Annotated in this window: 114 protein-coding genes and 1 pseudogene (1 of these 115 only partly in view); 83 read left to right on the top strand and 32 right to left on the bottom strand. The window is 45.9% G+C overall.

Annotated features, from left to right (window positions below):
• Positions 1 to 236 carry the beginning of a phosphoribosylformylglycinamidine cyclo-ligase gene (gene purM, locus KHN79_RS09955; RefSeq protein ID WP_182008650.1) on the bottom strand. 805 nt of this gene lie to the left of the window's left edge, so 236 of the gene's 1,041 nt are visible here — the first part of the coding sequence; its start codon is at positions 234 to 236; its stop codon lies beyond the left edge, outside the window.
• 180 nt (positions 237 to 416) lie between these two features.
• Between purM and upp the strand changes: the two genes are divergently transcribed.
• Entirely contained in the window at positions 417 to 1,043 is a 627-nt protein-coding gene (gene upp, locus KHN79_RS09950) for a uracil phosphoribosyltransferase (protein WP_014232731.1), read from the top strand.
• 141 nt (positions 1,044 to 1,184) lie between these two features.
• Here the strand turns inward: upp and KHN79_RS09945 are convergent, their stop codons facing one another.
• Complete coding sequence (locus KHN79_RS09945; RefSeq protein ID WP_182008649.1) at positions 1,185 to 2,438, bottom strand: uracil-xanthine permease family protein; 1,254 nt, start codon at positions 2,436 to 2,438, stop codon at positions 1,185 to 1,187.
• A 431-nt stretch (positions 2,439 to 2,869) separates the two neighbouring features.
• On the opposite strand from KHN79_RS09945, the gene KHN79_RS09940 reads away from it, so the two are divergent.
• Positions 2,870 to 4,069, top strand: a complete 1,200-nt coding sequence (locus KHN79_RS09940; protein ID WP_182008648.1) for a DUF2066 domain-containing protein — start codon at positions 2,870 to 2,872, stop codon at positions 4,067 to 4,069.
• Positions 4,070 to 4,114: 45 nt separating this feature from the next.
• Here KHN79_RS09940 and KHN79_RS09935 read toward each other — a convergent pair whose 3' ends face one another.
• The 4 genes from KHN79_RS09935 to KHN79_RS09920 form a co-directional block, all read right to left on the bottom strand.
• A complete protein-coding gene (locus tag KHN79_RS09935; protein WP_182008647.1) occupies positions 4,115 to 4,555 on the bottom strand; it encodes a DUF2069 domain-containing protein in 441 nt (146 codons plus the stop codon).
• A gap of 166 nt (positions 4,556 to 4,721) precedes the next feature.
• Positions 4,722 to 5,309 carry an NAD(P)H:quinone oxidoreductase gene (wrbA, locus tag KHN79_RS09930; RefSeq protein WP_182008646.1) on the bottom strand — a complete coding sequence of 196 codons (588 nt, stop codon included), beginning with the start codon at positions 5,307 to 5,309 and terminating at the stop codon, positions 4,722 to 4,724.
• Complete coding sequence (gene arsC / locus KHN79_RS09925) at positions 5,310 to 5,660, bottom strand: arsenate reductase (glutaredoxin) (RefSeq protein ID WP_182008645.1); 351 nt, start codon at positions 5,658 to 5,660, stop codon at positions 5,310 to 5,312.
• A gap of 16 nt (positions 5,661 to 5,676) precedes the next feature.
• Positions 5,677 to 7,128, bottom strand: a complete 1,452-nt coding sequence (locus KHN79_RS09920) for a M48 family metallopeptidase (RefSeq protein WP_182008644.1) — start codon at positions 7,126 to 7,128, stop codon at positions 5,677 to 5,679.
• Positions 7,129 to 7,426: 298 nt separating this feature from the next.
• On the opposite strand from KHN79_RS09920, the gene KHN79_RS09915 reads away from it, so the two are divergent.
• Both KHN79_RS09915 and KHN79_RS09910 read left to right on the top strand, forming a co-directional pair.
• A complete protein-coding gene (locus KHN79_RS09915) occupies positions 7,427 to 7,672 on the top strand; it encodes a sulfurtransferase TusA family protein (protein WP_182008643.1) in 246 nt (81 codons plus the stop codon).
• Position 7,673: 1 nt separating this feature from the next.
• Positions 7,674 to 8,747, top strand: a complete 1,074-nt coding sequence (locus tag KHN79_RS09910; protein WP_182008642.1) for an AI-2E family transporter — start codon at positions 7,674 to 7,676, stop codon at positions 8,745 to 8,747.
• Positions 8,748 to 8,808: 61 nt separating this feature from the next.
• Here KHN79_RS09910 and bcp read toward each other — a convergent pair whose 3' ends face one another.
• Together bcp and KHN79_RS09900 are read right to left on the bottom strand one after the other, a co-directional pair.
• The gene (bcp, locus tag KHN79_RS09905) at positions 8,809 to 9,279 is read right to left on the bottom strand and encodes a thioredoxin-dependent thiol peroxidase (protein WP_182008641.1); all 471 of its coding nucleotides are present in this window, start codon (positions 9,277 to 9,279) and stop codon (positions 8,809 to 8,811) included.
• A gap of 16 nt (positions 9,280 to 9,295) precedes the next feature.
• Positions 9,296 to 9,838, bottom strand: a complete 543-nt coding sequence (locus KHN79_RS09900) for a glycine cleavage system protein R (RefSeq protein WP_182008640.1) — start codon at positions 9,836 to 9,838, stop codon at positions 9,296 to 9,298.
• A 453-nt stretch (positions 9,839 to 10,291) separates the two neighbouring features.
• On the opposite strand from KHN79_RS09900, the gene dapA reads away from it, so the two are divergent.
• On the top strand, positions 10,292 to 11,170 hold the full coding sequence (dapA, locus tag KHN79_RS09895) for a 4-hydroxy-tetrahydrodipicolinate synthase (protein ID WP_182008639.1): 879 nt from the start codon (positions 10,292 to 10,294) through the stop codon (positions 11,168 to 11,170).
• Positions 11,171 to 11,250: 80 nt separating this feature from the next.
• Complete coding sequence (gene bamC, locus KHN79_RS09890) at positions 11,251 to 12,270, top strand: outer membrane protein assembly factor BamC (RefSeq protein ID WP_182008638.1); 1,020 nt, start codon at positions 11,251 to 11,253, stop codon at positions 12,268 to 12,270.
• A gap of 73 nt (positions 12,271 to 12,343) precedes the next feature.
• On the opposite strand, the gene KHN79_RS09885 is transcribed toward bamC, so the two are convergent.
• From KHN79_RS09885 to KHN79_RS09870, 4 genes are read right to left on the bottom strand one after another with little or no spacing between them, the layout of a single operon-like run.
• The gene (locus KHN79_RS09885; RefSeq protein WP_182008637.1) at positions 12,344 to 12,547 is read right to left on the bottom strand and encodes a DUF2897 family protein; all 204 of its coding nucleotides are present in this window, start codon (positions 12,545 to 12,547) and stop codon (positions 12,344 to 12,346) included.
• Entirely contained in the window at positions 12,544 to 13,245 is a 702-nt protein-coding gene (locus KHN79_RS09880) for a M15 family metallopeptidase (RefSeq protein ID WP_182008636.1), read from the bottom strand. Before KHN79_RS09880 ends, KHN79_RS09885 begins: the two co-directional genes overlap by 4 nt.
• A gap of 36 nt (positions 13,246 to 13,281) precedes the next feature.
• Positions 13,282 to 14,418 carry a succinyl-diaminopimelate desuccinylase gene (gene dapE, locus KHN79_RS09875; RefSeq protein ID WP_182008635.1) on the bottom strand — a complete coding sequence of 379 codons (1,137 nt, stop codon included), beginning with the start codon at positions 14,416 to 14,418 and terminating at the stop codon, positions 13,282 to 13,284.
• Positions 14,419 to 14,436: 18 nt separating this feature from the next.
• Positions 14,437 to 14,787 carry an ArsC family reductase gene (locus KHN79_RS09870; protein ID WP_182008634.1) on the bottom strand — a complete coding sequence of 117 codons (351 nt, stop codon included), beginning with the start codon at positions 14,785 to 14,787 and terminating at the stop codon, positions 14,437 to 14,439.
• 316 nt (positions 14,788 to 15,103) lie between these two features.
• Here KHN79_RS09870 and KHN79_RS09865 point away from each other — a divergent pair, with 316 nt between their 5' ends.
• Positions 15,104 to 15,391: a helix-turn-helix domain-containing protein gene (locus KHN79_RS09865; RefSeq protein WP_182008633.1), complete on the top strand. Its 288-nt coding sequence runs from the start codon at positions 15,104 to 15,106 to the stop codon at positions 15,389 to 15,391.
• 64 nt (positions 15,392 to 15,455) lie between these two features.
• Here the strand turns inward: KHN79_RS09865 and KHN79_RS09860 are convergent, their stop codons facing one another.
• Together KHN79_RS09860 and KHN79_RS09855 are read right to left on the bottom strand one after the other, a co-directional pair.
• Positions 15,456 to 15,785 (bottom strand): DUF4156 domain-containing protein, encoded by a 330-nt coding sequence (locus tag KHN79_RS09860; protein WP_182008632.1) that lies wholly within the window; start codon positions 15,783 to 15,785, stop codon positions 15,456 to 15,458.
• Between the two features lie 2 nt (positions 15,786 to 15,787).
• Complete coding sequence (locus tag KHN79_RS09855; RefSeq protein ID WP_182008631.1) at positions 15,788 to 16,144, bottom strand: DUF2956 domain-containing protein; 357 nt, start codon at positions 16,142 to 16,144, stop codon at positions 15,788 to 15,790.
• 201 nt (positions 16,145 to 16,345) lie between these two features.
• Between KHN79_RS09855 and KHN79_RS09850 the strand changes: the two genes are divergently transcribed.
• The 49 genes from KHN79_RS09850 (at position 16,346) to KHN79_RS09610 (ending at position 64,323) form a co-directional block, all read left to right on the top strand.
• Positions 16,346 to 16,831 (top strand): DUF2919 domain-containing protein, encoded by a 486-nt coding sequence (locus KHN79_RS09850; protein WP_182008630.1) that lies wholly within the window; start codon positions 16,346 to 16,348, stop codon positions 16,829 to 16,831.
• Positions 16,832 to 16,877: 46 nt separating this feature from the next.
• Positions 16,878 to 17,780, top strand: a complete 903-nt coding sequence (locus tag KHN79_RS09845) for a Dyp-type peroxidase (RefSeq protein WP_182008629.1) — start codon at positions 16,878 to 16,880, stop codon at positions 17,778 to 17,780.
• 148 nt (positions 17,781 to 17,928) lie between these two features.
• Positions 17,929 to 19,062 (top strand): flagellin, encoded by a 1,134-nt coding sequence (locus KHN79_RS09840; protein ID WP_182008628.1) that lies wholly within the window; start codon positions 17,929 to 17,931, stop codon positions 19,060 to 19,062.
• A 253-nt stretch (positions 19,063 to 19,315) separates the two neighbouring features.
• Positions 19,316 to 20,449 (top strand): flagellin, encoded by a 1,134-nt coding sequence (locus KHN79_RS09835; RefSeq protein ID WP_182008627.1) that lies wholly within the window; start codon positions 19,316 to 19,318, stop codon positions 20,447 to 20,449.
• Positions 20,450 to 20,917: 468 nt separating this feature from the next.
• Positions 20,918 to 22,048 (top strand): flagellin, encoded by a 1,131-nt coding sequence (locus KHN79_RS09830; protein WP_182008626.1) that lies wholly within the window; start codon positions 20,918 to 20,920, stop codon positions 22,046 to 22,048.
• 66 nt (positions 22,049 to 22,114) lie between these two features.
• Positions 22,115 to 22,549 (top strand): flagellar protein FlaG, encoded by a 435-nt coding sequence (flaG, locus tag KHN79_RS09825; RefSeq protein ID WP_182008625.1) that lies wholly within the window; start codon positions 22,115 to 22,117, stop codon positions 22,547 to 22,549.
• Positions 22,550 to 22,612: 63 nt separating this feature from the next.
• The gene (gene fliD, locus KHN79_RS09820; protein ID WP_182008624.1) at positions 22,613 to 24,619 is read left to right on the top strand and encodes a flagellar filament capping protein FliD; all 2,007 of its coding nucleotides are present in this window, start codon (positions 22,613 to 22,615) and stop codon (positions 24,617 to 24,619) included.
• Between the two features lie 3 nt (positions 24,620 to 24,622).
• Complete coding sequence (locus KHN79_RS09815) at positions 24,623 to 24,928, top strand: flagellar protein FliT (RefSeq protein ID WP_182008623.1); 306 nt, start codon at positions 24,623 to 24,625, stop codon at positions 24,926 to 24,928.
• Between the two features lie 13 nt (positions 24,929 to 24,941).
• The gene (fliS, locus tag KHN79_RS09810; protein WP_182008622.1) at positions 24,942 to 25,352 is read left to right on the top strand and encodes a flagellar export chaperone FliS; all 411 of its coding nucleotides are present in this window, start codon (positions 24,942 to 24,944) and stop codon (positions 25,350 to 25,352) included.
• A gap of 286 nt (positions 25,353 to 25,638) precedes the next feature.
• Positions 25,639 to 27,105 carry a sigma-54 dependent transcriptional regulator gene (locus KHN79_RS09805; protein WP_182008621.1) on the top strand — a complete coding sequence of 489 codons (1,467 nt, stop codon included), beginning with the start codon at positions 25,639 to 25,641 and terminating at the stop codon, positions 27,103 to 27,105.
• Positions 27,106 to 27,301: 196 nt separating this feature from the next.
• Positions 27,302 to 28,333 carry an ATP-binding protein gene (locus KHN79_RS09800; RefSeq protein ID WP_182008620.1) on the top strand — a complete coding sequence of 344 codons (1,032 nt, stop codon included), beginning with the start codon at positions 27,302 to 27,304 and terminating at the stop codon, positions 28,331 to 28,333.
• Between the two features lie 35 nt (positions 28,334 to 28,368).
• Entirely contained in the window at positions 28,369 to 29,784 is a 1,416-nt protein-coding gene (locus tag KHN79_RS09795; protein ID WP_182008619.1) for a sigma-54 dependent transcriptional regulator, read from the top strand.
• Between the two features lie 141 nt (positions 29,785 to 29,925).
• The gene (gene fliE / locus KHN79_RS09790; protein ID WP_182008618.1) at positions 29,926 to 30,237 is read left to right on the top strand and encodes a flagellar hook-basal body complex protein FliE; all 312 of its coding nucleotides are present in this window, start codon (positions 29,926 to 29,928) and stop codon (positions 30,235 to 30,237) included.
• Positions 30,238 to 30,251: 14 nt separating this feature from the next.
• A complete protein-coding gene (gene fliF / locus KHN79_RS09785; RefSeq protein ID WP_182008617.1) occupies positions 30,252 to 31,994 on the top strand; it encodes a flagellar basal-body MS-ring/collar protein FliF in 1,743 nt (580 codons plus the stop codon).
• Positions 31,987 to 33,042, top strand: a complete 1,056-nt coding sequence (fliG, locus tag KHN79_RS09780; RefSeq protein ID WP_182008616.1) for a flagellar motor switch protein FliG — start codon at positions 31,987 to 31,989, stop codon at positions 33,040 to 33,042. Before fliF ends, fliG begins: the two co-directional genes overlap by 8 nt.
• Positions 33,043 to 33,124: 82 nt before the next feature.
• Positions 33,125 to 33,925: a flagellar assembly protein FliH gene (gene fliH / locus KHN79_RS09775; protein ID WP_182008615.1), complete on the top strand. Its 801-nt coding sequence runs from the start codon at positions 33,125 to 33,127 to the stop codon at positions 33,923 to 33,925.
• A gap of 3 nt (positions 33,926 to 33,928) precedes the next feature.
• Complete coding sequence (gene fliI / locus KHN79_RS09770; protein ID WP_182008614.1) at positions 33,929 to 35,248, top strand: flagellar protein export ATPase FliI; 1,320 nt, start codon at positions 33,929 to 33,931, stop codon at positions 35,246 to 35,248.
• Positions 35,249 to 35,254: 6 nt separating this feature from the next.
• Positions 35,255 to 35,698, top strand: a complete 444-nt coding sequence (fliJ, locus tag KHN79_RS09765; protein WP_182008613.1) for a flagellar export protein FliJ — start codon at positions 35,255 to 35,257, stop codon at positions 35,696 to 35,698.
• 152 nt (positions 35,699 to 35,850) lie between these two features.
• Positions 35,851 to 37,326 carry a flagellar hook-length control protein FliK gene (locus KHN79_RS09760; RefSeq protein WP_182008612.1) on the top strand — a complete coding sequence of 492 codons (1,476 nt, stop codon included), beginning with the start codon at positions 35,851 to 35,853 and terminating at the stop codon, positions 37,324 to 37,326.
• An 84-nt stretch (positions 37,327 to 37,410) separates the two neighbouring features.
• Positions 37,411 to 37,908: a flagellar basal body-associated protein FliL gene (gene fliL / locus KHN79_RS09755; protein WP_182008611.1), complete on the top strand. Its 498-nt coding sequence runs from the start codon at positions 37,411 to 37,413 to the stop codon at positions 37,906 to 37,908.
• Between the two features lie 7 nt (positions 37,909 to 37,915).
• Complete coding sequence (gene fliM / locus KHN79_RS09750; protein WP_182008610.1) at positions 37,916 to 38,956, top strand: flagellar motor switch protein FliM; 1,041 nt, start codon at positions 37,916 to 37,918, stop codon at positions 38,954 to 38,956.
• A gap of 62 nt (positions 38,957 to 39,018) precedes the next feature.
• Entirely contained in the window at positions 39,019 to 39,429 is a 411-nt protein-coding gene (gene fliN, locus KHN79_RS09745; RefSeq protein WP_182008609.1) for a flagellar motor switch protein FliN, read from the top strand.
• A gap of 2 nt (positions 39,430 to 39,431) precedes the next feature.
• Positions 39,432 to 39,920 (top strand): flagellar biosynthetic protein FliO, encoded by a 489-nt coding sequence (gene fliO / locus KHN79_RS09740; protein WP_182008608.1) that lies wholly within the window; start codon positions 39,432 to 39,434, stop codon positions 39,918 to 39,920.
• A complete protein-coding gene (gene fliP / locus KHN79_RS09735) occupies positions 39,907 to 40,776 on the top strand; it encodes a flagellar type III secretion system pore protein FliP (RefSeq protein ID WP_182008607.1) in 870 nt (289 codons plus the stop codon). The genes fliO and fliP overlap by 14 nt, the downstream gene beginning before the upstream one ends.
• A gap of 25 nt (positions 40,777 to 40,801) precedes the next feature.
• Positions 40,802 to 41,071 (top strand): flagellar biosynthesis protein FliQ, encoded by a 270-nt coding sequence (fliQ, locus tag KHN79_RS09730; RefSeq protein ID WP_182008606.1) that lies wholly within the window; start codon positions 40,802 to 40,804, stop codon positions 41,069 to 41,071.
• Positions 41,072 to 41,079: 8 nt separating this feature from the next.
• On the top strand, positions 41,080 to 41,862 hold the full coding sequence (fliR, locus tag KHN79_RS09725) for a flagellar biosynthetic protein FliR (protein WP_182008605.1): 783 nt from the start codon (positions 41,080 to 41,082) through the stop codon (positions 41,860 to 41,862).
• Positions 41,863 to 41,871: 9 nt separating this feature from the next.
• A complete protein-coding gene (flhB, locus tag KHN79_RS09720) occupies positions 41,872 to 43,002 on the top strand; it encodes a flagellar biosynthesis protein FlhB (RefSeq protein ID WP_182008604.1) in 1,131 nt (376 codons plus the stop codon).
• Between the two features lie 205 nt (positions 43,003 to 43,207).
• Positions 43,208 to 45,307 carry a flagellar biosynthesis protein FlhA gene (gene flhA, locus KHN79_RS09715; protein WP_182008603.1) on the top strand — a complete coding sequence of 700 codons (2,100 nt, stop codon included), beginning with the start codon at positions 43,208 to 43,210 and terminating at the stop codon, positions 45,305 to 45,307.
• 47 nt (positions 45,308 to 45,354) lie between these two features.
• Positions 45,355 to 46,893, top strand: a complete 1,539-nt coding sequence (gene flhF, locus KHN79_RS09710; RefSeq protein WP_182008602.1) for a flagellar biosynthesis protein FlhF — start codon at positions 45,355 to 45,357, stop codon at positions 46,891 to 46,893.
• 14 nt (positions 46,894 to 46,907) lie between these two features.
• On the top strand, positions 46,908 to 47,795 hold the full coding sequence (locus tag KHN79_RS09705) for a MinD/ParA family protein (protein WP_182008601.1): 888 nt from the start codon (positions 46,908 to 46,910) through the stop codon (positions 47,793 to 47,795).
• Positions 47,788 to 48,522 carry an RNA polymerase sigma factor FliA gene (locus KHN79_RS09700; protein ID WP_182008600.1) on the top strand — a complete coding sequence of 245 codons (735 nt, stop codon included), beginning with the start codon at positions 47,788 to 47,790 and terminating at the stop codon, positions 48,520 to 48,522. Before KHN79_RS09705 ends, KHN79_RS09700 begins: the two co-directional genes overlap by 8 nt.
• Positions 48,523 to 48,566: 44 nt before the next feature.
• Positions 48,567 to 48,935 carry a chemotaxis response regulator CheY gene (gene cheY / locus KHN79_RS09695; RefSeq protein WP_017635949.1) on the top strand — a complete coding sequence of 123 codons (369 nt, stop codon included), beginning with the start codon at positions 48,567 to 48,569 and terminating at the stop codon, positions 48,933 to 48,935.
• A gap of 117 nt (positions 48,936 to 49,052) precedes the next feature.
• Complete coding sequence (locus KHN79_RS09690) at positions 49,053 to 49,793, top strand: protein phosphatase CheZ (RefSeq protein WP_182008599.1); 741 nt, start codon at positions 49,053 to 49,055, stop codon at positions 49,791 to 49,793.
• Between the two features lie 9 nt (positions 49,794 to 49,802).
• Positions 49,803 to 51,977 (top strand): chemotaxis protein CheA, encoded by a 2,175-nt coding sequence (locus KHN79_RS09685; protein ID WP_182008598.1) that lies wholly within the window; start codon positions 49,803 to 49,805, stop codon positions 51,975 to 51,977.
• Positions 51,978 to 52,006: 29 nt separating this feature from the next.
• Positions 52,007 to 53,119 (top strand): chemotaxis response regulator protein-glutamate methylesterase, encoded by a 1,113-nt coding sequence (locus tag KHN79_RS09680; protein WP_182008597.1) that lies wholly within the window; start codon positions 52,007 to 52,009, stop codon positions 53,117 to 53,119.
• Between the two features lie 8 nt (positions 53,120 to 53,127).
• Complete coding sequence (locus tag KHN79_RS09675; RefSeq protein WP_182008596.1) at positions 53,128 to 53,904, top strand: ParA family protein; 777 nt, start codon at positions 53,128 to 53,130, stop codon at positions 53,902 to 53,904.
• Positions 53,897 to 54,937: a chemotaxis protein CheW gene (locus KHN79_RS09670; protein ID WP_182008595.1), complete on the top strand. Its 1,041-nt coding sequence runs from the start codon at positions 53,897 to 53,899 to the stop codon at positions 54,935 to 54,937. The genes KHN79_RS09675 and KHN79_RS09670 overlap by 8 nt, the downstream gene beginning before the upstream one ends.
• Positions 54,938 to 54,972: 35 nt before the next feature.
• A complete protein-coding gene (locus KHN79_RS09665) occupies positions 54,973 to 55,467 on the top strand; it encodes a chemotaxis protein CheW (RefSeq protein WP_182008594.1) in 495 nt (164 codons plus the stop codon).
• Positions 55,468 to 55,481: 14 nt separating this feature from the next.
• Positions 55,482 to 55,976 (top strand): DUF2802 domain-containing protein, encoded by a 495-nt coding sequence (locus tag KHN79_RS09660; protein ID WP_182008593.1) that lies wholly within the window; start codon positions 55,482 to 55,484, stop codon positions 55,974 to 55,976.
• Positions 55,977 to 56,288: 312 nt separating this feature from the next.
• Positions 56,289 to 56,906, top strand: coding sequence for a cytochrome c biogenesis heme-transporting ATPase CcmA (ccmA, locus tag KHN79_RS09655; RefSeq protein ID WP_182008592.1), 618 nt, complete (start codon positions 56,289 to 56,291; stop codon positions 56,904 to 56,906).
• Between the two features lies 1 nt (position 56,907).
• On the top strand, positions 56,908 to 57,576 hold the full coding sequence (gene ccmB, locus KHN79_RS09650; protein WP_182008591.1) for a heme exporter protein CcmB: 669 nt from the start codon (positions 56,908 to 56,910) through the stop codon (positions 57,574 to 57,576).
• 104 nt (positions 57,577 to 57,680) lie between these two features.
• On the top strand, positions 57,681 to 58,424 hold the full coding sequence (locus KHN79_RS09645) for a heme ABC transporter permease (protein ID WP_182008590.1): 744 nt from the start codon (positions 57,681 to 57,683) through the stop codon (positions 58,422 to 58,424).
• An 11-nt stretch (positions 58,425 to 58,435) separates the two neighbouring features.
• Positions 58,436 to 58,642, top strand: a complete 207-nt coding sequence (gene ccmD, locus KHN79_RS09640) for a heme exporter protein CcmD (RefSeq protein WP_182008589.1) — start codon at positions 58,436 to 58,438, stop codon at positions 58,640 to 58,642.
• Entirely contained in the window at positions 58,639 to 59,124 is a 486-nt protein-coding gene (gene ccmE, locus KHN79_RS09635; protein ID WP_182008588.1) for a cytochrome c maturation protein CcmE, read from the top strand. Before ccmD ends, ccmE begins: the two co-directional genes overlap by 4 nt.
• Positions 59,121 to 61,106: a heme lyase CcmF/NrfE family subunit gene (locus tag KHN79_RS09630; RefSeq protein ID WP_182008587.1), complete on the top strand. Its 1,986-nt coding sequence runs from the start codon at positions 59,121 to 59,123 to the stop codon at positions 61,104 to 61,106. The genes ccmE and KHN79_RS09630 overlap by 4 nt, the downstream gene beginning before the upstream one ends.
• Positions 61,099 to 61,653 carry a DsbE family thiol:disulfide interchange protein gene (locus KHN79_RS09625; protein WP_182008586.1) on the top strand — a complete coding sequence of 185 codons (555 nt, stop codon included), beginning with the start codon at positions 61,099 to 61,101 and terminating at the stop codon, positions 61,651 to 61,653. Before KHN79_RS09630 ends, KHN79_RS09625 begins: the two co-directional genes overlap by 8 nt.
• The gene (locus KHN79_RS09620) at positions 61,650 to 62,135 is read left to right on the top strand and encodes a cytochrome c-type biogenesis protein (protein ID WP_182008585.1); all 486 of its coding nucleotides are present in this window, start codon (positions 61,650 to 61,652) and stop codon (positions 62,133 to 62,135) included. The genes KHN79_RS09625 and KHN79_RS09620 overlap by 4 nt, the downstream gene beginning before the upstream one ends.
• On the top strand, positions 62,135 to 63,349 hold the full coding sequence (ccmI, locus tag KHN79_RS09615) for a c-type cytochrome biogenesis protein CcmI (RefSeq protein WP_182008584.1): 1,215 nt from the start codon (positions 62,135 to 62,137) through the stop codon (positions 63,347 to 63,349). Before KHN79_RS09620 ends, ccmI begins: the two co-directional genes overlap by 1 nt.
• A gap of 203 nt (positions 63,350 to 63,552) precedes the next feature.
• Positions 63,553 to 64,323, top strand: coding sequence for a VacJ family lipoprotein (locus tag KHN79_RS09610; RefSeq protein WP_182008583.1), 771 nt, complete (start codon positions 63,553 to 63,555; stop codon positions 64,321 to 64,323).
• A gap of 96 nt (positions 64,324 to 64,419) precedes the next feature.
• Here KHN79_RS09610 and KHN79_RS09605 read toward each other — a convergent pair whose 3' ends face one another.
• The 4 genes from KHN79_RS09605 to KHN79_RS09590 all read right to left on the bottom strand — a co-directional run bounded on the left by KHN79_RS09605 (position 64,420) and on the right by KHN79_RS09590 (position 68,988).
• A complete protein-coding gene (locus tag KHN79_RS09605) occupies positions 64,420 to 65,760 on the bottom strand; it encodes an outer membrane protein transport protein (protein WP_182008582.1) in 1,341 nt (446 codons plus the stop codon).
• 309 nt (positions 65,761 to 66,069) lie between these two features.
• Positions 66,070 to 67,377, bottom strand: a complete 1,308-nt coding sequence (locus KHN79_RS09600; RefSeq protein WP_182008581.1) for an outer membrane protein transport protein — start codon at positions 67,375 to 67,377, stop codon at positions 66,070 to 66,072.
• A 299-nt stretch (positions 67,378 to 67,676) separates the two neighbouring features.
• Positions 67,677 to 68,420 carry a DUF3379 domain-containing protein gene (locus tag KHN79_RS09595; protein ID WP_182008580.1) on the bottom strand — a complete coding sequence of 248 codons (744 nt, stop codon included), beginning with the start codon at positions 68,418 to 68,420 and terminating at the stop codon, positions 67,677 to 67,679.
• Positions 68,413 to 68,988, bottom strand: coding sequence for a sigma-70 family RNA polymerase sigma factor (locus KHN79_RS09590; RefSeq protein ID WP_182008888.1), 576 nt, complete (start codon positions 68,986 to 68,988; stop codon positions 68,413 to 68,415). The genes KHN79_RS09595 and KHN79_RS09590 overlap by 8 nt, the downstream gene beginning before the upstream one ends.
• A gap of 703 nt (positions 68,989 to 69,691) precedes the next feature.
• On the opposite strand from KHN79_RS09590, the gene fadI reads away from it, so the two are divergent.
• Together fadI and fadJ are read left to right on the top strand one after the other, a co-directional pair.
• Positions 69,692 to 70,999 (top strand): acetyl-CoA C-acyltransferase FadI, encoded by a 1,308-nt coding sequence (gene fadI, locus KHN79_RS09585; protein ID WP_182008579.1) that lies wholly within the window; start codon positions 69,692 to 69,694, stop codon positions 70,997 to 70,999.
• Complete coding sequence (gene fadJ, locus KHN79_RS09580; protein WP_182008578.1) at positions 70,999 to 73,110, top strand: fatty acid oxidation complex subunit alpha FadJ; 2,112 nt, start codon at positions 70,999 to 71,001, stop codon at positions 73,108 to 73,110. The genes fadI and fadJ overlap by 1 nt, the downstream gene beginning before the upstream one ends.
• 67 nt (positions 73,111 to 73,177) lie before the next feature.
• On the opposite strand, the gene KHN79_RS09575 is transcribed toward fadJ, so the two are convergent.
• Together KHN79_RS09575 and KHN79_RS09570 are read right to left on the bottom strand one after the other, a co-directional pair.
• Entirely contained in the window at positions 73,178 to 73,432 is a 255-nt protein-coding gene (locus KHN79_RS09575; RefSeq protein ID WP_182008577.1) for a CG2 omega domain protein, read from the bottom strand.
• 104 nt (positions 73,433 to 73,536) lie between these two features.
• Positions 73,537 to 76,314: an insulinase family protein gene (locus KHN79_RS09570; protein ID WP_182008576.1), complete on the bottom strand. Its 2,778-nt coding sequence runs from the start codon at positions 76,312 to 76,314 to the stop codon at positions 73,537 to 73,539.
• A 380-nt stretch (positions 76,315 to 76,694) separates the two neighbouring features.
• Here KHN79_RS09570 and sixA point away from each other — a divergent pair, with 380 nt between their 5' ends.
• Entirely contained in the window at positions 76,695 to 77,159 is a 465-nt protein-coding gene (gene sixA / locus KHN79_RS09565; RefSeq protein ID WP_182008575.1) for a phosphohistidine phosphatase SixA, read from the top strand.
• Positions 77,160 to 77,223: 64 nt separating this feature from the next.
• On the opposite strand, the pseudogene smrB reads toward sixA, so the two are convergent.
• Positions 77,224 to 77,755 (bottom strand): annotated as a pseudogene (gene smrB, locus KHN79_RS09560) (endonuclease SmrB).
• Positions 77,756 to 77,817: 62 nt separating this feature from the next.
• Here smrB and prmB point away from each other — a divergent pair.
• The gene (gene prmB / locus KHN79_RS09555; RefSeq protein ID WP_182008573.1) at positions 77,818 to 78,750 is read left to right on the top strand and encodes a 50S ribosomal protein L3 N(5)-glutamine methyltransferase; all 933 of its coding nucleotides are present in this window, start codon (positions 77,818 to 77,820) and stop codon (positions 78,748 to 78,750) included.
• Between the two features lie 193 nt (positions 78,751 to 78,943).
• On the top strand, positions 78,944 to 80,029 hold the full coding sequence (gene aroC, locus KHN79_RS09550) for a chorismate synthase (RefSeq protein ID WP_182008572.1): 1,086 nt from the start codon (positions 78,944 to 78,946) through the stop codon (positions 80,027 to 80,029).
• Between the two features lie 93 nt (positions 80,030 to 80,122).
• Here aroC and KHN79_RS09545 read toward each other — a convergent pair whose 3' ends face one another.
• Entirely contained in the window at positions 80,123 to 80,746 is a 624-nt protein-coding gene (locus KHN79_RS09545) for a trimeric intracellular cation channel family protein (protein WP_182008571.1), read from the bottom strand.
• A 512-nt stretch (positions 80,747 to 81,258) separates the two neighbouring features.
• Between KHN79_RS09545 and KHN79_RS09540 the strand changes: the two genes are divergently transcribed.
• The 3 genes from KHN79_RS09540 to KHN79_RS09530 all read left to right on the top strand — a co-directional run bounded on the left by KHN79_RS09540 (position 81,259) and on the right by KHN79_RS09530 (position 82,751).
• The gene (locus KHN79_RS09540; RefSeq protein WP_182008570.1) at positions 81,259 to 81,792 is read left to right on the top strand and encodes an elongation factor P hydroxylase; all 534 of its coding nucleotides are present in this window, start codon (positions 81,259 to 81,261) and stop codon (positions 81,790 to 81,792) included.
• A 25-nt stretch (positions 81,793 to 81,817) separates the two neighbouring features.
• Positions 81,818 to 82,081: a YfcL family protein gene (locus KHN79_RS09535; RefSeq protein ID WP_182008569.1), complete on the top strand. Its 264-nt coding sequence runs from the start codon at positions 81,818 to 81,820 to the stop codon at positions 82,079 to 82,081.
• Positions 82,082 to 82,226: 145 nt separating this feature from the next.
• Positions 82,227 to 82,751 (top strand): NADPH-dependent FMN reductase, encoded by a 525-nt coding sequence (locus tag KHN79_RS09530; protein ID WP_182008568.1) that lies wholly within the window; start codon positions 82,227 to 82,229, stop codon positions 82,749 to 82,751.
• 138 nt (positions 82,752 to 82,889) lie between these two features.
• Here the strand turns inward: KHN79_RS09530 and mnmC are convergent, their stop codons facing one another.
• The gene (gene mnmC / locus KHN79_RS09525; protein ID WP_182008567.1) at positions 82,890 to 84,908 is read right to left on the bottom strand and encodes a bifunctional tRNA (5-methylaminomethyl-2-thiouridine)(34)-methyltransferase MnmD/FAD-dependent 5-carboxymethylaminomethyl-2-thiouridine(34) oxidoreductase MnmC; all 2,019 of its coding nucleotides are present in this window, start codon (positions 84,906 to 84,908) and stop codon (positions 82,890 to 82,892) included.
• A 128-nt stretch (positions 84,909 to 85,036) separates the two neighbouring features.
• On the opposite strand from mnmC, the gene fabB reads away from it, so the two are divergent.
• The 10 genes from fabB to purF all read left to right on the top strand — a co-directional run bounded on the left by fabB (position 85,037) and on the right by purF (position 98,965).
• Positions 85,037 to 86,248 carry a beta-ketoacyl-ACP synthase I gene (fabB, locus tag KHN79_RS09520; RefSeq protein ID WP_182008566.1) on the top strand — a complete coding sequence of 404 codons (1,212 nt, stop codon included), beginning with the start codon at positions 85,037 to 85,039 and terminating at the stop codon, positions 86,246 to 86,248.
• 345 nt (positions 86,249 to 86,593) lie between these two features.
• Positions 86,594 to 87,727 (top strand): 4-phosphoerythronate dehydrogenase, encoded by a 1,134-nt coding sequence (locus tag KHN79_RS09515; RefSeq protein ID WP_182008565.1) that lies wholly within the window; start codon positions 86,594 to 86,596, stop codon positions 87,725 to 87,727.
• Positions 87,724 to 88,737 (top strand): aspartate-semialdehyde dehydrogenase, encoded by a 1,014-nt coding sequence (locus KHN79_RS09510; protein WP_182008564.1) that lies wholly within the window; start codon positions 87,724 to 87,726, stop codon positions 88,735 to 88,737. The genes KHN79_RS09515 and KHN79_RS09510 overlap by 4 nt, the downstream gene beginning before the upstream one ends.
• A 200-nt stretch (positions 88,738 to 88,937) precedes the next feature.
• The gene (locus KHN79_RS09505) at positions 88,938 to 92,873 is read left to right on the top strand and encodes a FimV/HubP family polar landmark protein (RefSeq protein ID WP_182008887.1); all 3,936 of its coding nucleotides are present in this window, start codon (positions 88,938 to 88,940) and stop codon (positions 92,871 to 92,873) included.
• Positions 92,874 to 93,005: 132 nt separating this feature from the next.
• The gene (gene truA / locus KHN79_RS09500; protein WP_182008563.1) at positions 93,006 to 93,800 is read left to right on the top strand and encodes a tRNA pseudouridine(38-40) synthase TruA; all 795 of its coding nucleotides are present in this window, start codon (positions 93,006 to 93,008) and stop codon (positions 93,798 to 93,800) included.
• Positions 93,801 to 93,995: 195 nt separating this feature from the next.
• Entirely contained in the window at positions 93,996 to 94,922 is a 927-nt protein-coding gene (accD, locus tag KHN79_RS09495; RefSeq protein WP_182008562.1) for an acetyl-CoA carboxylase, carboxyltransferase subunit beta, read from the top strand.
• A 44-nt stretch (positions 94,923 to 94,966) separates the two neighbouring features.
• The gene (gene folC / locus KHN79_RS09490; protein ID WP_182008561.1) at positions 94,967 to 96,247 is read left to right on the top strand and encodes a bifunctional tetrahydrofolate synthase/dihydrofolate synthase; all 1,281 of its coding nucleotides are present in this window, start codon (positions 94,967 to 94,969) and stop codon (positions 96,245 to 96,247) included.
• Between the two features lie 13 nt (positions 96,248 to 96,260).
• The gene (locus tag KHN79_RS09485; RefSeq protein WP_182008560.1) at positions 96,261 to 96,860 is read left to right on the top strand and encodes an SPOR domain-containing protein; all 600 of its coding nucleotides are present in this window, start codon (positions 96,261 to 96,263) and stop codon (positions 96,858 to 96,860) included.
• A 62-nt stretch (positions 96,861 to 96,922) separates the two neighbouring features.
• Complete coding sequence (locus tag KHN79_RS09480; RefSeq protein ID WP_182008559.1) at positions 96,923 to 97,417, top strand: CvpA family protein; 495 nt, start codon at positions 96,923 to 96,925, stop codon at positions 97,415 to 97,417.
• Between the two features lie 33 nt (positions 97,418 to 97,450).
• A complete protein-coding gene (purF, locus tag KHN79_RS09475) occupies positions 97,451 to 98,965 on the top strand; it encodes an amidophosphoribosyltransferase (protein ID WP_182008558.1) in 1,515 nt (504 codons plus the stop codon).
• 112 nt (positions 98,966 to 99,077) lie between these two features.
• On the opposite strand, the gene KHN79_RS09470 is transcribed toward purF, so the two are convergent.
• Positions 99,078 to 99,953: a LysR family transcriptional regulator gene (locus KHN79_RS09470; protein ID WP_182008557.1), complete on the bottom strand. Its 876-nt coding sequence runs from the start codon at positions 99,951 to 99,953 to the stop codon at positions 99,078 to 99,080.
• Positions 99,954 to 100,240: 287 nt separating this feature from the next.
• On the opposite strand from KHN79_RS09470, the gene KHN79_RS09465 reads away from it, so the two are divergent.
• The 7 genes from KHN79_RS09465 (at position 100,241) to recR (ending at position 106,198) form a co-directional block, all read left to right on the top strand.
• The gene (locus KHN79_RS09465) at positions 100,241 to 101,338 is read left to right on the top strand and encodes a response regulator (protein ID WP_182008556.1); all 1,098 of its coding nucleotides are present in this window, start codon (positions 100,241 to 100,243) and stop codon (positions 101,336 to 101,338) included.
• A 237-nt stretch (positions 101,339 to 101,575) separates the two neighbouring features.
• The gene (locus KHN79_RS21750; protein WP_259344848.1) at positions 101,576 to 101,704 is read left to right on the top strand and encodes a hypothetical protein; all 129 of its coding nucleotides are present in this window, start codon (positions 101,576 to 101,578) and stop codon (positions 101,702 to 101,704) included.
• Positions 101,705 to 101,721: 17 nt separating this feature from the next.
• On the top strand, positions 101,722 to 102,126 hold the full coding sequence (locus tag KHN79_RS09460; RefSeq protein WP_182008555.1) for a YbaN family protein: 405 nt from the start codon (positions 101,722 to 101,724) through the stop codon (positions 102,124 to 102,126).
• A 163-nt stretch (positions 102,127 to 102,289) separates the two neighbouring features.
• Positions 102,290 to 102,835, top strand: a complete 546-nt coding sequence (apt, locus tag KHN79_RS09455; RefSeq protein WP_182008554.1) for an adenine phosphoribosyltransferase — start codon at positions 102,290 to 102,292, stop codon at positions 102,833 to 102,835.
• 8 nt (positions 102,836 to 102,843) lie between these two features.
• Positions 102,844 to 104,994, top strand: a complete 2,151-nt coding sequence (gene dnaX, locus KHN79_RS09450) for a DNA polymerase III subunit gamma/tau (protein ID WP_182008553.1) — start codon at positions 102,844 to 102,846, stop codon at positions 104,992 to 104,994.
• A gap of 244 nt (positions 104,995 to 105,238) precedes the next feature.
• Entirely contained in the window at positions 105,239 to 105,568 is a 330-nt protein-coding gene (locus KHN79_RS09445; RefSeq protein WP_005380618.1) for a YbaB/EbfC family nucleoid-associated protein, read from the top strand.
• A gap of 30 nt (positions 105,569 to 105,598) precedes the next feature.
• Positions 105,599 to 106,198, top strand: coding sequence for a recombination mediator RecR (recR, locus tag KHN79_RS09440; protein ID WP_182008552.1), 600 nt, complete (start codon positions 105,599 to 105,601; stop codon positions 106,196 to 106,198).
• Between the two features lie 58 nt (positions 106,199 to 106,256).
• Here recR and aqpZ read toward each other — a convergent pair whose 3' ends face one another.
• The 3 genes from aqpZ to KHN79_RS09425 all read right to left on the bottom strand — a co-directional run bounded on the left by aqpZ (position 106,257) and on the right by KHN79_RS09425 (position 107,806).
• On the bottom strand, positions 106,257 to 106,994 hold the full coding sequence (aqpZ, locus tag KHN79_RS09435) for an aquaporin Z (protein WP_182008551.1): 738 nt from the start codon (positions 106,992 to 106,994) through the stop codon (positions 106,257 to 106,259).
• Positions 106,995 to 107,192: 198 nt separating this feature from the next.
• Positions 107,193 to 107,441, bottom strand: coding sequence for a YkgJ family cysteine cluster protein (locus tag KHN79_RS09430; RefSeq protein WP_182008550.1), 249 nt, complete (start codon positions 107,439 to 107,441; stop codon positions 107,193 to 107,195).
• Positions 107,442 to 107,557: 116 nt separating this feature from the next.
• Positions 107,558 to 107,806 (bottom strand): GlsB/YeaQ/YmgE family stress response membrane protein, encoded by a 249-nt coding sequence (locus KHN79_RS09425; RefSeq protein WP_182008549.1) that lies wholly within the window; start codon positions 107,804 to 107,806, stop codon positions 107,558 to 107,560.
• A 179-nt stretch (positions 107,807 to 107,985) separates the two neighbouring features.
• On the opposite strand from KHN79_RS09425, the gene KHN79_RS09420 reads away from it, so the two are divergent.
• Positions 107,986 to 108,423: a YcgN family cysteine cluster protein gene (locus KHN79_RS09420; RefSeq protein WP_182008548.1), complete on the top strand. Its 438-nt coding sequence runs from the start codon at positions 107,986 to 107,988 to the stop codon at positions 108,421 to 108,423.
• A 180-nt stretch (positions 108,424 to 108,603) separates the two neighbouring features.
• On the top strand, positions 108,604 to 110,313 hold the full coding sequence (locus tag KHN79_RS09415; RefSeq protein WP_182008547.1) for a mechanosensitive ion channel domain-containing protein: 1,710 nt from the start codon (positions 108,604 to 108,606) through the stop codon (positions 110,311 to 110,313).
• An 83-nt stretch (positions 110,314 to 110,396) separates the two neighbouring features.
• Here the strand turns inward: KHN79_RS09415 and KHN79_RS09410 are convergent, their stop codons facing one another.
• The 5 genes from KHN79_RS09410 to gap form a co-directional block, all read right to left on the bottom strand.
• Positions 110,397 to 110,756 carry a hypothetical protein gene (locus KHN79_RS09410; protein WP_182008546.1) on the bottom strand — a complete coding sequence of 120 codons (360 nt, stop codon included), beginning with the start codon at positions 110,754 to 110,756 and terminating at the stop codon, positions 110,397 to 110,399.
• 195 nt (positions 110,757 to 110,951) lie between these two features.
• Positions 110,952 to 111,899 (bottom strand): ChaN family lipoprotein, encoded by a 948-nt coding sequence (locus KHN79_RS09405; protein WP_182008545.1) that lies wholly within the window; start codon positions 111,897 to 111,899, stop codon positions 110,952 to 110,954.
• A 96-nt stretch (positions 111,900 to 111,995) separates the two neighbouring features.
• Positions 111,996 to 112,820 (bottom strand): 23S rRNA (guanine(745)-N(1))-methyltransferase, encoded by an 825-nt coding sequence (rlmA, locus tag KHN79_RS09400; protein ID WP_182008544.1) that lies wholly within the window; start codon positions 112,818 to 112,820, stop codon positions 111,996 to 111,998.
• Positions 112,821 to 113,020: 200 nt separating this feature from the next.
• Entirely contained in the window at positions 113,021 to 113,905 is an 885-nt protein-coding gene (locus KHN79_RS09395) for a D-hexose-6-phosphate mutarotase (protein WP_182008543.1), read from the bottom strand.
• Positions 113,906 to 114,061: 156 nt separating this feature from the next.
• Complete coding sequence (gap, locus tag KHN79_RS09390; protein WP_182008542.1) at positions 114,062 to 115,057, bottom strand: type I glyceraldehyde-3-phosphate dehydrogenase; 996 nt, start codon at positions 115,055 to 115,057, stop codon at positions 114,062 to 114,064.
• Between the last annotated feature and the right edge of the window lie 286 nt (positions 115,058 to 115,343).

Here is a 115,343-nt window from a genome sequence, read left to right as displayed (position 1 = left end):
TTCATATCCAGGGCTAGGCGAAGTTTTGTGCCTACACCGTCAGTACCTGAAACTAATACAGGTTGTTTGTATTTCGTCGGTAATTCGCATAAAGCGCCAAAACCACCGATACCACCCATCACTTCAGGGCGACGAGTGCGTTTTACCGCACCTTTAATACGATCTACAAGCGCGTTACCCGCATCAATATCAACACCAGCGTCTTTATAGCTAAGAGAAGAGTTATTACCACTCACAGGGAAGTCCTCGGTATTTAAGTTGGATATGAAAACGGCGCTATTCTACCAGTGCTTAAATACAGATAGCAAACGTTTGCGCAGGTTTTTTTCTTTAGTGATATATCCTGATTTCCCTGCAAGAATTATGTATAATCTGAAGGTTTGATTAAATATAGCTAACTATAGCCGGAGATAGACATGAAAGTTGTTGAAGTAAAACACCCTCTAGTAAAACACAAAATTGGTCTAATGAGAGAAGGTGATATCAGCACTAAGCGTTTTCGTGAATTAGCGACAGAGGTCGGTAGCTTACTTACTTACGAAGCGACAGCAGACTTTGAAACTGAGAAAGTTACTATCGAAGGTTGGAATGGTCCGGTAGAAGTTGACCAGATTAAAGGTAAAAAAGTAACGGTAGTGCCAATCTTGCGCGCTGGTCTGGGTATGATGGATGGTGTACTTGAGCACATGCCAAGTGCACGTATTAGTGTTGTCGGTATCTACCGTGATGAAGAAACACTTGAACCAGTGCCTTACTTTAACAAGTTAGCTTCTAACATTGATGAGCGTATCGCACTGGTTGTTGACCCAATGCTTGCAACAGGCGGTTCTATGATCGCAACTATCGATCTTTTAAAAGAGAAAGGTTGTAACCAGATTAAAGTACTTGTTCTGGTAGCGGCTCCTGAAGGTATCGAAGCATTAGAGAAAGCTCACCCAGATGTTGAGCTATACACTGCCGCAATCGATGAGAAGCTAAACGACAAAGGTTACATCGTCCCTGGCTTGGGTGATGCGGGTGATAAGATCTTCGGTACTAAGTAATTCGTTCTTTAGTGAATAGTTAACCCGAATAGAAAAAACAAAGGCTTGGTTTTCACCAAGCCTTTTTTGTATCTCTTATTTCTTAACAAAGAGTTAGAAGAATAAAAGGCACCGCTTTAATAGAGACGGTGCAGACGAAAATTACTTCGCGCTTTCTTCTTCCATTTGTGCGTTGTCCACAACGTGGTTTTCACCCAAATCGTCTGGAAGTACCAGGTTAAGAATGATTGCCACGATACCACACAGGCTCACACCTTGGAGGCTGAATTCGCCAATACCGAAAGCCATACCGCCAATACCAAACACTAATGTAACCGCAACGATAACAAGGTTACGAGATTTATGAAGGTCAACGTGGTTTTTGATAAGTGTATTCAGACCTACAGTTGCGATAGAACCAAACAGTAGGATCATGATGCCGCCCATTACAGGGACTGGAATAGTCTGAAGAATCGCACCTAATTTACCAACCAAAGCCAGGACGATCGCTGTGATCGCTGCCCATGTCATGATCACTGGGTTGAATGCTTTAGTCAGCATAACTGCGCCAGTCACTTCGCTATAGGTCGTATTTGGTGGCGCGCCCACCATTGCTGCTGCCATAGTCGCAACCCCGTCGCCAGCGATAGTGCGGTGCAGACCCGGCTTTTTAAGGTAGTTTTTACCAGTGACATTTGAAATCGCTAACATATCACCTACGTGTTCTACAGCAGGTGCTATCGCCACCGGAATCATAAACAGAATCGCGTTAATATTGAATTCCGGTGCCGTGAAGTTTGGCATTGCCAACCATGCAGCTTGTGCTACCGGAGTGAAGTCAACCACGCCGTAAGCAAGAGACACTGAGTATCCCGCTAAAATACCGCCTGCGATAGGAACCAGCTTCAGAAAGCCTTTTGCAAATACGCTCAATGCAATGGTAGTTAATAGCGATACCGCTGAAATTATTAGTGCCGCATCACCATTAACCAGCTGAACCGCGCCATCACCCGTTTTACCAATTGCCATGTTTACTGCTGTTGGTGCCAGACCAAGACCGATAACCATAATAACTGGGCCAACAACAACAGGTGGCAGAATTTTATGGATAAAGCCCACACCGCGAACTTTAATCATCGCTCCAAGAGCAATATACACCATACCTGCCGCGAGTAAGCCGCCCATTGTTGCGCCGATACCCCAAGTCTGGATACCGAACATGATAGGAGCAATAAACGCGAAAGAAGAGGCAAGGAAAATTGGAACAGATCGTTTAGTGATTAATTGGAAGAGGAGAGTACCGACACCGGCACCGAAGAGTGCAACGTTTGGGTCAAGGCCTGTCAGAAGAGGCACGAGTACCAAAGCACCAAAAGCGACAAAGAGCATCTGAGCGCCTTGTAACGCATTTTTCATAATAATTCCCTATTAAAGATACGCAGACAAATTCGGCGAATAATATCATTTAGCAATCGTTTGCAACAATGATTAGATCAAACTTTTTTATGATTTCACATCGCTAAAGTATGTATTGAGAGAGATTTGGTAGCAAAATTGTCTGATTTATGAGCGTGAATTCATATTTTATGAGATTTTCGGCAAAGAAAAGTATGAAACAACGTGCTTCTTACATTTGAGGTACTACAAGAGCATTACGATACTATTTAAGTCCTACAAACAAGTAAGAAGGTTCTAGGGCGTAAAGATTGGCGAATTAATGTACTCTGATTAGTGTGCATCAAATAACGATAAGTTGTTTGAATTTGAAGCTATTTGCCCGGGTTTGCCTTGCCCAAGGTTTGATAGTTGCTTATCATGCGGTTTCTTGTTTAGAGGAAAATGAAACTATGCGCTATTTAGCTCTCTTACTGATAGGTTGGATGTCCCTGCCAGTTTATGCACTGACTAAGGTAGATATCTATCGTGCCGAAGTGGTCATTGATAGTGAGCAGGAGAACGGTGAATCTTTGGCTCGTGAACAAGGCATGAAAGAAGTCATTGTCAGAGCGACTGGTTCTCAGTCTTCATTAAGCCATCCCGTTGTTGAAAAAGCGCTGAGCTCAAATTCGCGTTATATATCGCAACTCAGTTATGGTCAGGTTAATGGTCAGCCTGGTTTGAAGATGCGCTTCAACGGCGGTCAGATTCATACTCTTCTAACTCAGGCGCAGTTGCCTACATGGTCGACTTACCGTTCGAATATTCTTGTCTGGGTAGTGGAAGAACAAGCCTATGAGCGTAGCATCGCCTGGGAACATTCAGACTCGCAGAATCTTTCACGGTTGCGTGACTCGGCAGATGCCCGAGGGCTGCCTATCACATTTCCTGTCGGTGATTTTGAAGATGTCACAGGTGTAAATGTGTCCGATGTCTGGGGTGGCTTTGCCGAACCAATTGCAAAAGCCAGTCAACGTTATCCGGTTGAAGCCGTGCTTGTTCTGCGTGTGTTAGGCGATCAGGTTCGCTGGACACTATACGATCAATCACCATCTGCAATTCTGATTTCTCACCGCGCGCCTCGTAGTGGCTCTGCATCAGGAACCAATGCTATTGCCGCAACGATTGATGGTATTACCGACTACTACGCAAGTAAGAGCGCGGTAGTTGTGACTGATGAGGCTTCAGATGGTATCACTATGAAAGTGGTGAACGTCAATTCAGCGTCAGACTTTTTCCGTTTAGAAAGTGCTCTGAAGAAACTCAACTCTGTCGCAGGAAGTGCGGTGAAGCGTGTTCAAGGCAATGAATTGATACTTAAACTTCATTTATTAGCGTCAAAAGAAGCCTTTGAAAAAGAAGCGTCATCAATCAAGCAGCTTACTGAGTACCAAGAGTCAGTTCAGCAAATGGAAGAAGTGCTCGTTGTGAAACCAGCTGAAGAGCCACAGCAAGTAGAAGTTGTGGTAGATGAAGCTCAGCTAGGCTCGGGGGTAGTTACCGCAGAAGTTCAGGCAGAGGAAACTCAGGAATCAGTCCCAGTTGTTATCACGCCGGTACAAGAACAGTATGATCTCATCTATGAGTGGACATCAGGTCAACCTTCATAAAATCAAAAAAAGAGTCGCAGTTCGCGACTCTTTTTTTGACTTAATTTATTTGTTGAACTTGGCTTTTTCTTCTTTTTCAACTTGCGATAAGCGCTTGAGTTTCAATCCCAGCTCTTTGCCTCTAGCTCTCGCAAACAGAATATTACCTATAAAGCCTGCCGTGGTCAGTACCAATTCAACGACTGCCAGCCAACGCTCACCATCATCGACATAAAGGATGGTCAGAGCATGCAGGAAGTACAGCATTAACACGAAGTTTGCCCAGGCATGGGTGTAGGGTTTGCCAGCTAATATGCCCGGAAGAGGGAGCAGAAGTGGAACACACCAGGCAACCGCTAAAGTTGTACTGCTCAAGTGAGGGTGGGGCGATAAAGCCAGTTGCCAGATGGCTACCCAAGCCAATAGAGCTAAATTGCCAAACAAAGCCAGATATCGGTAGCTTTTGGTTTGCGCACTGAGCGCAGGTTGCTCGAAAGATTCAGACATCGATTTACTATCCTTGAATTTACTAATACCAATCGTAGCAAATAACAGGTCATTCTAGCTTGTTAAAATGTTCGATAACTGCATTATAACTTTCGATTGTAGAATCACTACTTATCCAAAATTACGCCTTGCTCTCAAGCATTTTTCCTATGCTATTTCTGATCACTTATTTACTGTGATTGATATGACTGCCTTTCAGCTTTAGTGCTGCGGTTGCCAGTCGTTTGCCAAGTTTTTGTGCCAGACGAGCCTCATCGTCGGTCAGACTTGGCTCTTTGCCTACACTGCTCGCGCCATACGGTGTTCCACCTGACTGAGTTGAGTGTAGCTCTGGTTCTGCATAAGGAATACCAAGTAACATCATGCCGTGATGAAGCAATGGTGTCATCATGCTTTGTAGCGTTGTTTCCTGCCCGCCATGCATCGAAGATGATGAGGTAAAGACACAAGCTGGTTTATCGATTAAATCACCGCTTACCCACAAAGGTGTGGTTTGATCCCAGAAGTGCTTTAAAGGTGCAGCCATGTTACCAAACCAAACGGGACTGCCGAACGCAAGGCCATCGCACTTTTTTAGTTCCTCTAGAGTAACAATTGGATCAGAAGGGGGTTGTGAGTGAGGTGACAACTCTTCAACTGTTCGCAAAATTGCTTCGCATTGAGGAGTCGATTCGACTCCTCTTGCTATCTGTCTGGCCAGTTTTTTCGTTGCGCCGTGACGGCTGAAATACAAAATAAGGATCTGGCAATCCATTTATAGAATGTCCAGCACTTGCTCTGGCGGGCGACCAATTTTTGCTTTGCCGTTTGCAACTACAACCGGGCGTTCGAACAGTTTCGGGTTTTGTGCCATTGCTTCGAACAGTTGCTCATCGCTGACTGACGCATCACCTAAGCCGAGAGCTTTATAATCGGCCTCTTTTGTTCGCATCATGTCCCGAACTGATGAGAAACCAAGTTGAGCGTAAAGTGCTTTTAGTTCCTCGACGTTTAGTGGCGTTTCCAGGTATTTTATAACTTCTGGTTGTACACCATTTTGTTCTAGCAGATCTAAAGTTTGACGGCTCTTTGAGCAGCGAGGGTTGTGATAAATCACGACTGACATGGTTTTCTCCATTTCGTTATTGTAATGCCATGAATTGATCTCTTTGGATCATGAGTTGGTCGATACGTGCATCGTAGCGAGCTTGTTCTAAGCTGCCCAACTTAGCCATTTTACTCGCTTCACTATAATATTGAATCGCTTTATTCCAGTTAGCCCGCAGCGCCAAAATTTCGGCGCGTGCAGCAAGCTCTTCGTCGCTGCGCCCGAGCTCGTGGTAACTTTGCGATAATAGATGCCAGCCATTGGTGTCTTCTGGGCGATCATGGGTGTAGCGTTGCAAAATTCGGACAGCTTGATCATTTTTGTTCGCTTCGACCAGCGCATTCGCGTAGTTAATGGTCAACACTTTGTTCTGAGGGTTGCGCTTGAGTGCGCTGTCCATCATTTCAGCGGCTTTCTCCGGCTGTTTTTTCGCTATGTACAGGTCGCTCATTGCATCAAGATAAAACGGATTTCCCGGATCTTGGTTTAGTAGTTTTTTCAGTACTGGTTCTGCTTCAGACAAGCGTTTGGTATCTAAATAAACCAAAGCTCGTCCGTAATCAAACGAAGGCATGATATCGGCTGTTGCCTTTTCCTGCGTGCGCTCAAACCAACCTAAAGCAGCTTCTGCATCAATGCCGGCATAGCGGGCAACAATACGGGCACGAGCCAGGTGGTAGTCGATGGACGGAAGGATGCGCAGTGGTGGATAAGCTCGCGCACGCTGGCGGCTATCGGTAATGCGGTCTTCTGGCAGCGGGTGGGTAAGCAACATCGGAGGTGGCTTACTTGCATAACGATATTCGTCAGCTAATCGCTCGAAGAAGCGCGGCATGGCCTGCACGTCAAACCCGGCTTTTGCAAGTGTTGCAATACCAAAGCGGTCAGCTTCTTTTTCGTTAGATCGGGTGTAGTTTATCTGACTTTGCATGTTACCTGCGGTTGCGGCCGTTATGGCTGCGATGCCAGCTTCAGGTGCTGCAATCGATAGGAGCAACGCGCCCGCCAGTGCGGCTAATGTTGCAGGTGAACGCCGTGCTTGTTCTTCCATACTGCGCGCAAGGTGGCGCTGAGTTACGTGGGCGATTTCATGGGCGAGAACGGAAGCGAGTTCACTCTCAGATCTGGCGTGCAGAAATAATCCAGAGTGCAAAGCCACATAACCGCCAAAAAACGCAAAAGCGTTGATATTGCGGTCACGTATCATAAAAAAGTGGTACGGCGTTTTTACGTCATTGGCATTTGCTACCAGACGGTGGCCGAGAGAATCAATATATTCATTGATAACCGGATCGTTTACGATGGGCTTGCTCGCTCTGAGCATGCGCATGTAGGCGTCACCATAAATCAACTCCTGATCTATCGATAGAGTGCTCCCCGCAGCAGTGCCAATATCTGGTAAATCGATATTACTGGCGTAGGTCGTTGGCGAACTAATTGCGGCAGCAATGCATAAGCAAACTAGCGATCGAGTGCGTTTTAACATACGTTTTAAAGGTTCTCCCAAATACCTAAGTACGTGGTGGAGACAGAACATCTCACAACATCACCACCATACTCTCTGGATGAGTATACCTAAATAACCTCGGGATGATCGCCATAAGCCATGCATCTTGAAGTCATCCTGGTATGCGCTAGCAATAAGACCAGCAATAAATGAATTGGTTTCGTAACTGATTAAATATCCGAGTGATTTCAGTGAACGGATAAATCCTATCAGAAGTGCTAGCTACAGCTAAAAAAGCCGTTACAATACAACCCTATCACAAGTGCAGAGCAATACAATGGAATCCACGTTACTTGATTTGCGTGAGCAACGCTGCCCGATGGCACTGTTACTTGCCAAGCGTCACGCTGCGAAGACCTTTAACGGAGAAAAAACGCGGTATCACAAACTTGTCATTCAAGTGTCGGATTACAGCTCTAAACAAGATATTGTGAATTACCTGAATGCCCAAGGGTATATGGTTGATTGCCAACCAACATCCGATCACTACACATTGACTGTTTGTAATAAGGAATCCGCTTAAGATGTTTGAAATGGTAAGTCGTTGGTATCAACGTCGATTCTCAGACCCTCATGCAGTTAGCCTCGTCGCTATATTGCTGTTTGGCTTTATCATCATCTACTTTTTCGGTCATCTTATTGCCCCGCTACTCGTAGCGATAGTGCTGGCTTATCTGCTTGAATGGCCGGTGGTGAAAATGTGTCGTCTGGGAATACCGCGTACCGTTTCTGTCATCTTCGTTCTGCTTATTTTCATCAGCCTGATGTTGCTTGCTTTATTTGGTCTCGTACCAACTATCTGGAATCAGGTCGGAAATCTTATTAATGACATCCCTAATATGTACAATGGACTACAAAAGTTCATTGTTACCTTGCCGGAACGTCACCCAGAACTGGCTAATCTGCAAATCGTAGAAACCCTTGTCACTAATGCTAAAAATCAGGCTATTGGTCTTGGTGAGAGTGTTGTTAAAGGCTCACTAGCTTCACTGGTCAGTTTAGCGACTTTAGGGGTGTACTTGATTTTGGTTCCTCTGCTTATCTTCTTCTTACTTAAAGATAAAGAAGTGATGATCGGTATGGCCAGCGGCATGATGCCCAAAAACCGTAAGTTAGCCAATAAAGTCTGGCATGAGATGAATGAGCAAATCTCCAATTATATTCGCGGTAAGGTGCTGGAAATTCTGATTGTCGGCTGTGTCAGCTATGTCACCTTTGCTATTCTTGATTTACGTTATTCTGCATTATTAGCCGTTGCTGTGGGTTTATCGGTTCTGATTCCATACATTGGCGCTGCGGCAGTTACAGTACCGGTAACTATCGTAGGTTTGTTCCAGTGGGGGCTAACGCCACAGTTCTACTGGCTTTTTGTGGCATACATGATTATCCAGGCACTAGATGGTAACGTACTGGTTCCGGTTCTGTTCTCTGAAGCTGTTAACCTTCACCCAGTCGCAATCATTGTCGCCGTGTTAGTGTTTGGCGGCTTGTGGGGGTTCTGGGGCGTCTTCTTTGCAATCCCGCTTGCGACCCTGGTGAAAGCGGTCTGGAACGCACTGCCGAGCACCGATGACCCGGAACCTGCCGAGCAAGATTAATTATCTTTATATAGAAAAAGCCCAGCGATTGCTGGGCTTTGTTGTAGTTAGGCTATTAGGGTTACGCGTTTTCGTTCAGGTAGTTTAAGACCACTTCATGGTGATCTTTGGTCTTGAACTTATTGAATACGTGTTCAATGACGCCTTCTTCATTGATTAAAAAGCTGATGCGGTGAAGTCCGTCGTAGACTTTACCCATAAACTTCTTCTCGCCCCACACACCGAACTGCTCTGCTACTGCGTGGTCTTCATCAGAAAGGAGTGTAAAGTTCAGATTGTCGCGCTCGATGAATTTGCCTAGGCGTTTTACCGGGTCGATACTAACACCGAGAACAACGACATTATGTGCGTCCAGTTCTGCCTTAACATCGCGCAGACCTTGTGCCTGAACGGTACAGCCCGGAGTCATGGCTTTAGGGTAAAAGTAGAAAAGTACTTTCTTGCCTTTAAAATCGCCAAGAGTAACTGTATTGCCGTCTTGGTCGAGCAAAGAGAAGGCTGGCGCTGGCGAGCCTGCTGTCAGCGTATTCATTATGATTTCCTTTACTTTATAGTGTGTTTTTAATGAAATTCAGAGAACCTTGTACGTTAAGCAACTTACAAAGTTCATTGAAATCTTCTTGTAACTGCATAAGGTTACAATCAGCACTAACCGATGCAGTGATGGCAATGTGGAATTGATCGACATCGGCCTGAATCTTCGACTTACTGATGGTTTGTGCGCTAAGCGAATCCAGCCCAATCTGCTGATCCGCAAAGAATTGGGTAAATTTTTCAGTTAGGCCCGGACGGTCTTCTGATTCGATAAAGACTTCCATTGTGTAACTGTTATCAAGTAACTCGTGAGTGGCGGTACGCTTCATTATCGTAATCAGGTCATGTTCCTGGCCCAATAAAGGCATTTGTGTCTCAACACGAGTGATATTACTGGTGCTACCGGTTAGTAGCATAATGAGGGTAAATTCATTGCCAAAGATAGCGATACGGCTGTCGACAATGTTACAGCCAGCCTGCGTAACGAGTTTTACGACTTGGTTACAAATGCCAGGGCGATCCGTTCCAACGGCTGTAAGTACCAGATGTTGCTTCATAAATGAGCTTCTTGTCCTTTCTTCAATAGATCGAATGTTAGCACAGTTACGCCGGAGAAATATCGAGTCTGTTGTTTTTTTAGTTAATACAGGTGTATGTTTTGCGTAACGGTATTCAGGGTTTGTTAACCATTTGCACTGCTTATGTTTAGACGCTGATTTTTTTATTCACTCAAACCTGACTTGCTCAGGCTTACCAGAGAGTATATTTCTGCGCTCAGTGACAGGTGAACTATTACTTTCAGCTTTTGAATAACGCGATGATTGAGTTACTTAAATAATAAAATTATCAAATCCGAACTGAATCAATGCCGAAAGTGAGCAATTAAGTTGCTAGATCTCTAACATCTGATAATTATTCATTCATTTGTACTTTGTAAGCGAGTTTACGCTCTTGTGTTTTTCAATCGCATTACAGTACCATGCAGAAAGAACTAAATAAGGGAGATAAACATGTTTTCAGGAAGTATCGTAGCGCTGATTACACCATTTAAAGCCGATGGTGAAGTAGACTTTGACGGTCTGCAAAAGCTAGTGGAATATCATATCGAATCCGGTTCGGATGGTATTGTAGCCGTAGGTACAACCGGAGAGTCAGCGACACTGACGATTGAAGAGCATGTAAAGGTTGTTAACAAGACTGTAGAGTTTGCCAATGGCCGCATCCCTGTGATCGCTGGTACAGGGGCAAATGCAACCCACGAAGCAGTAACATTTAGTAAATTGCTAGCGGATTCGGGTATTTCTGGCTTTTTAAGCGTAACGCCTTACTACAATAAACCAACACAAGAAGGTTTATTCCTTCACTATAAGGCAATTGCTGAAGCGAGTGATGTACCACTTATTTTGTATAATGTTCCAGGGCGCACGGCTGTTGATATGCAGCCAGAGACAGTGGCACGTTTGTCAAAGCTTGATAATATCGTCGGCCTTAAAGATGCGACAGGCGATTTGGATCGAGTTGCAATTCATCGTGAACTTTGTGGCGAAGATTTTATCTTACTAAGTGGTGATGATGCGACTGGCTTAGATTTTGTTAAGCTAGGTGGCAATGGTGTTATCTCGGTAACTAACAACATCGCAGCCAAAGACATGGCAGACATGTTCCATTTGGCAAGTGAAGGTAAGTTCGAAGAAGCAGAATCTATTAATAAGCGATTAATGACGCTGCACAAGAATCTGTTCGTCGAGGCGAGTCCGATCCCTGTAAAATGGGCGGCACTCAAGCTTGGATTGATTGATGATGGCAGTCTGCGTCTTCCGCTAACCACGCTTTCTGAAAAATCGCAGCCGATCGTGGAACAGGCGTTAACAGACGCAGGTATTTACTAAGATTGAGCTGTTAAGATTGAGTTACTAGGATTGAAGTGCATGCTGAGGGCTTACGAGCCCTCAGTGTTTTAGGAGTATAAATGAAGCTTTCAAGCCAGTTAGTGTTAAGTTCATTAGCTGTATTCGTATTGACTGCCTGTTCAGGTGGTGCTAACCAACGTCGTCAGGCAAAGGACGATTTCGAGTATTTAAACACCCCTGAGTTGGGTGAGTGGAATGTACCCCAAGGTGCTCAGTCTCAGTACTATCCGAATTTCGAAATTCCTCAGGGCGATTTCGTTGGCGGTGTGGGTAAAGATGTGGACATTCGACCGCCACAACAAGTGTTAGAACTCATCCCTGGCGCTCGCCTGGATCGCAGCAGAGATGGTGAAGTAACACTATGGCTATTACGTAAAGATGAACAGGATAAGGTCTGGAATACTGTACAAGGTATGGTTGAAGACAGAAAAATTCCAGTTGAAAGCCAAACAGACTCCCGTATTGAAACAGGCTGGGTAACCTGGGACTCTGCTGATGAAGATATGGAGATCGGCAGCCGTTATGAAATTACTCGTACTGAGTCTGGCGGTCGTTACGGTTTTAAAGTAAGCCTTATCGACTGGCGTGAAGGTAACCAAGTTAAAGATGTCACTCCGATAAACCGCGAACGCTATAACGTTTTCATGACCAACTTGGTGACTGCTCGATACGATCAACAAGTCCGTGAAGAGGCACAGCGTAAAGCACAAGAATTGGTAAAACACATCCCAATTACTATGGGTACGGACCGAAGCGGTCTTCCTGTTATTATTGCCCGTGCTCAATATGATGTCCTGTGGCCGCGTCTGCCAGTGATTCTTCCTAAGATTGGATTCACAGTTGAGGACCGCACGCAGTCTCAAGGTACAGTCGAGGCCAAATACGCATCGCCGGATGATGAGTACTGGAATGATATAGGCGTTAAACCAGTCGACTTAAAGGCGGGTAAATATACCTTCCTACTGGGTGATTTGGGTAACCGTACTTCAATAAATATTACCGACTCATCAGGTAAGCCTGTAGAGGAAGAGTTCCTGAAATCACTGGTGCCTGTATTGGCTGAAGTGGTTAAGCAGTAGTCTTTATTTACAAGAGCATTAATAAAAAGGGACCTAATGGTCCCTTTTTAATTATTTGAGATTGCGATATTTACTAAGGAGCATCATCGTCTTTAGTCTCTTTATCGCCATAACGCTTTTGGTCAATTTCATTCAATCGATCCAACTCGTTTTTACGGCTTTTATCCATTTGATTAAACTTCATGTTAGCCGTGTATTTCAATGCGGCGATGTTACCGATCACAACACTTACCACCACAATGATGATAACCCAGGGGTTGGTCAACAGTTCTATCATAGTGCCTCCGGTGGTAGTGATATGTTACGGATATACGTAGACACAATCTTCTCTAAATTATTTAGTATCGAATCGATTCCTGCAATGCAGTTCTGCTCATTTTGTTGTATCAACTCGCTTCTGAGGAGATCAGGCGTCAACTGTGACAAACACTGCTGACCGACAGAAATATGGCTAATATGCCACGGCTCAATCGCAACACCACCCATATCTTTCTGGTAAGGGAAGAAAAAATTGAACTCGTTGAGATGCTCTTTTAGCCAAAGATAGAACTCATGTTGGTGTCCCTGCAGGTACTCCCATGGTTCAAGTTGTAGACTGACTTCCGGAGGCAACAAGTTGCGAGCATAGACATCGAAATCGCAGCCCCAGTGATGACGGCTGCCACCCGGAAGTGCAGACCAGCGTAATATCGCCATTACTTTATCATCATCACTTAATCGGGCTTTATCCAGGGGCTGAGAATCAGAATCTAGAATAGGCAACTCACCGGAAAACTTGCCATTCCAGATTGCACGTTGGCGAGCAAAATCCCGGAAGCCACTGGCAATTTCTATCTTAAATCCTGCTGCTGTCGCCGCTTCAATCATACTGAGCAAGTCATTCGCAACTTCCGGATGAAGCAAAAAAGCTTTCTGACCAATCATGATTGATTGAAGGTGAGAATCGGTAATACCGGTGAGTTGCGATGGTGTCATGTTATTCTCGTTATCTATAGAATCGCTTGCCGACGATTACTTCGCCAGCAAATGCTTAAGCGTGTTTTGGTACATATCGGTTAATTTCTCAAGGTCGTCCACTTTAACGCACTCGTTCACTTTATGAATTGTTGCGTTTACAGGCCCGAGTTCTACCACCTGACCACCCATTCGGGCGATAAAGCGACCATCAGATGTACCACCTGTCGTTAGTAGTGCTGGTTTGGTGTGGTTTACTTCATCAACCGCAACAACAACGGCATCGAGCAAGGCACCGGTATCCGTCAGGAACGGGTCGCCGTTGAAAGTCCAGTTCAGCTCATAGTTCAGATCGTGCTTATTTAGTATTTCAGTGACACGCTCAACAATCACATCGTTGTTTAGCTCGGTGCTGAAACGCAGGTTGAACTGTACGTTGAACTCGCCCGGAATGACGTTTGATGCACCAGTACCTGCGGACACGTTAGGAATTTGGAAGCTGGTTGGCGGGAAGTAATCATTACCTTTATCCCATTCCGTTGTCGCCAGCTCGTGAATGGCCAACAGAGAAGAGTGAACAGGGTTGTTCGCAAGGTGCGGATATGCAACGTGACCTTGGGTGCCTTTTACTGTCAGGTCGCCAGTGATTGAGCCACGACGGCCATTCTTCACTACATCGCCAACGATGTCTGTACTTGAAGGCTCACCGACAATACACATATCAATGTTTTCGCCGCGCTCCATCAGAGCATCTACAACTCGCACTGTGCCGTTAATGAACGGGCCTTCTTCATCCGATGTGATCAAAAAGCCAATCGAGCCATCGTGATCCGGGTGCTCGGCAATAAAACGTTCTACCGCAACCAACATCGCTGCAAGAGAGCCTTTCATATCAGCGGCGCCACGACCATACAGGTAACCATCCTTAACGGTTGGTTCGAATGGGGGCGTATCCCATTGTTCCAGCTTGCCGGCTGGTACGACATCGGTATGGCCGGCAAATGCAAACAATGGTGCTTTTGTGCCGCGTCGAGCCCAGAAATTAGTCGTATCCTCGAACACCATGACTTCAATATCGAAGCCAAGCGCCTTTAGTCGCTCGATCATTACGTCCTGGCAACCTGCGTCTTCAGGTGTTACCGATTGTCTGCTGATTAGGTCTTTAGCAAGAGCCAGTACCGAACTGTCTGTCATCCTTGAGTGTTCCTTAAATTATGAGTTAAAAATGGTCATGTATTGATCAGCTTTGAAACCGATATGAAGTTGATCATTTACTTTCAGAATAGGGCGCTTAATCATCGCCGGGTTCTCTACCAGCAGCTTAATCGCATTCTCTTGATTGAGAGAGTCTTTTTGTTCCTGAGTCAGCTGGCGGAATGTCGTGCCACGTTTGTTTAGAACAACTTCCCAGCCCAGAGCATCACAAAACTCTGTCACTAATGCGGTATCCACACCTTGTTTTCGGTAATCATGAAACTCATACGCGATGCCTTCCGCTTCTAGCCACTTTTTGGCTTTTTTTATCGTGTCGCAGTTTGGTATACCGAACATGGTTGTCGTCATAATGTTTCCTTTTCTTTTTCTTTTGCTCTCAAGCTCCGAAGAAGCGTCGTTAAAGCAGTTTGGGCTGTTCACGCATCCTATCAAGAAGCAACCGAACTGACAAAATGCTAAAGAGAATAATTTATGCAGTGGTAATAGAGACGAGGTTTCCACGTATAGGGATTGACAACCGAGTTGAGGAAACTAAGAACTCAACTTGTAGGAATTCGAGTAAAATAACAACAAAGTAGGCCGGATACGTCGAGTTATTGATCAAACGCAACATTCTAGCGTGCAAAAACGAAATAATGATTCAGCACAAGTTTAGGAGGTGTCAATGGAGTTGAGTCCTGTTTTTGCAAGGCGGTTATATTTGGCCTTGTTGGTCGAAAGTCTTGAAAGGCCGAATGTACCAAAGTTAATCGAAAAAACGGGTTGGCCTCGTCGTACAATTCAAGATGTACTGAAGGCTTTACCGGGTATCGGCATTGAACTTATATTTGTTCAGGATGGTCGACGTCATAATGACGGCTACTACCAACTTTCGGACTGGGGACCTTTTGATAGTCAATGGGTTTTGGAACGAGAGAGCGATATTGCAAGTAGCCTTGGATTTCGTGCATAAGCCAGCAATTGCTGGCTTTTTTTCTATATACCCAAATGACTTCAAAATGCGCGAAAACCAGAAACTAGTTACAGCGGTAGGCGATGCCCAATACGGTAAATGATGTCACGAAGTACTGCGGAGAAATCATAAATACAGTGTCGGCGTTGATTACCATGGCGTTATTTTTCAGGTCGTTAACTGCACCTTCGATCATGTCATCATTGGTGTAGAACAGGTAGTTGTACCAGTGTCCTTCACTGCCTGTTATTTCACCGAGATATTTGCACTGAGCAGGGGCAAACTGGCCATCAATCCGGATTTCGACCTGCTGACTCTGGTCATGAGGATTTACCGGAGTAGATGAGCAGCCAGAGAGCGAGAGTATTGCACTTACAACAATGACCTGGCGCATAATCAGTTTCCTATCAAAATAGTGGCAGCAAACCCTATCCAGCTGAGAACAAGCAGTACCCACGGCAGTGTGGATGAGTTCTTTGATGTTGGTTCTGCGGTAGTCTGAACCTCTGAATGTGTCAGCTCTTCTGACTGACGCTGCTTATCTCTTTGTTGTTTCTTTTTGGCTTTATCTGCCTGGCGGTTACGTTCTTTCTGTTGTTTCTTATATAGTGCAATACCTTTTTCAATACCTTGAGCAATGAGTTTAGTCTGCTCTTTTGTCTGCCCCGGCTTTTGCGTCGCTCTTGCGATATTCATCGCTTCATTCTGGGTTTCCTGAGAAGGAACAGGTACTGCGGTAGTTTTCTTTTTCATGGTTCTGAATCACCCGGCTTTTGCTGCCTGAATCTGAAATCGTTCCGTTATAGTACCTGCCAAATTAGTTGAAATGAACCACTGAGCCCGCGTTATGAGCGGACGCTCGCCGTAGTTTGCGGGCGTAGCACGTCTGCTGCGTTGCAGTTTCGCTGCGATCAGGTAAAGTGACCGCAGTGAAAAGTTAAAGAAGAAGTTATTGTGCGCTACGCATTCGATCAATATGACACTCATGGATTCTTGAAAGCGCCGATTTTAGTTTGGCTGGGCTGGATATTTCTCGCCCGCTCCTGGGTGGTGTTTGCCATGGCGGGTGTAAGCAGAGAAAGCGGAAGTAAACTGCTGTCTATTGTTTATCCGGATTCAGGTACCCTGTATTTAGGGCTAATGATGGGCATACCTAGCTTGATGTTGGTTTGGTTGATGGGGTTACGTCAGCCAGAACGCAAGTGGGTGAATAAAATAATGTACTACGGTCGTGAGGTGACTTTGATCTTGTGCGGTATTCAACTTGCCCAGACCATGTATCATGTATATCTAGAACATGGTGTATTCAACTGGGCCAACGCGCTTACTATCACCTTATTATCCTGGTTTATGATCTACCTTCTCAACGGAAGGTGGGTAAAAGACTGTTTTGAAGTGCCACGATTCGAGCACAGTCAAGAACAGCCTTCAAAGAATTAGAAATTAACAACTTCCCGCACAGGGGCAAAGTATAGAGGAAACCTCAATGTTACAAGCTCAAACGGCAATTGTGCCAGAAGCAGGGCCATTTGCACTGTACACTCAACTAAAAGTGAACCAAAACCGTGAAAACGTATTGGCGAAACTAAAAGCGCTTCCGGAGCTGGTTGAAGAGCTAAATAACAGCCAGCCAGGTGCTGACCTGACACTTTCTATTGCATTCACAAAATCATTCTGGCGACACTTGAACGTCGATATGCCAGAAGAACTGATCGATTTTCCACAGCTTGGCGAAGGCGATACTGTTGCACCATCGAGCGATGTAGATGTATTAATCCATTGTCACTCAACACGTCATGATCTGCATTTTTACGTATTGCGTAAGTTCTTGCTGGAAACTTCTGAAGACGTAACAGTCGTTGATGAAACATACGGCTTCCGCTACCTGGATGCTCGTGACATGACTGACTTTATTGACGGCACTGAGAACCCGGAAGGCGAGGCTCGTGCTGAAGTGGCTCTGATTAAAGAAGGCCCGTTTGCTGGTGGTAGTTATGTTATGGCTCAGCGTTTTGAGCATAACCTTCCTGCATGGAACCGCCTGAACGTAAAAGCACAAGAAAAAGTCGTTGGCCGTACAAAACCAGATTCTGTTGAGCTTGATGATGTACCAGCAGCGTCTCACGTAGGCCGTGTTGACATCAAAGAAGAAGGTAAAGGCCTCAAGATCGTCCGTCACAGCTTACCTTACGGTACAGCTACCGGCGCTCACGGTCTGTTGTTCATCTGTTACTGTCAAAACCTGCACAACATCAAAGTGATGCTTGAGAGCATGTATGGTGTTACTGATGGTAAAACAGACCAGCTGTTACGCTTCACTAAAGCTGTTACCGGTGCTTATTTCTTCGCTCCTTCTCAGGAGATGTTAGCGGAACTGGCTATTAAGTAAGGTTAAGTTCACTCTAACTTCCAAGCCCTCCACCCGGAGGGTTTTTTGTTTTAACGCTCTTTGTTAAGACAATTTTCCTTAAAACACTAAAATTTTGTCTGTCTTGGCCGATAAATATCCAAAGCCTTAATTTTGGGACTATCTATCAATGGCCATCACCGTTAATACCAATGTTTCAGCCCTCGTTGCGCAGCGTCATCTGACCAATGCGACGGACATGCTGAATCAATCCATGGAGCGTCTGTCTTCAGGGAAGCGTATTAACAGCGCAAAGGATGACGCAGCAGGGTTACAGATATCAAACCGTCTTCAAGCGCAGATGCGAGGCTTAGATGTTGCCGTACGCAATGCAAACGATGGTATTTCAATCATGCAGACCGCAGAAGGGGCAATGAATGAAGTCACTAATATTATGCAGCGTATGCGGGACTTGTCTTTGCAGTCGGCGAATGGCTCGAACAGCAAGGCAGAAAGAGTCGCATTGCAAGAAGAAGTAGGCGCACTGAATGATGAGCTGAACCGTATCGCGGAAAGTACCTCGTTCGGCGGACGTAAACTGCTTAACGGCACCTTTGGCACATCTTCTTTTCAGATAGGAGCGTCTGCCGGAGAAGCTGTACAAGTCGAATTAAAGTCGATGCGCAGCGATGGCCTTGATATGGGCGGCTTTAGTTACATTTCAAAAGGTAAAGCAGGCTCCGATTGGCAAGTAAGTAGTAATGCTAACCAGTTCACTATGTCCTTTACTAATAGGCTGGGTGAGACAGAACAGATCCGGATTAACGCTAAAGCTGGTAACGATATTGAAGAGTTAGCGACCTACATCAACGGACAGACAGACAAAGTATCAGCCTCGGTTAATGAAAAAGGGCAACTGCAAATCTTTATGGCAGGCCAGGAAACGTCCGGTCCGATCTCTTTCTCCGGTGAACTGGCAAATGAACTTGGTATGGCGCTGCAAGAGTATCAGGCAGTCGACAATATTGATATCACCAGCGTGGGCGGCGCTCAGCAAGCGGTCGCTGTGCTGGATACAGCGATGAAATATGTCGATAGCCACCGCGCTGAGCTAGGTGCGTACCAGAATCGCTTTAACCATGCGATTAGAAATCTGGACAATATTCATGAGAATGTTGCTGCGTCTAGAAGTCGTATTCAAGATACGGACTACGCCAAAGAAACCACCCAAATGGTTAAACATCAGATCTTGCAACAAGTCAGTACTTCCATTCTTGCTCAGGCGAAACAAGCGCCAAACCTTGTTTTATCTTTACTAGGTTAGACCTCAAAACTAATAAAAAAACAGCCTGTATCGACAGGTTATAAAGAAGCTTTAGAGAAAAATTAAAGTTTTTTTAGTTTTTTATCTGTTTCATCACGATACCCCCTCGAAATGAACTTTTTTCAAAAAAACTGAAGATTTTCTCTAAAGGAATCAGGTTATGCGCCGTTAATAAAAGTAACTTTGAGAGAACTACTTGGTTTTCCGAGACGTCGGAAACCGCATTACCGGAAAATCAATTGGAGAAATCACCATGGCAGTGAATGTAAACACAAACGTAGCAGCGATGACTGCACAACGCTACCTGAACAGCGCAAACTCAGCACAACAAACATCAATGGAGCGTTTGTCTTCTGGCTTTAAAATCAACAGCGCGAAAGATGACGCAGCGGGTCTGCAAATCTCAAACCGTCTGAACGTACAAAGCCGTGGTCTGGATGTCGCTGTTCGTAACGCGAACGATGGTATCTCTATTGCACAAACTGCTGAAGGTGCAATGAACGAGACATCTAACATCCTGCAACGTATGCGTGATTTGTCTCTACAATCTGCAAACGGTTCAAACTCTAAAGCAGACCGTGTAGCTATTCAGGAAGAAGTAACGGCTCTGAATGATGAGCTAAACCGTATCGCAGAAACTACCTCTTTTGGTGGTAACAAGCTGCTTAACGGTACGCACGGTACTAAGTCATTCCAAATCGGTTCTGACAACGGTGAAGCTGTGATGCTTCAGCTAAAAGACATGCGTTCAGACAACAAAATGATGGGTGGTGTGAGCTACCAGTCTGAAAACGCGAAAGGCGAAAACTGGAGTGTTGCTGAAGGTAAGAATGACCTGAAAATCAGCCTGACAGACAGCTTCGGTGAAGAGCAGGAAATCTCGATTAACGCGAAAACGGGCGATGATATCGAAGAGCTAGCGACTTACATCAACGGTCAGACTGATCTTGTAAATGCGTCTGTAGACCAAGAAGGCAAACTACAGCTTTTTGCAGGTAACAACAAAGTTGAAGGTGATGTATCGTTCTCTGGCAGCCTGTCTGGTGAACTGGGTCTAGGCGACGGTAAAAAAGTAACGGTTGATACTATCGATGTAACATCAGTAGGTGGCGCGCAAGAATCAGTTGCTATCATTGATGCAGCGCTTAAGTACGTAGACAGCCACCGCGCAGAATTAGGTGCATTCCAAAACCGTTTCAACCATGCGATCAGCAACTTAGAAAACATTAACGAGAACGTGAACGCGTCGAAGAGCCGTATCAAAGATACTGACTTCGCGAAGGAAACGACGGCAATGACTAAGTCACAAATTCTATCGCAAGCGTCAAGCTCAATCCTTGCGCAAGCGAAACAAGCGCCAAACTCAGCGCTAAGTCTGCTAGGCTAATTTCCAGCTTAAGACCAGAACCTCATTGGCTCGTGGTGAGAGATGAGCGAGTAAACCCAGCTTCGGCTGGGTTTTTTTCTATGTGTGGAAATTTGATAAGCGACTGAAATAGCTAAGGTAGATGCGCGTCACATTTTAGTGACCAGAGGACGTTAATCGAAAAAATTTGAGTATTTCCCCTAAAGGTTATGTCTTGGTCGCCGTTAAAGGGATTGAGAGAAATGAGATGTACCTAAGTGAGGTGAGAGACACGACGGTGCATCAACTAATACCAATCACAGTAATTTAGTGATCATAAGTAGTTAAGCGGAAGTGTTTGATAACCAAGCGTACTTTTTCGGTCGGTTGTTGCTCTGCAACCAAACCGTCTTTAATAACGAAAAACGTAACGCAGGTGTTGAATGTTTAGCAAGCTAAGATGAGTGGCTATTTACTTCGGTTGGTATCAAGCCTACAGGAGATTAATTTATGGCGATTAACGTTAATACTAACGTTTCTGCGATGACCGCACAGCGTTACCTAAACCAAGCGGCTGAAGGTCAACAAAAATCAATGGAGCGCTTGTCTTCGGGTTATAAAATCAATAGCGCGAAAGACGATGCAGCGGGCCTGCAGATTTCAAACCGATTGAACGCACAAAGCCGTGGTCTGGACATGGCAGTACAAAACGCGAACAACGGTATTTCTATTGCACAGGTTGCTGAAGGTGCAATGAATGAATCTACCAACATCCTACAACGTATGCGTGATCTGTCGCTTCAATCATCGAACGGCTCAAACTCGAAAGCAGAACGTGTAGCGATTCAAGAAGAAGTAACAGCCTTAAACGACGAGTTAAACCGTATTGCGGAAACTACTTCTTTTGGTGGTAACAAACTTCTGAATGGTACTTTCGGTACTAAATCTTTCCAAATTGGTGCTGACTCTGGTGAAGCAGTAATGCTTACTATGGGCAACCTGCGTACTGATACTTCTTCAATGGGTGGTAAGAGCTACTCAGCAGAAGAAGGTAAAGACGCGTCCTGGGCTATCAGTGATAAAACTCAGCTTACGATGAGCTACACCAACAAGCAGGGTGAAGAGAAAGAACTGACTATCAACGCGAAACAAGGCGATGATATCGAGCAGCTAGCGACTTACATTAACGGTCAGAGCGAAGATGTGAAAGCGTCTGTAGGTGAAGACGGTAAGTTACAAGTATTTGCAGCTTCGCAAAAAGTGTCAGGCGACGTTGAGTTCTCTGGCAACCTGGCAGGCGAGATCGGTTTCGGCGATGCAAAAGACATCACCGTTAATGACATCGACGTAACTTCGGTAGCGGGCTCTCAGGAAGCTGTTGCAATCATTGATGGCGCACTGAAGTCAGTAGACAGCCAGCGTTCTTCACTGGGTTCATTCCAAAACCGCTTTAACCACGCGATCAGTAACCTGGAAAACATCAATGAGAACGTAAACGCGTCAAATAGCCGTATTAAAGATACTGACTATGCGAAGGAAACGACGGCAATGACTAAGTCGCAAATCCTTCAGCAAGCGAGTACCTCAATTCTGGCACAAGCTAAGCAGTCACCATCTGCAGCGCTGAGTTTACTGGGCTAATCGGACTGATTCAGTCTAGGCGATAAGATACTTATCGTTAGTTCATAAGTTGGGAAGGAGATAATAATGGATATATCCTCCTACACATCGAACATCCAGTCTTACGGTGCAGAGGATGGCACCAAAGTTGCAAGTAAAAATGGCTATGGCATAGGCGTGCCGGGCTCAGCAAGATCTGTCAGTGATCTGTCGCTATTAAGCGCGAAAGGCACTGAACATGAGTTCTCTGTTCAAACTGCGGTTAAATTGGCGGAAAGTCGTCAGGAGTTTAACAGAGAAGAGCGTGAAAAAATGGTGGCACAGATGAACGAATTTGTGACGTCCATAAATAAAGGAGTGGCGTTTCGGGTGGATGAAGGATCTGGCAGAGACGTTGTGACGATTTACGAAACCCATAGCGGTGACATAATTCGTCAGTTTCCTGATGAAGAGTTGCTGGTCGTTCTGCGTCGCCTAGCTGAGCACACAGCTAACAGCGGTTTGTTAGCTGAGAAAGTGTAATACCAATACCATCAATTTAATGATTAGTGATGTTGGTATCAGTCGTTTTTTAGAGGTGGTTTGATGAGTTTAGGCCCATTAGGGATGTCTGGCGGCATGGATATCAATTCCATGGTCAGCAAAATTGTCGATGCGGAGCGCGTGCCAAAGCAGCAGAGCATCAACAATGAGCGCACGACAATTGATGCCAGTATCAGTGCCTATGGTCGGCTCAGAGAATCGCTGGATACGATGAAAAATCTCATGGCGAATTTCCGTCAGGAGAAAGCCTTTGCCGCCCGGACGGTTGAAACCACGGACGACAAAGTCGTATCTGCAACAGCAACTACTGATGCTATCGCTGGTAAGTATGCTGTCGATGTGTTGCAGCTTGCACAAAGCCATAAAATTGCGTCTGACGTTTTACCAGATGACGCAAAGTTTGGTCCGGGCAAGCTGCATATCTCACTCGGTGAAGCTGGCTTTGTCGTCAAAGTCAGTTCAAATTCTAAGCTCGTTGATGTCGTACGCGGCATTAATGGTGCAAAAAACAATCCTGGTGTACGTGCCTCTCTCATCAACGATGTTGATGGGCCGCGCCTTATCCTCGCCTCTGACCTCTCTGGTGAGGATCATCAAATCAGAATCAATGTGGATGCCGAACAAGGCAATCCGCTCAAGAAATTCGCCTACCAAACATTAGAAGACAGAGTTAAAGCGCTGGAAGAAGCGCGAACTGCGGCCGAAGAGGTTTTAGGGCCCTTAAGGAACCCTCAGCAAGCTGACGAATCAGATCTGTTGGATGAAAGCGGCAATCCTCTTCCTCCTAGCATGCAATCCTTAAAAGATAACTCTGGTGAGCAAGATGTCACCTCAAATGCACCTGTTTCTGCCTCTGGTGCTGCTGCAGCGAAAGCCGGCCAAGAAGCGCTCGATAAAGCGAATGAACGCGCTAGCTGGCGTCCGGAAGATCGAATTCCCGGCTGGACTGAAACCGCCTCAGGTACGCTGCTTGACTCCTATGAAGAGCCCGAGCTTGAACTGGACGAGAAGGCAATTGCTAAAGCGCCCGATGTTCCGGGTTGGAGCAATGCCGCATCTGGCACATTGACCGACTCTTATGTCACCACCAAAGAAGCCAAGCAACTTCTTGATCAGGAAAAAGCAGACATCGAACAGAAAATAGCCGATGAAAAGCAGGAACTTGATGCAAAAGTTGAGCGTGGCGAACTAACAGAAGAACAAGCGAAGCAAATTCAACGGGCTAAACTGACGCCTGAAGAGCGGGAGCGTCTGGATAAAATTGAGTCTGCCGAAGCCAAAATTGCGCAGGCACAGACGAGCTTTGAAGGTTATCTCGGCATGACCGAAGTTCAGGCTGGTCAAAATTCTGTCGTGTTACTTGATGGGGTAGCGAAGCTATCTAGTAACAACAACGTAATTGAAGATGCGATAGAGGGAGTCGACCTCACGCTTAAAGGAAAATCAGATCCTAATCAGCGACCGGCCGAGATTGGCGTTGAATATGATCGTCAGGGAGTCCGAAGCGATATAGAGAATTTTGTCGCGGCTTATAATTCGTTCTATCAGACCTCCCAGGCATTAGCGAGTGTCGATCCGCTTACCGGGCAAAAAGGTCCTCTGGCAGGCGACAGCACGGTACGAAGTGCCGATTCGCGACTTAAATCAGTTTTCTCTACCCGAATTGATAAAGCTCCGGAGCATCTTAAATCACTGACTGAATTCGGCATTACGACTACCCGTCAGGGTACTCTCGAAATCAACTACAACATGCTTGACCGCCAGTTGAACAACAACTTCAATGAGCTTGAGAAATTCTTTGGCGGAAATACCGGTTTCGCCAAACGGATTGAAGATGCGATTCAGGGGATTACAGGCGTTACGGGCAGTATTCGTACCCGAGAAAAAAGCCTGACTGAACAGAATTACCGTTTGAATGATGCTCAAGTGACACTGGATCGTCGTATGGAAAGCCTGGAAAAGCGTACCCACGATAAGTTTTCTGCCATGCAGGATGCGACCGGAAAAATGCAGGGTCAGCTGGGTGCGTTAATGAGTGCACTGGGATAATGAATGCTAAGTGAACTCAGAGAAATTCATGACATCGATCAACGTATTAAGCAAGAACTACAAAAAATAGACATTAATACTGAAGAAATTCTTCGTCTGGTCGATATCAGAGAACAGTTATTAGAAAACTTGCTGCCAGTTATTCACCAAAATCCATTGGTTAAGCAAGATGTCGAGTGGCAGGATTTGCTCACTCGTACCAAAAGCATTGTTGAGCTGATGCAATCAGAAACGTTGAAAACCGGACAAGAGCTGCACAAGTTGCGCTACGGTAAACGTTCGCTTCAGCAGTACAAAAAGTTTATTTAGAAAGAGGATTACTATGCGCGGATCTTTGCAAGCATACAAAAAGGTATCAGTCGACAGCCAGCTAAGCGCGGCTTCTCCGCACAAAGTCATTCAGATGCTAATGGCTGGTGCAATTGAGCGCCTTATCCAGGGTAAAGCAGCCATGCAAGCGGGCAACATCCCGGCAAAAGGGGAGCGCTTAGGTAAAGCGCTGGATATTATCATTGCACTACGCAGCTGTTTGTCGATGCAAGATGGCGGCGATATCGCTTCAAACCTAGATGCGCTGTATGAGTTCATGATCACGCAGATTTCAGCCGCTAACCATCAGAACGATCCTCAGCCTATTGATGACGTTATCGATATTATTCGCGAGATAAAATCAGCCTGGGATCAGATTCCGGGTGAGTTTCATAATCTGACCGCATCAGAAGTCGGCATTTAATAATTAAAACAAGGCGTTAGAGGTGATGGGTTATGTACCTTTCACTTAAGCAATAAATTGCTTAATAAAATGTAAAACAAGCGTAAAGCGATAGATTGCTTGGTTGCCTTATTTCTATATTCAAATAAAATAGAAGCCATTAGTAGCCCTAATGGCTTTTTTTGTTGCTGATTTTCTGATGAATCTCGTCAAGAGTGTGGTGATTCCGACCTCCGTACACACTCGTTCGAGCTAACCAAGGTACAGCCGCAACACACCGCAAAAATAAAGGCAATCATTCTTACCTATGCAAAGTTTGGCAAAGCTGCTTGTAATTGATGACGATGCGTCAAGTCGTTTAAATTTAAGCAATATATTGGAATTTGTTGGAGAAAGTTGCGAAGCTGTCAGTTCTGATAAGCTGGGCGATATTGACTGGTCTGAACAATGGTCCGGTTGCATCGTAGGCGACATTTCGTCTGACTCTGCCGCGGAAACCGTCAGAGAGCATCTCAACAATGCTTATCATATTCCACTTCTCATCATGAGCAGTTTTCCGTTATCGGTTGATGAGCTGCCAAGCTTTGTCGGAGAGCTGGAGCTGCCTTTAAATTATCCACAGCTAAGCAATGCGCTGCGTCACTGTAAAGATTTCCTTGGCCGTAAAGGTGTCAACGTAGTCGCAAGTGCCAGAAAAAATACACTTTTCCGCAGTTTAGTTGGACAAAGTCGTGGGATTCAAGAAGTTCGTCACCTTATCGAACAAGTCGCAAAAACAGATGCGAATGTTCTGATCCTCGGTGAGTCAGGGACTGGTAAAGAAGTGGTCGCGCGTAACATCCATTATCACTCAACTTATTCTGACGGTCCGTTTGTGCCGATTAACTGTGGGGCGATTCCTCCTGAGCTTCTTGAAAGTGAGTTGTTTGGCCACGAGAAAGGTGCCTTTACCGGCGCATTAACAGCACGTAAAGGCCGGTTTGAGCTGGCTGATGGCGGAACACTTTTTCTAGACGAGATTGGTGATATGCCAATGCCTATGCAGGTAAAGTTATTACGTGTCCTGCAAGAGCGCTGTTTCGAACGGGTGGGCGGTAACAACACTATTAAGGTCAATGTTCGCGTGGTGGCTGCAACTCACCGCGACCTAGAGAGTATGATTAAAGAAGATACTTTCCGTGAAGACCTGTTCTACCGTCTCAATGTCTTCCCGATTGAAATGCCGGCACTAAAAGAGCGCAAACAAGACATCACTCTGCTGTTGCAAGAACTGATGGCTCGTTTAGAAGCCGAGGGCGGGCAGCCTATCTGCTTTACTCCGCGTGCGATTAACTCGCTGATGGAACATGACTGGCCGGGTAACGTGCGAGAGTTAGCCAATCTGATTGAGCGTATGGTTATTCTGTATCCGAACAGCCTGATTGACGTGAATCACCTGCCTACTAAGTACCGCTACAGTGATATTCCTGAATTCCAGCCGGAAGGAAATCCATTTGCTTCGATTGAAGAGCAGGAACGCGATGCATTCCAGGATATTTTCTCTCAGGATTTCAGTTTTGATGAGCTCAGTGACCTAGAGGGAAATGCCAACGCGCCTCAGGATCTGCCACCGGAAGGTGTTAATCTGAAAGAGATGCTGGCTGAGCTTGAGGTCAATATGATAAGTCAGGCACTTGAAGCGCAGGGTGGTGTTGTCGCAAGAGCTGCAGATATGCTCGGCATGCGCCGTACAACTCTGGTTGAGAAGATGCGTAAGTATAATTTACAGCGCTAATTCCAATTTTCAGCCTCACTTTATTTTTCAGCTTGGTCGTTTTTCTGACGCTAAGCTTTGAATGTTGTAGTGCAAATCTTACGTCAACTTATTGTCGTTGAATTAACTCGTTGATAAATATATTAAAACAGTTTGGTATGCTAATTGCTTACTAAGCTGTTTTACTATTTAGTGGCGATATTTCGACGGGCAGTTAATGGAAAATAGCACAAACCAATCCCATCTTGACTCAGTAGAAAATCAAGTCGAACGCTATAAGCAGGTACTAGACGTGATGCCAGCAGGAGTGATCCTGCTTGATACGTATGGTGTTGTGCGTGAAGCGAACCCGGAAGCATACCGAATCCTTGAAATTCCGCTGGTTAACGAGAAGTGGTTTAACGTCATCCAGGCGGCCTTTGACCCTCGTGAAGACGATGGCCATGAAGTCTCTCTGCGAAACGGACGAAAAGTTCGTTTAGCCATCTCTGCCTCTGAAACCGGTCAGCTTATCCTGATCACCGACTTAACCGAAACGCGTTTACTACAAGCACGTGTGAGTGACTTGCAGCGCCTGTCGTCGTTAGGTCGAATGGTTGCCTCACTGGCTCATCAGGTCCGGACTCCTTTATCCAGTGCGATGTTGTATGCCTCAAATCTCGCGGCGCCTAACCTTCCGTCGACTACACGAGAACGATTTCAGAGTAAGTTAATGGATCGTCTGCACGACCTGGAAAAGCAGGTCAATGACATGCTGCTTTTTGCAAAAGGCGGCGACAACAAAGTCATTAAGCCATTTACGATTGCTCAGCTGGTCGCGGAATATCAGCCGATGGTAGAAGCCGCCCTAAAAACCAACAGCATTGATTATTTCCTTGAAGTTGAAGAGGAACACACTGAACTGCTCGGAAATGCGAATGCTATTGCATCTGCATTGAGTAACCTGGTCATGAACGCGATTCAGATGTCAGGGAAAGAGTCACAAATCGATGTTTTCTTTCGCCCGGTAAACGGTGAATTACGCATTTCTGTTCAGGACAGCGGACCGGGTGTCCCTAAAGAATTACAAAGCAAAATTTTAGAGCCATTTTTCACGACACGTTCTCAGGGAACGGGGTTAGGACTCGCAGTCGTTCAAATGGTTTGCCGTGCCCATGACGGCCGATTAGAGCTTATTTCAGAGCAGGGTGATGGAGCCTGTTTCACCATGTGCATTCCGCTTGAGCGAGTGCACGCAGAAGCGCAATAAGCGGCTTCTTACCAAACAATTACTGGAGAATCAGAATGGCGCAAAGCAAAGTGCTGATCGTAGAAGACGATGAAGGTCTTCGTGAAGCCCTGGTGGATACTCTGGCTCTGGCAGGCTATGAGTGGCTGGAGGCTGACTGTGCAGAAGATGCCTTAGTCAAACTAAAATCAAACGCAGTAGACATTGTTGTGTCTGATGTACAAATGGCTGGAATGGGTGGTCTGGCGCTACTTAAAAACATCAAACAGAATTGGCCTAATCTTCCGGTTCTGCTGATGACAGCGTACGCCAATATCGAAGACGCCGTATCTGCGATGAAAGACGGTGCTATTGACTACATGGCTAAGCCATTTGCACCGGAAGTGTTGCTGAACATGGTCAGCCGTTACGCACCGATTAAAAGTGATGACAACGGTGATGCCGTGGTGGCGGACGAAAAGAGTTTGCGTCTGTTAGCACTGGCCGATCGCGTAGCCCGTACTGATGCTAACGTCATGATTTTAGGTCCAAGCGGTTCAGGTAAAGAAGTGATGTCGCGTTACATTCATAATGCTTCTAACCGTAAAAATGGCCCGTTTGTCGCAATCAACTGTGCCGCAATTCCGGACAATATGCTGGAAGCGACGCTGTTTGGTTACGAAAAAGGCGCGTTTACCGGAGCTGTACAGGCGTGTCCGGGTAAATTTGAACAGGCTCAGGGCGGTACTATTTTGCTGGATGAAATCAGCGAAATGGACCTCAGCCTTCAAGCCAAACTGCTGCGTGTACTGCAGGAGCGCGAAGTTGAGCGTTTAGGCAGCCGCAAGAGCATTAAACTTGATGTACGTGTTCTGGCAACCAGTAACCGCGACCTCAAACAATATGTATCGGAAGGAAACTTCCGTGAAGACTTGTACTACCGTCTTAACGTATTCCCGATTGCATGGCCGGCGTTGTGTGAGCGTAAAGGTGACATTGAACCTTTGGCAAAACACCTTGCTGAGCGTCACTGCGGTAAGATGGGTATGCCCGTCCCAAGGGTTTCTGCATCTGCTATTGAGAAGCTATTGCAGTATCCGTGGCCGGGTAACGTACGCGAACTGGATAACGTAGTACAGCGTGCCCTGATTCTGAGTGAAAACGGCGACATTGATGCTGAGCACATTCTTTTAGAAGGCATTGACTGGCAGGATGCGAACAGCCTGCAACGCGTGGTGCAAAATGCAGAAACTCTGGTACCGGATGTTAAGCCAGTTGCTCAGGCTGAGAGTATCACTCGCGTTGCCTCGACCCCAGGTGGTGAAGGCCTTGGCGGTGAATTACGCGATCAAGAGTATGCCATTATTCTCGATACTCTGGTTGAATGTAATGGCCGCCGTAAAGAGATGGCTGAGAAACTGGGTATCAGCCCACGTACGCTGCGCTATAAACTGGCTAAAATGCGCGACGCCGGAATTGATATTCCAAACTAAGCGTTGCTAGCTTAGACAGTTCTCGAGCTTAGTCAAAAGGCGAAATTAAACAGTGACATTACGCTGACGCCTTTTGGCACGTTAATTGCTCCAGTAGTATACAATTTTATTAATAGTCAAAGTTTTGGCTCTGAGGTAGTAATGAAAGTTGATGGTATTCAGGCAGAGATGCGCACCATGATGGTAGAAGCGACTAACACCGCTCCGGCCGCAACTGGCGCAAAGGTTGGTGCAGATTTTGGCGACCTCCTGAACAGCGCTATCAATAACGTAAACTCGCTTCAAAAAGCCTCGGGAGATATGCAGACTCGCTTTGACCGTGGCGACGCAGATGTCTCTCTTTCGGACGTTATGATTGCCCGTAATAAATCCAGTGTCGCGTTTGACGCAACAGTTCAAATTCGCAATAAGCTCGTCGAGGCCTATAAAGACCTCATGAATATGCCAGTGTAATTTAGGTAGTAAGTGTGGCAGAAAAGTCTACAGATTTAACCGTTACTGACGGCGGTACCGATGGCGCTTTAGTTGCGAGCTCTGAAATTGATGTGGAAAGTCAAAATCCAGATCTGGAAGAGCGCAGCGCCTCAAAATTTGATATGGCCGTTGGCGACCTCGATTTACTTCGACAGGTCGTGCTGGTGCTATCCATCTCCATCTGTGTTGCTTTGATCGTAATGCTGTTTTTCTGGGTCAAAGAACCAGAAATGCGTCCGCTTGGCGCCTATGAGACTGAAGAGCTTATCCCGGTTCTTGATTATCTCGATCAGCAAAAAATCAATTACAAACTTGATGGTAATACCGTTTCTGTTGAAGCCGTTGACTACAACTCGATCAAACTCGGAATGGTGCGTGCTGGTGTCAATAAGGCAACAGAAGCTGGCGACGATATTTTGCTGCAAGATATGGGCTTTGGGGTTTCCCAACGCCTGGAGCAGGAGCGTCTGAAACTCAGCCGTGAGCGACAACTTGCTCAGGCTATTGAAGAGATGAAGCAGATTCGTAAAGCGCGCGTGTTACTAGCCCTGCCGAAACACAGCGTATTTGTGCGCCACAATCAGGAAGCTTCTGCTTCTGTTTTCCTGACCCTTTCCACCGGCGCAAACCTGAAACAGCAGGAAGTAGACTCCATCGTGGATATGGTGGCAAGTGCCGTACCCGGAATGAAAACCTCCCGTATCACCGTAACCGATCAGCACGGTCGCCTACTAAGCTCAGGATCGGAAGACCCGTCCTCTGCTGCTCGGCGTAAAGAGCAAGAATTAGAGCGTAAACAAGAGCAGGGATTGCGTGAAAAAATTGACTCGGTACTGATCCCGATTTTAGGCCTGGGTAACTATACCGCGCAGGTTGATATTAAGATGGATTTCAGTGCGGTGGAACAAACACGTAAACGCTTTGATCCAAACACACCGGCAACGCGCAGTGAATACGCACTGGAAGATTACAACAACGGTAACATGGTAGCGGGTATTCCCGGAGCATTAAGTAATCAGCCGCCGGCGGACGCTTCAATTCCTCAAGATGTTGCGCAGATGAAAGACGGCGCTTTGATTGGCCAAGGTTCTGTGCGTAAAGAATCGACTCGTAACTTCGAGCTGGACACGACAATCAGCCACGAGCGTAAACAGACCGGAACCCTTGCACGCCAGACAGTATCCGTTGCGATTAAAGAGCATCGCCAGGTTAACCCTGATACAGGTGAAGTCACCTATACACCGATATCTGAAGGTCAGATCAACGCTATCCGTAATGTACTGATTGGTGCAGTCGGTTTTGACGAGTCACGCGGTGATTTACTTAATGTTTTAAGCGTTAAGTTTGCAGAGCCGGAAGCCGATCTTCTGGTTGAGCAACCAATTTGGGAACACCCTAATTTCAATGACTGGGTACGTTGGTTTGCCAGTGCGTTAGTTATCATCGTGGTTGTGCTGGTTCTTGTAAGGCCGGCAATGAAGAAACTGCTTAACCCGACTGGTGATGATGAAGATGAAATGTACGGCCCTGACGGTCTTCCGATTGGTGCCAATGGTGAAACCAGCCTGATTGGCAGCGACATCGAAAGCAGTGAGCTGTTTGAGTTTGGCTCAAGTATCGATCTGCCTAACTTACACAAAGATGAAGACGTACTGAAAGCGGTGCGAGCACTCGTGGCAAACGAGCCAGAACTGGCGGCTCAGGTTGTGAAAAACTGGATGAAAGACAATGGCTAACGATATCTTACCCCAGGGTGAAAATGGCGCAGGCATGCCAATTGAGTTTGATGCATCTACCATCAGTGGCGATGACAAAGCGGCCATTTTGCTGTTAAGCCTCAATGAGCAGGATGCTGCGGGAATCATCCGCCATCTTGAGCCGAAGCAGGTTCAGCGTGTCGGTAGTGCGATGGCTAAGGCAAAAGACCTGAGTCAGGATAAAGTATCAGCGGTTCATCGTGCTTTTCTGGAAGACATTCAGAAGTACACTAACATCGGCATGGGCAGCGAAGACTTCATGCGTAACGCTCTTGTCGCCGCACTGGGTGAGGACAAAGCGAACAACCTGGTTGATCAAATTCTGCTTGGTACCGGCTCTAAAGGTCTGGATTCGTTAAAATGGATGGATCCACGCCAGGTAGCGAGCATCATTGTTAACGAACACCCGCAAATTCAGACTATCGTTCTGTCTTACTTAGAAGCGGATCAGTCTGCGGAAATCCTGTCACAGTTCCCGGAGCGTGTGCGTTTGGATCTGATGATGCGTATTGCCAACCTTGAAGAAGTTCAGCCGTCAGCATTGGCAGAACTGAACGAAATCATGGAGAAACAGTTCGCTGGTCAGGCGGGTGCACAAGCGGCCAAGATTGGCGGCATGAAGGCAGCTGCGGAGATCATGAACTACCTGGACAACAACGTCGAAGGTCTGTTGATGGATCAAATCCGCGACCAGGACGAAGACATGGCGACACAGATTCAGGATTTGATGTTCGTGTTCGAAAACTTGGCCGAAGTCGACGATCAGGGTATTCAGAGATTGCTGCGTGATGTACCGCAAGACGTTCTGCAAAGAGCACTGAAAGGTGCGGACGACTCCCTGCGTGAGAAAGTGTTCAAGAACATGTCGAAACGTGCTGCAGAGATGATGCGTGATGACATTGAAGCGATGCCGCCTGTGCGCGTTTCAGATGTGGAATCGGCGCAGAAAGAGATTCTTGCTATTGCCCGACGTATGGCAGATTCCGGAGAACTATTACTCTCTGGCGGCGCGGACGAATTCTTATAATCTTTATTGCCCTGTGTTCTCCTGACACAGGGTATCTTCACTTCCAATCAAATACACATAATCGAACATAAATAGGTACGCCATGGCTATCGATAGAAAACGTGGATTTATCCGTCCCGATGAAGAAGATGCGATGATCGAACCGCAACGCTGGGGGCTGCCTGATTATGGCGAACCAAAGGCGAAGCAAGCCAAACAGACGGCGTTTAATTACGATCCGGGCTGGGTGCCTAGTTTTGATGAACCTGAAGAAGAACAAGTCCTTGAACTGACGGAAGAGCAGATAGAGCTCATCAAGCAAGGGGCTTATCAGGAAGGTTTGTACCAGGGCCAAGAAGCGGGCTTTAAGCAAGGCTATGATAAAGGCAAAGAAGAAGGCCTTCAGGCAGGACATGCTGAAGGATTAGAACTCGGTAAAGCAGAAGGCGTGAGTGCCGGACAGGAGTTCATTCAGCAGCAGGTTGAAGTCTTTATGAATATGGCCAATCAGTTTGCCCAGCCTCTGGAGCTGATGAATGCTCAGGTTGAAAAGCAGCTGGTGGACATGGTGCTATGCCTTGTCAAAGAAGTGGTTCATGTTGAAGTCCAGACTAACCCACAAATTATTCTCGATACCGTAAAGCAATCGGTAGAAGCGCTGCCTATTTCTGGCCATCCCATTACTTTACATCTCAATCCGGAAGATGTGGCCATCATTCGCTCAGCCTATGGCGAGCAAGACTTAGATTGCCGCAATTGGACTCTGGTCGCTGAGCCTTCACTTAACCGGGGCGATGTACAAATCGAAGCCGGTGAGTCGAGCATTCACTACCGTATGGAAGAACGTATCAAGAGCGTGCTGCAGAGCTTCTGTGGCGCAAACCGTCACCAAGAGGGCGAGTAACAAATGTTAGCGCTCGCCGACCGCCTGAAAAACTACAAAGTCGAAGGTTTAACCACGCGGCCTGTCGCGTCCGGGAAACTGGTGCGGGTTATTGGTCTGACGCTAGAAGCGACAGGGTGCCGGGCTCCTATCGGCAGTTTATGCCTGGTCGAAACCATGTCCGGTCATATGGAGGCTGAAGTGGTGGGTTTCTCAGGTGATAACCTGTTTCTGATGCCAAGTGAACAAATTACCGGTATTTTGCCCGGTGCTAAAGTTACCCCACTGACCAGTGATGCAGGTTTACCTGTGGGAATGGAGCTACTCGGACGCGTGATCGATGGTGTAGGCAATCCCCTTGACGGACTGGGACCTATTTATACTGAACAACGCGCTTCATTCAATGCAGAACCCATCAATCCGCTGGCGCGTAAACCTATCTCTGAACCTCTTGACGTCGGCCTGAAAGCGATTAACGGATTATTGACGGTAGGTAAAGGTCAGCGTATCGGCCTGTTCGCCGGTTCTGGTGTGGGTAAATCGGTTACACTGGGCATGATGACCAGAGGTACTACTGCACAGGTTGTTGTTGTCGGTCTGATTGGTGAGCGTGGACGAGAAGTAAAAGAGTTCATCGAAGAGATCCTAGGTGAAGAGGGACGCCGACGCTCTGTTGTTGTCGCGGCACCTGCGGACTCGTCGCCACTGATGCGTTTAAAAGGCTGTCAGACAGCACTTACCATTGCCGAATATTTCCGCGATCAGGGTTTGGATGTACTGCTCTTAATGGACTCGTTGACCCGTTTTGCTCAGGCGCAGCGTGAGATTGCTTTGTCTGTTGGTGAGCCACCTGCAACCAAAGGTTATCCGCCATCGGTATTTGCTAAGCTTCCCGCACTGGTTGAGCGTGCAGGTAATGGCGGTCCGGATCAGGGCTCAATCACAGCTTTCTTTACTGTCCTTACAGAAGGGGATGATCTGCAGGACCCGATTGCGGATGCGTCGAGAGCGATTCTCGATGGTCACATTGTACTGTCGCGTGAAATGGCGGATGCCGGCCACTATCCTGCAATAGATGTTGAGAAGTCAGTCAGCCGGGTTATGCCTCAGATAACGACTGAAGAGCACGTGCTGATGTCGAAAGCGGTACGACAAGTGCTGTCGATTTGCCGTAAAAATCAGGATTTGGTTTCAATCGGAGCTTATAAGCCGGGTACCGATCCGGCCATTGATGGCGCATTCACCATTAAGCCGAAGCTAGATGAATACCTGCAACAGCGTATGAAAGAATCCGTACCTTATGACATGTGCGTCAATATGCTGAAAAGCTTGTTAGGTGGGTAATAGCGCATGAACAACGCAATGGAATTTCTGCTTGAACAAGCCAAAGAGCGGGAAGATCAAGCCGTACTGGCCCTGAACAAAGCGCGCACCGAGCTGGAAGATTACTATCGCCAGGTTGAGCAAATTGAAAAATACCGTCTCGACTACTGCCAGCAGCTGGTTGATCGAGGGCAGGCAGGGTTAACTGCGAGTCAGTATGGGCATTTAAACCGGTTTCTTACTCAGCTTGATGAAACGCTGTCAAAGCAGAAACAAGCGGAGAGCCATTTTAAAGAACAGGTTGAAAATGGTCAGGAGTACTGGCTGAAAATGCGTAAAGAACGAATGTCCTACGAATGGATGATTGAAAAGCGCGTTAAAGAGAAACAAGTGGCCGAAGCAAAGCGTGAGCAGAAGCAAATGGATGAGTTCTCGACTCTTCTTTACAGCCGGAAGAGTCATCCATTCTAAGGTGGTATTTTAAGAGTTCTGTCTTACCTTTAGCTCGTACTCTCAGTGTCAGGAAATTTACGTTATAGATTGGCGTGATTTTTGCAGATTCATGTATTAATAACTCAGTTTTATAGCGATTTGGCTGAAGCGCCAACTATGAGAATGTTTATATGAATGTGTCTAATGTTTCTGCGGGTAATAAGACTTCGCTGCCTGAGTCTGGCACCAAAACGCCGGAAGAAAACTCAGAGAGTAAAGGCTTTTTTGAAACTCTGGCAGGCATTTTTACCGGTTCACAAAAGGAACAAGTTAAGGCTGTCAAATCGGCAGAGGAAGTCAGTGAAAAGGGCGTTACTTCAGCGGATCAAGCCTCAGAGTCTGAAGGTGATAACCTCAAGAACGCCGCAATTGATTCAGACATTAACCTTGACATAGCGCAGAGTGGTTCTGATTCAGAAGCGGGAAGCAACGTGACTCATTCGATGGATGAGGGGCAGCAATTACTCGGGCGAATTGAACAAGCGAATCAAACTTTGAGTGCTCAGAAGCAAGAAGCTGCGAGCGGTAATAGTTTGCCTCTCGAGTCGGCGGAGTGGCAATCAGGCTCTATTCAGGGTTCTCAAACGGCTACTATGTTTAATAATACGGACTTAGCTAAGCACATCTCGGTTGAAGAACTCGAAGCAATAGACACTAAACTGGCTCAGGGTAAATCACTGACGAAGCACGAAGCTGAAATACTCGAAGAGTTGAAAGCCGGAACTGCAATCGCAGAGCTCGCAGAGGAAGAGCTTGCCCAGTTGGTGGCTTTACCTGGAGACGTTAAACTTGCGCTTTCTGAAGCCCAGTCTAACACGACTCGCCAGGCAACAACTTCAGCGCTGACACCACAAGTATCGCAAGAATTGAAGCATACAGCTGTACAAGTACCAGCGCAGTCAGCCGATAAAGCGATAATGTCCACTGGTTCCGAAGGACTTACGGCTGCAGGGCTTAATCCAGCAGTTCAACAGATGGCGGCAAATACTGAAGTGAACCATAAGGCCATGAATGCAGCTTTGACCGGAGCACTTAAAGCCACGGCAGATTCTCAGGACAAAGGCGATTTACAGCACGGTCTGGCTGGTCAGCTCCAAGCTGCAGCGAGCCAGCAAGGCGTTGCAGCTACACAGCAAGCGCGGGCAGATGCAGCGCAACAAGCACAAATACCGTTGCAGCTGACGAAAGAGTTAGCGAATGACCAGGTCGCGGAAAAGGTGCAAATGATGATGTCCAAGAACCTAAAGAACCTTGATATTCGTCTTGACCCGCCAGAGCTTGGTCGTATGCAGATTCGTATGACGATGAACAGTGACTTGGCCAGTGTTCACTTTACTGTAACCAACCCACAGGCGCGTGATATCATCGAACAAACATTGCCACGATTACGGGAGATGCTTGCTCAGCAAGGTATGCAGTTAGCAGACTCTTCTGTTCAGCAGCAAAGTCGCGGCGACCAACAAGGTGGCAACTCCGCAATGGATCAGAATCGACCTGGCTCTGATAGCGGGGGGGTATCTGGTCGGTCAGACGACGGCCTTGAGGCTGGTGTTGAGATGAACGTGAACGTGGCTTCAGCACGTGACGGGATCAGCTACTACGCTTAATAGCTATGTAGAACATGCAGAAACAGAATACAGAGATTTTCCGCTTAACCGGCAGAACAAATAAAACAAAAATTAGAGACGAAAATGGCTGAACAACAGTTAGAAGGCGCATCAAAGGGAAAAGGTAAACTACTGATCGTAATTATCGCGGTCGCGATCTTATTACTCGGTGGTGGCGCAGCGGCATACTTTTTCATGGGTTCGGATGATTCGGCGCTGACGGATTCCGATCTTCAAAGAACTCAGAGAAGTTCAGCTGGCACGCCAATCTCATATGTGAACCTTGCCCAGCCGTTTGTTTTTAACGTAACGGGTGACAGCCGCGAGAGACTGGTACAAATCAAAACTCAGTTAATGGTACGAGGCTCAGATAATGAGGAGCTGGCACGTTACCATTCACCATTAATTGAGAGCACTTTATTGTCAACGTTTGCTTCTGCAACGATCGAGCAATTGCGTTCACCAATGGGCAGAGTTGACTTACGCGATCGCGCGTCAGACGACATCAAAGCAGCATTAAACGCCGCGGTTGGTGAACCGGTGATTGAAAAAGTACTGTTTACAGATTTTGTAATTCAATAGGTAAAACGTGACTGATCTATTAAGCCAAGACGAAATTGATGCACTGTTACACGGCGTTGACGACGTTGATGATGTTGATGAGAATGTAGAAGAAGATTCCGGTAACGCGGTCAGTTTTGATTTTTCATCTCAGGACCGTATCGTTCGTGGCCGTATGCCGACGCTCGAACTTATCAACGAGCGTTTTGCCCGGCACATGCGCATTAGCCTTTTCAACATGCTGCGTAAAACAGCGGAAGTGTCGATCAATGGCGTTCAGATGATGAAATTTGGTGAGTACCAAAATACGCTTTATGTACCAACCAGTCTGAACATGGTTCGTTTCCGTCCGCTTAAAGGTACTGCGCTTATCACTATGGAAGCTCGTCTGGTTTTTATTCTGGTAGAGAATTTCTTTGGTGGCGATGGTCGATTCCACGCAAAAATTGAAGGCCGCGAATTTACTCCTACTGAGCGACGCATCATTCAACTGCTGCTGAAAGTGGTCTTCGAAGATTACAAAGAAGCATGGTCACCGGTAATGGGCGTTGAGTTTGATTACCTCGACTCTGAAGTAAACCCGAGCATGGCGAATATCGTCAGCCCGACGGAAGTGATTGTTGTTAGTTCGTTCCATATCGAAGTCGATGGTGGCGGTGGCGACTTCCATGTGGTCATGCCATATTCCATGGTAGAGCCTATCCGCGAATTGCTTGATGCCGGCGTGCAGTCAGACAAAATGGAAACGGACGTTCGCTGGAGTTCTGCTCTGCGAGAAGAAATCATGGATTGTCCGGTTAACTTTCGTGTCAATTTGCTGGAAAAGGACATTTCTTTGCGTGACCTGATGGAACTTCAACCGGGAGATGTGATTCCAATCGAAATGCCAGAGCACGCGACGATGTTTGTCGAGGATTTACCGACGTATCGCGTAAAAATGGGACGTGCGGAAGAAAAACTGGCGATACAGATTTCTGAAGAAATTGAACGTCCGCATGTAGTAAAAACCGATTTAGCCTTCTTGGGTAAAGACATTCTGTCTGAACTTGAGAACGACGATGAAGATTAAAAGACGCCTTACTGGAATTCAATGCCTGAGCATGAGTAAGGTTTAAACACAGGACAGTAAAAATGGAACCAAGTGACGATCAAAAACTAGCAGATGAATGGGCAGCCGCACTGGGCGAAGACCCTTCTGCACCTTCTGTTGATGTAAATGAAGTACTGGCAGCACCACTGGAAGAGTTAAAAGACACCTCGTCGCCAATTTCAGATGATGAGCGTCGAAAACTTGACACCATCATGGACATTCCAGTGACGATCTCGATGGAAGTCGGCCGTTCACAAATCAGTATCCGTAACTTACTGCAATTAAACCAGGGATCAGTGGTTGAACTTGACCGCCTGGCCGGTGAATCACTCGACGTACTTGTAAACGGTACCTTGATTGCACATGGCGAAGTTGTTGTGGTAAACGATAAGTTCGGTATTCGTCTGACTGATGTTATCAGCCAGACTGAACGAATTAAGAAGCTGCGCTAAATATGACCGCTCTAGCCAAATTGAGAATCAGGCAACTAACGGCAATGCTTGGATTAATGCTGAGCTCACCTTACGCTTTGTCGGCACAAACAGAGATAGCGCCGGCAGCGGAGTCCGTTTCAGCGGCTGCGCGTACTTCAACGACAACCCCGCTTTCAACCGCTCCAACCAGTCTTGACTTAGCTACTACACTGGGCTCTCTGGTTTTAGTTATTGGGTTGATTCTGGGACTTGCGTGGTTACTCAAACGAATGAAAGTACCAGCGCTTGGACAGCAGAAAGGGATGCGCATCATAAGTCAGTTAACTGTTGGCCCGAAAGAGCGAATTGCAGTGATTCAAGTCGGTGATGAGCAGTTCTTAATTGGCATTACCACTCAGTCTATCCAGACTTTAGCCAAGCTTGAGAAACCGCTCGATGATCAAGAGCTGGCGAGCGGATCTTTTGCCAACCAATTTAGCCAGCTGATGAAGAAAAATGACAAAGGGTAATTCTATTCGCCTGTTCTTCAGTACGTTGATGTTGCTGGTGGGTGTGATGTTTAGTTCACTTTCGTTTGCTCAGGCTGAGGAATCGCCTCTGCCTGCAAACTTAGCTGAAGGCGACAGCGTCACCGTTCAGGCCATGCAGAGTGATACGGGTTCCAGCCGTGCGATGTCGGTTGGTAATGGCGGGGGGATTCCTGCTTTTACCATGACCACAAATCCGGATGGCAGCGAAGATTACTCAATAACGCTGCAGATTCTTGCTCTGATGACCATGCTTGGCTTCCTGCCTGCTATGGTGATTCTGATGACATCGTTTACCCGGATTGTCGTGGTGATGTCGATTCTTCGTCAGGCAATGGGTCTGCAACAAACGCCTTCTAATCAGGTGATCATTGGTATCGCGCTGTTCCTTACTTTCTTTGTCATGTCCCCAGTTTTGAATGAGATTAATGATAAATCCATTCAGCCTTATTTAAATGAACAAGTGACAGCCCGTGAGGCATTCGATGCTGCTCAGGTGCCGATGAAAGCCTTTATGCTTAAGCAAACGCGTATTAAGGACTTAGAGACCTTCGTTAATATGTCGGGTGAGCAAGTGGCAAATCCGGAAGATGTTTCGATGGCGGTACTGATTCCGGCGTTTATTACCTCAGAGCTGAAAACAGCATTTCAAATCGGCTTTATGCTATTTTTGCCGTTTTTGATCATTGATCTGGTGGTTGCCTCGATACTGATGGCAATGGGTATGATGATGTTGTCCCCGATGATTGTGTCTCTGCCATTTAAGCTGATGTTGTTCGTACTGGTAGATGGCTGGAATCTGATATTGTCGACGCTCGCCGGCAGTTTCGCCCTTTAGCCCGGCGCAGATGAGAGGATAAAACATGACTCCAGAAATGTTTGTCGAGCTGTTCCGTGATGCGCTTTGGATGGTACTTGTTATGGTTTGCGCCATCATCATTCCGAGCTTGCTTGTTGGTCTTCTGGTGGCAATTTTTCAGGCGGCGACATCCATCAACGAACAGACTTTGAGCTTTTTGCCACGTCTGATTATAACTCTGCTTGCTTTGATGATGTTTGGTCACTGGATGACACAAATGATGATGGAGTACGTCTTCAGTCTGATTGAGCGTCTGCCTCAGGTGTTGTACTAGGGGCTGGCATGGAGTATCCCACTCACATCGTCTTAGAATGGATAGCCAGTTACTTTTGGCCGTATGTACGTATTTCTTCCATGCTGATGGTGATGACGGTTACTGGCGCTCGCTTCGTCTCTCCCCGAATTCGTCTGTATCTTGGCCTTGCGATCACGTTTGCTGTGATGCCCGTTATTCCTGCGGTTCCTCAAGATATTCAATTGCTCTCTTTTCGTGGTTTTATGACCATTGCCGAGCAGATGATCATCGGCATTGCCATGGGCATGGTTACTCAGTTTATGATTCAGACTTTTGTTTTGCTCGGACAAATTCTGGGTATGCAATCCAGCCTGGGTTTTGCGTCTATGGTCGATCCGGCCAACGGACAAAGCACGCCTTTACTTGGTCAGCTGTTCATGTTTCTGACCACCATGTTTTTTCTCGCAACGGATGGCCATTTAAAGATGCTTCAGCTGGTTGTGTTTAGTTTTAAAACACTGCCGATAGGCTCAGGTACTTTAACCTCTGTGGACTTTCGCGAGATGGCAGGCTGGCTGGGCATTATGTTCAAAACTGCGTTGAGTATGTCGCTGTCGGGTATTATCGCCTTGCTGACTATCAACCTGTCATTTGGTGTAATGACCCGTGCTGCGCCTCAGTTAAACATCTTTTCGCTGGGTTTTGCCTTCGCCTTAATGGTGGGCTTATTACTTTGTTGGTACATAGTCGCTGGTCTTTACAGTCACTATGAACTTTACTGGGCTGTGGGTGAGGAGCAGATATGTCGCCTCATTCGCCTTGAGTGCTAGGAGGCTGATTTGGCAGAGTCAGACGGTCAGGAACGCACCGAAGAAGCCACGCCCCGAAGGTTAGAGCAAGCCAGAGAAAAGGGGCAGGTTGCACGTTCTAAAGAACTCGCTTCCGCGCTGGTACTCATTATCGGTGCGGTTTCACTGATGTGGTTTGGGGAGTCATTAGGAAGATCGCTGTTTTCCATTATGGGACGGTTATTTGACCTGAGCCGCGAAGAAATATTCGATACGGCAAAGTTGTTTGATATTGCTTTAGGGGCAATGACGGACTTACTTTTCCCACTGTTTCTTATCCTGATTACTTTATTTGTCGCGGCGATGATCGGTGCTGCAGGGGTAGGGGGCATCAGCTTTTCCGCTCAGGCGGCGATGCCAAAGATGTCCAAAATGAACCCGCTTAGTGGTCTTAAGCGCATGGTAGGCATGCAAAGCTGGGTTGAGCTGGTTAAATCGATCCTTAAAGTCGGCCTGGTGACCGGAGTCGCGATATATCTGATTCAGGCTTCGCAGGCGGACCTTATCCAGCTAAGTATGGATGTCTACCCGCAAAACATTTTTCACGCTCTCGAAATCTTGCTTAACTTTATTTTGCTGATCAGCTGTTCACTGCTGATTGTGGTTGCCATTGATATCCCTTTTCAGATATGGCAGCACGCAGACAAACTGAAAATGACCAAGCAAGAAGTCAAAGACGAATACAAAGAGACCGAAGGTAAGCCTGAGGTTAAAGGGCGAATTCGTATGCTGCAAAGGGAAGCGGCGCAGCGCCGGATGATGGCAGATGTTCCGCAAGCCGATGTAATCGTCACTAACCCGGAACACTTCTCCGTTGCACTGCGCTACAAGCAGAAAACAGATCGCGCTCCGGTGGTCATTGCCAAAGGTACTGACCATATGGCAATGAAGATCCGAGAAGTGGCGCGAGAGCATGACATTACGATCGTTCCTGCTCCGCCACTCGCGCGAGCGCTCTATCACAGTACGGAGCTGGAACAGGAAATTCCGGATGGTCTGTTTGCCGCTGTCGCTCAGGTGCTGGCATTTGTCTTCCAGTTAAAGCAGTACCGCAAGCGTGGTGGTCAGAGACCGAAAATTCAGGATTATGATTTGCCAATCCCGCCTGAACATCGTCACTAGAAGCTCGGGTTATTTAAGTAATTCCTTGTTATTTATGTGGTTAGATTCTTAGCCATAATTTTGGCGCATAATGTGGTACGCAGATTGCTTAAAACACTGTCGCTAAAAACAATATAAACATTTGCCAAAGTGTTCGCGTAACAATTGCTTAGTAATATTGGTATTAACCACGCGACGCTTCAATTCAATTGAGATACCCCGCAGTATGAAGTTAAGCCTGCCATTTGCAGATAAATTGCCACGAATTCGTCAGCGTGAGATGCCAGCCATTGGTGCGCCTGTTATGGTTTTGGCCACCCTCGCAATGGTGGTTTTACCAATCCCTGCATTCCTGCTGGATATGTTTTTCACCTTCAATATCGCCTTAGCCATGGTGGTGTTGCTGGTCACAGTTTACACCAGACGTCCGCTCGACTTTGCTGCATTTCCTACCGTGCTTCTTATCGCAACGCTATTACGTCTTGCCCTGAACGTCGCTTCTACTCGTGTCGTATTGCTCAATGGTCACGAAGGTGGTGATGCAGCAGGTAACGTTATCGAAGCGTTTGGTAACGTTGTTATCGGCGGTAACTATGCTGTTGGTCTGGTGGTCTTCCTTATCCTGATGATCATTAACTTTATGGTAGTAACCAAAGGTGCAGGCCGTATCTCTGAGGTGAGTGCCCGCTTTACCCTAGACGCGCTACCGGGTAAGCAGATGGCCATCGATGCGGACTTGAATGCTGGACTAATCGATCAGGAACAAGCGCGCGTACGCCGTTTTGAAGTGACTAAAGAAGCAGACTTTTACGGCTCGATGGATGGTGCGTCAAAGTTTGTTAAAGGCGATGCGATTGCCGGTATCCTGATCCTATTTATCAACATCATCGGCGGTCTTGCGATTGGTATGGCGCAGTACGATTTAGGTTTCGGTGAAGCGATCGAAATCTACACACTGCTGACCATTGGTGACGGCCTAGTTGCTCAGATCCCGTCACTACTGCTGTCGATTGCGGCAGCGATGATGGTAACGCGCCAGAACACTGATGAAGACATGGGCGAACAGCTGATCTTCCAGATGTTCGACAACCCGAAAGCGCTGATGATCACGGCGGCTATCCTCGGTGTGATGGGTATTGTACCGGGCATGCCACACTTTGCGTTTCTCTCGTTAGCGGTAGTTGCCGGAGCGAGCGCTTACTTTATCGATAAGCGTCAAAAGCAGAAAGCGAGCGAGCCCGCGTTACTTGATAAAGCAGAGGACGGCAGCGAGCCAATTTCTCAGCGTGAACTATCTTGGGACGACGTACAGCCTGTCGATATTATCGGTTTAGAAGTGGGTTACCGTTTGATCCCGCTGGTGGATAAAGACCAGGGCGGTGAGTTGCTGGAACGTGTGAAAGGTGTACGTAAAAAGCTTTCGCAGGATTTTGGTTTTCTGATCCCGGCGGTACATATCCGGGACAATCTTGAGCTGACACCAAACAGTTACCGTATCACTCTGATGGGGGTTGCCGTCGGTGAAGCTGAGATACGTCCTGATCTGGAGCTGGCAATTAACCCCGGTCAGGTTTACGGAATGATTGATGGTGAACCAACCATGGATCCCGCGTTTGGTCTGGAAGCTGTCTGGATTCGTGAAGATCAGCGTGAACATGCTCAGGCTCTGGGCTATACGGTTGTGGACTCCTCCACGGTTCTGGCGACACACCTCAGCCAGTTACTCACCAACAATGCATCACAGCTGATTGGCCATGAAGAAGTGCAGAACCTGTTGGAGATGCTGGGCAGAAGCGCACCTAAGCTGGTGGAGAACTTCGTACCGGATCAGCTGCCGCTGGGTGTAGTGGTGAAAGTACTGCAGAACCTGCTTAATGAAGCGATTCCTATTCGGGATATCCGCACCATCATCCAGACCTTGGCGGAGTACTCAAGTAAGAGTCAAGAACCTGACATACTGACAGCCGCGGCCCGCATCAGCCTTAAACGTTTAATTGTTCAGGAAATCAATGGTATAGAGCCGGAACTTCCTGTTATTACATTGATTCCGGAGCTGGAACAAATATTGCATCAAACCATGCAGGCGTCAGGTGGCGAATCAGCGGGTATCGAACCGGGATTGGCCGAAAGATTACAGTCTTCACTCAGCCAGGCAACACAAGAGCAAGAACTGAAAGGCGAGCCGGCGGTTCTGTTAACGTCTGGTGTGCTGCGTTCAACACTGGCGAAGTTTGTGAAGAACACAATACCGAATCTCCGGGTACTCTCCTACCAGGAAATACCGGACGAGAAACAGATCAGAATTGTGCAAGCCGTGGGTAACTAGGTTAATAGTTCCTAAGCTCCGCGGATCAATATTTATGGATTCATAGTTTGAAAATTAAGCGATTTTTTGCCAAAGACATGCGAACAGCGCTGCTCCAAGTAAAAGAGGAGCTAGGCGCGGATGCGGTGATCATGTCGAATAAGAAAGTAGCAGGTGGCGTGGCCATCGTTGCGGCGATAGATGGCGACTCGAATTCTCCATCAGGCGCGCTTTCTTCAACGTCTGCTCCTTCGCAATACAATCGCAATGCTCAGGCATCGAATCGCTACAGTGAACATCGTCAAATGTCATCTTCAGCGGCGGAGCGTTTTCAGGATCGCAGTTTAGATGAAGATAAAATCAGCCTGGGTCGTAATAATAAAAGCGACACCCAAGAAAAACCGGGCTCAATGACGCAGCGATTCGCTAACATGCTCAGGCATTACAGCGGTGATAGCACCGAATCTGACGGCTATGTGGCAGAGAACGAAGACTCTTTGTCAGCGTTGTTAAACCGTCAGAACAAACACCGTGACAGCTACGATAAAGAGCCATCTGTTCCATATCAGCCGGACTCACCTTTAGCCAAGCTTATTGCCCAGGACGACCGTTTTGAACGTCCAACGCCGAAGCTGGATCCAACCCGCTATGATCGTCGCAGACCTTCTGATGCCCGCGATGAATCAGCAGCAGAGCTGGAGAATATGCGTGAGGAGATGACGTCAATTCGTCGTCTTCTGGAGCATCAGGTTTCCGGATTGATGTGGCAGGAAGTAGAGCGCCGTGAACCATTAAGAGCCATGCTTATCAAACGCTTAGAGCGAATGGGTGTCTCTTCGGAATTGGCTGATCAAATGGCATGTTACATCCCGGAAGATACACAGCCGGCACGGGCATGGAAGGCTTTACTTTCACTCGTGGCGGATCAAATCCATATTCCAAAGCAAGATATCTTAAAACGTGGTGGTGTTGTTGCACTGTTGGGTCCGACAGGCGTCGGCAAAACGACAACAGTGGCAAAGCTCGCCGCACGTGCAGCGATGGAATACGGTGCGGACAATGTGGCGCTGGTTACGACGGATACTTTTCGTATTGGTGCCCACGAGCAGCTCTCAATTTACGGAAGAATTATGGGATGTCCTGTAAGAGTTGCTAAAGATTCTAATGAGTTAGCCGATGTAATATATCAGCTACGAAACAGAAGACTGATTTTGGTTGATACGGCAGGTATGGGGCAGCGAGATGTCAGGCTGACTGAACAGCTCGATACCCTGATGCAGGAAAGCGGTGAAGTGATTCATAGCTATCTTGTTTTGCCTGCCACTGCACAACGTCGTGTTTTACAAGAAACGCTGGAGCACTTCCGACGTATTCCTCTGTCGGGATGCATTATGACCAAACTTGATGAGTCACTTAGTTTAGGCGAGTTCATCAGCGTGGTGATTCAGAACGCACTGCCAGTGGCTTACATCGCTAATGGCCAGCGCGTACCAGAAGATATTGTGATAGCACAACCAAAATACATGCTTGCGAAAGCAAATGAACTGTTAGAGAAGTCGACAGAGAACGAACCTCACTTTTGGAATAGTGACAGCGAAGGACTCTAGGGCGGCGGATGACTATGACTGAGAATATGATACACGATCAAGCAAGCGGCCTCCGTCGCTTAACACAACCATCATTGACCAAGGTAATCGCAGTTACCGGCGGTAAAGGTGGCGTGGGAAAATCAAATGTAACACTGGGTTTGGCGATCTCTATGGCTCGCCAAGGCAAAAAAGTGATGGTTCTCGATGCTGACCTGGGTCTGGCTAATATCGACGTGATGCTGGGTATTCGCACAAAGCGTAATCTGGGACATGTTCTGGCAGGCGAATGTGAGTTGAAAGATGCGATTGTCGAAGGGCCTTATGGTATCAAGATAATCCCGGCAACGTCTGGTACGCAGAGCATGACGGAACTTTCGCATGCGCAGCACGCCGGCCTGATCCGTGCCTTTGGTAGTCTCGAAGACGAAATGGATATCCTGCTTATTGACACGGCGGCGGGTATTTCTGATATGGTTATCAGTTTCTCACGCGCAGCTCAGGATGTTGTGGTTGTTGTGTGTGATGAACCGACTTCTATCACCGATGCATACGCGTTAATTAAGCTATTGAGTAAAGAACATCAGGTTCAACGCTTTAAAGTCGTTGCCAACATGGTTCGAAGCTACCGAGAAGGACGCGAACTGTTTGCAAAACTAACGCTGGTTACGGAAAGATTTTTAAATGTAAGCCTGGAACTCGTCGCCTGTATTCCTCTAGACGATAAGGTAAGACAAGCGGTGAAACGACAAAAAATTGTCGTTGAAGCATTCCCGCGCTCTCCAGCTGCGTTAGCGATCAGCTCTCTGGCAAACAAAGCGTTAACGTGGCCAATACCAAAGACACCAAGTGGACACTTGGAGTTTTTCGTCGAAAGGTTGTTAAGTCGTGGTGATTTCGTAGAGGATCCGTTTGGTGAATAATGCAGTAACCTACGACCAAAACGGTAAGTTCAACAGTCAACGAGCGTTCATCGAGCGCTATTCTGTTTTGGTTAAACGTATTGCTCATCACCTTTTAGGCCGCTTACCGCCGAGTGTGCAGGTAGAAGATCTAATTCAGGCTGGCATGATTGGTCTTATCGAAGCTCAGCAGAATTACGATGCGACTAAAGGTGCGAGCTTTGAAACTTACGCTGGTATTCGTATCCGTGGCGCAATGTTAGATGATATGCGTAAAGGGGACTGGGTACCGCGTTCTGTCCATAAAAATAATCGAGAGATCAATCAGGCTATCGCAGAGCTGGAAGGCATTCTGAATCGCGATCCGACTGATTCGGAAGTTGCAGCACATCTCGGGATGACACTAGACCAATATCATAGTGCTCTAACCGATATAAACTGCTCTAAATTGGTCGGTATTGAAGATTTGGGTGTCTCTGATGATGTGATTTCACCCGCCGATGAAAGCGATAACAGCAACCCGTTTAAAGGGGTTGCTGATGAATCTTTTCGCAAAGCGTTGGTTGAATCAATAAAACAGCTTCCAGAGCGTGAAGCTTTGGTACTTTCGCTTTATTATGACGAAGAACTCAATTTAAAAGAAATTGGTGATGTATTGGGTGTAAGCGAATCTCGCGTCAGCCAAATACTGAGTCAGTCGATGCAACGTTTACGCACCAAGCTCAGTGCGTGGACACAAAATAATTAAAAACACTGATTTACGATTCAGTGGAGGCTATTTTGAATAAAAACATGAAGATCCTTATTGTTGATGACTTTTCAACAATGCGCCGTATTGTTAAAAACCTGCTTCGTGACTTAGGTTTCAATAACACTCAGGAAGCGGATGATGGTTTAACTGCTTTACCTATGCTGAAAAAAGGTGACTTCGATTTTGTCGTGACGGATTGGAACATGCCAGGGATGCAAGGTATCGACTTACTTAAACATATCCGTGCAGATGCGGAACTTAAGCACCTTCCGGTTCTTATGATCACAGCAGAAGCTAAGCGAGAGCAGATCATCGAAGCTGCTCAGGCAGGCGTTAATGGTTACATTGTTAAGCCATTTACAGCTGCAACACTAAAAGAAAAACTAGATAAAATTTTCGAGCGTTTATAACTCTCTTTTCTCTTTTGCTACTTGAGTCTTTGATATCAAATAAAAAAACATTACAAATGACTCTATGAGCGTTTACTAAAGCGATAAGAAGAACTAAACGTAAAGGGTCTATTCAGAATGATCTCACTAGAGCAGGCGAAGTCGCTCGTTCAGATGCTGGAAAACGAAGAGCAGGAGCAAGCCAACCGGCTTGTAGCCTCAATATATGAAGGCACTGAGAACCCAATGCTTCAGGAAATTGGAGCACTAACACGTGATCTCCATGATTCACTAAAGCAGTTCAATCTCGAACAACGCATGACTGAAATTGCGAAAGACGAAATCCCTGACGCAAGGGACCGTCTGAACTATGTGATCGAGAAAACGGAACTGGCAGCAAATAAGACGATGGATGCAGTAGATTGCTGCCTTCCTATCGCTGATAACTTGCATGACGGTCTCCAACAAGTCCGCCCTCAATGGAATGAACTGATGCGCGGTCGTATTGAGTTAAGCGAATTCAAAGCACTTTGTCATCGTATCGAAGAACTGTTAGTTCAGGTAGAAGGTGACAGCACTGAGTTACGCGGCCAATTGACCGAAATTCTCATGGCGCAAGACTTCCAAGACTTAACAGGCCAAATTATTCGCCGGGTAATTACCCTAGTGAATGAGGTGGAAAGCCGTTTAGTGGACATTCTCACCGTATTCTCCGGAAACAAATCAGAAGAACAGACTCAAGTTTTTGCAACATCGGCAGATAAAAAAGTTAAATCATCAAGTGAAGCCGAGGGTCCGATTCTTCATCCTGAACAGAGAGAAGATGCGGTTTCATCCCAGGACGAAGTCGATGACTTGTTGTCCAGTCTTGGATTTTAAAGGTAACGTATGAGCTACGATTTAGACGAAGATATTCTTCAGGACTTTTTAATTGAAGCTGGGGAGATTCTCGAACTGCTGTCTGAGCAGTTGGTGGAATTGGAAAACAACCCAGAAGACAAAGACTTACTTAATGCCATTTTCCGCGGATTTCATACTGTAAAAGGCGGAGCCGGCTTCCTTTCACTCGCTGAACTGGTAGACACTTGCCATGGTGCCGAGAATGTATTCGACATTTTACGCAACGGTCAACGTTCAGTAACGCCAAGCTTGATGGATACCATGCTTAAGGCGCTGGACACAGTAAATACTCAGTTCCAGGCTGTAAAAGAGCGTGAAGAACCAGAAGCGGCTGACCCTGCTCTTCTGGAAGAATTACACCGCCTGTGTAAACCTGAGTCACAGGATGAAGTGGTTGCCAGCGCAGCCGCTGTACCAGAGGTGGTAACTCCTGAACCTGTTGTTGACGAACCATCTGCTCCTGCAGCCGATTCTGGTACGGGTTCTGTGGATGATATTACCCAAGACGAATTTGAAAAGCTGCTGGATGAACTGCACGGTAAAGGCAGTGCACCTGGCGCGTCTAAGCCAGCACCTTCTGCACCTGTACAGGCAAGTGCACCTGCTAGTGACAGTGGCGATATTACTGACGATGAGTTTGAACGTCTTCTTGACGAGCTGCATGGCGTTGGTAAGAGCCCGACTACGTCAGGCGAGATGTCTACTGAACCAACAAAAGCTCCTGAGCCGGTTGCGTCTGTAAGTGCTTCATCCTCAGACAGCGATCTGATGACGGATGATGAGTTCGAGAAACTGCTAGATGAATTACACGGCAGCGGTAAAGGACCGTCAGTTGAAGAACTGGAAGCAGCGACTAAGCCAGCAACGGTAAATACAGTAGCCGATGTGCCGAAAGCTCAGGCTCCTGCAGTACAGCCACAATCACAACCGGTTGCAAAGAAAGAAGAAGCAAAAGCATCAGCCCCTGCTGTTAAAAAGCCACAAGCAGAAGCGACGGTGCGTGTTGATACTTCTACGCTTGATACCATTATGAACATGGTCGGCGAGCTTGTACTGGTGCGTAACCGTTTGTTGAGCCTCGGGCTAAACAGCAACGACGAAGAAATGTCGAAAGCGGTGGCCAACCTTGATGTAGTTACTGCAGACCTTCAAGGTGCCGTAATGAAAACACGCATGCAGCCAATCAAAAAAGTGTTTGGCCGCTTCCCGCGTGTTGTTCGCGACCTGGCGCGCAACCTGAACAAAGACATCGTGCTGGAAATGCGCGGTGAAGAAACTGACCTGGATAAAAACCTGGTTGAGGCTCTGGCCGACCCATTGATCCACTTGGTGCGTAACTCTGTCGACCACGGTATTGAAATGCCGGATGATCGCGTACAAGCGGGTAAATCACGTACCGGTAAAGTGATTCTTTCTGCATCGCAAGAAGGCGACCATATTGAACTGGCGATCGTCGATGACGGTGGCGGTATGGATCCAAACAAACTTCGTGGTATCGCCGTTAAACGCGGCATGATGGACGAAGACGCTGCCGCTCGTTTGACCGACAAAGAGTGTTTCAACTTAATCTTTGCACCGGGTTTCTCTAGTAAAGAGAAAATTTCTGATATTTCAGGCCGCGGCGTAGGTATGGATGTGGTGAAGACCGCAATCAATACGCTGAATGGTTCTATTGATATCGACTCTGAGCTTGGTAAAGGCACTAAGATTACTATCAAAGTACCGCTTACGCTGGCAATCCTGCCAACTCTGATGGTTGGCGTTGGTGGCCATCCGTTTGCGTTACCTCTGGCATCGGTAAATGAAATCTTCCATTTAGATTTAAGCCGTACCAATGTGGTTGACGGTCAGCTGACTATCATTGTTCGCGATAAGTCTATTCCGCTGTTCTATCTGCAAAACTGGTTGGCTGCCAAATCTCCTCGAGTTGAACAGCGTACCGGACACGGTCATGTGGTGATCGTTCAGTTGGGCAGTCAGCGCGTTGGTTTTGTGGTTGATACTCTCATTGGTCAGGAAGAAGTGGTTATCAAACCGCTGGACAAATTATTGCAAGGTACCCCGGGTATGGCAGGTGCAACTATCACTAGTGATGGTCACATCGCCCTGATTCTTGATGTGCCAGATTTACTTACGCGATACGCATCGGCTTCTCGCATTTAAGCGAAGCTGAGGTTTAGAAAAGGAACAAAATGGCGATTAAAGTACTAGTCGTAGATGATTCAAGTTTTTTCCGTCGTCGCGTTAGCGAAATCATCAACTCAGAATCGCGCCTAGAGGTAATTGACGTTGCGGTTAATGGCAAAGAAGCGGTGGAAAAAGCCAAGTCGCTCAAGCCAGACGTCATTACCATGGATATTGAAATGCCCGTGATGGATGGTATTACTGCCGTCCGTGAGATAATGGCAGCGTCTCCTACGCCAATCCTGATGTTTTCGTCCCTGACTCATGATGGGGCGAAAGCAACACTTGATGCGCTCGATGCAGGCGCTCTGGATTTCTTACCGAAAAAGTTTGAAGACATTGCACGTAACCGTGATGAGGCAGTATCGCTTCTTCAGCAGCGTGTGATTCAGATAGCATCCAAGCGCGCATATTTGCGCCGCCCTGCAGTACGGACCTCGACCGTGAGTGAGACGTCAACTGCACGACCGTTGGCAACACGTCCTTCGAACACCGCAGTGGCAGCTCCACGTCCGTCAGTGTCGAAATATCGTGCTTCGGGTAAGAGATATCAGCTGACGGCGATTGGTACGTCTACTGGCGGGCCTGTTGCATTGCAAAAGATACTGACGCAATTGCCGGTTAACTATCCGCATCCGATTGTTCTTATCCAGCATATGCCTGCGACCTTTACTGCCGCCTTTGCCAGCCGCTTGAACTCTCTGTGCAAGATTCAGGTTAGAGAAGCACAGGATGGTGATGTTTTACAGGCGGGCGTTGCTTATCTTGCTCCCGGCGGTAAGCAGATGATGGTTGATGGCCGTGCAGGTGCCGCGCGTCTGCGTATCATAGATGGTGGCGATCGCATGAACTACAAACCGTGTGTCGATGTTACCTTCGGTTCTGCTGCCAAAGTGTATGGAGACAAAGTACTGTCACTCGTACTTACCGGTATGGGTGCTGACGGTCGCGAAGGTGCACGTATGCTGAAATCTGCCGGTTCAACCATTTGGGCGCAGGATGAAGACAGCTGCGTGGTATATGGTATGCCACAAGCTGTTGCCAAAGCGGGGCTTTCGTCTGAAGATTTACCTCTCGACCGCATTAGCGAGCGTATGCTGGTAGAGTTGGGGTTAGCGTAGGATAGATCATGATCGTTTGGAGTGTAGCTAACCAAAAAGGTGGTGTAGGTAAAACGACATCCACTGTGACATTAGCGGGTCTTTTGAGCCAGCAAGGTCATCGAGTGCTTATGGTCGATACCGATCCGCACGGATCACTGACGACTTACCTCGGTTATGATTCAGATAATGTCTCATCAAGTTTATTTGACTTGTTTCAGCTAAAGACGTTTTCCCGTGAAACGGTAAAACCTTTAATCCTTGAAACAAAGCTAGAAGGGATGGATATCATACCCGCACATATGTCCCTTGCGACACTGGATCGCGTGATGGGGAATCGCAGTGGTATGGGGCTTATCCTGAAGCGTGCGTTGAAAACCGTAGAACAAGATTACGACTATGTGTTGATAGACTGTCCGCCGATCCTAGGCGTGATGATGGTCAACGCACTTGCAGCCAGTGACCGTATTCTGATCCCGGTTCAGACAGAGTTCTTAGCAATGAAAGGTCTTGAGCGTATGATGCGCACGCTGACCATCATGCAGAAGTCTCGTCCGGGCGGCTTTAACGTTACGATAGTACCGACAATGTACGACAAGCGTACCCGCGCCTCGCTGCAGACACTAACGCAACTGAAACAGGATTATCCGAATCAGGTGTGGACATCTGCGGTACCAATCGACACCAAGTTCCGCGATGCCAGTCTTAAGCACTTACCGGCTTCTCACTTTGCATCAGGCAGTCGTGGCGTATTTGCTTACAAGCAGTTACTGATTTATCTGGAGAGGTTAGCGCTTGATGAGTAATCATGACGTACTTTCCAGTGAGCAAGCGCTTGATGATTATTTCTGCGCTTTGCTTGGTGAAGAAGCAGAAGTAGAAACAGATATTTCAGAAGCACTAGATTCGTCTGAATCGGAGTTATCATCTGCAGAGCCAGAGCCAGAGCCAGAGCCAGAGCCAGAGCCAGAGCCAGAGCCAGAGCCAGAATTAGCGTTACAACCTGTTAAGGTAGAATCTTACCCATTTCGGGAGTCCTATACCTCGGAGTTGCAGGCCCCTAACTTAGAGGATGTTGAACGATTGTTGAGTCAGCTTCAATCCACCGATGTGGTTGATGAGTTAGACATCGACGATATTTTGGCACAGAACACGATAGATATTGCCTCACAATCTAAGCCGGTTGTGGAACAGATTCCAACACCTGTTGCTGTGGCTGAAGAGGTTCAGGATTGGGTTGTTGAAGCGCCTACCATTGTCTCGGCGCAGTCTGAACCTGATTTGCCACAGGCAGAGCCTGAGGAAGTCATTGAAACAGAAACTCAGGTATCGACAGAGCCTGAAACACAGACAAGCCCGGCACTGGTGACGTCGTGGGAAAGTACTCAGCGAGCTGAAGACTTTCAGGTTCTCTACTTCGACGTTAATGAAGTGCTTTTTGCCGTGCCGCTTGATGAGCTAGGCGGTATTCATCGTATTACTGAACTTAATCACCTGATAGGCAAACCTGGATGGTATCTGGGATTGCAGACCAATCGTGAACAGAAGTTTGATGTGGTCGATACTGCGAAGTGGGTGATGGCGGATAAACTCCGCGATGAACAATATAAAGATAACTACCAATATGTCGTGATGCTTGGTGAAAGCAACTGGGGTTTGGCCAGTAACCAGTTAATGGGGACCGAATCGCTCAATATCGACAAAGTTCGCTGGCGACAAGAGGCTGGAAAGCGGCCTTGGCTAGCGGGCATGGTGAAAGAAAAAATGTGTGCTTTAATTCATGTAAAGGCACTTGTTGAGATGCTAAACGCTGGTTTAGACGTGAAATCAATAAATTAGAATAAAGTCGGGAACGACATTAACGAGGATTAACTATGTCTCAAGCTTTTGAAGTAGAAGTGAAGAAAGATGTAACCAATGACGAAGTTCTTCAGTGGGTGACGTTCCAGCTAGAAGAAGAAACGTACGGCATTAACGTAATGCAGGTACGTGAAGTGCTTCGTTACACAGAAATAGCCCCTGTTCCGGGTGCGCCAGATTATGTGCTGGGTATTATTAACCTGCGTGGCAACGTAGTAACGGTTATCGATACGCGTTCACGTTTCGGCCTGATGGAAGGCGAGGTTACTGATAATACACGTATTATTGTTATCGAGTCTGAACGTCAGGTGATTGGTATTCTGGTTGATAGCGTAGCGGAAGTAGTTTACCTGCGTTCTTCTGAGATTGACACTACACCTTCTGTTGGTACCGACGAGAGTGCTAAGTTTATTCAGGGCGTTAGCAACCGCGATGGCAAGCTCCTTATCCTGGTAGACCTAAACAAGCTGCTTTCTGAAGACGAATGGGATGAAATGGCTCACCTGTAATTGGCTGAATGATCATGGCTGAAGTGAATTTTCTATCTGTACCTGTTATTACTGGTGGCGTGGCTTTCATTGTCTTGTTGCTGTTCGTTTTTCAACTGCGTATCCGCTCTGGTTTGCAAAAGAAAATCGATCACCAGCGAGCTCAAGTCCGTCAAGCCGATAAAGATATGCAGAAACTGAACAAACAGTTACTGGAAGTTCGGTCTGTCGTCGTAGGCCTCGGACAAAAGGTTACAGAGCAGCAAGATATTATTCAGCATTTAAACGAGCGCATTCGCGAGCTCGAACATGCAGATACAGACGGCAGGTTATACAGCCGAGCATCCAAAATGGTTCAGCTTGGCGCAGATATCAACGAGCTGATTGAAGAGTGCGAGTTACCAAAAGCAGAAGCTGAGCTGATGCTATCGCTACAGAAAAAGCTTGCAGGTAAAGAAAAAATTCCGCCACTCAGCGGTCGTCCATCTGAAGCGCAGAACTATCCTTCACGCGGAAAAAGACGACGTTAGAACAGACTCCTAAACAAAAAAGAAGCTTCGGCTTCTTTTTTTGTTTATAAGCTTCAGAAATGAACGTTTGGCCTGTTATGAAATTAATGCACTATCGCTGTCAATGTATACCCAAGTAACATCAAGATGCTCTGAATCCTGCATCTTGAAGTCACTTGGGTATATATAACTATTTATGGTTAATTTTATCGGATTGTGTAGTTAAGTTAACAAAAATTCATGAACTTACTTACATCTATAGCCTCTTATCCTGTTTCGTCTTAAGTAAGCTGTGCTAATATACGCGCTCGTTCATTATTTAGTTGAAGCCCTATGTTAGAAGTGTCTAACCTTACTGCGATCCGTGATGAAAGGGTCCTGTTTGAAAACTTGAAATTTGAAATAAAACCAGGCGAACTGGTTCAGATTGAAGGGCGAAACGGAACAGGAAAAACGACGCTGTTACGAATTGTTACCGGGTTAGGTGACAGGGAAGACGGCATCATCAAGTGGAAGGGAGAAGAGGTTGAAAAATCTCGGGATATCTTTCATCGTGACCTCCTGTTCCTGGGGCATCAAACCGGCGTAAAGCGTGAACTAACTGCATTAGAAAACCTCCGTTTTTATCAGTCTATCCACAATAATCACACCTCCGACGATGAAATATATACTGCATTGACGCAAGTTGGCTTAGCGGGAAGGGAAGATATTCCTGTGGCACAGCTCTCTGCGGGTCAGCAACGTCGCGTAGCGCTGGCAAGGCTGTGGCTGAGCAAGCAAATTTTGTGGATTTTAGATGAGCCACTTACGGCCATTGATAAACAAGGCGTCAAGGTATTAGAAGCATTGTTTGCTAATCATGCCGACAGCGGCGGCATCGTTATTCTGACCACACACCAAGATATGTTTTCCGACAGCTCTAAACTTAGAAAAATTAAACTGGGTGATTGATATGATCTCGGCCATGACCACTATTATTCGTCGCGAGCTCTTGATTGCATATCGCCGTCAAGCAGACATTCTGAATCCGCTTTGGTTTTTTATCATTGTTATCACCTTGTTTCCTCTGAGTATTGGTCCTGAGCCAAATTTGTTAGCACGTATTTCAGCAGGCATTGTTTGGGTTGCTGCATTGCTGTCTGCATTATTATCATTAGAGCGTCTGTTTCGTGATGACTTTCAAGACGGTGCATTGGAGCAAATGATGCTTATGCCAATCCCATTGCAACTTGTCGTGATTTCGAAGGTTATTGCTCACTGGCTGTTAACGGGCTTACCACTTATTTTGATCAGTCCTCTGTTAGCGGTTTTACTTTCTCTTGATTTCGATACTTGGCTTGCGGTTGTGCTTACATTAGCTGTAGGTACACCAGCGCTTAGTTTTATTGGTGCCATTGGTGTGGCACTGACGGTTGGGTTGCAAAAGGGCGGCGTACTTTTAAGTCTGCTTGTTCTTCCGCTCTATATCCCAATCCTGATTTTTGCAACGTCTGCAATTGATGCGGCGGCGCTCGGTGTGGCGTATAACGGCCAACTGGCGATTTTAGGCGCGATGCTAATGGGTGCGATAACATTCACACCATTTGCAATCAGTGCTGCGTTGCGGGTTAGTGTTAACTAACATTAACAAGTGGTCCTTCTGAAAGGGCTTACTTAATGATTAAAGCACAGCAATGGCTCAGGCCAGTCAGACTGTGCCCCTGATAGTAAGAGTGAGAACAAAACATGTGGAAATGGCTACATCCTTACGCCAAGCCTGAAGCGGCTTACCGCCTGAGTGGTAAGTTCCTGCCGTGGTTTTCTGTATTAGCCCTCGTGTGCTTGACTGTTGGTACGGTTTGGGGATTGGCGTTTGCGCCTTCTGATTATCAACAAGGTGATAGTTTCCGAATCATCTATATTCATGTTCCATCCGCTATGTGGTCTATGGGCGCTTACCTGTCGATGGCGATAGCTGCGTTTATTGGACTCGTATGGCAAGTCCGTCTTTCCGATATGGCTGCGTTAGCTATGGCTCCTATCGGCGCGGTATACACCTTTATTGCATTGGTAACCGGCGCGGTATGGGGTAAGCCAATGTGGGGCACTTGGTGGGTATGGGATGCTCGCCTTACTTCTGAACTTATTCTTCTATTTTTATATTTAGGGGTTATTGCGCTGTACCACGCTTTTGATGATCAAAAGACCGCAGCAAAAGCCGCAGGTATTTTAGCCATCGTTGGTGTTGTGAACTTACCAATCATCCATTTCTCGGTTGAATGGTGGAACACGCTGCACCAAGGTGCGACTATCACGAAGTTCGAGCAACCATCCATTTCAGCTGACATGCTCTGGCCACTGTTACTGAATATTTTGGGTTTTGCGTTCTTCTTTGGTGCCGTGACCATGGTGCGTTTCAGAAATGAAATCATCAGTAAAGAGGGTCACCGCCCTTGGGTACGTCAAATTGCAACAGAAAAAACTCAGTGAGGTAGTTAATTATGTATTTTGAATCTCTGAGCGACTTTTTTGCCATGGGTGGCTACGCATCATACGTATGGAGCTCGTTTGGCATCACCTTTCTATCGATGCTGATCCTTTTAATTACTAGTCTTCGTCGCGGTGACGCATTATTGGATGAAGTGAAAGCAAAAATTGACCGTCAAGCTCGTATTGACGCAGCGAAGAATATGGAGAACACGTTATGAACCCGAGACGTAAAAAGAGGCTGGGAGTTGTATTAGCTATCTTTGTCGGTATCAGTGCAACCATTGGTTTGATGCTTTATGCGCTTAACCAGAATATGGACCTTTTCTACACGCCTACAGAGCTGGTCAATGGTAAAGAGGATGGCACTAAGCCAGAAGTTGGTCAGCGTCTGCGAATCGGTGGTATGGTGGTTAACGGCTCGGTTCGTCGCGATCCTGATTCATTGAAAGTAAGTTTTGACCTGCACGATATAGGCCCTAAAGTGACCGTCGTTTACGAAGGTATTCTTCCAGACTTGTTCCGTGAAGGACAGGGCATTGTTGCACAGGGTGTTTTGCGTGACGCGACTACAATTGAAGCGTTTGAAGTGCTAGCGAAACACGATGAAGATTACATGCCGCCAGAAATCGCAGCTGCGATGGAAAAAACGCATGAACCGATGAAATACAGCTCTGAGCAAAAACAAGGAAGCGACCAATGATTGCAGAAATCGGTCACTTTGCCCTCATATTATCGCTCGCGATGGCTGTGCTGCTAAGCATACTGCCACTATGGGGTGCATCAAATAATAGCACCATGCTGATGAATACAGCTCGGCCGTTATCTTGGTCGATGTTCATTATGCTGTTGTTCTCCTTCATAATTTTATGTTGGGGCTTTTATACTAACGACTTTACGCTGCAGTATGTAGCCAGTAACTCAAACAGCCAGTTACCCTGGTATTACCGTCTGACCGCTGTTTGGGGTGCGCACGAAGGTTCGCTACTTCTTTGGGTTCTAATCCAGGCTGCCTGGACAGTTGCCGTGGCGACATTCAGTCGCGGTATGCCACAGGAATCTGTCGCTCGCGTATTGGCTGTGATGGGGATGATTTCTGTTGGCTTCCTGATGTTTATCATCTTTACCTCCAGCCCGTTCCTGCGCACCTTGCCATTCTTCCCTGTTGACGGCCGTGACTTAAACCCGCTTCTGCAAGATCCGGGTCTGATTGTTCACCCGCCTATGCTTTACATGGGTTATGTAGGCTTCTCTGTAGCATTCTCATTTGCAATTGCTTCTTTGATGACCGGGCGTCTTGATACAGCCTGGGCTCGCTGGTCTCGTCCCTGGACAACTGCCGCTTGGGTATTCCTCACAGTAGGTATCGCATTAGGCTCTTGGTGGGCGTATTACGAATTAGGCTGGGGTGGCTGGTGGTTCTGGGACCCGGTAGAAAACGCGTCATTTATGCCTTGGCTAGCTGGTACTGCATTGATGCACTCTCTGGCTGTGACAGAGAAGCGCGGCACGTTTAAGGCGTGGACAGTGTTATTGGCAATCTCTGCATTCTCGCTGAGTCTGCTAGGCACGTTCCTTGTACGTTCAGGTATTTTGGTATCCGTACACGCATTTGCCTCTGATCCGGCTCGAGGCATGTTTATTCTTGGCTTCCTCGTATTTGTTATCGGTGGCTCGCTGTTATTGTTTGCTCTTAAAGGGGCATCTGTCCGTGTACGCGGAAACTTCAGCTTAGTATCACGTGAAAACGTCTTGCTAGGTAACAATGTATTACTCATCGCAGCACTTGTTGTTGTGTTGGTTGGTACTTTGCTGCCGCTGGTTCACAAACAAATTGGTTTGGGCTCTGTTTCTATTGGCGCGCCATTCTTCGACATGTTGTTCGCGTGGCTGATGATGCCGTTTGCCTTCTTGTTAGGCATAGGTCCACTTATCCGCTGGAAGCGAGACCAGTTGTCATCCATTGTTAAACCAATGGTGATCTCAGGGGTAACTGCACTGCTATTAGCGGCCGTATGTGTTTATCTGTTTGCTGATTTCTTCCAGATTATGGCCTACATCGGTTGGGTTATGGCGATTTGGATCATCGTAATGCATGGTTTTGAGTTACATGGACGTGCAACGCATCGCCATAGTTTTGTCGAAGGTGTCGGTAAATTACAACGCAGTCACTGGGCGATGATGATGGGGCACATTGGTCTGGCAGTAACCATTATTGGTATTGCGATGGTGCAAAATTACAGTATTGAACGCGATGTACGTCTGGCACCGGGTGAGCATTTCCAGATTCAGGGTTATGATTTCTATTTCTCTGGCCTGCGTGACAAAGATGGTCCGAACTATGATGGTTATATCGCTGATTTTGAAGTGACTCATAACGGCAGTTACATCAATACGCTGCATGCGGAGAAACGTTTCTATCGTACAGCGAAGTCTATGATGACTGAGGCAGCGATTGATCGCGGTGTGACCCGTGACCTTTACATTGCGATGGGAGAGCGTCTGGAAGATAACCGCTCATGGGCAGTCCGTATTTACTACAAACCATTTGTTCGTTGGATCTGGGCTGGTGCTTTGATCATGGCAATTGGTGGTGGCCTGGCGATTTCTGACAAGCGTTACCGTTTCCGTAAGTCATCTAAGAAGAGCTCTAAGTCAAAGGAGCAAGTTGCACAATATGAATAAAAAAGTGTTGTTTATTCCATTAGTTGCTTTTTTGGTCCTTGCTGGGATCTTTGCAACGCAGTTGATGCGAAACCAAGAGGGTGATGACCCGACAAAGCTTGAATCTGTTTTAGTAGGAAAGACTGTGCCAGCATTCCGCCTTGAGGATCTGGCTGAACCGGGCAAACAGTACGACCAGTCAATATTCAAAGGTGAGCCGCTACTGTTAAACGTTTGGGCAACTTGGTGTCCGACCTGTTTTGCAGAGCACAAATATCTGAATGAACTGGCTGATAAAGGCGTGAAGATCATTGGTATGAACTATAAAGATGATCGCACTAAAGCCGTTGGCTGGTTAAACGACTTAGGTAACCCTTACCTTATTAGTCTGTTTGATGGCAGCGGTATGCTGGGCTTGGATCTAGGTGTTTACGGCGCTCCGGAAACGTTCATTATCGATGCCGACGGTATCATCCGCTACCGACATGTTGGTGATGTCAATCCGCGCAACTGGGCAAGTACTTTGGAACCGCTGTACAACCAATTGGTTGAGGAGGCTAAGCTATGAGAAAGGTGATTTTAGCAGTATTCGCTGCGCTGACATTCTCATTGGCGGCTCAAGCTGCAATTGAGGTGTATGAGTTTGATAACTTAAAACAAGAGCAGCAGTTTAAAGAGTTAAGCCACACGCTCCGTTGCCCTAAGTGTCAAAACAATACGATTTCTGACTCTAACGCTGAGTTAGCTCAGGACTTACGCCACAAGGTGTATGAGATGACGAAAGAGGGCAAGTCGAAAGATGAGATCGTTGATTACATGGTTGCACGTTATGGTAACTTTGTAACTTACAACCCTCCATTTACGTTGGCTACCGCTATTTTATGGCTTGGTCCGCTTGCTGTTGTTCTGGTTGGCTTTACATTGATTGTAATTCGTAGCCGCAAATCTAAAGCTAAAGCAGTTGCAAATAGTGATGAGCAATGGGACGAGCAAAAAGAAGCTCGACTCAAAGAGTTGCTTAAAGAAGAAAACAGCGGAGAGAACAAGTAATGACACTATTTTGGATTTCTACTGTTGTTTTAACGCTGATTGCCTGTGCGATGGTGGCAATGCCACTAATGAAGCAGAAAGCAAACAACGATGAAGTATTACGTGATGAACTAAACAAGGCGTTTTATAAAGATCGTTTATCAGAGCTACAGGAAGAGGATGAAGAAGGACTGGTTGAGAACCAGGACGATTTGATTTCGGATCTGAAACAATCGTTATTGGATGATATCCCTGGTGATAAAAGTCATCAGGAGACAAAAGTCTCTCCGGTAGCGGTATTAGTACCTTCAGTGATTTTAACTGTTGTCTTGAGCTATGGTCTGTACTACAAATTTGGTGCATCCCAAGAGGTGGTCAAGTGGCAGGAAGTCTCTGCAAACCTTCCGGCGTTATCAAAAAAGCTAATGTCTAGTACAGCTGAGCCGCTAAGCGATGATGAAATGGCAGATTTGACTTTGGCATTGCGTACACGTCTTCATTATCAGCCGGAAGACTCAACCGGTTGGTTACTATTAGGCCGTATTGCACTGGCAAACCGCGATGTATCTACTGCGATCGATGCGATGGAGAAGTCATATAATCTTGAGCCTCAGGACCCTGATATCATGCTGGGTTATGCGCAAGCGCTGATGCTGTCTCAGGAAGAAATAGATCAGAACACCGCACGTTCGCTACTGGGAAAACTCGTTCAGCAAGATCAGGTTGATCTGCGCGTGTTCTCACTACTGGCATTCGATGCTTTTGAGCGTAAGGACTACCCAGCTGCGATTAAGTACTGGGGTATTATGCAGCAAGTGATCGGACCGCAAGACAGCCGTTATGAGATGCTTTCCCGTAGTATTGACAGTGCGCGTAAGCAGATGGGAGAAACAGTTGCACCTGATAAGAGTGTCGCAGTTACTATCAATCTGGCTCCTGAAGCTAAGGTTAACCCGAACGGTGTTCTCATCGTTTCTGTTCACCGCGCTGATGGTTCTCCAATGCCTGTAGCAGCTGCTCGTTACCCGTTAGCGGCGTTCCCGCGCACCGTGGTTTTAGATGACGGCAATGCCATGATGCAAGGCTCAAAGCTGTCTTCACTGGACAAGCTTTTGGTGCGTGTCCGTGTTGACTCTGATGGTAACGTAGCAACGCGCGATCATGATTGGCATGGTGAAAGTGGGGTGGTCGAATTTGGTCAACCTGTTGAAGTTACAATCAATAAGCAGTATTAATTAGTAATATCAATAGTGTTCAGGTCAGTACCATGCAGTGGTATGACTTAACACTATCGAGTAGAATATCCGAGGCCAGCGTTAGCTGGCCTTTGTTTATATACTCAAGTGACTTCAGAATGTATTAGGTTACTTGAGTATATTAATGATACTAATCACTGTAATTAAGTGAACGGTATAACATAGTCGTTATGGAAAATAGAATGTATAACAAGGGTAAAACCACCTTTTTGTTGTTGTTAGCAGTTGGAATGGTTGGTTGTTCAACTGTGCCTGAAGAGGCCACAACAGAAGAAACAAATCAAACGACTTCTAATGTGTACGATCCGTTGGAAGGCTTTAACCGTGCCATGTGGGAAATCAACTATGATTATTTAGACCCATATTTGGTACGTCCAGTATCATTGGCGTATGTTGAATACACTCCGACACCAATTCGCTTTGGTATTGCTAACTTTCTGGCGAACTTAGATGAACCGGCCAGTGTGGTAAACAATCTAGTCATGGGCAATGGCACTAAAGCGGTGGAGCACTTTAACCGCTTCTGGATTAACTCTTCCTTTGGTATTTTCGGTTTGTTTGATATCGCTACAAAAGCCGGCATTACCAAACACGATAATAAAGCCTTTAGCGACGCAGTCGGCCACTACGGAGTAGGAAACGGCCCATACTTTATGATCCCTGGCTACGGTCCATATACTTTACGTGAAGTCACGGATACGGTTGACGGCATGTATTTGCCATTGTCCTACCTGAATTTTTGGGCTGGCTTAGGTAAGTGGGCGTTGGAAGGTATGGAAAAGCGTGCACTGATTGTTCCACAAGAAGCGCAGCTGGATAACTCACCAGATCCTTACGCATTAACGCGTGACGTTTATATTCAGCGCCAGAACTTTAAAGCGGAAGTGGAAAACGGCAAAGAAGTAAATGAGGAAGAAGAAGCTTACTTAGATGAGTATTTAGAAGACTTCTAACACTGCGATTTACTTAACTAGCATTAAAAAGGCTTAGCAACTGCTAAGCCTTTTTGGTGCCTGATCTATTCTCTTCTCTTTATCTGAAATAGTAGATCAGAATCGGTAGTTCGCCTGCACACCAACCAGCCATACGTTGCCGGTTGTTTCACCAACAAACTGACCACCTACTGTTTCAGCAGTATCGTCTGATGAGTAACCGCGAGATTCTGTGATAGGAGCATCTTTAGCAATGATGTAAGTGAAACCAGCATCCAGGCTGAAGTTTTTAGTCCAGTCATAGGTTGCACCAACGCTTAGCCAAGTACGATCTGTTTCTGGGATAGTGATTGTGCGGTTTTTGTCGCTCACTGCGGAGGTATCGTAAGCAACACCTGTTCTTAGTGCCAGCTTAGGCTGAAGTTGGTAAGTCGCGCCTACAGCAAAGCGGTAGTTGTCTTCCCAGTTTTCAACTTTAACCATTTTAGTGCCTGCTGTATCCAGGTTTGCTTCTAGCTTTTCGAACGAGCTCCAGTCAGTCCAGTTGATGCTTGCATGCAAAGCTAGCTGTTCTGTGATTTGGTGGAAACTTGCTAGTTCAGCTGTCGCTGGCAGGCTTAGGTTCATGTAACCGTTGTCGCGAGTCTGACCAGCCTCAAAGCCAAAACCAAGTCCTTCTGCATGTCCTTGTAATTTAAGGTCTACTTCAGATTTATATGCAAAGCCTACGCGGTGGTTATCATTGATTTGCCACGCTGTGCCTATTTGCCAGCCCCAAGCGGTATCATCACCTTCCATGTATTTTAGAGCCGTACCCTCAGGAGCACTGATCGGTGCGCCCGTTGAAGGGTTGATTCCAACTATATTGCTTGCAGGCGCAGTAGCACCAAAGCTGCCTTCACCGATGATATAGCGGATACCACCACCAATGCTGATTGCATTGCTTAGCTTGTACGCTGCATTAAGGTTCGCTTCCATTGTCGTCACGCTGGCTTCATTACCAAAGTGTGATGCAGCAAAGCCTGTACCCAGGTCTGTTTCCATACCGTAGTTGGTACCAAAGGCCAGGCCGACTGCGAACTCATCATTGTACTGGTGTGACAAGTAAAAGTTCGGAATGACAGCGTCGTTAGCGAAGTCATCAGAGGAAGTTGGAGTCGTACCTATAACACTGCCATTCAGCGGGTTTTTAAGCGTTGTCGAACCGTCTACATCAAGGTTCGGATTAACATAAATCGCACCAACAGACACTTGTGTGCCTTTTAAATACGTTAGCATTGCAGGGTTACGCCATTGAGAGCTAGCGTTGTCAGCCATCGCAGCTTCGCCTGCGTACGCGCGGCCCAGGCCAGTTGCAGAATATTCCGCAAGTTGGAACCCTGCTGCGTTTACCACATTGGAAGTGCCTAGCAGGCCGAAAGCTACTGCTGCTGAAAGGAGAGTCTTGTTGGTTTTCATTTCATGTTCGCTGAATTATTAATAACGTGGTACAAAATTTTAAAGATAGAGCTTTTGCTTTAGAAATGAAAATCGGCAAATAACATGGCTTTGGTATTAAATTCTTACTTTTGTTTTTAAATTGGTTTAAAAGTCTGCTTGTGAATGGTGTGTAAAGGATTTTCAGCGAACACATGTGAGGTGCAAAGGTGGTATTCAGATACACGTGTACACTGAAATTGGGGAACAAATAATGTTTGGATATGAAAAAAGGCTGGAAATCCAGCCTTTTATATAGAGTGTTCTTTTGTTAACGAACTATTCGCTAACTTAGAAGCTGCGGCTGTATTGTAAGCCAACTAGGACTGCATCTGCTTTAGTTGTTGCTGTAATAGACGTAGCAGCAATAGATTCTTCAACTTTAGTCTCATCGCCCATCAAATAAGTGAAGCCGAAATCAACGTTAGACTTGCTGTCGATGTGGTACGTGAAGCCCGTTGATAGCCACTGGCGATCTGAATCTGGTACAGAAATTGATGTTAAGCTGTCTTGTGCACTTGTGTCGTACATGTAGCCTGCGCGAAGTGTCCAGTCATTGTTCAGGTAGTAAGTACCACCAATCGCGTAGTGCCAGCCATCTTGCCATTCGTACTTTTTATCATAAGAACCAGTTGTGCCACCAACAGGTGAAGATGCAGCGTCTAGGTTGCGAAAATCGATTTGGTCGAAATCTTTCCAGCCAATGTACTGCACGCTGTAGTGCACCGCGAACTTAGTATCTTCGATTTTATGGTAACCAGAGAACTCAGCGATGTCAGGCAGAGGCAATGTGATCTTCTGACCTTTATCGTCTTCTGCTTCAAATTCTGGGCTGTAGTGGTAGGCGAAACCAAAACGGTTATTTTCGTCTAGCTCGTAAACGGTACCAAGGTTGAAACCAACTGCCCAGCCGTCAGCTTTATCTACGTCAAGAAGCGTAGTTCCCGCTGGTGGAATAATGTCGCCAGTCGGTAGGACTACAGGTGCTGATGGGAATCCGTTACCAGCTACTCGCTTCATAGTGCCTTGGCCATAGACCAGATCTAGACCTGCGCCAAAGCTCCATTGTTCGTTCAGACGGTAAGAACCTGCTAAACCAAAGTTAAAGCTTTTTACGTCTGTTAGGCCACCGTATTCAGCTGCGATGTAGCTATCTGAAAATTCAGTTTTTGTGCCGAAGTTGGTGTACGCATTGACACCCCAAGCGAATTTGCTGTTGACCGGAACAATCAGGTGAATGTTTGGCGCAATAGAGGTACCACCAACGTCATCTGCATCAGGAACGTTAGTAATGATTGGTTGGCCACCCATGAACGCTGGTAGGTTGTTTTGGTATGTGGCATTTTTCACTTCGATCAGTGAAGTAATGCTTTCGAAACCTAAAGACAGTTCCATTTTGTCAAACAGAGCCATCGCTGCTGGGTTACGTGCCATTACAGATGCGTTGTCTGCAATTACTGCATCACCAGCAAACGCGCGGCCAAGGCCGGTTGCTGATTGGGCATTGAGTTGGAAACCAGCTGCCATAGTTTGACCTGAGGCAAAAGCTACCGTTACTGCTAAGAGAGTCTTTTTGAACAGACGCTTATTATGAGTCATGTATTTTTCCTTATTAGATTCGTCTCTTTGGACGATAATTTGAGCTTTTGCTCAGTGGCGCAGATAGTAGTCATTAGTATCGTTCAAACAAATCCGACCATTGGATAAAATTAAAGAAAAATTGCGAAATTGTAGCTAACTGCAGAGAAATATTATCTAAACTGCATTATTTAGAGTTTATGCTCTAAACGGATGCAGCTAGTAACCGTTTGCGTTGAGTTAATAAAAAATGCCGCGCAGTTGTTATACTGAGCGGCGCTGGGTGGCATGAAGCAAACTTTGTTTCAACTTATTACATTTTACATTGGTTGGATGAGCGGTGTGAGTTCGCTTGCTAGCGCTTGCATGTCTTCACCTTGTTGACCAACCAATATCATGCTCGCTGCATTAATTGGCTGGACAATTCCACTCAACCCGTCTTTGTTGAAGTCGATGGTTTTTTCACTTGGTATGCCAGTGATAAACATCGTTACTTTACCTTTCGAACCCTGAAAAACCATATGTACGGCATTAGACTCTCCGAATCCGCAGTGATTTAAGTAATAAACGTGGTACGGAAAGTTTTTCTTAAACTGAAACTGCAGCGGAGACAGTTTTGCGTTAATGAATCCGCTTGGAACGTCTTCGTCCAAGTGGCGGACAAATGGTTCTTCATGCTGTACATGTTTAATTGCCGTGTCTGCTAATGTTGCTTGTGCTGGCGTGACAAAGATATTGCCCCAGTTAATTTGACCGACGAGCAGACCCGCAGTGAATGCCACTGATGCGGCGAGTGCCATTGCTTTTCTGGCAAAGGTCTGTTTTACAACTTTATCTTCAAGCGCGCTTGAGGTCTGGTTGAACAGGATTTTGTCGGGAAGATCTTCAGGAACATCGACATTCATCGCTTGTTTGATTTTTTCATCAAGCTCTAGAACGTCTTCAATAAACTTCTGGTTGGCACTCTTATTGGTAGATCTACTGTCTGCCAGAGCTTGCAGTATTTCTTCATCCTTATGCTTTGGATCCGACAAAATACGACGACGAAATTCTAAATCATCCATTTTTGTGTCCTCTTTGAGTATCTTGAGAATCCAACATCTCTTTTAATTGATTACGAGCCCTGAAGAGGCGTGTCATAACCGTGTTTTTGTTTAGTTCAAGTATGTCACCGATTTCCTCTCCGCTGAAACCAGCTACAACTTGCAGAAATAACGGTTCGCGATATTCCACATCAAGTTTCATGATTTGTGTCTGGAGCCACTGTTGCTGATGATGGGAATCGTCGCTGACCTTCGCATCGTTGCCATAATCATCGATATCAACTAATTCAAATTGTTTGCGTTCGAATCGGCGAGCGTTTTCTCGTCTTAATATTGTGATAAGCCAAGATTTGGCTGCTTTTTCATCCTGTAAGCTATCAAGTGATTTCCAGGCGCGGAGAAAGGTCTCCTGAACCAAATCTTCTGCTATGGCTTTGTCTTTAGTCAGCCAGTAAGCATAGCGATATAAATCACGATGATAGCCCCGAACGAGCGATTCGTATTTTCTTTGTTTGTCCATATCAGAGTTGACCGGACTGTTGGAATTTTTCTTTCCAAACATTTTAATCATGGCTGCAAGAGCCTCCATTTTACCAAAATACTGCATGGTCATTCAGCGATACAGAGTGGGTTTAGCCCTGCGCTCTGTTCATCTGACATTTAGTTAAAGCAAAAGAAACTTCTTACGAGTTATGGGAATAAAACCTACAGGCATAATTTTTATTCGGAAATCTGAATAAAATAGATCCTCTCAGGAGGGTCGAAATCGATATAAAATTGATCTATTTCAATATCTCGATCATTTGAGGGGTTATAGTAACTCCTGTCATCTCGTTGGTCCTTGTGGCTAACATGTTGAGCAAGATGACACTTCCTTTTGAAGGCTGACTTTACTTTCTCCTAATCAGGAAACTGATTAATGTTCAATTGGCGTAAGTTAATTGTTTTATAGATATTCCGACCACACAGTTATGTGTGGTTTTTTTTTATCTAAAATCCGTTTCTCTGACCAAGTTCATTCTATTCGCTTCACCTTCGATAGTTAGCTGATGCTGCTGTTAGCGACTCTATTCTAATTACAAAATTTGCAACCAACCTCTCTACATCTGCCTGAAAGCTCTAACTATCAGATAACTTAAGGCTACACTAACTTATTTATAATAGTGAGAAATATAAGTAAGTTAGAGTAATTGATCTACTTGCTTCACGTTTATCTAAACACGCCTTTGATAAATTTAACAAATTGATTACAATGCGTCAGGTCAGACCTCTTGTTAATTTAAGGAGAAACAATGGGCAAGCAGGAAGTAAAAACGCGTCATGGTGAACGCGTTGCTATTGTCGCGGGGCTTCGAACTCCCTTCGCTCGTCAATGCACTGAATTTAATCAGGTGCCAGCGGTCGATTTAGGGAAAATGGTGGTAAGCGAAATGCTTGCTCGTACTGATCTTGATCCGAAGTTAGTCGAACAAGTGGTATTTGGACAAGTTATACAAATGCCAGAAGCGCCAAATATTGCGCGTGAAATCGTATTGGGGACAGGGATGAGTGTCCATACAGATGCCTACAGTGTTACTCGTGCGTGTGCCACCAGTTTTCAGGCTGCAGTTAATGTTACAGAAAGCATTATGTCTGGTGCGATTGATGTTGGTATCGCAGGGGGGGCAGATTCATCTTCAGTGCTCCCTGTTGGGGTTTCTAAAAAACTAGCCGCTAACCTTCTGGCGCTAAGCAAAACGAAAACGCTAGGTCAAAAGCTCAACGTACTTAAAAACATCAGCCTTAAAGATTTAGTGCCAGTACCTCCGGCGGTTGCTGAGTATTCGACCGGTCTGTCAATGGGACAGACGGCTGAGCAGATGGCGAAAAGCCACGGCATTTCTCGTGCTGAGCAAGATGCCCTTGCACATCGCTCTCACACACTGGCGTCCCAAGCTTGGAAAGAGGGTAAGATCCAGGGTGAAGTCATGACTGCTTTCCCGGAACCTTATAAAAAGTGGATCTCAGAAGACAATAACGTACGTCATGACTCAACATTAGAGGGATACGCTAAGCTTCGTCCGGCATTTGACCGCCAGTACGGCAGTGTAACGGCAGCAAACAGTACGCCACTGACTGATGGTGGCGCTGCGGTAATGCTAATGCGTGAAGGCAAAGCGAAAGAGCTCGGTATGGAGATTCTGGGTTATATCCGCGGTTACGCTTTCTCTGCAATCGGCGTGCAAAACGATATGTTGATGGGGCCTTCTTACGCGACTGCTAAGGTACTGGAAAATACCGGCCTTGAATTGTCGGATCTTACACTTATTGATATGCACGAAGCGTTTGCAGCACAGGCTTTGGCTAATGTGAAAATGTTTGCCTCTGACAAGTTTGCTCAAGAAAATCTCGGCCGTTCAAAAGCCATAGGTGAAATCGATATGGATAAGTTCAACGTACTGGGCGGTTCGATTGCTTATGGCCATCCGTTTGCAGCAACAGGTGCACGTATGATGACTCAGACGCTGCGTGAACTGAAACGTCGGGGTGGTGGTATTGCATTGAACACAGCTTGTGCGGCGGGTGGTCTTGGCGCGGCAATGATTCTGGAGGTTGAGTAATGAGCGAGCAAAAAGCATTTAGTCTGAAGGTTGATGAGCAGAACATTGCCTGGTTAGCAATTGATGTACCTAATGAAAAAATGAACACGCTTCAGGCAGCTTTTGTTGAAGATATGAAAGAGATCTTCACTCAGCTGAAAGATACGAGTGGCGTGAAAGGGATGGTCATTCATTCTCTCAAGCCAGATAACTTTGTTGCAGGTGCCGATGTGCGCATGCTTGACGCATGTACCACAGCTGGTGAAGCAGAAGCACTGGCGAAACAAGGCCAGGAGCTTTTCCAGCAGTTATCAGATTTACCTTATCCGATTGTCGCAGCCATTCACGGCCCTTGTTTGGGTGGCGGCTTAGAGCTTGCTCTGGCGTGTGATTACCGTGTTTGTACAGAATCTGATATCACCCGCTTAGGACTACCTGAGGTGCAGTTAGGTCTGTTGCCAGGTTCTGGTGGTACTCAGCGTCTTCCTCGCTTAATTGGGCTGTTACCTTCACTTGATCTAATCCTGACAGGTAAGCAGCTCCGCGCCAAAAAAGCCAAGAAACTTGGTGTCGTGGATGCTTGTGTCCCTGAAACCATTTTGCTTGATGTGGCTCAGCAGTTTATCGATAAAGGTAAACCTAAGGGCAAGAAAAAACAGTCTACGAAAGAGAAGCTGATGTCAGGCAGCGGCTTAGGACGCAAGTTTGTCTTTGAGCAGGCTGCAAAGAAAACCAATGAAAAGACACGTGGTAATTACCCGGCAACTGTAGCGATTCTGGAAGTCATCCAGCACGGTTTAGAAAAGGGACTAGCTAAAGGGCAGGAACTGGAAGCGAAGCGCTTCGGTGAACTGGTGATGAGCTCGGAATCGAAAGCATTGCGTTCTATCTTCTTCGCAACAACAGAGATGAAGAAAGAGCACGGCACTGATGCCAAGCCTGCCAAAGTGAATAAAGTCGGTGTACTGGGTGGCGGCTTGATGGGCGCTGGCATCAGCCATGTTTCAGTTGCGAAAGCCAAAGTGCCGGTTCGTATTAAAGATGTAAGTAATGACGGTGTTTTGAATGCACTGAACTACAACTACAAGTTGTTTGATAAGCAACGTAAGCGTCGCATTATCTCCAACGCTGATCTTCAAGCGAAAATGATGCAACTATCCGGCGGTGTCGACTTTACCACTTTCAATCATATAGATGTGGTCATTGAAGCGGTATTTGAAGATCTCGACTTAAAACAGCAGATGGTTGCGGATATTGAAGCTAACGCAAAGCCAGAAACCATTTTTGCTACTAACACGTCGTCGCTGCCAATTCATAAGATTGCGGAGAAAGCAGATCGTCCGGAAAACATCGTCGGTCTGCACTACTTCAGCCCGGTAGAGAAAATGCCGCTGGTGGAAGTTATCCCGCATGAAACCACATCAGATGAAACAATCTCAACGGTTGTCGCATTAGCCAAGAAACAGGGTAAAACGCCAATTGTGGTGAAGGATAAAGCGGGTTTCTACGTAAACCGCATTCTTGCTCCTTACATGAATGAATCTGCACATATATTGCTGGCAAATGAGCCGATCGAGAAGATAGATGGAGCATTACTCGACTTTGGTTTCCCTGTAGGACCAATCACACTGCTTGATGAAGTGGGTGTCGATATTGGCGCGAAGATCATGCCTATTCTGGTTAACGAGTTGGGTGAGCGATTTAAAGGCCCGGACGTATTCGATACTTTGCTAAATGACGGTCGAAAAGGCCGTAAGAGTGGCAAAGGCTTCTATACCTACAAAGGTAAGAAGAAAGAAGTCGATAAATCGGTTTACAAGTTGCTCAAGCTTAACCCGGAAGCTAAGCTCAGCGATGACGATATTGCATTGCGTTGTGTACTGCCAATGCTGAACGAGGCGGTACGCTGTTTAGATGACGGTATTATTCGTTCGCCACGTGATGGTGACATTGGTGCGATTTTCGGTATCGGTTTCCCGCCGTTCCTCGGAGGGCCATTCCGTTACATGGATCAGTATGGCTTGAAAGAGCTGGTCGAGAAAATGAACGAGTTCGCTTCGAAATACGGTGACCGTTATGCTCCGTGTGATGGTTTGCTGACTCGCGCGGGAGAAGGGCGTACTTTCTACTAAGTAATAAAACTTTCGTGGAAATAAAAAGGCTTGCATCACGCAAGCCTTTTTAATTGAACTGAAGAGCTTATTTCTTCTTGTCTTTTTTATCTTTACCGTGGCCTTTGCCGGGGTTGTTGTCACCGTGGACGCTGCTGTTGCCTTTACTGTCCTTATCGTTCCAGTTCTTAGAAGAACAGTCATCTGACTTGATTGAAACATTGTCACCACTTAAACGAACGCAGTCTTTACTCAGTTCAAAACCATCACCTTTTACTGTGATATCCGCATAAGCAGATGATAATGGAAGTACAACTGCAGCAAGTAATAGTAGTTTTTTCATAAGCGCCTTATGTGCAAGCTATTGTTATTTAGATATAAGATAACCGGAGCATAAGCCAGGTAGAACATAAGCTGCAATGGCGTTATTTAAAACTTCTGTCAATTTTATCCTAATCCGCAATCTTTTGGTCTTAACTGAAACTCTTCAATGGAACCAATTTCCTGACCCAAGTGAATGCGCGGTTCATCAATGTGCGCCTGACCTTGCGAATGCATGACCAAACGGTTTGCCGTTCTGGGTTTCAGTTCATTAACCACGAAACGGATCATATCCGCACGAGTGAGTTTTTTGAGCTCCGCAAGTACTTTCTCGCGTTGGTTGAACTCTGTGTCTTTATTGCCAATTGCAACCCACAAGCGCTGTGCTCGCCCGCGAAGGGTGGTGTCCGGTGTTGAAATTTGATTCCACAATCCACGTTTACTCGAGTGCCATTGATAATCATTGAGTTCGAGAAGCACCATATAGAACGCATTTAAGAACTCATCGATAGACGTAACCAAATCCGCTGGCGCTGCGTTTGGCGACTGGACGTACAAGACGATACCCGGGTGCCTGTTAAGCGGCATATTACCGGTACCCACCATGTAGCCTAATTGCTGCTTGGTACGAATCTCGTGGAAGAAGGTTGCCGACATTAGATGGTTTGCCAATGTGTATAGTGCAATACTGCGCGGCTCAATGTCCTCACATTGATGGTAAATGACGACCGCTGAGTCTTGTTGATCGCAGAGGATCTCCCGCTGAAAGCTGCCGTTTTGACCCAGCATAACCAGTGGACGCAGCGCTTCTTCGTAACGCTGCTCTTTGACGCGCAAAGCATCTTTCAGTGTGGTTGCCATATCGTGCGCTTGCTGACGTTGCCAGTCGCCGTAGACAAACATTTCCACATGCAATTCTGCGAGAATGGATTGCACAAATACAGACAGTTCATCTACTTCAATCTGTTCTAGTGCTTCCACTAAAGTGCTAAACGGAGGATTGTTTGGCTGCAACAAACCGGTTAATGAGTTGAAAAGTTGTGAAATAGGACGGTCTTGCGCTGAGTTTCGCCAATTACGCAATAGTTGCTGCTTGATAGTATCAAAGCGAACCGGGCTGAAGTCGCGTTCAGCGAAGCGGCGTAAAATCATCTCTAGCAATTGCGGAAGTTTCTGACTGAATCCTGATAGCGTTAAGGTTACACCACCTTGGTGGGCATACATGTTGTAGCCCATACCTGCAATTTCTGCCTGATATGTTTCCTGTGCTAGTGAGTCGAGAAACATCTCTACACACAGGCGAGTTTTTACAATATTTTTTGGCGACGCTACCGCGTGAGAACTGTCTATCGCGACGTATAGTACGCCTTTTGGTACCCGGAACTCATCATCCTGTAAATGCCACAGACGGAAACCTTCCAGATCTTCAATTAATTCTGGCAGTGAGCTGCCATTTTCCAGCGGCATTGGATCCAAGTCATAGCAAATATACGGGTTCTTCTCAGGTAGTTTAAACTGCCAGCCTGGATCAATCTGTTGGAATACGTGGTTTTGTTCACTGGTAAATGGTGTCACGGAGTACGGCGTGAAATACCATTCGGCGGTGCGGTCGTACTCTAACCCTTTGGCAATCAGTGTCACACGAACGTTTTCGACGCTGAAGTACTTGAGTAGTGAGCGCTGCAACTCCTCGTCGTAGCCCGCCATTTTATAGTCGCCATAAATGATGTCGTGCGGTTGATAGTGCTGCATGTTGACAACAAGATGGCTGACTAAATCGAGTGGCCGTGAAGGCTCCTGGAAACGAAATGCGGATTCGAGCACGGCTTGTTTCTCGAGATAGCGCCATTCATCCAAGCCTTCTTGTTTAATCAAAGTCAGATATTGGAATACTGCCTGAATGATGTCATCAACGTGGTCTAAGCCGATTGGTGTGAGCGTACAGCTTACCGTGAAGTCTCGATAATTACTGCCGCTTGCTCCGCCACCTGCTGACAGGGATGTGATCCAGCCTTTATTTTTAAGCTGCATCATCAGGCTACCTTCGCCTTCGTAACCTAACAGGTTAGCAAAGTAAGAGAGTGGTTTAGACGCGTAGTACTCGTCCATGCCTGGCATCGGGAAGGTCAGAATTAATTTACGGAACTCTTTGATTGGTTCAATCTGAACTAATATGCCAGTGCTGTCATCCGTACCGATAGGCACATCAATCGATTTCCCTGTTAGCTGATGGTTCGGAACGTCTGTAAACATGCGTTCTACCCACTCTTGCTGTTCATCAAGTGATTGTGGGCCGAACAGAGTCAGCGTCATCAAGTCAGCAGAATACTTGGAATGATGAAACGCGACGATTTCATCACGAATTGATTTACCATCTCTGTCGCCCAGCGTTTCAAGGTTACCCACAGAGAACTTAGAAAACGGGTGTTCGGGATTGATGACCTCTTTGTTTACCTGATATAAGCGACGTGAATCATCATTGAGCTTTAGCTTATATTCTGAATCAACCGCCTGACGCTCTTTGTCTAGCGCCTCTTCGTTAAACAGAGGTGCAGAAAAAAACTGGCTGAATCGTTCTAAGGCATTTTCAAAGGCGTTAGGTGTAACATCAAAAAAGAAACAAGTGTGCTCCGTTCCTGTCCAAGCGTTATTCTTACCACCGTGTTGGCTAATATAGCTTTGAAATTCGCCTACTTTAGGGTATTTTTCCGTACCCAAAAAAAGCATGTGTTCGAGATAATGTGCTAGGCCTTGTCGATCCTCAGGATCGTCAAAGTGTCCGACGTTTACGGCCAGAGCGGCAGCCGACTGTTGAGCTGTATCGGAATGAATCATCAACACGCGTAAATCATTACTCAGAGTAATGTACCGGTATTGATTGGAATCGTTAGGACTTAGGTGCACGATGCGTCTCCAGATTTCGCATTACAGTTATTATGAACCCTGGGAAGGGCAGCGCAAATATTGCGCTTCAACAAATACTGCTCTCTGCGTTTTAGTTATTCGTAAGACTACTGCATAGACCCATTGCTTTTGCGTATGGGGTAGGGCTGTTTGAAGGAATGTACTGAGTTCATAGTACGGTTATAAAATAATAGAGATGAACTGAGTATATTCTTTTTTATAGATTGTTAAGAATGTCGCTATCTTTGGCAAGCGAATTGGTATAATGAACAGATAATCATATCAGTAAATTTGTTTCGTTTTTACTAAAATTAGCCCCGATTATCTTATAAAGATAGCATTTAACCTTTTGGTAGCGTTAGCTATCCATAGGAAATAATATGAAAATATTTATTATGCGTCATGGAGAAGCTGAGCACTTTGCGGATTCTGACGCAGCAAGAGAACTGACCCAAAGAGGCAGATCAGAATCAGAGGCCGTAGCCCGAGCTTGTACAGAGCAGGGATGGACTCAGTTCGACAAAGTACTAGTGAGCCCTTATATTCGAGCCCAGCAAACCTGGCAAGAAATCAGTCCGCACTTCTCGGCCAAAAGTATTGAAACTTTCGAAGACATCACACCGTACGGTCAATCTGAATGTGTGTACGATTATGCCAACGCGCTGATTGAGGTCGAGAAACTAGAGTCGTTGTTGTTTGTTTCACATTTACCACTCGTTGGTTATCTGACCGCAGAGTTCGTCAGAGATATGACACCTCCGATGTTCCCGACTTCTGGTTTGGTTTGTGTTGAATACGACCCGCAAACCCAACAAGGCGAGATGCTCTGGCATATCACGCCATAATTATCTTGATCGCAGAACATAAAAAGGCAGGAATATCCTGCCTTTTTGTTTTCTCACGAGAGTACTATTTCTCTGGAATAGAGAGCAAAACCAACAGGGCACCGTCACCACCAAACTCAAGCGGAGCCTGGTGAAAGGCCATCACATCAGGGTGCTGAGCCAGCCATAGCGGTGTTTTTTGTTTAAGAATGTGTTTACCAATACCATGCTGAACACAGGCACAGTGAATCTCGCTCTTCACGCAATAGGCGATCATTGCACCGAGTTCCCGTTTTGCTTCCTGTTGAGTCATACCGTGCATATCTAAGAAAACGTCAGGAACGTAAACGCCCCGACGTAGGCGTTTCACTTCATAAGTAGATACATCGTCACGTGCATAACGAGTTGGTCCATCTTCACTCAACAGAGGAACAAACTCGTCTGAGAAATAAAATTCAGAGTCACTTGCTTCGCGGTTTGAGCGCTTGATTTCTTTTTGCTTAGTATTTTTTTTTTGGTTGCTGGATTATGGTATCCTGTTGCAACTTTTTTACGCCCTGTACTGCTTCCTTAAACAAGGCGAAATCGTCATCGTGTTCGTTGTCTTTTTTGCTCATTAGGTAAACAATTTCATTAATAAACTATATTGGCAGTATTGTAGCGCTTTTCGGAGGCAATTTTGGATAAGATTTTTGTAGAAGAAGCGGTATCGGAGCTACATACCCTTCAAGATATGATTCGTTGGACGGTAAGTCGCTTTAATGCAGCGAACCTGTTTTACGGTCATGGTACTGATAACGCATGGGATGAAGCCGTTCAGCTTATCCTACCAACGCTATACTTGCCGATTGACGTGCCTCCACATGTATTGAGCTCCCGCCTGACAACCAGTGAGCGTCTGCGCATTGTTGAGCGTGTTGTAAAACGTATTAACGAGCGCACGCCAACGGCTTACTTGACCAACAAAGCTTGGTTCTGTGGTCTTGAGTTCTTTGTCGATGAACGTGTGCTTGTGCCACGCTCTCCAATCGGCGAGCTGATTCAAACTGAGTTCCAACCTTGGCTGGTGGAAGAGCCTGCTCGTATCATGGACATGTGTACGGGTAGCGGTTGTATCGCGATTGCTTGTGCTCACGCGTTCCCTGAAGCAGAAGTGGATGCTATCGACATCTCAACGGATGCATTGCAAGTAGCTGAGCAAAACGTTCAGGATCACGGTATGGAGCAGCAAGTGTTCCCAATCCGTTCTGATCTGTTCCGCGATCTTCCAAAAGAGAAGTACAACTTAATTGTGTCTAATCCACCATATGTGGATGAAGAAGACATGAATAGCCTACCAGATGAGTTCACGCATGAGCCTGAGTTGGGTCTTGCGGCAGGTACTGACGGTCTGAAACTGGTACGTCGTATTCTTGCTAATGCGCCTGACTATTTGACTGACAACGGTATTCTTATCTGTGAAGTTGGTAACTCAATGGTTCACATGATGGAGCAATACCCTCAGATTCCATTTACTTGGATTGAATTTGAACACGGTGGCCACGGTGTATTTATGCTAACCCGTGACCAGTTAGTTGAGTGTGCAGAAGAGTTCAAACTGTACAAAGACTAATAAACTTTCCAATAAATCTTAAAAACACCGGGCTTAGTACCCGGTGTTTTTTTATGCGTAATTCATCAAACTTAAGTGCATATTTACTCTTTACATCAAAACGTAATAAAGCCACTATGAATCCACGAAGAATTGAAAAGCAGTTGCGCCTTGATATGAATAACTGGCGTGGCGATAAGAACTTGAGGAAGTAATGGCAGGAAACAGTATCGGACAACATTTCCGAGTGACGACATTCGGGGAAAGTCACGGTATCGCACTGGGATGTATCGTAGACGGATGTCCTCCGGGACTAGAAATTACAGAAGCAGATCTGCAAGTGGATCTTGACCGCCGTCGTCCTGGCACATCGCGTTACACTACACAGCGTCGTGAGCCGGATGAAGTGAAGATTCTTTCGGGTGTGTTTGAAGGTAAAACAACGGGCACTTCCATTGGTCTGTTGATTGAAAACACCGACCAACGCTCAAAAGATTACTCAGAGATTAAAGACAAGTTCCGTCCGGGGCACGCTGATTATACTTACCATCAAAAATACGGTATTCGTGATTACCGAGGTGGCGGCCGTTCGTCAGCCCGTGAAACAGCAATGCGTGTTGCTGCAGGTGCGATTGCGAAAAAGTATCTGAAAGATGAGTTTGGTGTCGAAATCCGTGCTTACCTATCGCAAATGGGTGATGTGTCTATCGACAAAGTTGATTGGGATGAAATCGAAAACAATGCGTTTTTCTGCCCTGACGTCGATAAGGTCGAAGCGTTTGACCAGCTTATCCGTGATCTGAAAAAAGAAGGCGACTCGATTGGCGCTAAGATTCAGGTTGTAGCAACCAATGTGCCAGTAGGTCTTGGTGAACCGGTATTTGACCGTCTGGACGCTGATATTGCCCATGCATTGATGAGCATTAATGCGGTGAAAGGTGTAGAGATTGGCGATGGCTTTGATGTGGTGAATCAACGCGGTAGTGAGCACCGTGATACGCTTTCACCTCAGGGCTTCGGCAGTAATCATGCTGGTGGTATTCTTGGCGGTATCTCAACAGGTCAGGATATTGTGGCAAATATTGCACTTAAGCCAACATCAAGCATCACTGTACCAGGTGACACGATCACCAAAGAAGGTGAGCCGACACAGTTGATCACTAAAGGTCGTCATGACCCATGTGTTGGTATCCGAGCGGTGCCAATTGCAGAAGCGATGCTGGCTATTGTTGTGATGGACCATTTGCTGCGTCACCGTGGTCAGAACTTTGGTGTGACTACTGAGACACCAAAGATTTAACCGCGAAAGGTCAACAGACCCTAAACATGTAAATGAAAAAAGGTTGCTCAGTGAGCAACCTTTTTAGTATCCGAATATTTACTACGACTGGAATTAATGTAGTGAACCTTCAGACTCTAAATGGAATGAAGGTAAGCGCCATTTAAACCGCACTGCTGCCATACGCAACATGTAACCCACGATGAGTGTGACGATAGTCGAAGTAACATCAGGAACATTAAATTCTAATAATGTTAGGTACAAACCTGATGCAATTAAGGCAACTGAAGCATAGAGTTCTTCATGCAATACTAATGGCGTTTGACGACAAATCAGGTCTCGAAGCAGCCCGCCAAATACGCCTGTGACTAGTGCAGACACCATACAGATACCGGGATGCAGACCCATATCAATCGCAATTTTGGTTCCTATGATGCTGAATACAATCAAACCAAGTGCGTCTAAACGAATAAACAGCCCTTTTAGTTTGATCACCCATTTAGCGATACCGGTCGTCAAAATCCCTGCCAGGCAAGTGATCGCCAAAAACTCCGGATTTTTCACCCAGGTTAGTGGGTAATGACCCAATAGGATATCGCGAACTGTACCGCCACCGATCGCCGTTGCACTCGCAACCAGCATAACACCAAACCAATCCATTTTTCTTCGTCCGGCACTTAACGCACCAGTCATGGCTTCAGCCGTGATACCAATGACATACAACACACTTAGCAGCATAAGGGACACTCAACATCAAATACCAACAAGGTTTGAAATTGTGGAGGCAATGACTCAAACCTATCAATATGCCCGATGATCGAAAAATTATTCCAATCACAGTAAATAACTGATCAGAAATAGCGTAGAAAAAATGCTTGAGAACAAGGCAAAAATTTTCGATAAGTAGCTATTCTACAGTCAAAATTTTTAACGACGTTATCGAGTATTTCAGCAAGCTAGAATGACCAGTTTTTTACTACGGTTGGTATCAACCATCAGTGAGCATAAAATATTGCGTGAGTGTAGTGGGAAATGTGATCTGTGACGAATGAGAAATTATAGGGTGAAAGCCGATTTCAGATAAATTCAGCTAATAACCAGGAGTTTTTGTGTTGCTTTACGAGCCGTTTAAAAACAGCGACAATAGTGGTACCAATTCCTGCCATTATCTCATTATTTTTCCTGCGTAACTCTATGATGATTAGATCACTGGCATTGGTATTAGCATAATAATTTGAAGTACAGAATCGATGACGACTCACGAATATCAAGACCTTATTACCATTTTCAACGACACATTTCTTGGGCCTTTTAACACTAAGTTAGAGCTTGGCGGCGATGAGCCAGTTTACCTTCCAGCGGATGAAGATAACCCTCATCATCGGATTATTTTTGCTCGCGGGTTTTATGCTTCTGCACTCCACGAAATCGCCCATTGGTGCGTTGCCGGTCCTGAACGCCGGTTGCTAGAAGATTTTGGTTATTGGTATGAACCTGATGGCCGGACAGAAGAGGTTCAAGCTGAATTCGAGAAAGTTGAAGTTCGTCCTCAGGCATATGAGTGGATCTTGTCGAAAAGTGCTGGCTTCCCTTTTACTGTGAGTTGTGACAATCTACACGGCGATTTTGAGCCAGACAGACTTGGATTTATGCATAAAGTGCATAACGAAGTGTTAGGTATTCTGGAAGCAGGATTACCACCCCGAGTGAAAATGCTGTCTGAAGCTCTACGCGCTTTTTACCAGACTAAGCCACTGGAAGCGTCTGACTTTATCGTTAAGTAACCTCAAATAACCTCAGAGATACACCATGATTATTGAATTTGAAGAAAAACTGCTGGAACTGATTGATGCTCGAATTGAAACGGCATCCGACGACGAACTGTTTGCTGGTGGTTATCTGCGTGGTCACATCTCTCTGTCTGCTGCATCTTGTGAAGAAGACGGTATCAATGATATTGATGAGCTGAAAGTACGCATCGCAACTAGCTTAGACCAAGCCCGTACAGAGCTTAGCCCATCAGACCGTATTATCGTCGGCGATTTATGGCAAGAGCTACAAGCTCAGGCTTAATTGTAATTCCAAGTCATTTATATTCATTTTGAAGCAAACCAATACTTCGAAAAAATTGAACCTCTCCTTATAATTTTTGTGGTTGTAGACAAAACGTTCAACTCTTATTCTGGATAGCATAAAGAGTGAACAAAAGGATACAGCCATGAAAATTGTCGCATTTGGTGCTTCTACCAGCTCAACTTCAATCAATAAAACACTTGCTACTTACGCCGCTCAACAAGTCGAAGGCGCACAAGTTAATGTATTGGACTTAAATAACTATCAAGTTCCGCTGTTTAGTGAAGACACGGAAAAGGAGATCGGCCAGGCAGAAGGGGCAGTTGCTTTCTTGAGAGAGTTAGAGCAGGCGGATGCAATCGTTGTATCTTTTGCTGAGCATAACGGTTCATACACAGCGGCGTATAAAAACCTGTTTGACTGGGCGACACGTATCGAGCGTAATGTGTTCCAAAACAAACCTGTTGTTTATCTTGCAACTTCTCCTGGTCCTGGTGGGGCGCAAAGCGTACTTGCAGCGGCAACCGGTTCTGCACATTTCTTTGGTGCGGATGTAAAAGCGTCTTTGTCAGTGCCTAACTTCTACGAGAATTTTGACGTAGAAACAGGCTCAAGCCAAAACGAAGAAATCGCTGAGAAAGTGAAGCAAGCGGTTGCTCAGTTGGCATAAAGCCCAAGGTTTTAATGTTGTCGCTAATCCGCGGGAATGACATGTGTACTAAGTGACTGACACTACGTATCGTTCATTTTAAAACACAGTCATTCCTTTACGTTATTCCTTTGTGCTTTAGCTACCAAATATAGCGATTTATAGTTCGGTAATTGCTTTTCCTTTGCGTAACTTTCGCACCCACATACGACTCGGATGCAACTCAGCCAACACATCAACAGGTAATGGCAGCGGATCACCGCAGATTTGTGAAGCCAGTACTTCCGCCATCAGTGGTGCAGAGCTCAAACCGCGCGAACCTAATCCTAAGAAACAGAAAAGGTTAGGAAAATGGTGAATAGGCTCCACTTCCTCTTCCTTCTGATTTTGCAGTTCAGCGTATTCGTTTTTCACGGTCTCAAAATCTGCCACATTACCGACAAATGGCAAGTGATCACGGCTCACACAGCGAATGCCCTGGCGTGATAAGTTATCTTTAGTGTTTACTTCACTTGTCCACGCCTGATTTGGCACGCATTTGATTAGCTTGTCCGCGTTATCTTGTTGAGCTCCGGCATCAAACTCATAATCTAAATGACTGCGGTCGTAACTTGCGCCAATACATAAGTGCTGGTTGTTCGGGTTAACCGGCGTCATGTAGCCGTCATAACAAAGTACGGTTTTCAGTTTAGCCAGCGTGTCATTCGCAGGTGCATGGCTTACCTGGCCTTTAACCTGACCCATTGGTAAATCTGCAGTCTGGCTTAGTGTCTGGAATTCATGACCATTCGCAACTACGACAGTGCTGTGTTCAAATGCTTGACCGTCTACTATTAAAGTCCAAGTCTGGGAAGCCTCATTCCAGACCAAAGCTTCAACTTTATGCTCGAACTTGGCTGTAAAGTTATCATGCGTCTCAAGCTGCGCTATTAGCCCACGAGTCAGCTCCGCAGGGCATAGCCAACCACCCTTCGGGTAATGTATTGATGCCATGTCGACAGGTAAACCGACGGTTTCATTCGTCTCTTCGGCTGACAGTTTTTGAACGAGATCAGGTGTGAAGTTACCTTCTAGTATTCTTTCTAACTTGGCGGTGGACTTGTCATCCCACATAAGTTGGGTAACGCCACACCAATCATGGTCGAAACGGATTTCCGTTGCAGCTTGCTCTACAAACTGACGGGCGAAGAGAAAGGCAGGGGCGAACACACGAGAAACGCCGGTATGTACGCCATTTAATAACGGGTAAACTGCACCTTGACGGTTGCCTGATGCACCCTCTGCAGGTTGAGAATCTTTGCAGTAAAGTGTGACATTCTTTCCGCGACGACTGAGCGTTTTCGCTAGCGCGGCACTGGCGATGCCACCACCTATGATCGCGATTGAATCTGATTTACTTGCTGCCGTTCTGTTAAACCAAGGTGAATAATTCGAGTGCGTATAACGCTGCTCCATTGCGCCGGCAATCATTTCCCGCTTGGTACCAAAGCCTTTTACTTTGGTCATGGCAAAGCCCGCTTCCATTAGACCGCGGCGTACAAACCCAGCGGCGGTAAAGGTAGCTACCGTACAGTCTTGTTTAGCTAATTTAGCCATGTTGTTGAAGAGGGTTTGGTTCCACATCTCCGGGTTTTTGCTCGGAGCAAAACCGTCGAGGAACCAGGCATCGATCAGGCCTGATTCACCATAAGGTACTTGTGGCATGCAGTCTTTGATGTCGCCAAACCAGAGATCGAGCGTAATAGCTCCGTCTTCTAATACAATACGATGGCATTCAGGTACCGCTGCGGGGTAATGCTTTTGCAGCTTTTCTGCATATTCTGCTAATTCAGGCCAGGCCTGATGCGCCTTTTTAAGATCAGATTGGCTGAGCGGGTATTTCTCAAAACTGATAAAATGCAGCTCTTTTAACGTTGCCTCTGGGTATTCACGGCGAAATTCGTTAAACCACTGCCATACCGCCAGGAAGTTCAGACCCGTTCCAAATCCTGTTTCACCAATAACAAAGCGTCTTTGATCAAACTCTTGCCATCTTTCAGGCAGATGATTTTTTTTAAGAAAAACGTAGCGTGTCTCTTCAAGACCATTTACGTTTGAGAAGTAAACATCATCAAACTGGTCAGAAACTGGCGTACCAGATTCGTTCCAGCCTAGTTCTGCGTTTTTTATTGAAGTCATATGAATGCAAATTTGTGATTTGGCGCGGTAACAATAGGGCGATTGTACGAATTAATGGGAAAGCTGACCACTTTTATGGACTATCTTAGTTATTATCTAGCGGATTTTTGAATTATAGGAATGTCATAATGAAACGAGTCGTAATCACCGGTATGGGTATTGTTTCAAGTATCGGTAACAACGTCGAAGAAGTTCTAGCGTCTCTTAAAGCGGGCAAATCTGGCATCACTGCATCTGAGCAGTTCAAAGAACACGGTCTTCGTTCGCAAGTTTGGGGTGACTTAAAAATTAACCCTGCGGAACACATCGACCGTAAGCAGATGCGCTTTATGGGTGATGCGGCTGCTTATGCATACCTATCAATGCAGCAGGCTATTGAAGACGCGGGTCTGACTGAAGACCAGGTTTCAAACGATCGCACGGGTATTGTTGCGGGTTCTGGTGGTGCTTCTGCATTAAACCAAACTGTTGCAACAGACATTATGCGTGAGAAAGGCGTGAAGCGTGTTGGTCCTTACATGGTTCCGCGTACTATGTCTTCTACTGTTTCTGCATGTCTTGCTACGCCGTTTAAAATTCGCGGTGTGAACTACACAATGAGTTCAGCGTGTGCAACGTCTGCACACTGTATTGGTCATGCTATGGAGCTTATCCAACTTGGCAAACAAGACATTGTATTTGCAGGTGGCGGTGAAGAGCTAGACTGGTCTCAAACCATGATGTTTGATGCGATGGGTGCACTATCGACTAAGTACAACGACACACCAGAAAAAGCATCGCGTACTTACGATGCTGATCGTGATGGTTTCGTAATCTCTGGCGGCGGCGGTATGGTCGTTGTTGAAGAGCTTGAGCACGCTTTGGCTCGTGGCGCGAAAATCTACGGTGAGATCGTTGGCTACGGTGCGACCTCTGATGGTTACGATATGGTAGCTCCATCAGGCGAAGGCGCGGTACGTTGTATGAAGATGGCAATGCAAGACGTTGACCACATCGATTACATCAACACTCACGGCACTTCTACTCCAGTAGGTGACGTGAAAGAACTTGGCGCGATTCAAGAGCTATTTGGTGATAACAGCCCGGCTATTTCAGCAACAAAAGCAATGACTGGTCACGCACTGGGTGCGGCAGGCGTTCACGAAGCGATCTATTCTACGCTGATGCTGGACAATGGTTTCATCGCACCAAGTATCAATATTGAAAACTTGGACGAAGCAGCGAAAGGTCTAGATATCGTGACTGATACCCGCGAAGCTGAGATTGATACCGTAATGTCAAACAGCTTTGGTTTCGGTGGTACTAACGCGACGCTAGTTATTAAGAAATACCAAGGTTAGTCCGTAACAGCGCTAATAGAAATTGTCGGAGGAGCTAGCTAGTCAGTAGTTGGCCTCTGACATACCAGTTTCCAGAGCTTAATCAGTGTAACTGGTTGAACAGACGCAGACTTTATCCCAAGGAGAGCGGGATAAGATCCTTTTGTTCTGGAATTTTGCCCGGCTTAGTGCCGGGCTTTTTATTTTTAACTTCAGGCCAGTGACTTCGAAGGCCCATGATAACTCTATAGGTGATACCGTTTTGATTTCTGCATCTGGAAGTGATTTGGGTATAGTTCTTGAGATTTCTAGGGAAAAAGGCACAATCACTGCAATTCTAAAAATGGAACTTAAAACGCTGTCGTTATGAAAATTATTGTTGATGAAAACATGCCGTATGCTGAAGAACTGTTCAGCCAACTCGGTGAAGTGATTCTAAAACCAGGTCGTTCGCTGACCGCTGATGACTTAACTGATGTTGATGCTTTGATGATTCGCTCGGTTACTAAAGTGAATGCCGAACTAATCAGTAAGGCGAATAAGCTGAAGTTTGTTGGTACAGCAACAGCTGGTATGGATCACGTTGATCAGACGATATTGCAGGAAAAAGGCATCTTCTTTACGGCCGCTCCGGGTTGTAACAAAGTTGGCGTTGCGGAGTACGTGTTCAGCGTGATGATGGTGCTGGCACAGCAACAAGGATTCTCGGTATTTGATAAGACAGTTGGTATCATTGGTGCAGGTCAGGTTGGTAGTTACTTAGAGAAATGTCTGAAAGGGATGGGGATTAAGGTATTGATTAATGACCCATTCAAGCAGGAAGAGGGAGATCTGCGCAGCTTTACCCCTTTGGCTGAACTGATTGAATCTTCAGATATCATTACTTTACATACGCCTATAACTAAAAATGGCAAGCATCCGACGCACCACATGTTTGATGAGACTGTATTAAACGGCTTGCGCGGGAATCAAATTCTTATTAATGCGGCGCGTGGTCCGATTGTTGATAACAGTGCATTGAAGCGACGTTTGCAGAAAAATGATGGTTTCACAGCTGCTCTGGATGTATTCGAATATGAACCAGAGGTTGATATGGAGCTTCTGCCTCTGCTAGCATTCGCAACCCCTCACGTTGCAGGCTATGGCTTGGAAGGGAAAGCTCGCGGTACAACCATGATTTTCAATAGCTACTGTGAGTTCTTAAATAACGAGTTACGTGCGTATGCCAGCGATTTATTGCCAACGGCTCCAGTACCAACCATGGTGTTGGACAGAGCGTGGGATGAAGCCACGCTGCACAACATCACGCAATTAATCTATGATGTGCGTAAAGATGACGCGCTTTTCCGTCGCGAAATCGGTAAGCCAGGTGCTTTTGACCTGATGCGTAAAAATTACTGGGATCGCCGTGAATACAGTGCTGTCACGCTATTGGGCAATGAATCATGCAATCTTGCACCATTAGCAGAACTAGGTTTTCAGATTGAGGTAAGTCAATGAGCCAACAATATAATGTTGCCATTTTAGGTGCGACCGGCGCAGTCGGTGAAACAATTTTAGAAGTACTGCAAGAGCGCAAATTTCCAGTAGGTGAACTTTACTTACTGGCTAGCGAGCGCAGTGAAGGCAAGACTTACCGCTTTAACGGTAAAACCGTACGCGTACAAAACGTAGAAGAGTTTGACTGGTCACAAGCGCACATCGGTTTATTCTCTGCTGGTGGCGATCTATCAGCTAAGTGGGCGCCTATTGCCGCTGATGAAGGTGTTATTGTTATCGACAACACGTCACACTTCCGTTATGAGTACGACATTCCATTAGTGGTTCCAGAAGTAAACCCAGAAGCCATTGCAGAGTTCCGTAACCGCAATATCATTGCAAACCCTAACTGTTCTACTATTCAAATGCTGGTAGCACTGAAGCCAATCCATGACGCAGTAGGTATTGAGCGTATTAATGTTTCAACTTACCAGTCAGTATCTGGCGCTGGTAAAGCCGGTATTGATGAGCTTGCGGGGCAAACTGCTAAATTGCTTAATGGTATGCCAGCGGAAACCAAACAATTTTCACAGCAGATCGCGTTTAACTGTATTCCACAGATCGATCAGATGATGGATAACGGCTACACCAAAGAAGAAATGAAAATGGTGTGGGAAACACAAAAGATCTTCAATGACCCAAGTATTACGGTAAACCCAACGTGTGTACGTGTACCGGTGTTCTACGGTCACGCCGAAGCGGTTCATATTGAAACTCGTTCACCAATCGATGCACAAGAAGTGATTAATCTACTTGAGCAAACGGAAGGTGTAGAAGTTTTCCATGGTGAAGATTTCCCGACTCAAGTTCGCGATGCAGGTGGCAAAGATCATGTGATGGTAGGTCGTATTCGTAACGATATCAGTCACCACAGCGGCATTAACTTATGGGTTGTTGCTGATAACGTACGTAAAGGTGCAGCAACAAACGCAGTCCAAATTGCTGAAGTTCTGATTCGCGATTACTACTAAACTTGCCTAGTACTGATATGTAAGCCTCGCAGAAAGCGGGGCTTTTTTGTTCTACAGACAAACAATTTGTGTGAGATTAGTACGAATATAGTGAAACACATACATTTTTTCGGCTAAAGCTATAGTTTTGCTTTCTATATCCTATATATTTAGCGGATCACCATTTGAAATTGTATCAAGCACAAATTACTGAGCCTTCTATGCGTCAAATTTATAAGCGTTTATTGACAACCCTAGTGTTGATAAGTGCGACTCAGACATCGTCAGTGGTTCAAGCCGAAGGAATTCGTCTCGTTGGACCGTCAGGTGAAGTGCAATCATCGCCTCGCTATGCAGAAGAAATGGAAAGAGCATTAGTCTCTCCGCCTGCAAACTCTCAGCCTTCCCGCTTTATTGGACCAACCGGTGAAAATCAAACCTTGTGGTCGATTGCGTCTCAACTACGACCTTCAGCCAGTGTATCGGTTCAACAAACGCTTCTTGCCATTTATCGAATTAACCCTCAGGCGTTTGAGAATCAAAATATCCATGAGTTGATTCCGGGCAGCCGTCTTCGTGTTCCCTCATTAGAGCAAGTGCAAAGTGCGACGACAGAACAAGCCGTCGCGATTATGAAGGCGCATGAAGCAAAACTAAAACAACCTAAGCCGGTTAAAAAAGTCTCGCCGGCTAAGCCTGTTGTCCAGCAACCAGCGCCACAATCCGAAAAGCCACAACCACAAGTTAAGGAAGTACAGACTTCAGTTAAGCCAAAAACACCGGTTGCAGATCAATCTCAGGTTATTGAGCCTGTTACTCCAGTTCCTCCGGTCAATACTTCTCCAGAGGGTGAACAGCAGGTCACTGAACTTAAAAGTAAACTTCAGGGCTCACAGAGCGAACTGGCTTCACTGGAAGAAAAAAACCATCGTCTGCGTCTGATGCTGTCAGAAGTACAGAGCGAAGTTCAGACACTGAAAAGTGAACTTAATGATGAAGAGCGTATTCGTTCTGAAGTTGAAAAGCTGCTAGAAGAAGAGCGTCAAAGAGCTGCAGATCAGCTACGAATGCAGCCTAGTACTCTAGATAAAATTTTGTCTAACGGATGGCTTGTCGGCATTGCTGCCCTTATCCCAGGAGTGTTACTGGCACTCTTAGTTGTCATGCTGATGGGACGACGCTCTAAACAGAAAGAAGAGCAGGCAGCGGATCAAGCGTCATCTGGCTCCGACATACTTAGTGCTCCTATTGGTATGGCAGCTGCGGACGAACTTGAAGAAGAGTTAAGTCTGGACGACGACTTGTTTGCAGATGACGAAAGCGATGAACTCTCCTCGAAGGACGATATTACTGAACTAGAGGACGATGTTTTTGCTGGCCTTGAAGACGAAGACCTTGATTTCAATTTAGAAGGTGATGACGGAGAAGACCCATTCGCCGGAATTGGTGATGACGGGGACCTTGATGTTGGGTTTGACGAGTTTGATTCATCAACCAATGGCATCAAAGTAAACGGCGAAGAGAAAGCGCTTGGTTTAGAAGAAATGGAGCGTGCGCTAGATGAAGCGCCATCAGCATTTGAGAATCTTGAGGACCCTGATTTTGACCTGTCTGATCCTGATGCTAATGAAGAAGATGCATTTGCAGAGTTACTCGCAGAAGACTCGTCGTCAGATGAAGTCAATGATGGTCATATTGACCAGGCGACATTAGATGATCTGTTTGCTGAACTTAACAGTGATGATCTTGACCTAAGTACTGAATCTTCGTCAGCTTCAGACAAGGCTTTCTCTGCAGGTACAGCATCTGGCGATGAAATTGATGATTTACTGGCACAGTTCGAACAACCCAACTCTGCCGCATCGGATTCAGAACTGGATCGGTTGTTTGACCTTAATAACCAAGATAGCCTGAACACAGCAGAAGAAAGTGATCCTCTTGAACAGTTAGCGGATATTTCAGGCCTATCTGATAACGCTGATATTGATGAAGACAGCACCGACTTGCTGGATGAACTCATAGACTTCGATGATGAAGAGTCTGATGATGAGTTTGACCCGTTAAATGAGTTAGAGTCACTTTCAGGTTTTGGTGAAGAGAACTTCGACGAGTTAGATGAAGACAGCATCGACTTATTGGACGAACTGCTTGAAGAAGAAGTAAACACTGCTTTGGAAGAAGAAGTGAGCAGTGAACTTGATCCGTTTGATGAGTTGATTCGAGAGGAAGAAGAGCAGCAGGAAGAAGATGATCTACTTGCAGCATTAGGCTTTGATGATTTCGAATCAGAAAATACGCCAGACGTACCTCAAGAAGCTGAAGAATCGTTAAACGCAAATATTGATAATGATGAAATCGAGCTCGATTCTGGCTTGGATATTGATGCTCTGCTTAATGAGAATCAGCCACAACCTGAACAAGTTAAGTCACAACCAATAGCGTCTACCAGTGAAGAGGCTGTTAATGAAGGACTCTTGGACGAAAGCGAAGAATTGGCGTCAGACTCAACTACGCTGGCGAACGAACAGGATGACTGGGTCGAACTGAATGACGATGACACTCATTCTTTCGGGCAAGGCGAGGAAGAATTTTCGCTTGATCTAGATACAAATGAGCTGACTTCAGAGGAAAGTTCAGATCATGAGCTTACAGAAGTATCTTCTGAAAACACTCCGGAACAAGCTGAAGAAAAAGAGCCTGATTTTACACCAACGCCGAATGCCACTGAGAATGAGTTTGGTATTCCGCAGGAAGAAGATTGGCTTATTGATAATGTCGAATCAGAGCCAGAATCAGCGAATGCTGAGTCTGAGTCTGTGGCTGCCGAGGCTGAGGACGAGTTCGATTTTGACGGATTAGCACTTCCGGAATTTGGCGAAGAAGATGCTCTGGCTTTAATGACTGACGAGCCTGAGTTGCCGGAATCTGAACTTGAAGTTGTGGCTGCCGAGGCAGAAGATGAATTTGAACTTGATGAGTTAGAACTTCCGAAGTTTGGTGAAGACGATGCACTGGCTTCAATGGCCGATGAGCCGGAGTTACCGGAGTCTGAACCTGAAGTTGTGGCTGCCGAGGCAGAGGACGAGTTCGATTTTGACGGGTTAGAACTTCCGGAATTTGGCGAAGAAGATGCCCTGGCTTCAGTGGCCGATGAGGCGGAGTTACCACAATCTGAACCTGAAGCGGAATCAACTGTTGAAGAAGAAGAGTTCGACTTTGACGAGTTAGAGTTACCTGAGTTCAGCGAAGAAGACGCCTTGGCTGCAATGGCCGATGAGCCGGAGTTATCGGGATCTGAACCTGAGTTTATGCATTCGGATAACGAAGAAGAACTTGAGTTTGACGAGTCAGAGTTACCTGAGTTTGGTGAAGAAGATGCTCTGGCTTCGATGGCTGAGAGCAGTTCGCCGAAAATAGAGCCGTCAGAAGATCTGAACGTAACGTTAGAGGCAGATAATGATCATGACGCCTTGTTTGAAATGTTTGCCCAGCAGCATAGTTTTGATACTAAACCAGATTCCCCACTAATCAGTGAAGATCCAGAACTGAGCGGATTTGCTGAGTCGGATATGGAAAACCTGCTTTCTGAGAAGGAGGTATCTGAAACTTTTGAGGGTCAGCTAGACAGCGATACTATCGACAGTGCAGGTATGGATTTAGAGACCATGCTCGATGTCGGAGATGATTGGGATGGTTTCACATCAACGTCTGATAACGTCGTTGTATCAGGTTCCGAAGATATACCGGAAGATGAGCGCGAGATATGGGGTTCAGAAGAAGCGCTTAACCAACCGGAAATTGCCCAGGAAAATTGGGAGCAGCAGTCTGATCTTGAAGAGTTCGACCCTAAGAAAAGTCAGTTCATGACCATCGATGAGCTGATGGCTCAGGTTGATCAGGAGGGGGGCGAGTTTGAAGAGGAAGAGTTGAAATTAGATGTTGGCCTAAATGAGTTCCCTGATGTGATTGGCGATATCAATGATGCTGACGTCGACTCCGACGCTGAAGCTGCAGGCAAACTAGACCTGGCCAAGATTTACCTTGAAATGAATGATCCTAAAGGGGCGATTAAGTTACTGGAGGAGGCAATTGTGTACGGTGAAGACGAGATTCGCCGAGAAGCGAAAAACCTCATTGACTCCATTAACGGTCGATAAAGCTACGTTGATAAAGCAAGGTCGATAAAAAAAACGTCGATAAAACAAAAAGGGTGGCGCAAGTCGCCCTTTTTGTATCTGGAAAGAGTTGGGTATATACTTCCCGCCCCATTTTAGAGTTCGAAGGTTAAGATGAGAATCGCATTAGGTATCGAATACAACGGTACAAACTACTTTGGTTGGCAACGCCAGAGGGACGTAAAAAGTGTCCAGGAAGAACTGGAAAAAGCGTTGTCCATCGTTGCAAACCACCCTGTAGAAGTACAATGTGCGGGACGAACTGATGCAGGCGTTCACGGTACAGGACAAGTTGTTCACTTTGATACTAACGTAAATCGAAAAATGGTCGCCTGGACGATGGGCGCGAATGCTAATATGCCAAGCGATATCGCTGTTCGATGGGCTCAAGAAGTTTCCGATGACTTCCACGCAAGATTCTCCGCTACAGCGCGCCGTTACCGCTACATTATTTTCAATCATGCATTACGTCCGGGTATCTTAAGCTCAGGTGTAAGTCACTATCACGGTGAGTTGGATGAGAAGAAAATGCACGAAGCAGGGCAGTTCTTACTGGGAGAAAATGATTTCTCTTCATTTCGCGCCGCGCACTGTCAATCCCTCAGCCCTTGTCGCAATATGATGCACCTGAACGTGACCCGTCATGGTGATTATGTTGTCATTGATATTAAAGCAAACGCGTTTGTTCATCACATGGTTCGTAATATAACAGGCAGCTTAATTAAAGTAGGGCGCGGTGAAGAAGAACCTGAGTGGATAAAGTGGCTGTTAGACGCCAAAGATCGCAAACTGGCAGGCGCTACCGCAAAAGCAGAGGGGTTGTATCTGGTAGATGTGGATTATCCGGCAGAATTTGATTTACCTAGTGTTCCGGTTGGTCCGTTGTTTTTACCAGATAATTTGAACTAAAGTCATAAAGTCGCTTCAAAATATTGATAGTTTAGACTGGACGTCATCGAAAATGTCGCGTTATTAATGAGATGAAAAATAGGTACAACCAGTTTTTTATCTACAGTAGCGGCAAGATATGGTTTAATCCGTCGGTGTTATTATGAATTTATATCTTTCGCAATGAAGCGGAAGAGTTGATAGAAAAGGTCTTCCATGAGTTGGCTTGAAAAGATTTTAGAAAAAAGCAATCTTGTTAGTTCACGTAAAGCTTCTATCCCAGAAGGTGTGTGGACAAAATGTACCTCTTGTGAGCAGGTTCTTTACCATGCTGAGCTGGAGCGTAATTTAGAAGTTTGTCCGAAGTGTAACCATCACATGCGTATGAAAGCGCGTCGACGTCTGGAAACATTTTTGGATGAAGGTCATCGTGTTGAACTGGCGTCAGAGCTTGAGCCTCAGGACAAACTGAAGTTTAAAGACTCTAAGCGCTACAAAGAGCGTATCTCTGCTGCACAAAAGAGTAGTGGCGAAAAAGACGCCTTGGTCGTGATGCAGGGTGAACTACTAGGAATGCCACTGGTAGCTTGTGCGTTTGAATTCTCATTTATGGGCGGTTCAATGGGCTCTGTTGTTGGTGCTCGTTTCGTCAAAGCGGTAGAAGCTGCCATCGAAAACAACTGTGCACTCGTTTGTTTCTCTGCAAGTGGCGGCGCACGTATGCAAGAGGCATTGATGTCTCTGATGCAAATGGCGAAAACCAGTGCAGCGTTAGAGCGTCTATCTGAAAAAGGCCTGCCTTTCGTTTCTGTACTGACTGACCCGACAATGGGCGGCGTATCTGCAAGTCTGGCTATGCTTGGTGATATCAACATTGGTGAACCTAAAGCACTGATCGGCTTTGCGGGTCGTCGTGTAATCGAGCAAACTGTACGAGAAGATCTTCCTGAAGGCTTCCAGCGCAGTGAGTTCCTGCTTGAGCACGGTGCAATCGATATGATTGTTGATCGCCGTGAAATGCGCCAGCGTGTCGGTGGTCTTATTGCTAAGATGACTAACCATAAGTCTCCTTTGGTTGTTTCGGTTAACGAATCTCCAAATGAAGAGCCATATTCTGTACCAGAAGCGGACGAAAAAGGGTAAAGTACCAGCTAACATAAAACCAAAGAATTAATGGTTAAAGTTAGATGACCCAAAACCCAATACCTCAAGCCACATCCTCTTTAGAGATGTGGCTTGATTATTTAACAAATATTCATTCCTCAGCCATCGACCTAGGCTTAGACCGCGTCCAAGCGGTAGCAAGTAAAGCCAATCTCACCAAACCAGCTCCAACAGTTATTACTGTTGCCGGAACCAATGGTAAAGGCTCAACGTGCGCGTTGATGGAAGCTATTCTACTAGATGCCGGCTACTCCGTCGGTGTATATAGCTCCCCGCATCTTATTCGATACAATGAGCGCGTGCGTATTAATGGCGTTGATGTAGAGGATGCAAAGCACTGTCACGCATTCGACTATATAGAAAAGCAGCGTGGAGACATCAGTTTAAGTCTGTTTGAATTCGGCACTCTTGCAGCGCTGCGTATATTTCAGACCGAAAAAGTGGATGTCGTTTTACTTGAAGTTGGTCTGGGTGGTCGTTTAGACGCAACAAATGTTGTTGATCACGATGTATCCGTTATTACCAGTTTAGCGGTTGACCATGTCGACTGGCTTGGTGATGACATCAACGTAATTGGCTTCGAAAAAGCGGGTATTTACCGTGCGGGTAAGCCGGCTATCTGTGGCCAACCAACTCCACCTTCTACTGTTGCTGCGCATGCCGATGATATTGGCGCAGACTTTTTCCAGGTCGGCATTCAGTTTAACTATAAGTTAACGGAAAAGGGATGGCAGTGGTCAAGTGGTGCTTTTGCTCTCGAAGACCTCCCTGTGCCATCGCTACCTTTGCCAAATGCAGCAACCGCGTTAATGGCGCTTGGCGCTTCAGAATTGCAAATTACTGACATCAATATCGTGAATGGCCTGAATAATGCTCGACTCTCAGGTCGCATGCAGATTTTGCAGAGTGAGCCAGAAATCGTGCTTGATGTTGCTCACAACCCCCACTCTGCTGAATATTTGGTAGAAAAGGTGAAGCATCAGTATTCTGATAAGGATATTCACGTCGTGGTTGCGATGCTCCACGATAAAGATATTAAAGCTACGCTTGGTGCATTAGCCCCTATAGCGACGAAGTGGTACCCAGCATCGCTTACCGGACCACGAGCAGCGACTGCAGAAGAGTTATGTCGATATTTGCCTCATGGGCAGGCTCAGTACCAAGCACCAGTAGACGCGTTTGAAAGCGCGAAAGAGAGTGCTGGTCAGAATGACGTTATCTTGGTCGTTGGTTCTTTCCATACCGTGGGTGAGGTGTTGGAACATTGGCAAAGTATTCATGAAGTAAGCAAAGGTAATAATTAAACAAGGTAATTTGATGGCAAGTAAATTTCAGAGTCGTCTAGTCGGCACTATCATTCTGGTTGCGGTGGGGGTTATCGTACTTCCCGATGTGCTAGATGGTAAAAAACTTCACTACAAAGAAGAATTTGCCAGCATTCCTATCAAACCTGAGCTTGATAGCGATGTGGAAAACTTCGAGATATTAGAGCCTGTTGAAGATGATATCGTGTTACCAGATTCACCAGTAGAGATGGTAGTACAGGAGTCAGGTGAGACTCAGATTGCTGCCACTAAGCCAGAACCAAAGCAAGAGCCTGCGGCTCAGGTGCAAGAAGTTCAGCAACCGGATGTGGTTGATGTGACTCCGCGTCCGGTTGCGGAAAAAAATCAATATGAAGATTCTGCATGGATCATTCAATTGATGGCGCTGAAGAATCACAACAATGCAGTCGCATTAGTAGCAGATCTGCAAAAGCGTGGTTATCAGGCTCACACCAAAAAAGAGAATGGCTTCACTCGTGTGATTGTTGGTCCGGATGTGTCAAAAAGTAAACTGGAACGACAAGTTCAGGAATTACAAAAAATTACCGGCTCAAAAGGTCAATTGCTCAAATTTAAGCCGTTAAATCCATAAGAAAAACGTTTGCGTCGGCATTTTTTCTGTTAAAATGCGCGCCAACTTAAGATGAAGAAAGTATGAATTGGATAGATTTTATCATTTTAGGGGTGATCGGGTTTTCAGCTTTGATCAGTTTAGTTCGCGGTTTTGCTAAAGAAGCGTTGTCGTTAGTGATTTGGTTTGGAGCCTTTTTTATCTCCAGTAACTACTACGCTAAATTGGCGGTGTATTTCTCCAATATCGAAGACGAAATGTTTCGTAACGGAGCTGCGATAGCGGCACTATTTGTCGCAACTTTAATCGTTGGTGCAGTGGTGAATTATGTCATTGGCCAACTGGTACAGAAAACAGGGCTGTCGGGTACTGACCGAATTCTTGGTGTGGTATTTGGTGGTTTACGCGGAGTCTTAATTGTTTCTGCGGTGCTGTTTTTTATGGATGCGTTTACTGCATTCCCAAGCTCGGATTGGTGGAAATCATCACAGTTGATCCCAGAGTTCAGCCGTATCATTGCCCCTTTCTTTGAGCATTTACAAGCAACGTCAAGTTTTCTTTCTGGCACTCTCCGGTAGTGCCAGCTACTGTCGCAAATCGAGGATTAGGACATGTGTGGTATTGTTGGAATCGTGGGCACAACCCCTGTAAACCAGTCTATTTATGACGCGTTAACGGTGTTACAGCATCGTGGCCAAGATGCAGCGGGTATTTGTACCATAGAAAGCAATCGTTTTCGTCTGCGCAAGGCGAACGGTTTAGTCAAGGATGTGTTCGAAGCAAGACATATGCAGCGTTTGCAAGGCGATGTTGGTATTGGCCATGTTCGCTACCCGACCGCTGGCAGTTCAAGTGCTTCAGAAGCTCAGCCTTTCTACGTAAACTCGCCATTCGGTATTTCTCTTGCTCATAACGGTAACTTGACGAACGCTAACGAAGTTCGCCAAAAACTGTTTGAAAAAGACCGCCGCCATATCAATACAACATCAGATTCAGAAGTGCTGCTCAATGTCCTTGCACACGAGATCGATTCAGTTAAAGGGAATGTCACGGCAGAAGATGTATTCCGCGCTGTGACAAACGTCCATCGTACAGTTCGTGGCGCTTATGCCGTCACTGCTATGATCATCGGCCATGGTATGATTGCATTCCGTGATCCTCACGGTATTCGACCGCTTTGTTTAGGCAAACGTGAAATCAAAGGCACAACTGAATATATGGTAGCGTCTGAATCTGTTGCACTTGATGCAGTTGGTTTTGATTTCGTACGTGACGTTGCCCCAGGAGAAGCGGTTTATGTAACATTTGATGGCAAGTTGTTTACCAAGCAGTGTGCCGACAATCCAAAACTCAACCCATGTATTTTTGAGTTTGTTTACTTTGCTCGTCCTGATTCATTTATCGATAAGATTTCGGTGTATAGCGCTCGTCTAGAAATGGGTCGTAAACTTGGTGAACGTATTCGTGAAGACTATGCGGATTTAGAAATTGATGTCGTAATCCCAATCCCAGAAACCTCGTGTGATTCTGCTCTAGAGATAGCGCAGGCGATCGGTAAACCATACCGTCAAGGCTTTGTGAAAAACCGCTACGTTGGTCGTACGTTTATTATGCCGGGTCAACAGCAGCGTAAGAAATCAGTCCGTCGCAAACTGAACGCGATTCGTTCTGAGTTTAAAGATAAGAATGTCCTATTGGTCGATGACTCTATCGTGCGTGGTACGACTTCAGAACAGATCATTGAGATGGCGCGTGATTCAGGTGCGAATAAAGTCTACTTGGTTTCCGCCGCGCCAGAGGTACGATTCCCGAACGTTTACGGCATTGATATGCCAAGCGCAACTGAGCTCATTGCTCACGGCCGGGACAACGAGACTATCTGTCAGCAGATTGGTGCGGATGCGTTGATCTATCAAAAGCTGGAAGATTTGGTTGAAGCTGTGGGTGTAGGTAACCAAGACATTACTCAGTTTGACACGTCAGTATTTAATGGTGAATACGTAACAGGCGATATTGATCAGCAGTATTTAGACTTCCTTGATGGAGTGCGTAATGACGATGCAAAGACTCAACGAGAAATCCAGCAAGATCTTGCTAACCTAGAACTTCACAATGAAGGCGCTTAATTAGCAATATATCGAACAAAAAAACCAGAGCTTGTGCTCTGGTTTTTTTGTTTAAGAGATAAATTACTGACTGCAGAAGATGGTCATTTACTCTTGTCATCAATCAAAATATCTATTGAATGTTGTAAGCAATCACGTAGTCGATGAAAAGTCGTACCTTTTCCGGAAGATGATCCTTGTGGTTGTAGAGCATATAAATATCTCGAGGGTTTGCGCTCCAGTCGGGTAACACGCGGATTAGGTCGCCACTTTCGATGAACTCCATAATCATAACATTTGGCATCAGTGTTATGCCCAAGCCCTCAGAGCAGGCACTTCGAACAACGTTTAAAGCGTTAGCTTGAAAACGAGCGCGATCAACGTTGACGACAGACTCACCGTTGCTGTTCTTTAACGTCCATTTGATTAGCGGGTAGCCCTTTAGCAGTGCATGGTTTGAAAGTTCTTCAGCGTGCTCGGGTTTCGGGTTTGCAGCCAGATATTCAGGGCTGGCAACCAAAATATCTTTTACTTCTCCCACCTTACGTGCGATCAGGCTGGAATCTCGCTGCGGGCCGACGCGGAAAATAACATCCCATTCTGTTGGGTCAAGTTTATCGGCGTTGGTCTCTGTAGTTAGCTCAATATTAATATCTGGATACTGTCTCATAAACCCATTAAACATCGGCATTATCATGCGTTTAGTCAGGTTAGAAGGCGCAGATATCTTGATTCTCCCAGATGCTCCGTGGCAATCATCAGTGATCTCTTCTGCAGTTGAAGCCAGCTTTTCAAGTAGTGGAGAGCACTCCTTGAAAAAACGTTCTCCGGCTTCTGTAAGAGATAACTTACGTGCGTGACGGTTCAACAGTCTCAAATTGACAGAGTCTTCCAGCGCTTGAATGCGTCGGGTGATGGTTGCAACCGGAATCATGGTTTTTCTCGAAGTTGCTGTGTAGCTCCCATTTTCGACAACAAGTCTAAATAGGTTTAGATCATCTAATTTCATATTTCCGGACACATTAAATTGCTGATTCAGGTAAATTTATATTTAATTTTGTAACTAAAGGTTGCTTCAAGTCAACATGTTGCACTATTTGACCGTAGTAATTCTTACTTCGTAAATATTGATAAACTATCTAATAGTTGTATAAACCTTCTTTTCAAGCTACTTTTTATACAAGGTGGAACTGCCTTGTAGCTTGCTGGGCGGCGTTTCGCTGCATGTAAATACAACAATAATAACTACTTAAATTGAAATTCGTTTTTTGACTGATCTATGTGAGGTGTATAGATATGTTTAAGACTCACAGTCAAACGGCCATGGTCTCGGAGCAGGAAGCGGTTAATCATAGACTCATAATGTTAGTGGATGATGACGCCATTTTTCGTAACGTCACCAATGCCTATTTAGAAAGTCAGGGTTTTGAAGTCATAGAAGCTGAAAATGGTCTAGAAGCTCTTCAACAACTAAGGGAACACCAACCCGATCTTGTCTTATGTGATTTATCTATGCCTTTATTGAATGGCATAGAGTTCGTCGAAGAAGTTAGTCTTGAATACCCATCATTGCCGTTAATTGCGATATCCGGTACGGATGATATGTCTGACGTAGCAAAGGCGTTGCGTTTTGGTATTAAAGACTTCCTGCCTAAACCGATAGGTAACTATAAACATTTGTCTCAAGCTATAGATAACACACTTGAGGATTGTGACAGTCATTTTTCAGAGCAACGTGACTTTTCCAGTCAGTGGTTCCGAGTGGATGACGGCGGGGAACTACCTGATGAGCAAGAGCTTTACTGGCATTTGGAATACTTACAGCAGTCCCCAAATGCGGCAAGAGATCTTTTACACGCGTTACTTCCGGATAAGGATGCTTCACAAGGAGATTGGCGCTGTTCTTATCGGTTGCTTCAATCGACAGATGTTATGCCATTGGTATTTGACTACCGCTGGTTGATGAATGGACAGTTTGCTTTCTACTTAGTGGATTCCGCAACGCAGGATAATGGTGGTGTAGGGACCACGTTACTTGTCAGGGCGTTGTTTGATGACTATCTGCGGAACTTGAAAAGCTTTAGCGCAGATCTTAAGGATATGGTAGGTATCATCGAAAAAGGGATCGCGTGCTCGAAATGCGCGGGTCCGGTAAATGCCGTCTTTGGTGTTGCGGATTTAGCGTCGTCGACGGTTTCTATCTTGCCTGCGGGCATAGAGAGCCAGTGGATCAATGGAGACGCCAAACAGCACATTGAGGGGGGACATTGCCTTGGTGACGGAAGTATGAAAAATTTTATTACTCGGGATTTACCGCTGACAACAGCCGGACAACTGTCTGTTGGAAGTCTCGGTTCATCAAACTTTAGCCTTAATATCACTCGTCATGTTTGATATGTAATGTATTAAAGCCGAACTTTAAATGAAAAAGCAGCGTTCAACGCTGCTTTTTTTATGTCAGTTGGGTGTTACTAAAACTTGTTGGCAGTTAAATAACCTTACTTTTAGTTTGTGTTTATAGTTGACGGTATAAGGTATAGTCTGCGCCTAAACAATAATACCCCATTTCTGTAACGTAGAGTTAACGTTGTGTGGTGGGAGAAGCAAAGTCAAATAGTGAGAAGAAACATCATGGCAGACAAAGAGTTCAAAGAGCCTTATAATATTTTTTACTTTTTAGGTTTTATTGCAGTACTTATGATCCCAACATTACCTGCAACGCTAACCTGGTTGCGTGTGCTGAACGGCTACGCGGGTTAATCATCTAGCTATCTTCAGTGGAGTTCACCATTCGTTTTAAGCGTTACTTTTTCAATATCGTTGGTGGACTCTGCATCGTTCTCGGTATCGCGGGAATTGTTCTTCCTCTTTTGCCAACGACTCCGTTTATCTTACTTGCTAGTGCTTGTTTTATGCGTGGCAGCCCTAAGTTTCATCAATGGTTACACAATCACAGAACCTTCGGTCCAATTCTCTATAACTGGAATAAGAATAAAGCTGTTGATGCGAAGGTAAAGCAGCGTGGCACTGTTTTTATTGCCCTTAGCTTTACGTTTTCGATCCTTGTTGCTCCTGTCATTTGGGTGAAAATTGTACTTTTAGTGATGGCAATCGTTTTACTTAGCTGGTTTATGCGTCTACCTGTGATTGAGCTGGTTGCTGACAGCGAAGAAAATCACTAAGATTGTAGGGAATAGTGTGCCCGCTCTTCGAGTGGGCGTTTGTATTTTCAGCACCTGTGACTTTACGAAAAGAAGCACACAGTGGTGAGAACCTATTGTTCGTTACCCTCGTGATACTGAGAAAAGCTAGAGGGTGATGAGCTAATCTAAGTAAACCGGTATTATGACTACAGAAACAATTTCACTGATCAAATCCAGCATCAAAAGCATCCAAGATTACCCAAAACCAGGCATCCTTTTTCGTGATGTAACCAGTCTTCTGGAAGACGCAACGGCATATCAGGCGACCATAGGTCTGCTGGTTGAACGTTACAAAGAGATGGGTTTTACCAAAGTTGTGGGTACAGAAGCACGAGGCTTCCTGTTTGGTGCGCCACTAGCTCTTGAGCTAGGCGTTGGTTTTGTTCCAGTGCGTAAGCCAGGCAAACTGCCACGTCCTACAATCGCTCAATCGTACGAACTAGAGTACGGCATGGATACATTAGAAATCCATACAGATGCTATTGTCGAAGGCGACAAAGTACTTGTTGTTGATGATTTGCTGGCTACTGGCGGTACCATCGAAGCAACGACTAAACTCATTCGCCAGTTAGGTGGTGAAGTAGAGCACGCTGCATTCGTTATCAATCTACCTGAAATCGGCGGTGACAAACGTTTAGAAGCTTTAGGTCTAAACGTCTACAGCATCTGTGATTTTGAAGGACATTAATACATTCAATGAGTTATTTAGCTTTAGCGCGAAAATGGCGTCCTAATAAGTTTGACCAGGTCGTAGGACAAAAACATGTCTTGACGGCTTTGGAAAACGCGTTAGCGCAAAATCGCCTCCATCATGCGTACTTGTTTAGTGGCACTCGTGGTGTTGGTAAAACAAGTATCGGCCGTTTATTCGCCAAAGGATTGAACTGTGAAACCGGCATTACCGCAACACCCTGTGGTCAGTGCGATACTTGTCGCGAAATTGATGAAGGTCGGTTTGTTGATTTATTAGAAATTGACGCAGCCTCACGTACTAAAGTTGAAGATACTCGTGAACTGTTAGACAACGTTCAATATAAACCTGCTCGTGGGCGCTTTAAAGTGTATCTCATTGATGAAGTACACATGTTGTCGCGTCACTCGTTCAATGCTTTGTTGAAAACATTGGAAGAGCCACCGGAGTACGTGAAGTTCTTGTTAGCGACAACTGATCCACAAAAGCTGCCAGTGACGATTCTGTCGCGTTGTCTTCAGTTCCACCTCAAGCCAATCAGTGTTGATGATATTCACCAGCAACTTGATCACATTCTTGGGCAAGAGCAGGTATCAGCAGAGCCGAAAGCGTTAGGGATGATTTCTCATGCTGCTGATGGCAGTATGCGTGATGCCCTGAGTCTGACTGACCAAGCCATCGCTTTGGGTAACGGTGTTGTACAAGCGGATATCGTCAGTCACATGCTGGGCACGATTGATACCGATCAGGCGATTCATTTACTTGAATCGATTAGTAGCAAACAGCCCCAGCAAGCTATTGATAAAATTCAATACCTTGCTTCAAACGGCGTTGAGTGGGATGGTTTGCTGCAACAAATGGCTGCGCAATTGCACAGGATCGCCATGTATCAAGCTTTGCCGTCAACTTTGGACCAAGCTCAGCCAGATGCAGAAAAAATCGAATTATTGAGTAAAGCGCTCAGCCCACAAGATGTGCAGCTTTACTATCAGATTGCGATAAAAGGTCGTGAAGATCTTGCATTGTCACCTAATGGCCGCGTCGGCATGGAAATGATTGTGTTGCGTATGATGGCATTTCGTCCGTCAGCCAATAATGATGCGAATATCATTTCGACTGCATCGAAACCGCAAGCCGCTTCAGCACTGAACGCAAGTCAGATAACAGCGCCACCACGACTAAACCCGCAGGAGACGCCTCAGCAGCGTCCGGCTCCAATGGCGGCACAGCAACCTGCTTCTCAGCAGGTAAGTCAGCCTGTGGTCACCAATTCAGTACCGCAGCAGGAAGCTCCTCAATATCCGGCTGAACCTCAAAGCAGCTATGAAGTTATGGATTCACCGCACTATGATATGGCGCCTCATGTCAGTGAGAACACGGCACCTGAAGAACATGCGCAGCTAGAGCAAGCCCCAGAGAATGCTCCGGCAGCATCTGCACGGGGTGGGTTAGGTGGCCTGCGTCATCAACTTCGCTCTCAGCGTCAGGGGTTACAGCAAAACGCGCCGCAACAAAGTGGTGGCCCAAAAAAGTCTAAAGCGGCATCTGCTAAGCAAGAGTCGGTTCTGGACCGTGTAGCGCAACGACACGGCAGTTCCACACAGGTGTCGCCAAGCTCTACACTTCAGGCAGAAGAGCAAGTTGTGGAAGAAGCGTATCGCTGGCGTCCGAGCAAACCTGTCGAGACGAAAGTTAATACGAAACTGACTCCTACGCAGCTTAAGCAAGCACTTGAGCACGTAAAAACACCAGAAATGGCGCAAAAGCTCGTTGATGAATCTCTGGAACAAAGTGAGTGGGCAAAGCTTATCAGCTTGATGAATATGCCTAAGCTAGTGGAGCAACTTGCGCTAAACTCAAATTACAGTAAAGATGGCTCGACGATTTCTTTGCAGTTGAGAAGTAGCCAGGCGCACTTAAATACGGATAGAGCGCAGGGGGAACTGCTTAATGCGTTGAGCACGACCTTGGGAGAGGATTGCCATTTATCGGTAGAAATCGGTGAAAGTGGTGAAACCCCGCTAGAGCTGCGCGATAGGCTCTATCAAGAAAAATTACAGCAAGCACTAAACAGCCTAGAAAACGATCCGAACGTAGAGTTTATTGAACGCCGTTTTGCTGCTGAGCTTGATAAAGATAGTGTGCGCCCGATCTAACTAACAAACGGAATGGGGTTGAAATCCTAAAGGGATAACCCCATTAACTGATACAACACCTCATAGCAATCACAGTAAATAAGTGAGCATAAATAGCGCAGGAAAAATGCTTGAGAACAAGGCGCAATTTTTCGATAAGTAGTTATTCTACAATCAAAAGGTGCAACGAAGTTAACGAGTATTTTAACAAGCTAGAATGACCAGTTATTTACTACGATTGGTATCACTAACCAGAGAGATAAACATGTTTGGTAAAGGCGGTATGGGCAACCTAATGAAGCAAGCCCAGCAAATGCAAGATCGTATGCAAAAGCTTCAAGAAGAAATTGCGAATATGGAAGTAACAGGCGAGTCTGGTGCTGGTCTGGTTAAAGTTACCATCACTGGTAGCCACAGCGTTCGTCGTGTTGATATCGATGAAAGCTTGATGGAAGACGACAAAGAAATGCTGGAAGATTTGATTGCAGCAGCATTCAACGACGCAGCTCGTCGCGTCGAAGAAACCCAAAAAGAGAAAATGGCTTCTGTAACTGGCGGTATGCAACTACCACCAGGTATGAAAATGCCTTTCTAATCTGCAGATTTTTTATTAAGCGGATTTTCAATGCGTACCAGTCATATGCTGGAGCAATTGATGGAGGCCTTACGTTGTCTACCTGGGGTTGGCCCCAAGTCGGCACAGCGTATGGCCTTTCATTTGTTACAGCGTGATAGAAAAGGCGGTCTGCAGCTTGCAGATGCGCTCAGTCAGGCGATGACAGAAATTGGTCATTGTTCTGAATGTCGAACCTTTACTGAAGAAGACGTTTGCCATATTTGTACTAATCCAAAGCGCCAGGAAAATGGTCAAATTTGTGTAGTAGAAAGTCCGGCAGACATTGCCGCCGTCGAGGCGACAGGACAGTACTCAGGGCGATACTTTGTTCTGATGGGACACTTATCTCCACTTGATGGTATCGGACCCAGTGATATTGGTTTAGATGTGCTTGATTATCGCCTTCGTCGGGGTGATATTACAGAAGTTATTCTTGCTACCAACCCTACGGTTGAGGGCGAAGCTACGGCTCATTACATAGCTGAACTGTGTAAAGAGCACCAAGTAGAGGCTAGCCGTATCGCACATGGTGTGCCTGTCGGTGGTGAGCTTGAGCTTGTTGATGGAACAACTTTGTCCCACTCGCTAATGGGCCGACACAAACTTTAGTAACTAGTAAAGAAAAGTAAAAGCCGCTGATTTCAGCGGCTTTTTTCTTCCTGTTTTTCTACTGGCAGGTGCTGTCTTCCTGATGAAATTCAGAGGATTGGTTGTCTAAATTTGTTGCCAGAAGATTTCTGTAGATTAACGCACCTAATACACCACCGATGATTGGTGCAATCCAGAATAACCATAGCTGAGATACCGCCCAATCGCCGACGTAGATGGCTACACCGGTACTACGGGCAGGATTCACCGAGGTGTTGGTAACAGGAATACTAATGAGGTGAATCAAGGTTAAACACAGGCCGATAGCGATAGGACCAAACCCTTGAGGTGCCAGTCTGTCTGTTGCCCCCATGATGACAATCAGAAACATCATGGTCATAACGACTTCGGTTACTAAAGCAGCCAGCATGGAATATTGGCCGGGTGAGTGCTCGCCATAGCCGTTTGACGCAAAACCTGAACCTGCTATATCAAAGCCCATTTGTCCCGCCGCGATAACATAGAGAACCCCACCCGCGATAATACCACCGATCACTTGCGCTATTACGTAAGGCAGTACATCTTTAGTTTCAAACCGACCGCCAGCCCAAAGGCCAACCGTTACGGCCGGATTTAAGTGGCAACCTGAAATATGACCTATAGCGAAAGCCATAGTAAGAACGGTTAGACCAAACGCCAGAGAGACCCCTAGCAGACCAATACCGACATCGGGAAATCCAGCTGCTAATACTGCGCTGCCGCAGCCACCGAGTACTAACCAAAAAGTGCCAAATACCTCAGCCAAATACTTATTCATGTAGTTTCCTATTTCATATTTAATTACTTGCTGAACATAGTCGAGAAGTGTCAATAAAATGTGAGATAAAACACGAAAAGCTATTAAAAGCTGCAGATTATGAGAAAAAATCTCAAAGATGAAACGAATAAGGGCTGCTTATAGCGATTAGACGTTATCTGTTAAATATGGTCAGTGGTAAGGTTGTTGATGCTTTGATTAGGTTAATAACTCTAGTTCTGAAATATTAGCTATCGCTTCTTGGTTGCTTTCGCCACATACCACAGGACATGGTTTGAATTCGTGGCAAACTTTAGGACGCTCAGGCTTACCAAATAGTTTACAAAGGTTATCGTCGTTAAGTTGAATGCACCGGATCCCTGCTGGCTTACCTTTCGGCATTCCCGGAATCGGTGAAGAAATACTTGGGGCGATACAACATGCCCCACATCCTAATCGACAATCCATAACGCAAATCTCTTAAAAAATGAGTCGGCAATTATGGCCATTTTGACATGGATTGGAAGGGGAAATTAATCAAAATGCATCGAACAAACTAAATAACACCCTGAGGTTTGGTCTTGTCACCTGAGAAAGCGGTTATAAACAAACAGAAGCACAAATGCACCAATTGTCGCAGTAATAATACTACCGATATTAACGCCATCCGCACCGCCTAGTCCTAAGAAGCTTCCTAGAAAGCCACCAACGAACGCGCCGGCTATACCTAGAAACATTGTGGCAATCCAACCACCACCGTCAGGACCCGGCATTAACCATTTAGCGAGTGCACCAGCGATGATGCCAAGAATAATCCAGGAAATGATACCCATAAACACTCCTTACCATGTTATCAGCCATTGAAACTGATTTAATAATAGAACATGTCGATGGATTGTCATTAATTTTGATCCGCAGTCTCAGGCCCAAGTAGTCGCGATTGTATGGACTTGAATTTTTGTGATTAGAGGAGTATAAATCGCCCCCTGATTCCCCAGGTGAGACCCGAAGTATGAGCACTCCATTTTGGCAAAGTAAATCGTTAGAGCAGATGACAGAAGAAGAGTGGGAATCTCTCTGTGACGGATGTGGTAAGTGCTGCCTGCACAAGCTAATGGATGAAGATAGTGACGAGATCTATTACACCAATGTTGCATGTAGCTGGCTGAACAGCAAGACGTGTTCATGTAAGGACTATCCAAATCGTTTTACTTCGGGTGAAGAGTGCACCAAACTTACACGTGAAGATATAGACGACTTTACGTGGCTACCACACACATGTGCTTATCGTTTGCTGGCAGAAAAACAGCCCTTACCAGAATGGCACCCGCTGATTACGGGCTCCAAATCGGCGATGCATGCTGCCGGAGAAAGTGTTCGAAACAAGGTGGTTTACGAGATAGATGTGGTGGATTGGGAAGACCACATATTGAATCACCCAAATCGCTAATAGCGAGCCGCTAATTTTAAACGAGCCTTTCATCATTAATGAAAGGCTCGTTTGCTTTTGGTTTTCTAAACTCTGACGTTCAACTAACCTAATGATGTTTGGTTTATTATTTAGAAATGTAAACTTACACTCATTCATTCTTGATCGTGTCGATTGGGATTTATTTCCTGAGAGGTATAAATGACGTTTTATTTCCCTAAGAGAGTTTCCTTAATGCCATGGGGCGCGGCATTCTCGTTGTTCATCTTATTAATGAGCTCTTTTTCTGTAAGTGCAGTGGAGAAAGATGAAGTTCCGTCTGTATCTCCGGCAGAAGCAACTATAGATAACCTCAATATAGATATTGTGGACTTAACTCAGAGTCTCTCGTTGACAAGTGGTGATGAACGCGACGCACTTCAATTACAACTTTTCCAGAAAAACCAAGAGCTAAGGGTTCAACTACAGACGGCTATTGAAAACGAATCTATCTCACATGATAAGCTGGTCAATCTGGTAAAAACTCAAGAGAAATACACCCAAGAAGCTACGGAATACCTGAATTCGAAAACGAAATCAGTGGTTGAGCAGCTGAATGAAGCGAAAGATGAAGACAAGCTTTCGATAATCAATGATTATCGTGAAATTCAGCATTATATGGATGTGATTTTTCAGGCGAGATGGCAAGACGTTGAGTGGTTAGGGCAACTGGATGTCGCGAGCAAGCGCACAAAGGCTCAGTTTAAGGATGAGGTAGATAAGCGTATTCGTCTTCTGTCTGCGTCGATGCAATACTTGAGTCAGCAGAGCAAAGCTATTGGCACTCAAGTTTCCTCTAGTCCCGAGTCAGAAAAAGCTTCTCAGCAATTGAGTCAGTTAATTGTTAAGCAAAGATTAGACGTTGCAACAGAAAGCTTACGCAGCCTGATGCCAATCGCTGACAACGTTGGTATAGAAACCTCGGAGTACAAACGCCAGATCTTCGAAGTTACTGGTAGCATTACCCACGACTTGTTTAACAGTAAAGTGGTATGGTCTATTGTCACACACTGGTCAAACTCTGCGATGGATTGGCTGGCAGGGAATGCGCCTCAGCACCTGTTCAAGCTGCTTATTTTTGTTCTGGTTCTGGTATTCGCTCGTGCACTGGCAAAAATTGCACGTAAGGTCATGAGAAAGGCCGTTGCCTCTAAAAACCTAAGATTCTCGCACTTGATGCAAGACTTTTTTGTCTCAATGTCCGGTAAGATCGTATGGGTAATCGGTATCATGGTCGGCTTATCTCAGATAGGTTTGAATCTTGCTCCGGTACTTACCGGTTTCGGTATTGCCGGTGTGATCATCGGTTTTGCGTTGCAGGATACATTATCTAACTTCGCTTCGGGTATGATGCTTTTGATTTACCGTCCATTTGATGTTGGTGATTTTGTCCATGCAGGTGGTGTGGATGGTAAAGTAAGTCACATGAGCTTAGTGAACACCACTATTCGAACTTTCGATAACCAAATCATCATTGTTCCAAATAGTAAAATTTGGGGTGATGTGATTAAAAATGTTACGCACGAACGTATCCGCCGTGTTGATATGGTATTTGGTATCGGTTATGAGGACGATTTACTTAAAGCTGAATCCGTACTGACAGATATCATTACCTCGCATCCTGCAGTTTTACGTACACCAGAGCCGATGATTAAAGTTCATACTCTCAATACTTCATCAGTAGATTTTATTGTTCGTCCATGGGTGAAAACGGATGATTACTGGGATGTGTACTGGGATGTCACAAAAGAAGTAAAACTGCGCTTTGATCGTGAAGGTATCTCTATCCCATTTCCGCAACAGGACGTGCATCTGCATATGGTCGAGAAGGAAACAGCAGAGAAGAATATCATCGAGAAAAAATTCGCGTAACAGCCTACCGTTCTACAAAAAAGCGCTCTTATCAAAGAGTGCTTTTTAATGCGTCTAGTCGGCGGGTTCGGCTGTCTAACTGGTTAGACAAGCGCAAGAAGAATACCACCGACACTCAGCGCCGCAGACAAGTATTGCCCTGCTGAGTATGAACTGTCCTCTTCTTCTTTAACTTTATCGGGATGGTTCATGCCTAAAGCACCGTGAGCAAATGATTCAACTTTTTCACTGACGGTTTTGTTTTCTGCCGCTACGGTTTGACTTTCGTGATCGATTTCTTGAAGTGCGGAAAGGAGCGCTTTTCCTTCAGCTGAAAGCGTTATTTTGTTCTGTTCTGCTTTTAATGGCTGTGCGTTACTTTCCTCTGTTGCCGCTTTCGCCGAAGTTGCTGAGGACTGTATGTTCGCGTATGAACTGACTGAGTTGCTTCCTACTGGATTCATCGAGTACTCCTTGTAAATCGACACTCGTCCGGCGAGTGCGGGTAAAAAGCAGTTATCTTATCTATCGGCGGGATGCGGCATTCCTTAAATGGTTTAGTGGAAAAAGGTCTGTTTTTGCCGCTTCCCATGGATATTGGAATTACTAGCAAAAAACAGACCTGTTTTGTAAATGTCTTTACTTATTCCGAGGTACGGTTATTGACACTCAAGATCGGTATTACGCTTTGTCAGGTGTTTAAAGGCTTGCATTCGATTGCTGTCTTTTACGTAGCGAACTGGTGGAGCCAATACCTCAAGCTGATAATCGGTGCTGTCAGTGACGACTTGTGCGTTAGGTGTAATGATCGCTACTTTTAAATTTGGGTTTCTGTTCAGAATAGACGCTGCTGTACCTAAGCCACCCTCAGTGTGGAACTTACCTGCCACATGAATAACCTGAGTCCCTTGGTTTTTCTCCAGGAACTTGACGATAGACTCAGCCATGGTCTCGTCCCAGGTCATCTGCGCGGCATATTGTTTTTCTGTCTGCTCTGGCTTGCCGTGATGCATTGAAGCCATAAACTTTTCTTTGTACAGACTGTCACCTGTGTTGATCGTCTCAGCGACAAAACCACGTTCACTAGTATCCAGTTTATTAAGGTAGTCAACGCCCTGACGACCTATACAACGCACAGTTTTTTTCGGTGCGTTTGCAGCAATAACTGGTATCTCTGAACGCTTTGCAAGCTCGATTAGCGGGCGATAGTCACTCTCGTAGTTAGGCCAGGCACTACTTTGTTTGATGAAATATTGTTCGCCAATTTGCCCTTGCAAGTATTCATTTAATACGTCTTGCTTATCGCGGGTAACTTGCTCCATGGAAAGAGCAATAGGACGTTCACCTGCTGCTAGTTGCTTTAGTATATCCGCTTGGAAGCGGTGAATACCTGCGTGAGTGTGCCACTCACCAATTAGAATGACGTCGGCTTGCTGTAGCTCAGGCGTTAGGGTAGTAACTAAGACGGGTTCGCCAGAAGGGGAGTACAGTTTGTAATCGTAAAAGCTGACCACTTCATTTGATGTGGTTTCTGTTGTCGTTGATGTGGTTGAAACACAACCAGTAAGCGTGCTTGCTAATGCAAGGCATAAAAGAGAAAAACGCATGAAAAGCCTCCAAAAATGTCGGACTGATATTAATGGAGGCTATCTGAATAATCAATGCAAATGAGAATGATTGACTTTTTCTATTGTGTAAATGTGTTATAAAGCAATCTTACGGTACACACGTAACATAAAGTCGGCCTCGCATTGGAAAAGTGTAGCGGACTTTAACTCATCGCGGAGCTCATCTGTTGCCTTCCAGGCGAATGGTGTCATTTGTAACAGATCAAATGCGTCACCGTTTTTCAATTTCATTACGTAGTTAAGCTGTTGCTGATGTTCAAGTTGGTAGCCTTCAATGGCTTCTGGCTCTTCGTTGTGAAGGCGCACGTCCTGATAAATACGCTCACGAAGCTGATATAGATGGCGTCCCGCAGGTGTTACGGTGATAACCACGCCGTTATCTTTAACAACGCGCCTTAGCTCTTCTGCTTTACATGGCGCGTAAATTCGTAAGATAGCGTCCAGAGACTGGTCTGAAAAAGGAAGCCTATGGCTTGAAGCGACACTGAACTGACAGTCAGGATAGCGTTTAGAGGCGTAGCGGATAGCTATTTTTGAGATATCCAAGCCAAACGTAACGGCGTCCTTATCTTGAGTCTGCAAGGTCTTTTGCACTTGATCAGTGTAGTAACCTTCACCGCAGCCAATGTCCAAAAGTTGGTGAGAAGTCCCTTCTGTATAATCAGAGCAGAGGCGTGCTACTTCTTGACGCATAGGGTCGTAATAGTTTCCCTCCAAGAATCGACGACGTGCTTGCATCATCTCTTTATTGTCACCTGGATCTTTAGAGCGTTTATGATGTGCAGGCATCAGATTTACGTAGCCTTCTTTAGCCATGTCAAACTGATGGTTATTTTCACACTTAAATGTTTTATCAGTAAGTGCAAGAGGCTGGTGGCAAAGAGGGCATTGGTAGTTCATGAAGATCTCAAGCTGAAAGTAGGGCAACAAATTCTATCAAAAAGCACGGCTTTAAGTGAAACAAAATGAGTGGACGCAAGCACTCTGGTGAAAGTCAGACGCGGAGTTTTACTTTCTAGATGTTCTTATTGATCTAATAGAAAGTAGATCATGCTACTGAACGAAAGAAAAAAGCCGGACAAACCGGCTTATTGAGGTATTTATTGTGCTGAAATTACGGTGACTAACTCGTGACTTTCACCTGGTTGCAAAGTTTTACCCTGGCTGAGGTCGGATGCGTGCAGTGCAGATTCAACACAAAGCATGGTTTGATAACCATTATCCGCCATGTCACCCATAGACTGTGCGCCTTCTGCCCAAGGGTTCCACAGTACAGCAGAGTTATGGCCGCTGTTTTCAACACTTAGAGTACGATCAAACACTGGATCTTTGACCAAAATCTGGGCTTCCGGTTGTGTGTATACACGATCGATAGTGTCGGTTAACTGCAGAACTTCACCGCCTTGGCATATCTCACCGTCTTTCAGGCTGTCAACGTACTCACTACCCATACCAGTAGTCTGAGTTTGCAAAATGTCGCCAACATTAAGGTAAGTATGCAACGCACCAGAGAAGCTCCATGCTTCATCATCAATATTGAGTACTTTTAATGTTACTTTCAACTCGTCACTGACTTCAACAATAAGGCGGGCATCAAACATATGAGGCCAGATTTGGTGTGTTTCTTCGGTTGGAAACAGAGCGAGTTCAACAATCACACCAAGTTCGTTTTCACGGTGTTCTACCAGTTCCCATTCAGCCGTTCGTGCAAAACCATGTGCTGGTGCTGCAATTCGTCCGAACCAAGGCCAGCAAACCGGGATACCGCCACGCAGTGCAGCTTTACCATCAAAAACGGCTTCGTCGCTCATCCAGATAAGATCTTCTTGATCTGCTGGTTTGTAGGAGACCACGTGACCGCCATGGAGTGAAATGCCCGCTGTGGCTTTATCGTGAATGATGCGGACAATTTTTACTTGATCAACTTCGACTATTGTAATGTTGTCAGAAAGGACGGTAAGGGCTGGAAGGTTTATTAAATCCATCTGATTTTTTCCTGTCGCTGCAAGAGGGCAATTTGACCGGTGCATGATGTTGTTTTCACGCGCTTGAGAACATCACCCTCAAATTCCAGATACAAAAAAGGCGACTATTAAGTCGCCTTTTTTTCAACTCAGTTAAGAGCTAATCACTATTTCTAATTACTTAGAGATGTGTGCGATTAGGTCTAGAACTTTGTTTGAGTAACCGATTTCGTTGTCGTACCAAGATACAACTTTAACGAATTTGTCAGTTAGAGCGATACCAGCTTTAGCATCGAATACTGAAGTGCAAACTTCACCGATGAAGTCTTGAGATACAACTGCATCTTCAGTGTAGCCTAGAACGCCTTTTAGTTCGCCTTCAGAAGCTTCTTTCATCGCTTTACAGATGTCTTCGTAAGAAGCACCGTTAACTAGGTTAACAGTTAGGTCAACTACAGAAACGTTAGCAGTTGGTACGCGGAAAGCCATACCAGTTAGTTTGCCGTTTACTTCTGGAAGTACAACGCCTACAGCTTTAGCAGCACCAGTTGAAGATGGGATGATGTTTTGAGAAGCACCACGACCACCGCGCCAGTCTTTAGCAGAAGGACCATCAACAGTTTTTTGAGTTGCTGTTGTAGCGTGAACTGTAGTCATAAGACCAGATTCGATACCGAACTTGTCGTTAAGAACTTTAGCGATAGGCGCTAGACAGTTAGTAGTACAAGAAGCGTTAGAAACGATGTCTTGACCAGCGTAAGTGTCGAAGTTTACGCCGTTAACGAACATTGGAGTAGCGTCTTTAGAAGGACCAGTTAGTACAACTTTTTTCGCGCCAGCAGTGATGTGCTTACGTGCAGTCTCGTCAGTTAGGAAAAGACCAGTTGCTTCAGCTACAACGTCAACACCGATTGCGTCCCATTTTAGGTCTTCAGGGTTGCGCTCTGCAGTAACACGTACAGTTTTGCCGTTAACGATTAGGTTACCGCCTTCAACTTCAACAGTACCGTTGAAACGGCCGTGAGTTGAGTCGTACTTCAGCATGTATGCCATGTAATCTACATCGATAAGGTCGTTAATACCTACAACTTCGATGTCTGAGCGCTCTTGCGCTGCACGGAATACGAAACGACCGATACGGCCAAAACCGTTAATACCTACTTTGATAGTCATTATAGTTGCTCCACAACTTAATTTCTGATTAAAGATAACTGGTAGTAAAATTACAGAATCCAGTAAACATCTGCAACTGATAATCGGACTTAACTTGTTTAAAGTCAAAAAAAAGCGCCGCTTTTTTTAACAATTGGTTGCAAATGTTCGTTTTTTAAACTTTTTACTGCTTTTACTCTAGTCCAGTTGGCGTAATATAACCGACGAGATTAGCTCTCGTATCAAATTAATTACACATGGTGTCCTGGTGAGAAAGTATGTGCTACAACTGTTGCGAGAATCAAGT

Origin of the sequence: Vibrio sp. B1FLJ16 (assembly GCF_905175385.1) — a bacterium.
In the GTDB taxonomy this organism is placed as follows: domain Bacteria; phylum Pseudomonadota; class Gammaproteobacteria; order Enterobacterales; family Vibrionaceae; genus Vibrio.
Note: the sequence above shows the minus strand (reverse complement) of the source record. Positions and strands in the feature narration are given on the sequence as shown.

Bases quoted from the DNA above. Each gene is read 5' to 3' on its own strand.
- upp (WP_014232731.1), top strand. From the start codon at position 417: ATGAAAGTTGTTGAAGTAAAACACCCTCTAGTAAAACACAAAATTGGT.
- KHN79_RS09945 (WP_182008649.1), bottom strand. From the start codon at position 2,438: ATGAAAAATGCGTTACAAGGCGCTCAGATGCTCTTTGTCGCTTTTGGT.
- KHN79_RS09940 (WP_182008648.1), top strand. From the start codon at position 2,870: ATGCGCTATTTAGCTCTCTTACTGATAGGTTGGATGTCCCTGCCAGTT.
- KHN79_RS09935 (WP_182008647.1), bottom strand. From the start codon at position 4,555: ATGTCTGAATCTTTCGAGCAACCTGCGCTCAGTGCGCAAACCAAAAGC.
- wrbA (WP_182008646.1), bottom strand. From the start codon at position 5,309: ATGGATTGCCAGATCCTTATTTTGTATTTCAGCCGTCACGGCGCAACG.
- arsC (WP_182008645.1), bottom strand. From the start codon at position 5,660: ATGTCAGTCGTGATTTATCACAACCCTCGCTGCTCAAAGAGCCGTCAA.
- KHN79_RS09920 (WP_182008644.1), bottom strand. From the start codon at position 7,128: ATGTTAAAACGCACTCGATCGCTAGTTTGCTTATGCATTGCTGCCGCA.
- KHN79_RS09915 (WP_182008643.1), top strand. From the start codon at position 7,427: ATGGAATCCACGTTACTTGATTTGCGTGAGCAACGCTGCCCGATGGCA.
- KHN79_RS09910 (WP_182008642.1), top strand. From the start codon at position 7,674: ATGTTTGAAATGGTAAGTCGTTGGTATCAACGTCGATTCTCAGACCCT.
- bcp (WP_182008641.1), bottom strand. From the start codon at position 9,279: ATGAATACGCTGACAGCAGGCTCGCCAGCGCCAGCCTTCTCTTTGCTC.
- KHN79_RS09900 (WP_182008640.1), bottom strand. From the start codon at position 9,838: ATGAAGCAACATCTGGTACTTACAGCCGTTGGAACGGATCGCCCTGGC.
- dapA (WP_182008639.1), top strand. From the start codon at position 10,292: ATGTTTTCAGGAAGTATCGTAGCGCTGATTACACCATTTAAAGCCGAT.
- bamC (WP_182008638.1), top strand. From the start codon at position 11,251: ATGAAGCTTTCAAGCCAGTTAGTGTTAAGTTCATTAGCTGTATTCGTA.
- KHN79_RS09885 (WP_182008637.1), bottom strand. From the start codon at position 12,547: ATGATAGAACTGTTGACCAACCCCTGGGTTATCATCATTGTGGTGGTA.
- KHN79_RS09880 (WP_182008636.1), bottom strand. From the start codon at position 13,245: ATGACACCATCGCAACTCACCGGTATTACCGATTCTCACCTTCAATCA.
- dapE (WP_182008635.1), bottom strand. From the start codon at position 14,418: ATGACAGACAGTTCGGTACTGGCTCTTGCTAAAGACCTAATCAGCAGA.
- KHN79_RS09870 (WP_182008634.1), bottom strand. From the start codon at position 14,787: ATGACGACAACCATGTTCGGTATACCAAACTGCGACACGATAAAAAAA.
- KHN79_RS09865 (WP_182008633.1), top strand. From the start codon at position 15,104: ATGGAGTTGAGTCCTGTTTTTGCAAGGCGGTTATATTTGGCCTTGTTG.
- KHN79_RS09860 (WP_182008632.1), bottom strand. From the start codon at position 15,785: ATGCGCCAGGTCATTGTTGTAAGTGCAATACTCTCGCTCTCTGGCTGC.
- KHN79_RS09855 (WP_182008631.1), bottom strand. From the start codon at position 16,144: ATGAAAAAGAAAACTACCGCAGTACCTGTTCCTTCTCAGGAAACCCAG.
- KHN79_RS09845 (WP_182008629.1), top strand. From the start codon at position 16,878: ATGTTACAAGCTCAAACGGCAATTGTGCCAGAAGCAGGGCCATTTGCA.
- KHN79_RS09840 (WP_182008628.1), top strand. From the start codon at position 17,929: ATGGCCATCACCGTTAATACCAATGTTTCAGCCCTCGTTGCGCAGCGT.
- KHN79_RS09835 (WP_182008627.1), top strand. From the start codon at position 19,316: ATGGCAGTGAATGTAAACACAAACGTAGCAGCGATGACTGCACAACGC.
- KHN79_RS09830 (WP_182008626.1), top strand. From the start codon at position 20,918: ATGGCGATTAACGTTAATACTAACGTTTCTGCGATGACCGCACAGCGT.
- flaG (WP_182008625.1), top strand. From the start codon at position 22,115: ATGGATATATCCTCCTACACATCGAACATCCAGTCTTACGGTGCAGAG.
- fliD (WP_182008624.1), top strand. From the start codon at position 22,613: ATGAGTTTAGGCCCATTAGGGATGTCTGGCGGCATGGATATCAATTCC.
- KHN79_RS09815 (WP_182008623.1), top strand. From the start codon at position 24,623: ATGCTAAGTGAACTCAGAGAAATTCATGACATCGATCAACGTATTAAG.
- fliS (WP_182008622.1), top strand. From the start codon at position 24,942: ATGCGCGGATCTTTGCAAGCATACAAAAAGGTATCAGTCGACAGCCAG.
- KHN79_RS09805 (WP_182008621.1), top strand. From the start codon at position 25,639: ATGCAAAGTTTGGCAAAGCTGCTTGTAATTGATGACGATGCGTCAAGT.
- KHN79_RS09800 (WP_182008620.1), top strand. From the start codon at position 27,302: ATGGAAAATAGCACAAACCAATCCCATCTTGACTCAGTAGAAAATCAA.
- KHN79_RS09795 (WP_182008619.1), top strand. From the start codon at position 28,369: ATGGCGCAAAGCAAAGTGCTGATCGTAGAAGACGATGAAGGTCTTCGT.
- fliE (WP_182008618.1), top strand. From the start codon at position 29,926: ATGAAAGTTGATGGTATTCAGGCAGAGATGCGCACCATGATGGTAGAA.
- fliG (WP_182008616.1), top strand. From the start codon at position 31,987: ATGGCTAACGATATCTTACCCCAGGGTGAAAATGGCGCAGGCATGCCA.
- fliH (WP_182008615.1), top strand. From the start codon at position 33,125: ATGGCTATCGATAGAAAACGTGGATTTATCCGTCCCGATGAAGAAGAT.
- fliI (WP_182008614.1), top strand. From the start codon at position 33,929: ATGTTAGCGCTCGCCGACCGCCTGAAAAACTACAAAGTCGAAGGTTTA.
- fliJ (WP_182008613.1), top strand. From the start codon at position 35,255: ATGAACAACGCAATGGAATTTCTGCTTGAACAAGCCAAAGAGCGGGAA.
- KHN79_RS09760 (WP_182008612.1), top strand. From the start codon at position 35,851: ATGAATGTGTCTAATGTTTCTGCGGGTAATAAGACTTCGCTGCCTGAG.
- fliL (WP_182008611.1), top strand. From the start codon at position 37,411: ATGGCTGAACAACAGTTAGAAGGCGCATCAAAGGGAAAAGGTAAACTA.
- fliN (WP_182008609.1), top strand. From the start codon at position 39,019: ATGGAACCAAGTGACGATCAAAAACTAGCAGATGAATGGGCAGCCGCA.
- fliO (WP_182008608.1), top strand. From the start codon at position 39,432: ATGACCGCTCTAGCCAAATTGAGAATCAGGCAACTAACGGCAATGCTT.
- fliP (WP_182008607.1), top strand. From the start codon at position 39,907: ATGACAAAGGGTAATTCTATTCGCCTGTTCTTCAGTACGTTGATGTTG.
- fliQ (WP_182008606.1), top strand. From the start codon at position 40,802: ATGACTCCAGAAATGTTTGTCGAGCTGTTCCGTGATGCGCTTTGGATG.
- fliR (WP_182008605.1), top strand. From the start codon at position 41,080: ATGGAGTATCCCACTCACATCGTCTTAGAATGGATAGCCAGTTACTTT.
- flhA (WP_182008603.1), top strand. From the start codon at position 43,208: ATGAAGTTAAGCCTGCCATTTGCAGATAAATTGCCACGAATTCGTCAG.
- KHN79_RS09705 (WP_182008601.1), top strand. From the start codon at position 46,908: ATGACTGAGAATATGATACACGATCAAGCAAGCGGCCTCCGTCGCTTA.
- cheY (WP_017635949.1), top strand. From the start codon at position 48,567: ATGAAGATCCTTATTGTTGATGACTTTTCAACAATGCGCCGTATTGTT.
- KHN79_RS09690 (WP_182008599.1), top strand. From the start codon at position 49,053: ATGATCTCACTAGAGCAGGCGAAGTCGCTCGTTCAGATGCTGGAAAAC.
- KHN79_RS09685 (WP_182008598.1), top strand. From the start codon at position 49,803: ATGAGCTACGATTTAGACGAAGATATTCTTCAGGACTTTTTAATTGAA.
- KHN79_RS09680 (WP_182008597.1), top strand. From the start codon at position 52,007: ATGGCGATTAAAGTACTAGTCGTAGATGATTCAAGTTTTTTCCGTCGT.
- KHN79_RS09675 (WP_182008596.1), top strand. From the start codon at position 53,128: ATGATCGTTTGGAGTGTAGCTAACCAAAAAGGTGGTGTAGGTAAAACG.
- KHN79_RS09670 (WP_182008595.1), top strand. From the start codon at position 53,897: ATGAGTAATCATGACGTACTTTCCAGTGAGCAAGCGCTTGATGATTAT.
- KHN79_RS09665 (WP_182008594.1), top strand. From the start codon at position 54,973: ATGTCTCAAGCTTTTGAAGTAGAAGTGAAGAAAGATGTAACCAATGAC.
- KHN79_RS09660 (WP_182008593.1), top strand. From the start codon at position 55,482: ATGGCTGAAGTGAATTTTCTATCTGTACCTGTTATTACTGGTGGCGTG.
- ccmA (WP_182008592.1), top strand. From the start codon at position 56,289: ATGTTAGAAGTGTCTAACCTTACTGCGATCCGTGATGAAAGGGTCCTG.
- ccmB (WP_182008591.1), top strand. From the start codon at position 56,908: ATGATCTCGGCCATGACCACTATTATTCGTCGCGAGCTCTTGATTGCA.
- KHN79_RS09645 (WP_182008590.1), top strand. From the start codon at position 57,681: ATGTGGAAATGGCTACATCCTTACGCCAAGCCTGAAGCGGCTTACCGC.
- ccmD (WP_182008589.1), top strand. From the start codon at position 58,436: ATGTATTTTGAATCTCTGAGCGACTTTTTTGCCATGGGTGGCTACGCA.
- ccmE (WP_182008588.1), top strand. From the start codon at position 58,639: ATGAACCCGAGACGTAAAAAGAGGCTGGGAGTTGTATTAGCTATCTTT.
- KHN79_RS09630 (WP_182008587.1), top strand. From the start codon at position 59,121: ATGATTGCAGAAATCGGTCACTTTGCCCTCATATTATCGCTCGCGATG.
- KHN79_RS09625 (WP_182008586.1), top strand. From the start codon at position 61,099: ATGAATAAAAAAGTGTTGTTTATTCCATTAGTTGCTTTTTTGGTCCTT.
- KHN79_RS09620 (WP_182008585.1), top strand. From the start codon at position 61,650: ATGAGAAAGGTGATTTTAGCAGTATTCGCTGCGCTGACATTCTCATTG.
- ccmI (WP_182008584.1), top strand. From the start codon at position 62,135: ATGACACTATTTTGGATTTCTACTGTTGTTTTAACGCTGATTGCCTGT.
- KHN79_RS09610 (WP_182008583.1), top strand. From the start codon at position 63,553: ATGTATAACAAGGGTAAAACCACCTTTTTGTTGTTGTTAGCAGTTGGA.
- KHN79_RS09605 (WP_182008582.1), bottom strand. From the start codon at position 65,760: ATGAAAACCAACAAGACTCTCCTTTCAGCAGCAGTAGCTTTCGGCCTG.
- KHN79_RS09600 (WP_182008581.1), bottom strand. From the start codon at position 67,377: ATGACTCATAATAAGCGTCTGTTCAAAAAGACTCTCTTAGCAGTAACG.
- KHN79_RS09595 (WP_182008580.1), bottom strand. From the start codon at position 68,420: ATGGATGATTTAGAATTTCGTCGTCGTATTTTGTCGGATCCAAAGCAT.
- KHN79_RS09590 (WP_182008888.1), bottom strand. From the start codon at position 68,988: ATGGAGGCTCTTGCAGCCATGATTAAAATGTTTGGAAAGAAAAATTCC.
- fadI (WP_182008579.1), top strand. From the start codon at position 69,692: ATGGGCAAGCAGGAAGTAAAAACGCGTCATGGTGAACGCGTTGCTATT.
- fadJ (WP_182008578.1), top strand. From the start codon at position 70,999: ATGAGCGAGCAAAAAGCATTTAGTCTGAAGGTTGATGAGCAGAACATT.
- KHN79_RS09575 (WP_182008577.1), bottom strand. From the start codon at position 73,432: ATGAAAAAACTACTATTACTTGCTGCAGTTGTACTTCCATTATCATCT.
- sixA (WP_182008575.1), top strand. From the start codon at position 76,695: ATGAAAATATTTATTATGCGTCATGGAGAAGCTGAGCACTTTGCGGAT.
- aroC (WP_182008572.1), top strand. From the start codon at position 78,944: ATGGCAGGAAACAGTATCGGACAACATTTCCGAGTGACGACATTCGGG.
- KHN79_RS09545 (WP_182008571.1), bottom strand. From the start codon at position 80,746: ATGCTGCTAAGTGTGTTGTATGTCATTGGTATCACGGCTGAAGCCATG.
- KHN79_RS09540 (WP_182008570.1), top strand. From the start codon at position 81,259: ATGACGACTCACGAATATCAAGACCTTATTACCATTTTCAACGACACA.
- KHN79_RS09535 (WP_182008569.1), top strand. From the start codon at position 81,818: ATGATTATTGAATTTGAAGAAAAACTGCTGGAACTGATTGATGCTCGA.
- KHN79_RS09530 (WP_182008568.1), top strand. From the start codon at position 82,227: ATGAAAATTGTCGCATTTGGTGCTTCTACCAGCTCAACTTCAATCAAT.
- mnmC (WP_182008567.1), bottom strand. From the start codon at position 84,908: ATGACTTCAATAAAAAACGCAGAACTAGGCTGGAACGAATCTGGTACG.
- fabB (WP_182008566.1), top strand. From the start codon at position 85,037: ATGAAACGAGTCGTAATCACCGGTATGGGTATTGTTTCAAGTATCGGT.
- KHN79_RS09515 (WP_182008565.1), top strand. From the start codon at position 86,594: ATGAAAATTATTGTTGATGAAAACATGCCGTATGCTGAAGAACTGTTC.
- KHN79_RS09510 (WP_182008564.1), top strand. From the start codon at position 87,724: ATGAGCCAACAATATAATGTTGCCATTTTAGGTGCGACCGGCGCAGTC.
- KHN79_RS09505 (WP_182008887.1), top strand. From the start codon at position 88,938: ATGCGTCAAATTTATAAGCGTTTATTGACAACCCTAGTGTTGATAAGT.
- truA (WP_182008563.1), top strand. From the start codon at position 93,006: ATGAGAATCGCATTAGGTATCGAATACAACGGTACAAACTACTTTGGT.
- accD (WP_182008562.1), top strand. From the start codon at position 93,996: ATGAGTTGGCTTGAAAAGATTTTAGAAAAAAGCAATCTTGTTAGTTCA.
- folC (WP_182008561.1), top strand. From the start codon at position 94,967: ATGACCCAAAACCCAATACCTCAAGCCACATCCTCTTTAGAGATGTGG.
- KHN79_RS09485 (WP_182008560.1), top strand. From the start codon at position 96,261: ATGGCAAGTAAATTTCAGAGTCGTCTAGTCGGCACTATCATTCTGGTT.
- KHN79_RS09480 (WP_182008559.1), top strand. From the start codon at position 96,923: ATGAATTGGATAGATTTTATCATTTTAGGGGTGATCGGGTTTTCAGCT.
- purF (WP_182008558.1), top strand. From the start codon at position 97,451: ATGTGTGGTATTGTTGGAATCGTGGGCACAACCCCTGTAAACCAGTCT.
- KHN79_RS09470 (WP_182008557.1), bottom strand. From the start codon at position 99,953: ATGAAATTAGATGATCTAAACCTATTTAGACTTGTTGTCGAAAATGGG.
- KHN79_RS09465 (WP_182008556.1), top strand. From the start codon at position 100,241: ATGTTTAAGACTCACAGTCAAACGGCCATGGTCTCGGAGCAGGAAGCG.
- KHN79_RS21750 (WP_259344848.1), top strand. From the start codon at position 101,576: ATGGCAGACAAAGAGTTCAAAGAGCCTTATAATATTTTTTACTTTTTA.
- apt (WP_182008554.1), top strand. From the start codon at position 102,290: ATGACTACAGAAACAATTTCACTGATCAAATCCAGCATCAAAAGCATC.
- dnaX (WP_182008553.1), top strand. From the start codon at position 102,844: ATGAGTTATTTAGCTTTAGCGCGAAAATGGCGTCCTAATAAGTTTGAC.
- KHN79_RS09445 (WP_005380618.1), top strand. From the start codon at position 105,239: ATGTTTGGTAAAGGCGGTATGGGCAACCTAATGAAGCAAGCCCAGCAA.
- recR (WP_182008552.1), top strand. From the start codon at position 105,599: ATGCGTACCAGTCATATGCTGGAGCAATTGATGGAGGCCTTACGTTGT.
- aqpZ (WP_182008551.1), bottom strand. From the start codon at position 106,994: ATGAATAAGTATTTGGCTGAGGTATTTGGCACTTTTTGGTTAGTACTC.
- KHN79_RS09430 (WP_182008550.1), bottom strand. From the start codon at position 107,441: ATGGATTGTCGATTAGGATGTGGGGCATGTTGTATCGCCCCAAGTATT.
- KHN79_RS09425 (WP_182008549.1), bottom strand. From the start codon at position 107,806: ATGGGTATCATTTCCTGGATTATTCTTGGCATCATCGCTGGTGCACTC.
- KHN79_RS09420 (WP_182008548.1), top strand. From the start codon at position 107,986: ATGAGCACTCCATTTTGGCAAAGTAAATCGTTAGAGCAGATGACAGAA.
- KHN79_RS09415 (WP_182008547.1), top strand. From the start codon at position 108,604: ATGACGTTTTATTTCCCTAAGAGAGTTTCCTTAATGCCATGGGGCGCG.
- KHN79_RS09410 (WP_182008546.1), bottom strand. From the start codon at position 110,756: ATGAATCCAGTAGGAAGCAACTCAGTCAGTTCATACGCGAACATACAG.
- KHN79_RS09405 (WP_182008545.1), bottom strand. From the start codon at position 111,899: ATGCGTTTTTCTCTTTTATGCCTTGCATTAGCAAGCACGCTTACTGGT.
- rlmA (WP_182008544.1), bottom strand. From the start codon at position 112,820: ATGAACTACCAATGCCCTCTTTGCCACCAGCCTCTTGCACTTACTGAT.
- KHN79_RS09395 (WP_182008543.1), bottom strand. From the start codon at position 113,905: ATGGATTTAATAAACCTTCCAGCCCTTACCGTCCTTTCTGACAACATT.
- gap (WP_182008542.1), bottom strand. From the start codon at position 115,057: ATGACTATCAAAGTAGGTATTAACGGTTTTGGCCGTATCGGTCGTTTC.